Annotated in this window: 61 protein-coding genes and 1 tRNA gene (1 of these 62 running past the window's edge); 35 read left to right on the top strand and 27 right to left on the bottom strand. The window is 42.7% G+C overall.

Going from position 1 to position 82908, the window contains the following annotated elements; translation table 11 throughout:
* The first annotated feature begins 320 nt into the window (after nt 1-320).
* The 3 genes from FHW89_RS23975 to purD all read left to right on the top strand — a co-directional run bounded on the left by FHW89_RS23975 (nt 321) and on the right by purD (nt 3398).
* A complete protein-coding gene (locus FHW89_RS23975) occupies nt 321-1355 on the top strand; it encodes an alpha/beta hydrolase (protein ID WP_172337589.1) in 1035 nt (344 codons plus the stop codon).
* Nucleotides 1356-1452: 97 nt separating this feature from the next.
* On the top strand, nt 1453-1869 hold the full coding sequence (locus FHW89_RS23970) for a thioesterase family protein (protein ID WP_076375478.1): 417 nt from the start codon (nt 1453-1455) through the stop codon (nt 1867-1869).
* 254 nt (nt 1870-2123) lie between these two features.
* Nucleotides 2124-3398: a phosphoribosylamine--glycine ligase gene (gene purD / locus FHW89_RS23965; RefSeq protein WP_172337588.1), complete on the top strand. Its 1275-nt coding sequence runs from the start codon at nt 2124-2126 to the stop codon at nt 3396-3398.
* Nucleotides 3399-3552: 154 nt separating this feature from the next.
* Here the strand turns inward: purD and FHW89_RS23960 are convergent, their stop codons facing one another.
* From FHW89_RS23960 to FHW89_RS23950, 3 genes are all read right to left on the bottom strand, one after another.
* Nucleotides 3553-4698: a TlpA disulfide reductase family protein gene (locus tag FHW89_RS23960; RefSeq protein ID WP_172337587.1), complete on the bottom strand. Its 1146-nt coding sequence runs from the start codon at nt 4696-4698 to the stop codon at nt 3553-3555.
* Between the two features lie 108 nt (nt 4699-4806).
* Nucleotides 4807-5979 carry a TlpA disulfide reductase family protein gene (locus FHW89_RS23955; protein WP_172337586.1) on the bottom strand — a complete coding sequence of 391 codons (1173 nt, stop codon included), beginning with the start codon at nt 5977-5979 and terminating at the stop codon, nt 4807-4809.
* A gap of 58 nt (nt 5980-6037) precedes the next feature.
* The gene (locus tag FHW89_RS23950) at nt 6038-7219 is read right to left on the bottom strand and encodes a formimidoylglutamase (protein WP_172337585.1); all 1182 of its coding nucleotides are present in this window, start codon (nt 7217-7219) and stop codon (nt 6038-6040) included.
* A gap of 153 nt (nt 7220-7372) precedes the next feature.
* Here FHW89_RS23950 and FHW89_RS23945 point away from each other — a divergent pair, with 153 nt between their 5' ends.
* Nucleotides 7373-8338 carry an NAD-dependent epimerase/dehydratase family protein gene (locus tag FHW89_RS23945; protein ID WP_172337584.1) on the top strand — a complete coding sequence of 322 codons (966 nt, stop codon included), beginning with the start codon at nt 7373-7375 and terminating at the stop codon, nt 8336-8338.
* Between the two features lie 170 nt (nt 8339-8508).
* Here FHW89_RS23945 and FHW89_RS23940 read toward each other — a convergent pair whose 3' ends face one another.
* Nucleotides 8509-9369: an AraC family transcriptional regulator gene (locus FHW89_RS23940; protein WP_172337583.1), complete on the bottom strand. Its 861-nt coding sequence runs from the start codon at nt 9367-9369 to the stop codon at nt 8509-8511.
* A 16-nt stretch (nt 9370-9385) separates the two neighbouring features.
* A complete protein-coding gene (locus FHW89_RS23935) occupies nt 9386-10267 on the bottom strand; it encodes an AraC family transcriptional regulator (protein WP_172337582.1) in 882 nt (293 codons plus the stop codon).
* An 88-nt stretch (nt 10268-10355) separates the two neighbouring features.
* Between FHW89_RS23935 and FHW89_RS23930 the strand changes: the two genes are divergently transcribed.
* On the top strand, nt 10356-11306 hold the full coding sequence (locus FHW89_RS23930; RefSeq protein ID WP_172337581.1) for an NADP-dependent oxidoreductase: 951 nt from the start codon (nt 10356-10358) through the stop codon (nt 11304-11306).
* Between the two features lie 230 nt (nt 11307-11536).
* Nucleotides 11537-12430 (top strand): DUF3078 domain-containing protein, encoded by an 894-nt coding sequence (locus FHW89_RS23925; RefSeq protein WP_172337580.1) that lies wholly within the window; start codon nt 11537-11539, stop codon nt 12428-12430.
* 74 nt (nt 12431-12504) lie between these two features.
* Here the strand turns inward: FHW89_RS23925 and FHW89_RS23920 are convergent, their stop codons facing one another.
* Nucleotides 12505-13137, bottom strand: coding sequence for a DUF1349 domain-containing protein (locus FHW89_RS23920; protein WP_216650682.1), 633 nt, complete (start codon nt 13135-13137; stop codon nt 12505-12507).
* A 188-nt stretch (nt 13138-13325) separates the two neighbouring features.
* On the opposite strand from FHW89_RS23920, the gene FHW89_RS23915 reads away from it, so the two are divergent.
* The 3 genes from FHW89_RS23915 (at nt 13326) to FHW89_RS23905 (ending at nt 17522) form a co-directional block, all read left to right on the top strand.
* A complete protein-coding gene (locus FHW89_RS23915; RefSeq protein ID WP_172337579.1) occupies nt 13326-14204 on the top strand; it encodes a flagellar motor protein MotB in 879 nt (292 codons plus the stop codon).
* A gap of 553 nt (nt 14205-14757) precedes the next feature.
* Nucleotides 14758-16113 carry a Gfo/Idh/MocA family protein gene (locus FHW89_RS23910; RefSeq protein ID WP_172337578.1) on the top strand — a complete coding sequence of 452 codons (1356 nt, stop codon included), beginning with the start codon at nt 14758-14760 and terminating at the stop codon, nt 16111-16113.
* Nucleotides 16114-16484: 371 nt separating this feature from the next.
* Nucleotides 16485-17522 (top strand): PmoA family protein, encoded by a 1038-nt coding sequence (locus FHW89_RS23905; RefSeq protein WP_172337577.1) that lies wholly within the window; start codon nt 16485-16487, stop codon nt 17520-17522.
* Nucleotides 17523-17917: 395 nt separating this feature from the next.
* Here the strand turns inward: FHW89_RS23905 and FHW89_RS23900 are convergent, their stop codons facing one another.
* Together FHW89_RS23900 and FHW89_RS23895 are read right to left on the bottom strand one after the other, a co-directional pair.
* Entirely contained in the window at nt 17918-19471 is a 1554-nt protein-coding gene (locus FHW89_RS23900) for an alginate lyase family protein (protein WP_172337576.1), read from the bottom strand.
* A gap of 561 nt (nt 19472-20032) precedes the next feature.
* Nucleotides 20033-20659 (bottom strand): LysE family translocator, encoded by a 627-nt coding sequence (locus FHW89_RS23895; RefSeq protein ID WP_172337575.1) that lies wholly within the window; start codon nt 20657-20659, stop codon nt 20033-20035.
* Nucleotides 20660-20820: 161 nt separating this feature from the next.
* Here FHW89_RS23895 and FHW89_RS23890 point away from each other — a divergent pair, with 161 nt between their 5' ends.
* A complete protein-coding gene (locus FHW89_RS23890) occupies nt 20821-23109 on the top strand; it encodes a glycoside hydrolase family 95-like protein (RefSeq protein WP_172337574.1) in 2289 nt (762 codons plus the stop codon).
* Between the two features lie 138 nt (nt 23110-23247).
* Entirely contained in the window at nt 23248-25344 is a 2097-nt protein-coding gene (locus FHW89_RS23885) for an ATP-binding protein (RefSeq protein WP_172337573.1), read from the top strand.
* A 135-nt stretch (nt 25345-25479) separates the two neighbouring features.
* Here FHW89_RS23885 and FHW89_RS23880 read toward each other — a convergent pair whose 3' ends face one another.
* The 3 genes from FHW89_RS23880 to FHW89_RS23870 all read right to left on the bottom strand — a co-directional run bounded on the left by FHW89_RS23880 (nt 25480) and on the right by FHW89_RS23870 (nt 29180).
* On the bottom strand, nt 25480-27957 hold the full coding sequence (locus FHW89_RS23880) for a TonB-dependent receptor domain-containing protein (RefSeq protein WP_172337572.1): 2478 nt from the start codon (nt 27955-27957) through the stop codon (nt 25480-25482).
* 148 nt (nt 27958-28105) lie between these two features.
* Nucleotides 28106-28609: a hypothetical protein gene (locus FHW89_RS23875; RefSeq protein ID WP_172337571.1), complete on the bottom strand. Its 504-nt coding sequence runs from the start codon at nt 28607-28609 to the stop codon at nt 28106-28108.
* Between the two features lie 55 nt (nt 28610-28664).
* The gene (locus FHW89_RS23870) at nt 28665-29180 is read right to left on the bottom strand and encodes a DUF2911 domain-containing protein (protein WP_172337570.1); all 516 of its coding nucleotides are present in this window, start codon (nt 29178-29180) and stop codon (nt 28665-28667) included.
* Nucleotides 29181-29401: 221 nt separating this feature from the next.
* Here FHW89_RS23870 and FHW89_RS23865 point away from each other — a divergent pair, with 221 nt between their 5' ends.
* Together FHW89_RS23865 and FHW89_RS23860 are read left to right on the top strand one after the other, a co-directional pair.
* Nucleotides 29402-30415 (top strand): sensor histidine kinase, encoded by a 1014-nt coding sequence (locus FHW89_RS23865; protein ID WP_172337569.1) that lies wholly within the window; start codon nt 29402-29404, stop codon nt 30413-30415.
* A complete protein-coding gene (locus FHW89_RS23860; protein ID WP_172337568.1) occupies nt 30412-31122 on the top strand; it encodes a LytTR family DNA-binding domain-containing protein in 711 nt (236 codons plus the stop codon). Before FHW89_RS23865 ends, FHW89_RS23860 begins: the two co-directional genes overlap by 4 nt.
* A 290-nt stretch (nt 31123-31412) precedes the next feature.
* Here the strand turns inward: FHW89_RS23860 and FHW89_RS23855 are convergent, their stop codons facing one another.
* On the bottom strand, nt 31413-33764 hold the full coding sequence (locus FHW89_RS23855) for a glycoside hydrolase family 127 protein (protein WP_172337567.1): 2352 nt from the start codon (nt 33762-33764) through the stop codon (nt 31413-31415).
* Nucleotides 33765-34127: 363 nt separating this feature from the next.
* Between FHW89_RS23855 and FHW89_RS23850 the strand changes: the two genes are divergently transcribed.
* The 4 genes from FHW89_RS23850 (at nt 34128) to FHW89_RS23835 (ending at nt 41930) form a co-directional block, all read left to right on the top strand.
* Complete coding sequence (locus FHW89_RS23850; RefSeq protein WP_172337566.1) at nt 34128-37163, top strand: SusC/RagA family TonB-linked outer membrane protein; 3036 nt, start codon at nt 34128-34130, stop codon at nt 37161-37163.
* A 26-nt stretch (nt 37164-37189) separates the two neighbouring features.
* Nucleotides 37190-38575, top strand: a complete 1386-nt coding sequence (locus tag FHW89_RS23845) for a SusD/RagB family nutrient-binding outer membrane lipoprotein (RefSeq protein ID WP_172337565.1) — start codon at nt 37190-37192, stop codon at nt 38573-38575.
* A 102-nt stretch (nt 38576-38677) separates the two neighbouring features.
* On the top strand, nt 38678-40444 hold the full coding sequence (locus FHW89_RS23840) for a DUF885 family protein (RefSeq protein ID WP_172337564.1): 1767 nt from the start codon (nt 38678-38680) through the stop codon (nt 40442-40444).
* Between the two features lie 52 nt (nt 40445-40496).
* Nucleotides 40497-41930, top strand: coding sequence for an APC family permease (locus tag FHW89_RS23835; RefSeq protein ID WP_172337563.1), 1434 nt, complete (start codon nt 40497-40499; stop codon nt 41928-41930).
* A 168-nt stretch (nt 41931-42098) separates the two neighbouring features.
* Here FHW89_RS23835 and FHW89_RS23830 read toward each other — a convergent pair.
* Nucleotides 42099-42172: transfer RNA gene (locus FHW89_RS23830), tRNA-Met, on the bottom strand.
* Between the two features lie 160 nt (nt 42173-42332).
* On the opposite strand from FHW89_RS23830, the gene FHW89_RS23825 reads away from it, so the two are divergent.
* The 3 genes from FHW89_RS23825 to FHW89_RS23815 all read left to right on the top strand — a co-directional run bounded on the left by FHW89_RS23825 (nt 42333) and on the right by FHW89_RS23815 (nt 45611).
* Nucleotides 42333-42713 (top strand): START-like domain-containing protein, encoded by a 381-nt coding sequence (locus FHW89_RS23825; RefSeq protein ID WP_172337562.1) that lies wholly within the window; start codon nt 42333-42335, stop codon nt 42711-42713.
* Between the two features lie 105 nt (nt 42714-42818).
* Nucleotides 42819-44240 carry an LptF/LptG family permease gene (locus tag FHW89_RS23820; protein WP_172337561.1) on the top strand — a complete coding sequence of 474 codons (1422 nt, stop codon included), beginning with the start codon at nt 42819-42821 and terminating at the stop codon, nt 44238-44240.
* Nucleotides 44241-44405: 165 nt separating this feature from the next.
* Nucleotides 44406-45611 (top strand): bifunctional 3,4-dihydroxy-2-butanone-4-phosphate synthase/GTP cyclohydrolase II, encoded by a 1206-nt coding sequence (locus FHW89_RS23815; RefSeq protein WP_172337560.1) that lies wholly within the window; start codon nt 44406-44408, stop codon nt 45609-45611.
* Here the strand turns inward: FHW89_RS23815 and FHW89_RS23810 are convergent.
* Nucleotides 45605-50053 (bottom strand): translocation/assembly module TamB domain-containing protein, encoded by a 4449-nt coding sequence (locus tag FHW89_RS23810; RefSeq protein WP_172337559.1) that lies wholly within the window; start codon nt 50051-50053, stop codon nt 45605-45607. The two genes, FHW89_RS23815 and FHW89_RS23810, sit on opposite strands and share 7 nt — an antisense overlap.
* A gap of 174 nt (nt 50054-50227) precedes the next feature.
* Here FHW89_RS23810 and tsaD point away from each other — a divergent pair, with 174 nt between their 5' ends.
* Both tsaD and FHW89_RS23800 read left to right on the top strand, forming a co-directional pair.
* Complete coding sequence (gene tsaD / locus FHW89_RS23805) at nt 50228-51229, top strand: tRNA (adenosine(37)-N6)-threonylcarbamoyltransferase complex transferase subunit TsaD (RefSeq protein WP_172337558.1); 1002 nt, start codon at nt 50228-50230, stop codon at nt 51227-51229.
* Nucleotides 51230-51354: 125 nt separating this feature from the next.
* Nucleotides 51355-51525: a hypothetical protein gene (locus FHW89_RS23800; protein WP_172337557.1), complete on the top strand. Its 171-nt coding sequence runs from the start codon at nt 51355-51357 to the stop codon at nt 51523-51525.
* Between the two features lie 140 nt (nt 51526-51665).
* Here FHW89_RS23800 and FHW89_RS23795 read toward each other — a convergent pair whose 3' ends face one another.
* The 3 genes from FHW89_RS23795 to uvrA all read right to left on the bottom strand — a co-directional run bounded on the left by FHW89_RS23795 (nt 51666) and on the right by uvrA (nt 57678).
* Nucleotides 51666-53609 (bottom strand): IPT/TIG domain-containing protein, encoded by a 1944-nt coding sequence (locus FHW89_RS23795; protein ID WP_172337556.1) that lies wholly within the window; start codon nt 53607-53609, stop codon nt 51666-51668.
* Between the two features lie 381 nt (nt 53610-53990).
* Nucleotides 53991-54572, bottom strand: a complete 582-nt coding sequence (locus FHW89_RS23790; RefSeq protein WP_172337555.1) for a glycoside hydrolase family 19 protein — start codon at nt 54570-54572, stop codon at nt 53991-53993.
* A 193-nt stretch (nt 54573-54765) separates the two neighbouring features.
* Nucleotides 54766-57678 (bottom strand): excinuclease ABC subunit UvrA, encoded by a 2913-nt coding sequence (gene uvrA / locus FHW89_RS23785; RefSeq protein ID WP_172337554.1) that lies wholly within the window; start codon nt 57676-57678, stop codon nt 54766-54768.
* A gap of 481 nt (nt 57679-58159) precedes the next feature.
* Between uvrA and FHW89_RS23780 the strand changes: the two genes are divergently transcribed.
* From FHW89_RS23780 to FHW89_RS23750, 7 genes are all read left to right on the top strand, one after another.
* Nucleotides 58160-58744: an RNA polymerase sigma factor gene (locus FHW89_RS23780; RefSeq protein ID WP_076375554.1), complete on the top strand. Its 585-nt coding sequence runs from the start codon at nt 58160-58162 to the stop codon at nt 58742-58744.
* A gap of 211 nt (nt 58745-58955) precedes the next feature.
* Nucleotides 58956-59150: a hypothetical protein gene (locus tag FHW89_RS23775; protein ID WP_172337553.1), complete on the top strand. Its 195-nt coding sequence runs from the start codon at nt 58956-58958 to the stop codon at nt 59148-59150.
* 206 nt (nt 59151-59356) lie between these two features.
* A complete protein-coding gene (nth, locus tag FHW89_RS23770; protein WP_172337552.1) occupies nt 59357-60118 on the top strand; it encodes an endonuclease III in 762 nt (253 codons plus the stop codon).
* A gap of 207 nt (nt 60119-60325) precedes the next feature.
* Nucleotides 60326-61333 (top strand): recombinase RecA, encoded by a 1008-nt coding sequence (gene recA / locus FHW89_RS23765; protein ID WP_166091538.1) that lies wholly within the window; start codon nt 60326-60328, stop codon nt 61331-61333.
* A gap of 266 nt (nt 61334-61599) precedes the next feature.
* Nucleotides 61600-63231, top strand: a complete 1632-nt coding sequence (locus tag FHW89_RS23760; protein WP_172337551.1) for an ABC transporter substrate-binding protein — start codon at nt 61600-61602, stop codon at nt 63229-63231.
* Nucleotides 63232-63273: 42 nt separating this feature from the next.
* Entirely contained in the window at nt 63274-63762 is a 489-nt protein-coding gene (locus FHW89_RS23755; RefSeq protein ID WP_172337550.1) for a cupin domain-containing protein, read from the top strand.
* Between the two features lie 33 nt (nt 63763-63795).
* A complete protein-coding gene (locus tag FHW89_RS23750; RefSeq protein ID WP_172337549.1) occupies nt 63796-64557 on the top strand; it encodes a 5'-methylthioadenosine/adenosylhomocysteine nucleosidase in 762 nt (253 codons plus the stop codon).
* Between the two features lie 212 nt (nt 64558-64769).
* Here FHW89_RS23750 and FHW89_RS23745 read toward each other — a convergent pair whose 3' ends face one another.
* Nucleotides 64770-67037: an aconitate hydratase gene (locus FHW89_RS23745; protein ID WP_172337548.1), complete on the bottom strand. Its 2268-nt coding sequence runs from the start codon at nt 67035-67037 to the stop codon at nt 64770-64772.
* A gap of 305 nt (nt 67038-67342) precedes the next feature.
* Here FHW89_RS23745 and FHW89_RS23740 point away from each other — a divergent pair, with 305 nt between their 5' ends.
* Entirely contained in the window at nt 67343-67936 is a 594-nt protein-coding gene (locus FHW89_RS23740) for a GrpB family protein (RefSeq protein WP_172337547.1), read from the top strand.
* 41 nt (nt 67937-67977) lie between these two features.
* On the opposite strand, the gene FHW89_RS23735 is transcribed toward FHW89_RS23740, so the two are convergent.
* Entirely contained in the window at nt 67978-68601 is a 624-nt protein-coding gene (locus FHW89_RS23735) for a polysaccharide deacetylase family protein (protein WP_172337546.1), read from the bottom strand.
* Nucleotides 68602-68695: 94 nt separating this feature from the next.
* Between FHW89_RS23735 and FHW89_RS23730 the strand changes: the two genes are divergently transcribed.
* Nucleotides 68696-70141 carry a TolC family protein gene (locus FHW89_RS23730; protein ID WP_172337545.1) on the top strand — a complete coding sequence of 482 codons (1446 nt, stop codon included), beginning with the start codon at nt 68696-68698 and terminating at the stop codon, nt 70139-70141.
* Between the two features lie 50 nt (nt 70142-70191).
* Nucleotides 70192-71523 carry an efflux RND transporter periplasmic adaptor subunit gene (locus tag FHW89_RS23725; RefSeq protein ID WP_172337544.1) on the top strand — a complete coding sequence of 444 codons (1332 nt, stop codon included), beginning with the start codon at nt 70192-70194 and terminating at the stop codon, nt 71521-71523.
* A gap of 80 nt (nt 71524-71603) precedes the next feature.
* Here FHW89_RS23725 and FHW89_RS23720 read toward each other — a convergent pair whose 3' ends face one another.
* The 7 genes from FHW89_RS23720 to FHW89_RS23690 all read right to left on the bottom strand — a co-directional run bounded on the left by FHW89_RS23720 (nt 71604) and on the right by FHW89_RS23690 (nt 78197).
* Complete coding sequence (locus tag FHW89_RS23720) at nt 71604-72005, bottom strand: DUF1634 domain-containing protein (RefSeq protein ID WP_172337543.1); 402 nt, start codon at nt 72003-72005, stop codon at nt 71604-71606.
* 12 nt (nt 72006-72017) lie between these two features.
* On the bottom strand, nt 72018-72851 hold the full coding sequence (locus FHW89_RS23715) for a sulfite exporter TauE/SafE family protein (RefSeq protein WP_172337542.1): 834 nt from the start codon (nt 72849-72851) through the stop codon (nt 72018-72020).
* 11 nt (nt 72852-72862) lie between these two features.
* Entirely contained in the window at nt 72863-73516 is a 654-nt protein-coding gene (locus tag FHW89_RS23710; RefSeq protein WP_172337541.1) for a FadR/GntR family transcriptional regulator, read from the bottom strand.
* A 365-nt stretch (nt 73517-73881) separates the two neighbouring features.
* Complete coding sequence (locus FHW89_RS23705) at nt 73882-74715, bottom strand: type 1 glutamine amidotransferase (RefSeq protein ID WP_172337540.1); 834 nt, start codon at nt 74713-74715, stop codon at nt 73882-73884.
* Nucleotides 74716-74925: 210 nt separating this feature from the next.
* The gene (locus tag FHW89_RS23700) at nt 74926-76023 is read right to left on the bottom strand and encodes a carboxylate-amine ligase (RefSeq protein WP_172337539.1); all 1098 of its coding nucleotides are present in this window, start codon (nt 76021-76023) and stop codon (nt 74926-74928) included.
* Between the two features lie 147 nt (nt 76024-76170).
* A complete protein-coding gene (locus tag FHW89_RS23695; RefSeq protein ID WP_172337538.1) occupies nt 76171-77340 on the bottom strand; it encodes a RimK family alpha-L-glutamate ligase in 1170 nt (389 codons plus the stop codon).
* Between the two features lie 149 nt (nt 77341-77489).
* On the bottom strand, nt 77490-78197 hold the full coding sequence (locus FHW89_RS23690; protein WP_172337537.1) for an esterase family protein: 708 nt from the start codon (nt 78195-78197) through the stop codon (nt 77490-77492).
* A 158-nt stretch (nt 78198-78355) separates the two neighbouring features.
* Between FHW89_RS23690 and FHW89_RS23685 the strand changes: the two genes are divergently transcribed.
* From FHW89_RS23685 to FHW89_RS23675, 3 genes are all read left to right on the top strand, one after another.
* The gene (locus tag FHW89_RS23685; RefSeq protein ID WP_253952310.1) at nt 78356-79144 is read left to right on the top strand and encodes an esterase family protein; all 789 of its coding nucleotides are present in this window, start codon (nt 78356-78358) and stop codon (nt 79142-79144) included.
* A gap of 159 nt (nt 79145-79303) precedes the next feature.
* Complete coding sequence (typA, locus tag FHW89_RS23680; protein ID WP_172337535.1) at nt 79304-81115, top strand: translational GTPase TypA; 1812 nt, start codon at nt 79304-79306, stop codon at nt 81113-81115.
* A gap of 316 nt (nt 81116-81431) precedes the next feature.
* Nucleotides 81432-82415: a carbohydrate-binding protein gene (locus FHW89_RS23675; RefSeq protein ID WP_172337534.1), complete on the top strand. Its 984-nt coding sequence runs from the start codon at nt 81432-81434 to the stop codon at nt 82413-82415.
* Nucleotides 82416-82896: 481 nt separating this feature from the next.
* On the opposite strand, the gene FHW89_RS23670 is transcribed toward FHW89_RS23675, so the two are convergent.
* Nucleotides 82897-82908, bottom strand: the 3' end of a protein-coding gene (locus FHW89_RS23670) for a lipopolysaccharide biosynthesis protein (protein ID WP_172337533.1). It continues 1488 nt past the right edge of the window; 12 of the gene's 1500 nt are visible here — the last part of the coding sequence; its start codon lies beyond the right edge, outside the window — the gene reads right to left on this strand; it ends in the stop codon at nt 82897-82899.

The following is an 82908-nucleotide window of genomic DNA, read 5'->3' as shown; positions in this document are numbered from 1 at the left end:
ACCCGGAGCGAAGCATAGTTTACCCTGCTTCTTTCTCAATCAAATAATTCAATATAATAATTATGCTAATCTAAAGGAGCGATAGCGTGGCAATCTCCTCCGCTCGAATATTGAACGCTATGAGATTGCTTCGTCGTTCCTCCTCGCAATGACATAGAGGAAAGAAATTTGCCCATCAAAACGCTCCCCCTTTAGGGGGCTGGGGGGCTTGGGGAAAAATGTCCTATACGTGTCTACATCCGTGCATTGAGTAGCCTTGGTTGGCGCCATACCTTTGTTATGTCAAAAGAAAAAAACACAAAACATTAAAACATAACATCATGAAAACACAAGCCAACACCAGCAAACCAGCTTCAATTATCCTTACTTTAACTACAGGCGTTCAACCTATTGATCCGGCTCAGGATACGCACATTGAAAGCAATGTTAAAGCATTTTTAAATGTGCTTAACTCGGGCGATGGTAAACCATTGGAAGAACTTTCACCCGTTGATGCCCGCGCGGTACTCACCGGCGCACAGGAATCGGTACAGTTTGATTATGCTGATATCAACGTTACCGAAAAAAACATTACTGCCGATGGACAAGACATCAAATTAGATATTGTGAAACCTGCAGGTGCAACAGGTGTGCTGCCGGTGTTTATGTTTTTCCATGGCGGCGGTTGGGTACTGGGCGATTTCCCTACACACAAACGCCTGGTTCGCGACCTGGTGGTGGCATCCGGCGCAGCCGCGGTATTTGTAAACTATACTCCATCGCCAGAGGCGCAATACCCAACCGCCATTAACCAGGCTTATGCCGCTACCAAATGGGTAGCCGAAAATGGTGCCGAGATTGGTGTAGATGGTAAAAACCTGGCCGTTGCCGGTAATAGCGTGGGCGGTAATATGGCTGCTGTGGTTTCGCTGATGGCCAAAAACAACAACGGTCCTAAAATTAAATTACAAGTGCTATTATGGCCTGTTACCGACGCCAATTTTGAAACCGGATCATACAACCAGTTTGCTACCGGCCGTTTCCTCACCAAAAACATGATGAAGTGGTTCTGGGATAACTATACTACCGATGGCAACAAACGCAAAGAAATCTATGCGTCACCTCTACAGGCTACCCTTGAACAATTAAAAGATCTGCCCCCTGCTGTTGTTCAAGTTGCCGAAAATGACGTGTTGCGTGATGAAGGCGAAGCTTATGCCCGCAAATTGGACGAAGCCGGTGTACCGGTAAAATCCCTGCGCTTTAATGGTATGATACATGATTGGGGCTTACTTAACCCGCTGGCACACGTTCCTGGCGTTAAAGCGGCTATGCTGCAGGCCGGTTCCGAGCTGAAGAACGCATTAGCTAAATAAGTTTTACAAAATACCCGCAATAAAAATCCCAGCTGTAATATAGCCGGGATTTTTTAGTTTATATATTTGCCGTCCTGCCCTATTAAAATACATACTTATGGAATATTCTAAAAATTACGTTGCGAAGGAAGAACACATCGATGTTCAGGAAATTATGGATGGCTTGTATTACCCCTTTTACATGGAGTACTGCAGGCATGATTACATCCGCGAAGTGTTGGGTTTCGACTTTGAAATCGAAGCCAAAAATGGTGTGTATATGGTACTGTCAAACTACAGCATCAGCTTTTTAAGGTCGCTGAAAAAAGGTGATAACTTCAGCGTTACCTGCGAGCTTTTTGCCGATAAAGGCGGCGCTCCAAAATTGCATTTTAAACAATCCATCATCCTCAATAATAAGGTGATGACCAAGGCCGTATTTACCGGCACCTGCGTGCCCGCTACTGGCGGCAGGCCTTATTTGCCGGCATCTGTTTTGGAAAAAATAAAGGATGCACCGGTGCTGGAAGTTTAATTGGTAATTAGTAAAGCTTTACAAACGTCATTGCGAGCGCAGCGTGGCAATCCCCGACTTACAGAGCGTCTCTGCAAGTCGGGGATTGCCACGTCGTTCCTCCTCGCAATGACGCGCGGGGAAAAAGGTTTATCCTCCATCTTTCCGCCGCAGGCGAAGAGAGGGGGTACGAGCGCAGCGATGTCGGGGTGAGTCGATACCGCGTTCTATTCTTACCACCCCAAACTTAATGTCAAATAACTATCTTTGCCGCCATGAATATCCTGATCCTCGGTTCGGGCGGAAGGGAAAGCGCCTTCGCCTGGAAAATTGCTCAAAGCCCAAAGTGTCAAAACCTTTTTATTGCGCCCGGTAATGCCGGCACCACGCAATATGGCACCAATATTAACCTCAAAGTTACCGACTTTGAGGGCATCAAAACTTTTGTGCTCAGCAACGGCATCAACCTGGTATTGGTTGGCCCCGAAGAACCGCTGGTAAAAGGAGTGCACGATTTTTTCCTGAACGATGAGCAGCTGAAAAACATCCCGGTTGTTGGTCCGCAACAGGAAGCCGCCCAACTGGAAGGCAGCAAGGATTTTTCTAAACAGTTTATGCAAAAGCATAACATCCCTACAGCTGCTTACAAAACTTTTACCAAAGATACTTTGCAGGAAGGTTTAACCTACCTGGCTACCGCGGGTTTACCTGTGGTACTGAAAGCCGATGGACTGGCAGCCGGTAAAGGTGTATTGATATGCACCACGCTTGAAGAAGCTCAGCAGGAGCTTAAAGAAATGCTGGCCGAAGCCAAATTTGGCGAAGCCAGCTCGCGTGTAGTCATAGAGCAATTTTTAACAGGCATTGAGCTTTCGGTTTTTGTAATGACCGATGGTAACAGCTATAAAATATTGCCCGAAGCCAAAGACTACAAACGTATTGGCGAAGGCGATACCGGACTGAATACCGGTGGTATGGGCTCCGTTTCGCCGGTACCATTTGCCGATGCTGCCTATATGAAAAAGGTAGAAGAGAAAGTGATTATCCCGACCATCGAAGGTTTAAAGAAGGATGGCATCCCTTACAAAGGCTTTATTTTTATTGGTTTGATGAACAGCGATGGCGAACCCTGGGTTATTGAATACAACTGCCGCATGGGCGACCCGGAAACCGAAAGCGTAATGCGCCGCATCGACTCGGATTTTGTTGATCTGCTGCAAGGTGTTGCCGAAGGCAATCTGAATGAAAAAGAACTGATCATCAGCCCTAAAACTGCGGCTACGGTAGTAATGGTAGCAGGCGGATATCCCGGCGAATACCTCAAAAATAAAGTGATCACCGGAACCGAGAATATTCATGAATCCATTGTTTTTCATGCGGGTACCTCAACCGATGGCGATAACGTGATCACCACTGGTGGCCGCGTGTTGGCCATTACTACCTTGCAGGATAACATGTTTAAAGCCCTACAACAAGCCACCGCCGATGCCAGCCGCATTTACTACGATGGCATGTATTTTAGAAGAGATATCGGGTTTGACCTCTTGTAGTTCATTGGTTCAGTTGTTCATTAGTTCATTGGTGGCATGGTAGTTTAATAACGCCATCATCTCATAAAAAAAAAGCCAGATCGTTTAAATAGCGATCTGGCTTTTTTGTCCGCGTTCACTAATGAACAACTGAACCAATGAACTAATGAACCACCTAAATCTTTCCAAAAATTTCAGACAGCTTCTTTTCCAGGTCTTCGCCTCTCAGGTTTTTGGCGATGATCTTGCCGTTGGGATCCAGTAAAAAGTTTTGAGGGATGCCACGCACCGCGTAGAGGGCGGCAGCTTTACTATCCCAGAATTTAAGGTCGGATACATGATTCCAGGCCAGGCCGTCTTTGTGGATAGCCGCGATCCATTTTTCTTTAGCATTTGGCCTGTCTAAAGACACACCCAGGATAGTGAATTTCTTGTTTTTGTATTTATTATAAGCCACTACAACATTCGGGTTTTCCCTGCGGCAAGGGCCGCACCAGGATGCCCAGAAATCAATCAGCACATATTTACCACGGAATGATGACAGGCTGATCTCCTTACCGCTGGTATCGGCTTCGGCAAACTCAGGCGCTGTAGCACCCAAAGCAACCGCTTTGAGTTTAGGCAAACGCTCGGCGAATTTTTTACCAGCTTCTGTTTGTTTTACAGCGGGTGTAAAGGCATTAAATAAAGGTTCAATATCTACATAGTCGGCACTGTAGGCATAGCCTTCCAGCGCGTTCAGGCTGATATAGGAGTCAGGGTTTTCTTTAATAAATTGTTTATCAACAAGCGTGCTCTTATCATCAATAGCTTTTTCTTCGGCAGATAGTTGTTTGGCAAACGCCGGATCGGCCTGTTGCGCTGGCGTAGCAGCCTTACGCTTAGCGGCAAGGGCCTCGTAAGCGTCATTTATCGGCTTTTGAGCCAGTTTGTATTTTTCGTTATCCGTATTGGTTTTGGGACCGTCAACTTTGGCATTGGCCAATAAATCGGCTGTAGTTACATTAACGGTTCCTGGCTCAATATAAACAGAGTGGTAATCATCGGAGTTATTAACGCCATTCCCTTTGTTATTAAACACCAGGTAAGCGTTAACAGGATCTGCACCTGTTACACCTGTAAACTGGAACTTACCTCCTGCTAAAGTAGCCGAATCGATTATAGTTTTACCCTCTTTACGATATTCCAGGTATACTTTGGCAGGCGCGTTATTATCACCTATTTTACCCTGAATAGTATATTTTGCATCCTGCGCAAAAGTTATAGCTGGCGCTACTGCCAGGGCTAATAAAAATATTTTTTTTAGTACGGTATGATTCATAAGCGCAATATAAAAAAAAATAGTCTATCAAATTAGTAGTCTATTGGATATTTTTAACGAGGTATTTATTTTTTACTAAATATCCCTAATTATTTATTCCCTATCAAATTATATCTTCCCAAATAGTTCCTGCAATTTGGCGTCAAGGTCTTCACCACGCAGGTTTTTGGCAATGATCTTACCATCGGGATCTATCAGAAAGTTTTGCGGAATAGAAGTTACCTGGTAAAGCGCTGCGGCTTCATTGTTCCAGAATTTGAGGTCGGATACCTGGGTCCATTCCAGGCCGTCGCTTTTGATAGCAGCCAGCCAGGCCGATTTACCTTCCGGTTTATCTAATGACACCCCTAATACCGTAAAGTTTTTGGTTTTATACTTATTGTAGTTGCGTACCACGTTCGGGTTTTCCTGCCTGCACGGGCCGCACCATGATGCCCAGAAATCAATCAGCACATATTTTCCCCGGAAAGATGACAGCTTAACCGGCGCGCCATTCACATCGTTCTGTATAAAATCTGGTGCTAAGGCTCCTACAGCGGTAACTTTTAAAGCGTCGATACCGTGTTTCAGGTTTTTGCCGCTTTCTGAATCTTTTAAGCCCTGGGACAAACCATTAAATAAAGGTTCAATTTCGGATGGATCAGGCGCCGGACCCGCTACAGAATTAATAGCCAGCAAGCTCAGGTAACTGTTAGGATTGTTGGTAATAAAATTCTTGAGCACTGCCTTTTGCTCGGCCTGGATGTTTTTATAGCGGGCCTGCATTCTGGCCTGAAAATCAGGGGTCTTTTGCTGATCGGGCGTAGCTGCTTTTGCTTCGGCCATTAATGCCTGGGCTTTTTTGTTGATTAAAGCTAACTGACCGGTAAGCCGACGGTTATCGTCATTTAAAACCGAACCCGAAATGAGGGATTTGGAAAGGGAATCTTTACTGTTGATGGTTATGGTACCTTTTTCTAAAAAAAGGTTCAGATCATCCGCGGTATTTGATGGTCCGCCATCCGGGTAGTTTTGCTGAATATATTTATTTAGCCCAACACCTTTATAATCCAGTGCCAGAGTTGCATTAACGGGGTTTAATATGTTACCCTTAAAGCTATAACTACCGGCAGTTACGTTCGACGAGTCGACCACGTTGTTAGAGCCCAGTTGGTATATCAGGTATACTTTAGCAGGAGCGCCAATAGCGCCTACTTTACCATTGAGGGTAAAAGTATCGGAGGTTTGGGCAAATGCCAATATAGGCAACATAGCTGCCACAGAAAAAATCAGTTTCTTCATCAGAGTATCAGAACTATAAGCATTCTTAACGCAAGAATGCCGGTTGAATTATAATTAACTAGTTTAATTTTTGATAGGTACGCCACCAAAGGTCGGGTAATTCGCCCGAAGCAGCCATTTTATAATCGGCATAACTGCAAGGCACCAGGTGAAAACGTTCGTTACGGGACCCACCTGTGGGATACGGAACCTGCATCCACCACCTGTCGGATTTTTTGCTTTTTACAAACACCACTTCCTGATCCTCGTGCTTTAAGCTGGTTTTATAGATAAGGTACTGGCTTTTAGGGTTGAGCGGAAAATCGCGCTTGCGGTTATAAACCCCCTCAATAAAATACCAGATCATTTGAGCCAGCTGCGTGGCGGTTTGCCCGTTGCTGTCATAGGCCGGGTTAAATTCATAAAAACCAATAGAGGTTAGCTTATCGTTAAAACCGGCATAGCGGCAAAGCTGGCAGGCTTCTTCTCCATAAAAGCCGTTTGGCGTGGCATTGGCATTACCCATGGCATCGGCCGACCGGATGGCACCCACATCAAAGCTGATCATGCTGGCATTGCGTATTGCGGGTTCGGTAACCGCTACATTGCCGGTCAGTTCGCCCAGGCGGTGCACATCAAAATAAAGCTTATCCATTACCCGCAGGCTTTCCTGGCTTACAAAATAGGTTTGGTAACCCAGGTTACTGAAATTGAACAAGAAATTGGGTTCATGTAAAAATATTTTATTGAGATAGGATGTCGAGGTGGTTTCAATGCCATCCTGGGTATCATCTTCATCCAGATCAAAATGCGAGTCAACAACTACCAGGTCAACCTTTTGTTCCAGATCTTCATAGCCCAGGTATTGGGCATAAGTCAAGTCCTGCCCGCCGCCTAATATAATAGGGATGATATCTTTTTTGATGAGCTCGGCCACTACGGTTTTAAGCGCGAAATAAGTATCGGTAACCGTAGCGCCGGCACGTATGTTGCCCAGATCGGCAATTTTTACACTGTAGCCGCCCTCATAAAGTTGATAAAGTTTTTCGCGGATATAATCCGGGCCAAGGGCACAGCCCGGATTGCCGGTAGCGTTTCGATCATCCATAACACCGATAATGGCCAGATCGGTTTTCTCTTCCAGATCGGGAAAATCGACAGAATAATGCACAATTTTATCGCCAAGCTGGCTGGTATAATACCCCTTTTTAGGAGCGATCTTTTTAAGATCAATAGGTGTAAAAAAATCAGCTAAGGACATAACTTTTTAATGTGCAAATATGTAGATGTGCAAATGTGGTGATTGATGTGCAGATGTGCAAATATGCGGATGTGCAAATGTGCGAATTTCAGATCTATAAATGTGAGGACGATGTATTTGCACATCTGCACATCTATCTGCACATTTGCACATATGATATTAGTTACCGGCGCAACAGGTTTTTTAGGGGCTGAACTGGCAAAACTGCTGGTAAATTCGGGGCAGCGTATCCGTTGCACAAAAAGGAGCAACTCCAGGATACCAGCTCTTTTAGCACCTTATCAAACACAGATAGAATGGGTGAATGCCGATATGCTGGACATATTTGCCCTGGCCGATGCCTTGGAGGACGTTACACAGATTTATCATTGCGCAGCATGGGTGTCCTTGAAACAGGCCGATAAAGATCCCATGATCAAAACTAATGTTACCGGTACCGCCAATGTGGTTAACCTGTGCGCCGAGCGCGGCATCCGCATGGTTCATGTGAGCTCTATAGCGGCCATTGGTATTGCTAAACCGGGCGAACTCATCACCGAAAACCATCACTTGGAGCAATCTACCGAAAATGATGGCTATGCCATATCCAAGCTGGAAAGTGAAATGGAAGTGTGGCGGGGCATTGCCGAAGGTTTGGATGCTGTTGTTGTTAATCCATCCCTCATTTTAGGTGCCAGTGCGGGCACATCCGGTACGGGTGCATTATTCAAAACCGTACAAAAAGGACTTAAATACTATACCGGCGGTAGCGGTGGCTTTGTTGATGCAGAGGATGTAGCCAAATGCATGATAGCCCTCATGAACAGCGATATTACTGCCGAGCGTTATATCATCAGTGCCCAAAATTATACCTACAAAGATATGACTACCGAAATTGCCCAAAATTTCGGCATCAAACCACCAGCTAAACTGGCCAAACCCTGGATGATGGGCCTGGCCTGGCGCGGCGCGGCTGTTATTGCGGCCTTAACCGGCAAATCACCAGCTATTGATAAAGTCTCGGCCCGGGCAGCATCTGAGGTGCGGAATTTTGATAATATAAAAATCAGGGAAGCTATCGGTATTGAATTTAAACCGGTGAGCGAAACTATTGCGGAAGTTTGTAAGGCATTGAAATAACAATTATGTCATTGCTTGCGAGGAGGAACGACGAAGACAACCGACCGAAGGAGCTCATTAATGCCGTTAAAAATAAACAAACATTAATAATCTCGTAGCTATTCTCATCGATGACAATGCGAGGAGATTGCCACGCTACGCAATGACGCGTGGGGAGGGGCACCTGCACATCAAAAAGCTCCCCCTTTAGAGGGCTGGGGGGCATAGAGCTGCCTGAAGCTTTGAGGCGAGGTATTGGCCTGCTTGGTAAACAGGCGGATAAAATAGGAGGGATCATCATAACCCAGTTTATAACCAATCTCTTTTACGCTGAGATTGGTATGCGCCAACAACCTTTTGGCTTCCATAATGATGCGGTTTTTGATGAGATCGTTTGGCGAGGTATTGCTGTAGCGCGTAATCCGTTTGTTCAACGCTTTGGGAGTGATATTGAGCAAATCGGCATATTCGGCTACGGTATGGTGCCGGGTATAGTGCCACTCCACCAGTTGACTAAACGTGCGGGTAAATTCCGCCTCGGCACCGGCATCTTCAACGGTCTGTTGGTGTCTTTGTTTCCACAACCGGGTCGATTTAATGATGAGCTGTTTGAGCAATATCCGCAGCATTTCTTCCATGGAACTATCGTCGCGCTCAAATTCACTTTTTACTTCACCAATGATGTGTTGTGCCGTAAGTGACGATTGGGCGCTCAGCAAAACCACCGGTATTTCATATACATTATGAAACAGAATGCCATCACAGGCCACTTCCTTATCATGTATCTCCACGCAATAAAAATCGCGGTTATAATAGATCATCGTACCCACGCAATTTTCTGAAAATTGGTGATATTGCCCTACATTGATAAAAAACAGGGCATCCTGCTCCAGTTGATAATCGGTAAAATCAATCACCACCTTGCCCCCGGCTTTTACAAAAACTATTTTGATAAAGCCGCTATAGTCGTCCTGCTGAAGCTTTTGCAGAATATCGTGCTGAAAATCAAAAAAGCCGAATTTTTTAAAAGCGAATTGCTTGAAATAAGCCATAGTAAAAGGTACGGTTTTAAGCTACTTTAAATTTGATGGGTCGATCGTTCCCACGTATGTTTTTGCGGAATTGAGCCGGCGATTCTCCCTTGTATTTTTTAAATGTTTTGGTAAGATGGCTTTCGTCGGTAAAGCCCAGTTCATAGGCAATTTCATTTAACCGCATATTGCTGTGGCGCAGCCTGGTTTCGGCCAGCGATAGTTTGTAATTGATAATAAACTGCTGCAGGTTTTCGCCGGTTTGTTTTTTAAAATACTCGCTGATGTAATTGGTAGAGATATTGAAATGCTCGGCAATGTTTTCGGCTTTTAACTTTTCGGCATCGTAAATGTTCAGGTGCACGTAGTTGATGATCTGTAACGCAATTGTATCGCCCCCGGTTTTGGCGTCGCACTTAATGGTGATATTACGGGCCACTATGGTGATCAACGTATTGATAAGTTGTTGTACCAGTTCCTTTTGCATGTTCGGCCCTTGCTCATGTTCGGCTGCAAGTCCGGCTATAATAGCCGCTACCAAAGGTTTATCCCGCTCATTCCTGATGATCTCGCCCTGATCCTGTTTGCTTTGAAAAATATATTCCAACTTGTGCATCCAGTTTTCGGGGCTATGCTGTTCTTCGTTGCCGCTGGTTATCCCTTTCAGGTAGATGTTGTTGAAGCATACAAATACAAAAGAGGTGGTCTTTTCGACCGTAAAATGATGCGTGGTGAGCGGACCGAGCAGGTAAAGACTGCCTGGTTTGTACCTAAAATCGTTGCCGTTAATATTGTGCGTGCCCTCGCCATCCATAATATAGGCCAGTTCAAAAAACGAGTGTTTATGCGTGCGTATGGGGCATTCGTCCAGCCGCAGAAACAGTATCTCGAAGGGGTTAAATATATGGCGGGTCTGCATATCCTAAAAAACTACCTTTTTATCCCAAAAATGTACTGGAATTAGCCTTGTGCCAAGCCCGACCTTTGGGGTATACAAAAGTAAAGATATGAAAGCTATAATATTAAGTGAAAACGGAGGTACTGATAAACTCATTCTAAAAGAGATCAACAAACCAGTTATCGCGCCTAATGAAGTGCTGATACAAACCAAAGCCTTGAGCATTAACCCTGTTGATGGCTATGTTCGAAAGAACGAGATCTACACCAAAAAGAAACTGATGCCGCTACCCGGCGAAGAAATGATACTGGGCTGGGATGTTGCGGGTACAGTAGTAGAAACCGGCAGCGAGGTAACCGATTTTAAAAATGGCGATGAAGTATTTGGGATGGTTAAATTTCCGGGTCATGCCAAAGCTTATGCCGAATATGTTGCCGCCCCGGCAGATCATCTGGCCAAAAAACCTGCTGGTACTTCATTTAACGATGCGGCTGCGGCTACCCTGGCTGCATTAACCGCCTGGCAAGGACTGGTTACTTATGCCAAAATACAACCCGGCAATAAAGTGCTGATCCATGCAGCCGCGGGTGGTGTAGGGCATTATGCCGTCCAGATAGCCAAACATTTTGGGGCTTATGTAATAGGCACGGGATCGGCCTCAAGTAAGGATTTTATATTGAGCCAGGGCGCTGATGAATTTATTGACTATACCCAGGAAAAATTTGAAGAAAAAGTACAGGATGCCGATATCGTATTTGATTCTATTTATGGCGATCATATCCTGCGCTCTATTAAGGCGGTAAAATCCGGCGGTCGTCTGGTAAGCCTGCTTGCCTTTTTTGAAGGTGAAATTGCCGAAAAGGCCAAAGCTAAAGACCTGCTTACTTATCGTATAGCTGTAGAATCAAATGGGGAGGATATGAAAGCGATAGCTAAATTGATAGCCGATGGCAAGTTAAAATCCCATGTATCTGAAGTTTACAGCTTTGAGGACATTCCCAAAGCACAGGATAAAGTAGATGGCGGCAAAACCCGGGGTAAAGTGGTGATTGCCTTATAATTCCAATGAATTATATTATATCCTGATAATTAATAAGAGCCGGCTTTAAGCTGGCTCTTATTAATTTAAAAGTAATAATAAATAATAAATGCGATATTTGTCATGTATCTGTCAGGATGATGATAGTAATATCGCATCCAAAAGAACGGATAGTTAGTAGGGGAAACCTTATTACAGCGGGTAGGATGAATGGCAGGTATATTTTAAAAACCATTAAACATTTTACCTTTATGAAAAAGCTTTCCCTATTGTTAGCCGCACTATGCATGGCAGCCATCAGCTATGCGCAAACTCCCACAACACCGCCAGACACCGCCAAACGATGGACCATACATGGCGAAAACACTTTCCTCATTAACCAAAGCTCGTATAAAGATTGGTCGGCAGGTGGTGTAAATTCCTTTGCCGGTAACCTGATCCTGAATTATGATTTTAACTATAAAAAAGATAAATGGAGCTGGGACAACAAAGTGATCCTGGGTTATGGCTTGAGCAAACAAAAAGATATAGGATGGCGCAAAAACGACGACCGTATCATACTGAATAGTTTACTGGGCCGCCAGCTATCAAAATATTGGTTGTATACGTTTTATATGAACTTCCAGAGTCAGTTTACCAAAGGTTATGACTATAGTACCACGCCAAAAACACTCTTATCAGATTTCCTGGCTCCGGCTTATCTGACTTTCGGTCCTGGTTTCGCTTACAAAAAGTCTGATAACTTTAGGATCAATATTTCGCCTGCCGCGGCACGTATCATTATCGTGAGGAATGATTCCCTTTCGCATGTTGGGGCTTTTGGTGTTACACCCGATCATAAAAGCCTGTTTCAGTTTGGCGCCTCTTTTGATGCCTACTACAAGGTTAACCTGGTACAAAACATCAGCCTGGAAAATATCCTGAAACTATACTCAGACTATCTGCATAAACCCGACGATATCTATACCGATTATACCGCCAACCTGTTTATGAAAGTAAACAAGTTTGTAACCGTAAATGCTGGTGCGCAATTGATTTATGATGGTAAAACCAAAATACCCGTTGTTGAAAATGGCGTGAAGACCACCAAGATAGGTCTGCAGGTTAAGCAGATCTTCGGCGCGGGTTTAACCTATAAGTTTTAAGCCGTTTGGTATTCGTCATAAAACAAAAGCCCCTTAACCTGATGGTTAAGGGGCTTTTTATTAAAAGCTTTTACTTATTTAACAGCTTCAACTTTAAAATTCTCGAAAGTTACCGGGAAGCTCAGTTTACCCGGCGCGGCGGCTACCATACCAATTTCGGCCTTTACATTAGGCGGGAAATAAGCCAGGCGCAGCATATCAAATTTTTGCCCGTCAAAAGAGTATTTGATCTCTACATAATCGCCTTTACGCAGCAGCTTTAACCATACCGATTTCGGACTGTCATGACGCGGCACAACCGACCAGTCTGACACTTCGCGGGTTACCACAGCGCTTACATTCTGCACGCCATCAACATACTCAATACCGGTTTTGATCCAGTTTTTTTCGTCGATGCGGATCATTAGTCCGGCCTGGTGAAACAGTTCATGGTAGCTACCGGTGATCTTTACGCTGGCCTCAAAATTACCCTCCGCTTCCTGGTAGTAAAACGGACCATTGTCGCGCTTAAAGCCGTAATGTGTAACCTGCCAGTAATCGGTACCCGGATCAACCGTAAAAGTGAATTTTTGGGCATTCCCTTCGGCCGCTTTGGTTGGCTTGTTAAACCATTTCATCTCGGGATTACTTTGCGCAAAAGCGCCGGTAGCGGCAAACAGGCAGATCATAGCGGTTAGTTTGATTTTTTTGTTAAAAGATGTTTTCATTTGTTAGATAGGTAATTAGAAAAATGTGCCGCCAAGATAGGAAATAAGTTTATCGCTTTGTAACAGATACATGTACTTTACTGCATAAATGAGCGTTAACAAGCTGTTGCCATTTATGTGTAAACAAACTTTATGGCGGCTGATTAGTTATTCTTTATTGTACTATATTTAAGCATAAAAAAAATCAAATGATGAAATATCGAATATCCATCCTGGGGCTGCTTGTAGTAGCAGTTCTTGGACAAAGTTGCGTAAGCACCAAAAAATACAAAGAGCTGGATGCCAACTATACCCAGCTTCAGAACAGCACCCGCGATCTGAGCGTGAAGTATCAAACCAGCGAACAGGCGCTGGCCGTAGCCAATGGTCGGGTAAGCAGCCTGGAAGATCAGCTCAAGTCCGAAAGGTCGAACGTAAAAGCCTTGCAGGATGCGCTGGATAAATGTTTAAATTCCAGCAACCAGGGTAGCGTGAATATCTCTAAACTGGTTGATGAGATCAACAGCTCAAACCGTTACATTCAGCAGCTGATAAATGCCAAAAGCAAAAGCGATTCGCTCAATATGGTGTTAACCAATAACCTTACCCGTTCATTAAGTCCGCAGGAAACACAGGATGTTGATGTGAAGGTATTGAAAGGTGTGGTTTACATTTCGCTGTCTGATAACATGCTGTACAAATCTGGCAGCTATGAAATATCAGACAAGGCAGGCGCAACCCTAAGCAAAATTGCCAAGATCATTACCGATTACAGCAATTATGATGTGCTGATAGAAGGTAATACCGATAATGTGCCTATCTCTCAGAAAAATATCCGCAACAACTGGGATCTGAGCGCGCTGCGTGCATCATCAGTTGTGCAGGCCCTGCAAAACAATTACCAGGTTGATCCTAAACGCTTAACAGCTGGCGGTCGTGGTGAATACAACCCGATTGCTGATAACAGTACCCCAACCGGTAAAGCCCAAAACAGGCGTACACAAATTATCATTACGCCAAAACTGGATCAGTTTATGGATCTGATAGGCAAAGCGCCAGCGCCACAGCCTATAGCACCACAGAAATAATAAGCATAAGTAATGATGTAAAAGCGGCGGTCATGAAAATGACCGCCGCTTTTTTGTTTGGAGATCCGGAGGCAACAAGATAGGTTAAGGCATGCGTGTACCGGCAACGGATATTCCCGAGAAGTAAAGGCTTTGTAGAAAACCAACCAGAAGCATTTAAGCATGCCGCAGGTATGCAACCTGAGTCCAGTACCTACGGCACTGATTTTCACAACCGAATTTCTCTACAAAGCTTTAACCCCGATGGGGTTTGCAAAACTGTTAACTAATGACGATTGATCTTGCCTTTGCTACCGCATACGTCTCGCTTGTGGTTCGGTTGCAGTCTTTATTTGTACAGTAACTAAGCACGGTGGCCACAAGTGGGACGCTTGAGGTAGCAATAGCGTTTAGGACGTATCAACCCTTTTGTAACAACCCCTTTACGCAATCGTTTCCGTATATTCTTGTAGCATTAACAGTTAAAATGTTGGCTTTTCTATAAGTTTTCTTCGATATTTGGTTTGGCTGGTCAAAGCCGACCAGTCATTTTTAACCAATTTACCTATTCTTCATGGAAAAATCACGCCGTACTTTTATCAGGCAGGCCGCGCTGGCGGGTGCCGGTGTAATGCTTGCCAAAAACAGCTGGAGCGCCAAAAGCTATAAACGTATCATCGGTGCCAACGATCGTGTGCGGGTGGGCGTTGTGGGCTTTTCAGACCGTCACCGTAGCTCACATATCCCCAGCTTTATGAACCATTACAAGGAACTCAACTTTGAGGTGGTTGGCGTATCTGATATCTGGAAACGGCGACGTGAAGAAGGAGCCGCCATCTGGAAAGAGAAGATGCAGCACGATGTAAAGGCCTATCGCAATAACGAGGAAATGTATGACAGCAAAGCGGTCGATGCGGTGTTTATCAGCACGGCCGATTTTCAGCACGCACGCCACACCATCGAGGCGGTAAAAGCCGGCTGCGATGCCTATGTAGAAAAACCTTTTGCCGAAACCATGGAAGATAACCGCGCCGCCCTCAAAGCGGTAAAGGAATCGGGCAAAATTGTACAGATAGGCTCACAGCGCCGCAGCGGGGCCAATTACCATGCGGCTAATGATTTTATACGCTCGGGCAAGTTTGGTCCGATCACCATGGTGGAACTAACCTGGAACGTGAATCAACCGGGCCGCTGGCGCAGACCGGATCTGCTGGGTTTGCTCAAAGAAGAAGACACCGATTGGAAACGCTTTATCATGAACCGCCCTTATGAGGCTTTTGATCCGCGTAAATATTTAGAGTTTAGATTATTCTGGCCATACTCATCGGGTTTGGCTGGCCAATGGATGAGCCACCAGATTGATACCGTACACTGGTTTACCGGCTTAAAACATCCGCGCAGCGTGGTAGCCAATGGGGGTATATATGTATGGAAGGACGGCCGCAGAAACTGGGATACCATTTTAGCTGCGTTTGATTATGGTCCGCTGGATGATCCTTCCACAGGTTTTCAGGTAACTTTTGGCTCGCGCATGCACAATGGCGATGAGCACCCGGCCGAAATCTATTACTCCAACGGTGGCGAACTGAACCTGAACACCAACAAAGTTTCGCCAGAGGGTGGTTTGACCCAGAAAATGGCCGATGCCATGCATATGCAGGCCAACCTGCTGCCCGAGATCAGCCTGGCCAATACCGAAAAGGTGGTTGCATCGGCCAATACCGGCGGCGATGTGCTTACCTCCAACCACGTGCGCAACTGGATGGAAAGCGTACGCAGCCGTAAGGAACCGCATGCCCCTGTCGAAGCAGGCTACAGTCATTCCATAGCCAATATCATGACCAATGCCGCCGTGCATACCGGCTACAAAGCCACTTTTGACGAGGCTACGCAGGAAGTAATGGCTAATGGAAAGGTGTTTAAATATTGATTTTTTATAGTTCCCCTCTTGAGAGGGGGCGCGTTGGTTTGTGAATTGGCGGGGTGTGTTTATGAAAGCGAAGAAACACACCCCTGCCCCTCTCAAGAGGGGAGCCCACGAGCGCAAAATTAGCATGACGCATAGCCGACTCACCCGGTCTACGCTTCGCCGGACCACCCTCTCTTCGCCTGCGGCGGAAAGAGGGGTAGAAGGATTTTTGGAGTAAGGAACAAAGACCGTTTTGTTCTGTCCTTGCTCTTTGATCCAAAAGTCTTTGTTCTTTTCCTCCCCTCTATGCGCGAAGCGGAGAGAGGGGTGACAAGCGCAGCGATGTCGGGGTGAGTCGATACCGCGTGTTTATTTAACCTTATAACCATACTATGAGAACCATAAAAACTTTAAGCATCGCCATCCTTGCAACGATATCCTCATTAGCACAAGCTCAAAAGGCCGAGCCTGTAAAGATCACCAAAGTATCAAAAGACAAAATAGATATATCCATCGGTGGTAAACCTTTCACCAGTTTCCTGTTTCCCGATACGCTGGAGAAACCCGTACTGTATCCCCTGTATACCGCTGGCGGCACCGTAGTAACCCGTGGTTTCCCGCTGGCGCCGCGCCCAGGTGATCCGGTTGATCATCCGCATCACATCGGCATCTGGTTTAATTTCGAAAACCTTAACGGGCTCGATTTCTGGAACAATTCCTACGCTATCCCTCAAAGCAAAAAGCACGCTTACGGCTGGATCCGCACGGATAAAATATTGGAAACCAAGAGTGGAAATACTGGTGTACTGAGCTACCACGCCAACTGGATAAATCAACAAAAGGAGGTGATCCTGGAAGAAATCACCCGCTTTGAATTTAGTGGCGATGATCATCAACGCATTATCGATCGCTACACTACGCTGACCGCCGATAAAGACGCCTTGTTTAAAGATGCCAAAGACGGCTTGCTGGGTTTGCGTTTTGCCCATGAACTGCAGATCCCCGATACCGCCGACCAAAAATATACCGACGATAAAGGTAATGTAACCGTTGTAAAAGGCGGCAAGGACCATATCGCCAACGGTACCTACCTCACCAGCGAAGGCAAAACAGGCAACGATGCCTGGAGCACGCGGGGTGTATGGTGCAAGGTTTACGGCAAGATGGGTACCGATTCGGTAAGCATAGCCATTATTGATCATCCTAAAAATGTAAACTACCCAACCTTCTGGCATGCCCGCGGCTATGGACTGTTCGCGGCCAACCCCTTGGGTGAAAAGATTTTTACCAACGGCAAATCAGAAAAGAACCTGACCCTTAAAAAAGGCGAATCAGTAAGGTTCCGCTACCGCATCGTGATCAGCAATGGTGGGCAAACCATTAGCGCAGCAAAATTGAATGAACTGGCCGGGAGCTTTGGGAAGAAGTAATATGGTGTAAAAGGAGTGCTGTCACCCTGAGCTCCGTCGAAGGGTAGGGCGCGGAGTCGCGCCCAGCATGCTTCGACTTGGCAGCATGACAGTCATCAAAAAAATAGGGGCCTTGTGCGATTCCTTCCTTGGGGAAGGGGAGGAAGGGGGTTATGGAATGGGGAAATCATCGCGAGCAAAAAAAGCTATGCTATGATTTAAAACTTTTTAAATCATAAAAAGCCCATCAAAAATTTGCCGAAAATTGTTAAAACGAATGTTTCCGAATAAATTTTGAGTTTTTTCGGCCCCTTTTTTGTCGTTTTAGAGCAGAAAAATGTTAAAATAGAACTTTAAAAAGTTTTTGTACAAAGCCCCCGCTTAAGTGCTAAGGGCTTTGTGATATAATTTATTTTTTACTGACCAACGGTAAATGATTCCCAGCCCGAGGCTGTAGCCCGGTTGCAGGTCATGGCCTGGGTGCCATTTTCGCTGCTGATGAATTTGCCGTTATTGCCACGCAGGGTAACCTTGCCATCGGGCGTGGTTATCCAGTCGAATTTTTCCCAATCGCTGGCTGTTGCCCGGTTACAGGTAATGGCCATGGTACCATTTTCTGAGGATACAAATTTGGCCTTGCTGCGCAGGGAAATTTTGCCGCCGCCAGCATCAATCACGGTAAAATGCTCTGTATCACCGGCAGTGGTACGGGTACAGGTCATGGCTGTAGTGCCATTTTCGCCGCTTACATAGGCATTATTGAAACCTTTAAGGGAAATAACCGATCCGATTGGTGGATTTGAACCTGTTGGCGGCGTAGTGCTGCCACCCAGATTAAAGTGAGTATAAGAAGTAAAGCCTAAAAAGGTATTATCATTAGGCACACCCAGTGGGTCCTGCTGGTTACGTAATGACAGCATATTGGCGGTACCATAATGATAGTAAGCCACCTCAACACCCGGGAAAATAGGGCTGGAGGTGGAGCAATAGTTACAGCCGGTACTTTGGTTATAAGCGCTGCGCTCAAAATCGTACCCGGCGCTGATGCGGCTGGAAAGTGCGGTGTACAATGAGCCGTCGCCCTGCATATTAGCTATTTCGGCGGCATAGGTTAAGCCGGTTAACGAATACTGGTAATGCACGCAATCCTGGCGGTCGCAAAGCTCGGGCATGGTACCGTTGCTTTGTATCACCTGGGGTAAAACGGCGTTGATCGCGTCTTCACCTGCCTGGAAAACGCTGGCACTGTTCAGGAAAACGCCGATGGCCATTTTAGCATAACCGGCAGATACATTCCAGTTGTTATTATAGGCAGGTACGTTGTTGATGTAGTTGTTTTTTACATTGTTCAGATAGTCGTTAAACTTGTTAATATCCGCGGTAGACCAATTGGCCGATACGCCATTGGGTTTGTAATAACGGATAATTTCGGCCGCGGCTACAAAGCTGGGTGTGGTCCAGGAGGCTTCCAGGGCAGGTTGGTTAGGATTGTCAGAGGCATCAATAGGGGCGTAGTTCTGGAAGGTGTATGACCAACCGTTCAATATCGCGATACATTGGTTGGCGTAGGTAATATCGGCTGTTTTGGCAAAACGCAGGGCCAGCGCGTAAGCCAGTTCGGCATCCTTACGGATCTGACTTTTGGACGGGCTCGTATGCCCGTTCGATCCTACATAAACCGTAGTGTAAAATTGGGTGGGCAGGGCATTGTTGCTGATAAAATCAAGCACTTTTTGGTAAGCGGCCGTACGGGTGGCATCGCCACTGTTTACCTGCGAGGCGATCAGATCAAGATTGGCCTGGGTATTGATCACGCCGGGATGGATAAAAGTGGTTACCGCGCGCGGACTGGTTTGCGGTGCGGCATCGGGTGTATTGCCTTTAACAGTTGATTTTTTACACTGGCACAACAACGTGCACAGGGCAAACAGGCAGGCAAAAGCCAGCCAGTAGGTGGTTTTCTTTTTCATAGCTCAAGAAATTTGGTTTATAGGTTTGGTTAATTTATTTTTTTGATCTGTATATCTATGACGAACACCCTGATAAAGGTGTAGCAACAGCACTCCGAAATGCCTTGCTTTTTATATAGCTATACCTGCAAAACGGCAGTATCATCAGCCGGATGTTAAAGCGGGGTTTCTTGTCATTTTAAAATTGGTTTATGTTATGTAAAATTGGTTTTAAAAAGCGCAGACAATAGCAACAAACTACCCGGAAGGTGTTGCCAAAAAGAATTGGGTTTGTAAAGCGTAGGTTAATTAGTGGTTAAATCAAATTTATTTATAAGCTTTTATAAAAAGCTTATTTTCAGGTATTTATTTACGATAACGTTTTCGTTAGTGTATATTGTGAAGCATAAAAACACAACACTCTATGGTGTAAAAAGTGGGTTTACACTTTTTTCATTAAAATAAATTTAATTAATTGATTTTCAGGTATTTAATATGAAATTTACGCTGAAAAGTGTAAACCCATGTAAACCCACTTTTTGCTGTGTTTATGAAGGTCGACCTAAGCTAATAGTGATGGAATTATCTCTTGGTAAAAGCAATTTTAATCCCCATCAGCACAAAAGCTACAGCCGAAAATTTATTGAGCCAGGTGCCTATAAACGGGCTGTTTTTGAGTTTAACCGAGAATGATCCTGCAAAGAAAGTTAATACCAAAAGCCATAGCAAACCCATAACGGCATAGGTTGTCCCCAGGAAAATAAATGGCCGGGCATTATGAATATATGCGGGTTGTATAAATTGCGGGAAAAATGCCAGGAAAAAGATAGCCACCTTGGGATTGAGTACATTGGTGAAAACTGCTGAAACATAGGTTTTTCGGACTGAAACTAATGGTGTTTGTCCCTCCTGTTTGATCATGTTACCACCGGCGAATAATTTGGAGATACCCATGCCGATCAGATAGGCCGCTCCCGCGTACTTGATGATGCTGAAAGCCATAGCCGATTGTGCCAGGATGAGCGATAAGCCGAACGCGGCCAACGTAGTATGTACCAATACACCAGTGGTGATGCCCAGCGTAGCGTATATGCCGGCTTTGTGCCCCTGTGCAATGGATTTGTTCAAAATAAAAACCGTGTCTATACCCGGCGAAATGATAAACAAAAAGGAGGCGACAATAAAAGTAGCGTAATTAATGATACCCATATTTTCAAAGATAGCGATTCGGAGAGAGTTGCGGCAGGGGGTAAGTATTTTGTGAATGATTTGTGTCTGTTAACAGATATTAGTAACATAGTAAAATCAAAACCATAAATTGCCAAAGAGTGGTTTTAGCCAATTTTGAATAGCCTGAAATTGTACCTATTATGAGAAAAGCAATCCTGATCATCGCTGGTCTTTTATTTTATCAAAGTGTATCGGCACAAAATGAAACAAAGCACGACTTAAAATTTGATACCCTGGCCAGGCAATGGGACGAGGCTATTCCGCTGGGTAATGGCATGCTGGGCGCGTTGATATGGCAGAAGGGCGATCATTTACGATTCTCGCTCGATAGGGCCGACCTTTGGGATCAGCGCCCAATGAAGGGCTTGCACCGTAAAGAATTTAGCTATCAATGGGTTATTAACCAGGTAAATAAAAAGGACTATAAACCCGTGCAAAAGTATCTGGATGAACCTTATGATCATGAACCGGCTCCTTCCAAAATTCCTGGCGGCGCGTTGGAGTTTGATACCAAAGATTGGGGAAAGGTAAAATCTGTCAATCTGCACCTGTCCAACGCGTTATGCACGGTTAGGTGGGCAAATGGCATTGTGTTGAAAACCTTTGTACATGCCACGGCGCCGGTAGGCTGGTTCAGGTTTGAGAATATCAAAACAGGATTTGAGCCCAAACTGATAGCCCCAAAATACCAGGGTGCAATAAAAGTATCAGGAGACCCGGTTGGCGGTGATGACCTGTCGCGCCTGGGTTATCCGGCCGGAACCATCAGTCAGCAAGGCAATAGTATTACCTATAAACAAAAGGGTTGGGGCGGTTTTACTTACCAGATCAACGTAAGCTGGCATAAGGTAAATGCAAACACTATAGAAGGTGTGTGGACTATCTCCTCACAATATCCCGCTAAAAAGATCAACCCCACAGCTGCCGCAGTATCGGCGAACGCCTTAAAACGGGGACTTCAGACTGATTTCGACTCGCATGAAAACTGGTGGGATAATTTCTGGAGCAAATCGGCCATTCATATACCGGACGCGTTGTTGGAGAAACAGTGGTACCTGGAGCAATACAAATTTGGTTCGGCATCACGGGTAGGTGCCCCGCCAATCTCGCTGCAAGCGGTATGGACGGCAGATAACGGTCGCCTGCCACCCTGGAAAGGCGATTTTCACCACGATTTGAATACGCAGCTTAGCTATTGGCCCAGCTACAGCGCTAACCACCTGGATGAGGGCATGGCTTACCTGAACCATCTGGATGCCAATAAAACCAATTACCAACGGTATACCAAAATGTATTTTGGTAAAAGCGGATTGGCCGTACCGGGCGTTACAACCATGAACGGTACAGAAATGGGCGGATGGATACAATACTCGCTTTCGCCAACGGTATCTTCCTGGCTGGGACAGCATTACTATTTGCAATGGCGCTATAGCATGGATAAAAACTTTTTGCGTATCCGGGCCTATCCATGGATAAAATCAACCGCCCAGTTTATCGAAAGTCTGACGGTTTTAGATAGCAAAGGCCATCGTAAATTGCCTATCAGCTCAAGTCCCGAGATCAATGATAACGACATTACCGCCTGGTTTCATCAAAACACCAATTACGATCTGGCATTGATGAAATTTACTTTTAAAGCCGCGGCCGAGCTGGCTACCGAATTGGATCAAAAAGCCGAAGCAGCGCACTGGCAAAAGATATATGATGAGTTTGATGACTTCGCGGTAACGCCGGCTAATGAATTGATGTTTGCACCTTCCATGGCTTATAATCAATCGCACAGGCATTTTTCCAACATGTTGTGTATCTATCCGCTGGGTTTGCTGAAATGGGAGGATGGCGAAATGGCGCAATCGGTTATTAAAAACTCCATCCATTTGCTGGATAGTGTGGGGCCTGCTTACTGGTGTGGTTACTCTTATTCGTGGCTGGCCAATATGAAGGCCCGTGCAAAAGATGGCCTGGGCGCTGCTAAAGACCTCACTATTTTTGCCAAAGCGTTTTGCTCCATCAATAGTTTCCACCTAAATGGCGATCAAACGAAATCGGGTTATTCCAAGTTTCAATATCGCCCTTTTACTTTGGAGGGTAACTTCGCCTTTGCTTCGGGGTTGCAGGAAATGCTGCTGCAAAGTTATGCGGGTTTTATCGAGATAACACCGGCTATACCGGCTACGTGGAAAAACCTTTCCTTTGAAAATTTGCGGGCCGAAGGGGCCTTCCTGGTCAGCGTAAAAAAGGAAAATGGCCAAATTGATGAAGTGAAGATTGTATCTGAAAAAGGTGGGAAAACCAAATTGAAACTCCCGTTCAAAACATGGTTTGCTCAAAGTCAAACGGATGTTGAAATAGGCAACCTTAAAGATGGCCTTATTGATCTTGACTTTAAACCCGGCGCGGTGCTTGTGTTAAAAAATGGATATGAATGATAGCTCCTTATTAAACTACATAGTTTAAATTTTTTCGGCAAAAGCAATTGATCAGTTTGATGGTTTATAAATACAAATTTTAACTTTATCTAAGCCTTATCCGTATACCTTTTATAAATGCTATCAAATGTTTAGCTTATGCCTTTGCCTTTATGCTTATATCTTGCTAAATCAATAAAATGGGGATACTTAGTTCCCCTATTCATTTGTATTCTGTTTTTATCTGCGTGTGAGCAAGTAGCTACAAAAAATAATAATCATCCCGCACTTGCCGATTCTATTATCGACAAAGCCAATACTTTACTTAATAGCGGTCAACTGGAGCGTTCTGTTAATTATCTCGATTCGGCATACAACGTTTTTTTTGATCCCGGAATCCCTGACCTGTGGAAAAAATATAATCAAAAGGCTAATTATTATTTATACTACGACAAAAACCTGGTAAAGGAAAAATTATATGCCGATAGTATGATGTTGATACTGAAAGGTAAGGAACTGCAATACAAAGCCGAATATGCTGGTGCCGTATTTGCCAAAGGCGATGTATTGATGGTTGAAAAAAAATACGCCGAGGCCTTTAAATGTTATTATGATGGTAAGCTCTTCGCTCAAAAAAACCTGGATAGTTGCAGCTATTGCCAGATCACTTATCAATTAGGAATGGTAAGATATAGTCAAGGCAATTACTTAAGAGCTATCCCTTACTTTAAGCAGGCATTCGCCGAAAACAGTCATTGTAAAGCTGGCGCAGGCTTTAGTAACTTATTTATTTACCCGCAATCGCACCTCAATACGATAGCGCTGTGTTTTGAACAGGCAAATATGCGCGATAGCGCTGTTTATTACTACAAACGCGCGTTAACCTTTATTGACCGTAATGCCGGGCGCTTTCCGGATAAAAAACAGTTTGCAGAAATGGCCCGGGCGGTTGTGTACGGTAATTTGGGTGGCACCTATGCTCTGATGAATAGTTATACGGAAGCAGAAAAATATCTGCAGGAAAGCATTCATATCAATAACAGGCCCGGGTATGCTATGGAAGACGCGCAAACAGCGCAGCTAAAACTGGCTGGTTTGTACATAAAGTTTTCGCGGTTTACGGCTGCCGATTCTTTATTGGGACAAATTGAGCGGGATTTGCTTGCCGGGCGCGGGAAAAGCCAGAGCAATGCTGATAATCGGCTGAAATGGAAAAAACTAAAATGGAACTATTACGATAAAACTCAACAGGTTGCACTGGCATACCAGTATGTTCAGCAATATGATAAAATGCGCGATTCGTTGGATGAGGTTAGTAAGGGTTTAAAGATCGCCGATATAGATCAGGGATTTAAGAATATCGAACAGCAATACCGGTTAACTTTATTAAGCAAAAACGATCAGTTAAAAACCACTTACCTGGTTGCAATCATTGTTTTTGCGGTGATGACGATCATTATTTTACTATTGGTATGGTATAACCTGAAGCGTTACCGCAATAGTGTGAATGAACTTACCAAGCTGAACCAGAAGATCAGCGAATATAATACGCAGATGCAAAAAACGCTTACCGCGCTGGAGCAAAGCCAGGAAGATAATACCCGTATGATGAAAATGGTGGCACATGACCTGCGTAACCCCGTAGGTGCCATGATGACCGTTGCTACCATGATGCTGGATAACAGACATAGGCCCGGTGATGATCATACCATGTTGGAATTGATCAAGACTTCCGGAAAAAATTCGCTGAACCTGATTGATGATCTTTTACAAATTCACACTCGGGTCGAAGAATTGAAAATGGAGCCTGTTGATATGTTTACGCTACTCCATTATTGTGTAGAACTTTTACATTTTAAAGCAGAAGCAAAGGGGCAGCAGATCCTGTTAACTGCTGATCATCTCACCATTAGCATTAACCGTGAAAAAATGTGGCGGGTAATCAGTAACCTGATAGCCAATGCGATTAAGTTCAGTCCAAGCGGTGCTGTTGTCAATGTGCAGATGATCGGCAAGGAAGATAGCGTATTGATAACTATTGAAGATCATGGTATAGGTATACCCAAAGAAATGCATGATAAGATATTCGATATGTTCACCGAAGCCAAAAGGCCAGGAACAGCCGGTGAACAACCCTTTGGCATGGGACTGGCCATCTCTAAACAGATAGTAGAAGCTCATGGAGGGCATATCTGGTTTGAAAGCAAGCAAAACAACGGAACATTTTTTTACGTAGAGTTACCCTTGAATAATTGAAGCATTTCACGAAGTGAGAAGCTGCGTAAGCTAATAAATTAGGCATTTTCTTCTGAACACCTAATTACTACTAACTGATCTAAAGAACGATTGAAGAAATTGTAGTATTGACCGAAAACATGAACTTTTTTATCGTTAAGAAGCATCATCAATCCGCTTATCCGGGCTATCTTCTTTCTTCTTAGGTTGTTTGTAAACGCCCGTGCTTTTACCAAAGTGATAAGTAAAGCTTAGCGTAGCTCTTGAACCCAGTGTACGGCGCTGAAAATCCAGGAGCAAAGCATCGCTGCTTCTTAAAAATGCCCATTTACGGCTGTTGAAAATATCAACGCTATTAAAACTCAAAGAAGCCTGATTGCCCGGGAAATCGTATTTGGCGCCTACATCAAGGCCAAATGCCGGGCGGTTCCTGTCCTGGATAATAAAATCAGCAGCGCGATAATCTGCCCTGATCTGCATGGCCAGGCTTTTTGCAATAGCTATGTTATTGGTGATGTTGGCATTCCAGCTTAAGCCACTGTTTGCCGTTATTCCAAATTGGGGGGCAGCATCATTCTGCCGCTCAAAAATGTTGGCATTGGCGGTAAAATCCCAGGCTTTGATCAAATCAAAATGCCCAATCAGCTCCAGGCCTGTGGTTGTAGAATGTTTTAAATTTTGAGCTGTGGTGATGATCAATCCGTTAACTGGTGCGCTCTCAATGTGTTTAATGACATTATTAAGCCGGCTATAGTAAAAGCTCGAGGTAAATGAAATGTTTTTCCAGTTTTTATTGTACCCCAGTTCCAGGGAATTAATGCTCTCGGGTATCAAATGCGGATTGCCTGTTTCATAATTTGTTGGATCAGAGAAATCTGTGGATGGATTAAGCTCTCTTGGCGTAGGCCTGGTTACTCTGTTGGTAAAGCTAAACCGCAACTGCTGGTCGGCTTTCAATTTTTGCGTTAAAAATACACTGGGATACAAACCTTTACTGGGCACCCGGATAGGTGTGCTGTATAACGAGTTGTTGGGGTCATACGCGGTGTAGGTAGCGTTTAGGTGAGAATCCTCCGCTCTTAACCCTATTTCATAGTTAAAGTTTCGGATTTGATCCTGGTAATTTAAATAGAGGGCATGAATCTGTTTATTGCTGCTGAAAAGGTTGGTATAAGTATAGAAAGGAGAGGAAACCCCATTGCTTAGATCATAAGCATATTGATTATTGTTGCCCAGGCTGATCTGGCTACGGTAGCCGGCAGATATTTGCCCTGTTTTACCTGTAGGCAGTATGTAATCGGCCTGTATATTATAATTATTACCATTGTTCCATAAATCGCTTTCTAAGGGATTAGGATCCGGAGGTACTGGCCCCCGTGGGCTTATAATGCTTGAATGGTTTTGATAAACCTGGAGATTGCGGGAGGTGCCATGAGCATAAGAAAAGTTGAAAGTCAATTCCTCTTTAGGTTTTTTAAAGTGCTGGCTGTAATCCAGGTCCAGCTCATCGCTTTTTCCATTACTGGTGGTGGTATTATTTTGATGATTTAACTGAATGGGTGTGTTGTTTGCATCCAAATTATTGATTTCTAATAATTCATCACGGTGGGTATCGCGCAGATTGAGGTTAGCCGAAACACTCAGGATGCTTTTGGGTGTAAATGAATAATCAATGCCCGCCTTTACATTTTGTATCTTGTTATGCGTGGTAGAAGGGAAGGTTTCATTAGAGTAAACCGTTGCATCTGTTGGCTGTAAAAAGGTGAGATACTGAAAACCATTACTATAGGTATCTCCATCGCGCAAGCTGTAATTTCCGTAAACATTTACTTTGCCTGTTTGGTAACTTAAGCTCCCGCTGCCATTATAATTATTGCGGGTACCAGCGGAGGCAGTCACAGAACCATTGAAACCTGCTTTACTATTCTTTTTTAAAATGATATTGATAATTCCCTGGCCCTCGGCATCATATTTAGCAGATGGATTGGCAATTACTTCCACGTTTTCGATGGAACTGGCCGGGATAGATTGAAGGATTTGTGTAACGTCGCCACCGGCAATGAGCGATGGTTTGCCATCAACCAATACCTTTACCCCGGTTGATCCCCGCAGGTTAACATTGCCATTCGCGTCAATCTGAAGTGTGGGCACATTCTGTAACAGATCGGCAGCGGTGCCACCCTGGCTTACCAGACTTTGGTTTACAGCGAAAACTTTTTTCCCGTCTTTGTTTTGCAGGGTTGGTTTTTTGGCTGTAATGGTTACCTCATTTAATACTTTGTTGGGCGATGAACTCATTTGAATTTCACCCACGTTTAAGGTATTAACAGAAGTATTGATAATAATATTCTCTTTAACAACAGGGTTATAGCCTAAATAACTTAGCCTGAGCGTAAATGTACCCGGAGGTAAATTGCCCATCACAAAACTCCCGCTGATATCTGTTTGCGTTGCCAAAATATTAGTTTTAGTTGTGGAGTTTATTAAAGCCACAGTGGCAAAAGAGATGGCTTCATGAGTTTGGGCATCCTTTACCAGGCCAATTATCCTTCCATTGTTTTGAGCATATAGATTATTACAAATGCCCGAAAGCACGAGTATGGTTATTACTAATTTGAACTTAAACAGGTTCATCTGGATGAAATTTTAATAAATGGAAAGTAAATGGACTCTATGGCGTTGGTAGGTGATAAAATCGATCGTGTCCTGGTCTTATGTTGCTGCGCTCACTAATTGCCATAGAGCCCGGATATTAATCGGTCACTACTAACCATGTGAATGGTTAGTAGGTATAGGTATGATCATAAATATTGGCGCCTGTAATGCTGATGCTTTCATCATCAACTTGTACTTTCCCATCCTCTTCTGCTTTAACACTGATGGTATAAGCAGGAAGTAACGTGGCATTTGCAAAATGTAAGTTAACAACTGGTGAATATAAAGGCACGGTTGATTCTATCGTTATGGTAGTTGGTTTACCCTGTGGAAAATCAAGCGCATTAAATTTGAGAAGGGTTTGGTTTTGTTGCTCAGCACCATTTATTTTCCAAAGGGTTTTAGTTTTATTTGTAGGATCGGCAGCTTCTACTCCGTTAAATACCAGGTTTATTAAGCCCTGATTACCCGTAGACGCGATTCCTGCAACCGTTATAGTAAATTTTAGTGTATGACCATTTGTAGGCGGAGGAGTAACTTTGTTACTTCCACTTTTGCCGCACGAAACCATCATAGCATATATTGCAAATACAAATACGCCACGAAAAGTTGATACAAGAACCTTTTTCATTTGGATAGATTTTTAATTGGTTGATAATAGATAAGTTCTGGTTCTGCTTATGGGATTATTTTACCGGAATAAATACCGATCGCTTTTCCCAGTTTAATAAAACCCCTTTTGGAGTGATCTTATAAATCAGCATTTCCTGGTCATCTGGTAAGGTGGTTGTTTTTACATCAACGCGGAGCTGATCTTTGGTTTCATCATATTTGAACGCACCCCACTGATTGGGTACTTTATTGAAAACAGCTATCCATTTGTCTTTCTCTTTGGGTACCAGGAAAAAACCATATTTACCAGCAGGCAGTTGTTTATGCGCTATTTTGATGTCTTTGTCGATTTCAAATGTGGTGGCTTCATTAGCACCAGCACGCCAAACCGTATCATAAGGAACTAAACCACCCCAGATCTTTCTTCCCTTTACCGAGGGGCTGCTGTAATGAATAGTAATGGTAGCCTCACCAATTTTTCCGGTTACCGATTCGGCCGGGCTTACCCTTGGTTTAGGGACTTGCGCATGAGCCGGGGCCGATAGAATTACTGCGATTAAAAGCAGATAAATGTTTTTAAATGTTTTCATGACTTTGATTTTTGATAATCAAAGCTGCCTTTTGCAAATTACCTTCACGAATCTTTTCGACCCGCCCGGTTTTATTTCGAATGAAAAAGGTTGTTTATTCGACAACCGGGGTTTTAACGTCTTTTTGGTGAACCATCTAAATTTTAAGGGTAATCGCAGAGAATAATACCCAAACGATGTAAAACTGTATCTTAAAATATAAAAGGCTGATATTTTTGAATATGAAATTAAAAAAGCCCGGCACTACACTGCTTCAACTGCTCATTTGGGTTGCGGTATTATTGTTGATCTTTTTTTCAGCATTACCAATGGACGGCCCCCGGAAGTCTGTAATATCTACCATCATCAGCACGCTTTCCTACGCAATTATCATTTATGGAAATATCCTGTTCTTGTACCCCATATTTTATCAAAAAAGGAAATTTGTATGGTACGGCGTCCTGGTGGTACTCCTTCTTGTGGTTGTCGGGATGTTGCGGGGTTATATCTCCATCATAGTTTATCAATATTTCTCCATCATAAAACCAGTTCACATCAGCTTTTGGAGATTGCTATATTATGTCCCAAGCGGAATCCTGATCTATATTCTCAGTCTTATTTTTCGCATTTCCATTGCTTATTTTACTTTAAAACAGCAAACAGAAGAGATCATGTTGCAAAAAAGCCAGGCTGAGCTCAATTTGCTTAAATCGCAGGTACAGCCTCATTTTTTGTTTAATACACTGAATAATATTTACTACAAGGTTTACAAAGTTGATCCCCCATCGGCCAATCTGATAGAGCGCTTATCTGATATCATGCGTTATTTTGTAGATGAAAGCCCAAAGGATGTGGTACCCTTATCAACAGAAGTGGCGTTTATTGAAAACTATATGGCGCTGGAAAGAATTCGTATCCGATACGGTGTTATTATCAATTTTGAGAAGGCATATCAGGCAGAACTACGTATTCCTCCGATGTTACTGATGACCTTTGTGGAAAATATATTTAAGCATGGGATAAATAAGTCAAGTAAGCAAAACCAAATAGATATCTCGCTGGTGCAAAAGGGTGGGTACTTGCTATTCAGTACAAGTAACCGATGGTTCAATTCAACGGTGCCGACTAATACAAACGGATTTGGAATTTCCAATCTATCAAAAAGATTATCGATGCTTTATGGCTCAAATTTTGAGTTGACTACCCAGAAAAATGGGGAACTATACCTTGCCTTTTTAAAAATACCACTTTTATGAGTTTGAGCTGCATAATTATTGATGATGAACCAGATGCAGTTGACCTGTTGGAGTTGTTGATAAAACAAAGCACAGAATGGCAGCTAAAAGTCAAGTGTTATGATGCCCTGGAGGCATTGGCTTTTTTGAAGAAGAATCGGGTAGATTTTATTTTTTTAGATATTAACATGCCTCAGCTTACGGGTATGGAGCTGGCCGCTTTATTACCATCCCAAACTAAAATCGTTTTTACTACAGCCTATTCTGAGTATGCTGCAGAGAGCTATAGTTTTCAAACGATAGACTATCTTCTAAAACCTATTACGCTAAAGCGTTTTCTATCATCAGTACAAAAAATAGAGTCTTATTTTTTGAAACGCGAACCGGCAACGCTTGCAAATGCTGAATCGGACGGTGATTATTTTTTTGTAAAATCGGGTAAAGCATTTAGGAAAATATCACTAAAGGATATTCTGTATTTTGAAGGAGAAAAAGACTACATAAGATTAGTTACCGCACAGGAGCAGTTACTCATTTATCGTAGGTTAAAAGATATTGAACAACAGCTTTTGCAGCCATTTGTAAGGGTGCATAATTCCTATATTATCAATACAGAACAACTGGTTAAAATAGAAGATAACCATATTTTCATTGGCGAAAAGCGCCTCCCTGTGAGTGAAAAATTCAGGAACAGTTTTATGGAGATCATTAAAAAACGGAAATTTTAATTCCCCCGTAAACAAAAGGTCTTGAAATTTCCGTCTCAAAACCCATTTGGTCCGGATAGCTTATAGCAAAGAATTATAACCCGAAAGAAGCAGTAAACATTTTCTATAATCCTAAGAAGATTTTAACTGTTTGGTTCACGCATTTTTGACATAAAAAAAGGAAACAACCCGAAAGTGTTGTTTCCTTAAGCAGCGGGAAGCAGGATCGAACTGCCGATCTTAGGGTTATAGCTCACCTTGTCGTTTCCCTTTTTTGATTATGAGCTTAATTTCTTTATGGGTTTATTAATTTAGTTTTTTACCATGCGGCTACCGTAAACGGGCCCTGCACTGTTATCTTTTTTAGGCAGTAGCTTAACGGTTACTTTTTGCTTGCCTTTAGTAAGTTCAATAGGAATGGTATAGTTGATATCATAAAAACGGCTTTCCTTATATTGATTCAGATTCTCGGAAACAAGCTTGACATTGTCAACCAGAATGTCAAAGGTCCGACCCCGGTTGTCCATTCCCCAGTAAGTATTGATCAGGGTATTTTGGGTATTGGCGTCAACTTTCATCTCGTATTGAAGATAACCGCCGTTTTCGGTCGACCGCCATTTTTTCTGATGATCTTCACCGGTAGTAACATTCTCACCACTAAAATTATGATCGCGCTCGGGCTGCATTTCACCTACACGTAAAATATCAGTAGTAAGGGCTTCAAGCTCCTGCTGTTTTTTCTTTTGTTCATCATAGGCTTTTTGCTGTACAACCCAGGCCTGCGGTGTAAATACATCCCAATAAACGGAATAATATTCGTTTTTGGTTTGATTGAAAGGGATCAAAGTAACTTCTTCTGGTTTTGAAACGTTTACCGTACGGAAGCTTAACTGTTTTTTATCAACCATTTGCAACCATTGGTTAGGATCCGTCTCGCTGGTTACAAAAACAGGTACACCTTTCAACGGATCAGGCTCGGTAGTGCCCAAAACGCCGGCCAGTAGCACCGGACCGTAAAAAACGGCGCGGCGGTTGGCGTTATCGGGCATGGCTTCGCTATAAAGCTTTTCGGGTGTTGTAAATTTAATTTTATCGTTATTGCTCCATTTACGGTTTAAAACAAAATAGCCTTGCGCATCGGGGCTAAGTTGCTGCTGTTTGCCATTGATGCTAATGCTTGCATTGCTGGTCCATTTGGGTTTGCGGATACGGATGGTCATGATAACCGGCTTTTGGGTATTAACAGTAAAAGTGATATGATCATCGTTAGGGAAATTGCTTTCCTGTTTCACTGACAGTCCTTTATCTTTCCAGTTTAGTACCGATGGGATAAACAAGTTAACATAAAGACTACCATCGGTCCCCATGAAGTAAATACTTTCGTTATATTTTACATGGTTTTCCATACCCGAGCCCACACAGCAGGTAAAATCATCAAATGGGGTGCTGTAGTGTTTTGTTCCACCCATTCTAAGCGGTACAAAATAACACATCATGCCATCCTTATGATTTTGCGAAGCAAGGATGTGGTTGTACAAAGCTTTCTCGTAATAATCCATCAAAGCAGCTGATGGCGCAACCGCGAATAAATGACGGGTGAGCTTAAGCATATTATAGGTATTACAAGTTTCGGTGGTATTGTCTGTCAGTCTGTCGTTTAACTTATCCGGATCGCTCAGGTACTCATAGTTGCTGTTTCCGCCGGTGGCATAGGAGTGATGGCTCGTAACCGTTTCCCAAAAAAAATCGGCAATGGTTTTGTCTTTTTTATCGCCTGTAAGCTCGTACCGCCTGGCGCTGGCAATTATTTTAGGGATCTGGGTATTGGAGTGCTTGCCTGGTAAAACATCCTGCTTTTGAGCCAACGGATCTAAGATTCGCTTATCATAAAATTTGTATGACAGATCAAGGTATTTCTTGTTGCCAGTTATAGCATATAAATTGGTAAGGGTTTCTGCCATGCCACCATATTCGCACAGCAACATTTTCTGTAGTTTATCGTCGTCCAGGTTTTTAATGGTTTCACTTGTCCAATCGGCCATGCCCTGGCATATTTTAAGTGCCTGGGCATTATGACCATATAAATAAGCATCCAAAAGCCCGGCCATCACTTTATGCACCGTGTACCAGGGCGACCAGCCACCATTTAAATCAAAACCCCGGGAACGAATATCACCCTTGGCAACTTCGACCCATATCGTGTCTTCTTTCGGGATAGCGCCAATGTAACCGGTTTTACGGGCCGTTTGGCATTCATTAAGTTCGGTTACAATATAGTTTACCCGTTTTAAAAACTGAGGGTCACGGGTTGAAGCGTAATGCATGGAAATGGCCGACAGGTAATGCCCCAACGTGTGGCCTGCCAAACCTGATGATTCCCAGCCTTCATACAATTTACCCTTAGGTTTTAAACCAGAATGGGAGCGAAATCCGGATAATAAACGATTCGGCTCAATAGATAACAGATAAGCGACATCTGCCTGCATCGCCTGTTTAAAGGGGCTTTCCAGTAGTTGAACATCTTTTAAATCAAATGAATAGGCTTGTATCGCTATGACGGGTTTTATTTTTATCCGGCTATCCTTCCACTCAGGCACATATGATTGAGCCTTTGCACTTATGGCTGCCGTAAAGCAAATGGTAAGAGATAACCCCCATTTCATTAATAAAGCGTTATATTTCGTGTAATTATAACAATTAATCATAGGAAGTAAAGTTACCCGGATATCATGAAAAGCAGTAGGTGATATTTTGCTCTTGATAGCCGGATTTTGACCAGTTTGGGATACTATACTGTTAGTTAAGGGTGCTGTTTAATGTAAATACGGTATTTAATGTAGGAGCTCGTCTTGGAATTTTATTTTAATTGAAATATTTTAATTTTCATATGAATTCATTTAAATGATGATAATATTCGACTGGTTGTGGTGAATTTTTGCTAAAAAATTAGCTGTTGGGGTGAATATTTTTACATGATCTGAGGAATCAGACGTAATGGATAATTTTTTAACCCCAAAAATTAATTTATGAAGCTAAAACGATTACTCAAAAGGCTTATTTTGCTCTTTTTTGGCATTTTTGTGTTTGGTTACCATGCCAGTGCACAAATAATTACATTAAAAGGGAAAGTGTCAGACGAAAAGGGCCTGTCTATACCAGGCGCGTCTGTTAAAATAAAAGGTACGCGTAATGGTACCATCACCAATACCCAAGGTACGTTTACTATTGATTGTAATGGACCTGTTATTCTCAGCGTATCTGCTATTGGTTATACCGCGAAGGAAGTTAAGGTTAGCAATACCAATAACGTTAATATTATTTTAGCCGAAGACAGCAAAACACTCAGCGAGGTAGTGGTTACCGCGTTGGGTATTAAGCGCGACAAAAAAGTATTAACCTACAGCAGCCAGGAAATTAAAGGCTCAGACCTGGTGCAGGGTAAAGACCCAAACCTGGTTAATGATATTGCCGGAAAAGTATCTGGAGTACAAATCACCAGCTCATCTGGCAGCCCGGGTAGTTCAACCCGTATAGTTGTTCGTGGTGCATCATCGTTTTACGGCAATAACGATGCTTTAATGGTTGTTGACGGTATCCCGATCGATAATAGTGAAACCGGGAATCTCAATTCAGGGCCCGGTTCCAGCAGGGTAGCCGACATTGACCCTTCCATAATTGAAAATATCAACGTGTTAAAAGGTGCCGCGGCTACGGCTTTATATGGTTCGTTGGGTGCAAATGGTGTTATTATCATTACTACCAAAACCGGCTCAACCAATAAAAAGCCGACCATTAATTTTACTTCCGATTTCTCCTTTGAAAACCCGTTGCTGCCGCAAATTCAAAGCAAATATGCCCAGGGCACAAATGGTGTTTATTATAATGGTGATGATATGAAAACCAGTACTTCCTGGGGCCCATTAATGGATACCTTAAAAATAAATGGTCAGCCGGCAAAAAAATACAACCAGTCCGACTTGTTTTTTAAAACCGGGCATACCTATAATAATGTGTTTAGTATAAACGGTGGCGGTGCTGCTTCTAACTACTATATATCTTATTCCAATTTTAATCAGCAGGGTACGGTGCCGACTACTAAGTTTCTGCGGAACGCCGTATTTGCCAAATACAGCGCTCAGATCCTTCCAAATTTAACTACAACATTCCAGTTAAATTATACCAATTCCCAAAATAACCGTTTGCCCGAAGGTTATGCTTTAGAGAGCCCTGTATGGACTATTTTTACAGCCCCGATATCATATAACCTGCTACCTTATGAAAATGCAGACGGCACCCAGCGTTTGTATCGTTATTCCAGAAACAATCCTTACTGGGTATTGGATAATATTTCCAATAAATCGGGCGTAAACCGTTTTCTGCCAACCTTTACGGCAGATTATAAACCATTAACATGGCTAACCGTTACTGAAAGATTTGGCGCTGATGTATATACCGAACAGGATAGATACCATGAAGCTGTCCAATCGGTATCTAACCCTACCGGGCGTATTGTAGTTAACAATACCAACTTCAGGCAATTTAATAACGACTTGATTGTAAGCGCTAATCATCAGTTTGGTGATTTTAATATTGATGGCGTTATCGGGAACAATATTTATTCTCAATATACAGAAACTGCTTATGCCAATGGTGTGGGGCTTTCTGTAGCGGATCTTAATAATATCAGTTCGGCTTCAACGGTTACTTTTATTGAAAATCAATATAATATCCGGAAGATAGGCTTTTACGCGCAGTCAAATATTGAGTATAAAAAATTCCTGATCTTGTCTTTAACCGGCAGGTATGACGGAAGCTCGGTACTATCAACAGCGCATAATTTTTATCCTTATGGGTCTGTAGCAACCAGCTTTATATTCTCTGAGTTTTTCTCCAAAGAATTTCAGGATATCATGAACCTGGGCAAATTCAGAATATCCTATGCTACGGTTGGCGGCAGTAATGTGGCTCCTTATTCACTTACTACCCCGTATATTTCTCAAAGTAAAGATTACATTATTCGTAACATTTCGTTCCCTTACAACGGCCAGGCAGGATTTTTACTGAGTCCTACGCTGGGTAACCCTAATTTAAAAAATGAACGGATAAATGAATTTGAGGCAGGGTTTGAAACCGGTTTTTTTAATAACAGGATAAGTTTAGAAGCTTCTTATTTTGCTAAAAAAACAGTAAATGGCTTAATTCCCGGTGTGAGTATTGCACCATCAACAGGTTATGACGGTACTACTGTAAACACCGGGATAATGCAAAACCGGGGTATTGAACTATTATTGAACGTGGTGCCGGTAAAAACAAAGGACTTTAACTGGAACATGACCATCAACTACAGCCGTATCCGGAATAAGGTTCTGGCAATCGATGGCGATCTGCAACAGATCGGAAACGGCTTTACCACAATTATTGTAGGTCAGCCTTACGGAACCATATATGGTACACGCTATGCACGCACCGCACAGGGGCAGTTACGTATTGATGCCAGTGGATTACCTTATGCCGATGCCGATCAGGGTATTATAGGTAATATTAACCCTGATTGGACGGGCGGAATTGCCAATAATATCAGGTATAAGCAGTTTAATTTCAGTTTCTTCTTTGACGTAAAAAAAGGCGGCGATATTCAGAACAATGTAGATGGGTACGGATATTTTTACGGAACACCTAAAGTAACCGAAAATAGGGGGCTAAGGGTGGTTCCGGGAGTGAGCGATGCAACAGGACAAGCTAATACCATTGCTGTTGACGGACAGACCTATTACCAGCGTATAAACGGCGTAACTGAGTCTGTGATACAGGATGGAACCTATATTAAATTAAGAAATGTAAGCCTCGGTTATACTGTAAAACCATCATGGTTGAGGGGTGGCCCTTTCAAAGCCGTTAATTTTAGCGTAACCGGTCGTAACCTCTGGATACACGCGCCACACTTTACTGGCGGCGACCCCGAAGTAAGTTCGTTCGGTTCATCAAATGGTTCGCAAGGCATTTATTCCTTTTCTGTACCCACATCCAGGTCCGTCGATTTTAGCATGAAGCTTGCCCTTTAATCATCATTTATCAATTAAAAAATGTCATGAAAAAAATATCAATGATTTTAATGTCATATATCCTGATGAGTGTTTCAGGTTGTAAAAAATATATTGACGTAAATACAAACCCCAATCAGCCCCTTGATGTAGCTGAAGCCCAGATACTTGCCCCAGTTGAAGTAGCACTGTCATCAAAACTATATGCAGGCAACGTAGCTGTAATTGTACAGGAATATATGCAGGTGGCGGCGCTAAATCAGGTTGCGCCTAATGCCGGCACCTATTTAATGTATAATACCGACATGAATGATGACTGGAGGACGCTTTATGTGAACTGCTTAAATAACCTGGTAACGCTAAATGTAAAGGCCATTGCTGACGGAAAAACAAACTATGCCGGCATTGCCAAGATCCTGACAGCCTATTGCCTGGGCACCGGAACAGATCTGTGGGGTGATATTCCGTACTCGCAGGCTTTTAAAGGAACTGCTAATTTTACACCCGTATATGATACCCAAAAAGATATTTATACTACTATACAAAACCTGCTGGATGCTGGTATTGCCGACATTGCCAAAAACGGCACTATAACTCCGGGAGGAGATGATTTCTTTTATGCCGGTGATATGATTAAATGGAAAAAGCTTGCTTATACCTTAAAAGCTCGCTATTATATGCATTTGACTAAAGCACCTGGGTATACCGCCGCCACACAGGCGCAGTTGGCACTTACAGCGCTTCAAAACGGAATGCAATCAAATGATGATGATTTTAAAATGGCCTACGGCGGCGCTGCCGGTGCAGAAAATCCGTGGCAACAGAATTTTATATCAGCCAGCACTATTGTAATGGCCAATACCGCGGTTAATGGTTTTAAAACACGTAATGATCCGCGTTTAACCATTATGGTTGCCCCTGCAACTGCAACAGGTTTATACACCGGTCTGGGGCAAGGTTTAACCACTATTGGTCAGTTGGAAGATTACTCGCGTCCCGGTAGTTTTTATGGAGCTGCCGGAGCAACTAATTATGTAGTAAACTACTCAGAAGCATTATTTATAAAGGCCGAGGCCACTCTCATTACATCTGGTTATTCAAGTGCACAATCTATTTATCAAAGCGCGGTTTTATCGCACATGACCAAGCTTGGGGTAAGTACAGCCAATGCTAATACCTACCTTGCTTCAAGAGCATTAACCAGCAGCAATGCGGAGCAGCTTATTATAGAGGAAAAAGGCATCGCAAATTTTCTTTCGCTCGAAAACTTTACCGATTACAGACGTACAGGCTACCCGGTTTTACCTGCTGTGCCAAATGCACTCTCTACTGTTCCGAGAAGGGTATTATATCCTCAAACCGAAATTATTTCGAACCCTCAGCCACAACAGTCGGCAAAATTGACTGACAGGCTTTGGTGGGATGTTCAATAAGTAGCCATTATTTGGGTGGAATTAATATTCAAATTTTACTTCATTTTATAACTTAATTAAATAACCGTGCAAGCTTTTTACAAAAAAATTTATGCCCTTTTTATGGGGGGATATTTAATTATCTGTGTGTTTTCGGGCAATATCAAAGCACAAACTACTTCGATCAATAATCTTTATGAACAAACCAGCGAAATAGCTGGCCGGATCATTCAGTATGGTGAGGATATCAACGCTATCAGGAATTTTTATTCGCCCTATAATATAAATAAACATGGTGAGGATCAATATAGAACGAAAGTGCTCAATTCGCCTGAACAACGTAAGCGATTAATTGAAGTTAATAATGACTATTTAAAAGAGCTTGATCAAATCCAGTTTTCAACCCTGAGCATTTATGGTAAGGTTGATTATATTCTACTCAAAAAGAAGATAAACTTTGAGCTGAGTGATTTAAAAAAGGAAGAAGAGCAATATAACCAGATCACCAAATACATATCCTTTGCTAATGAGATTTATAGTCTTGAACAAAAGCGTCGCCGGGGGGCGTTTGTTGACGGCGAAAAAGTTGCCGCAGATCTTAATAATATATTAAAAGAACTAAAAACAGATTCGGCAGCATTTAAAAAGATCTCAAGCCTGGATATGCCCATCGCCAAATTAACCCGTAATGCGTTGCTGGGTTTAAAGGGGAGGTTGAAAGGTGTTTATGATTTTTATAATGGTTACGATCCCATATTTACCTGGTGGGTGCCGGTACCCTACGAAGCCCTGGATAAAGCTTTGACAAAATACAGTGATCTGGTTATTCGCAAAGGCAAGATTAATACTACACAAAAAAGTGATAGCAGCGGTATAAAAGGTGTTCCTATTGGCAGGCAGGCATTGGTAGATCAATTACAAGCCGAGATGATACCGTACACTCCTGAAGAGCTTATTCAGCTTGCTAATAAGGAGTTTGCCTGGTGCGATAAGGAAATGTTGAAAGCATCGCAGGAAATGGGTTATGGCAACGACTGGAAAAAAGCACTCGAAAAAGTAAAGAACAGCTACGTGCCTATAGGCCATCAGCCTGAACTGATTGTAAAACTATATAACGATGCCATCAGCTTTATTAAAGAACGCGACCTGATAACGATACCGCCACTTGCTGAAGAAACCTGGGGAATGGTGATGATGTCGCCGGAAAGACAGATGGTTAATCCTTTTTTTACAGGAGGCAAGGAGATCAGCATTTCATATCCTACCAATACCATGGAGGAGGAGGACAAGTTGATGAGCATGCGGGGCAACAATCCTTATTTTTCAAGAGGCACTGTACAGCACGAGCTTATACCCGGGCATAACCTGCAATATTTTATGAACAGCCGTTACAAGGCATACCGCCAGGATTTTACTACGCCCTTTGCGGTAGAGGGATGGGCGCTATACTGGGAGTTGCTGCTGTATGATAAAGGTTTCGCAAAAACACCCGAAGAACGGGTAGGTATGTTGTTTTGGCGTATGCACCGTTGTGCCCGGATTATATTTTCACTTAACTATCATTTAGGTAACTGGACCCCGCAGCAATGTGTGAATTTTTTGATTGACCGGGTAGGGCACGAAAAAGCAAATGCCGAAGGTGAGGTAAGAAGATCGTTTGAAGGCGGATATAGTCCGCTGTACCAGGTGGCTTACCTGCTTGGTGGTTTGCAGATTATGGAGTTAAAGAAAGAAATGGTTGATAGTGGCAAAATGACCTATAAAAAGTTTCATGATGCGGTGATGAAGGAAAACCTGATCCCAATTGAAATGGTAAGGGCCACCTTAGCCAACCAGGCCTTAACCAAAGATTTTACCACCAGTTGGAAATTTTACGATTTTGGAAAATAATTACTGCTATATCTAATATCCCTCCATTAGAAAATATTGATCATTCACTTATATGGATAATAACACATCGTTTAAACCGTCATTAAGGCTAATTGATGCCACCATGCTGGTAGCTGGTAGTATGATCGGCTCGGGTATTTTTATTGTGAGTGCCGATATTACCCGTAATGTGGGTAGCGCCGGCTGGCTGATATTTGTTTGGCTCATCACCGGATTTATGACCCTTACAGCCGCCCTGAGCTATGGCGAATTAAGTGCGATGTTTCCGCGGGCAGGTGGTCAGTATGTATATCTGAAAGAAGCTTACAATCCCTTAGTGGCTTTTTTATACGGGTGGAGCTTTTTTACAGTGATACAAACCGCCACTATAGCAGCCGTAGGTGTGGCCTTTGCAAAATTTACAGCCTACCTGTTACCACAGTTCAGTGAGGACCTGGTGGCCATAAACCTTGGATTTATCACCATATCACCGGCTCAATTGCTTTCCATATTGGTTATTGTATCATTAACATACATTAATACCCGGGGTGTAAATAGTGGTAAAATTGTGCAAACTATATTTACCATGGCCAAGTTGCTGAGCTTGCTGGGATTGATTGTTTTTGGCTTGTTTGCTATAAAAGCTGCTGTTTGGAAGAGCAACTGGCACAATGCCTGGAGCATCCATAGCTTAAAAGCCAATGGCTCTATGGCTTCGTATACTACCATTGCGGCACTTGGGGCTATAGCATCGGCTATGGTTGGTTCTATATTCAGCAGTGATTCCTGGAACAATGTGACATTTATTGCAGGTGAAATAAAAAATCCCAAAAGGAATATTGGATTGAGCCTTGCCCTGGGTACACTTATTGTTACGGTGATATATATTTTGACCAATATGATGTATACTGGTGTACTTTCGCTGCATGATATGGCTACCGCTGATAAGGACAGGATAGGCGTAGCTGCATCGAAACAGATATTTGGCAGCTCGGGCACGGTTATTATCGCCCTGCTCATCATGGTATCCACTTTTGGGTGCAATAACGGATTGATCATGTCTGGCGCCCGTGTATACTATTCCATGGCAAAAGACAGATTATTTTTTAAACGGGTGAGCACGCTCAATAAGAATTCGGTGCCTGGTTTTGGGTTGTGGCTGCAAGCTGTTTTTGCCTGTTTATGGAGTTTGAGTGGTAAATATGGTGATCTGCTGGATATGATATCGTTTGTGGTGGTGGTTTTTTATGTACTCACGATTATCGGTATATTTATACTGCGGAAAAAAATGCCCGATGCTGAACGGCCTTATAAAGCTTTCGGCTATCCTGTTTTACCCATTATTTATATCATGATGGGGTTAGCGTTTTGTCTTTTGCTAATGAGTTACAAACCCACCTATACATGGCCAGGCCTGATCATTACCCTGGCCGGCATCCCGGTTTATTACCTTGTAAGCAGTATTAAGCAGAAAGCGGATGATGCAAGTGTACTGAGCAAAATCTAACAGTCAATTATTACGTAAATTTATTGGTATGTTTATGCATTAACCAAAGTCGATAAGTGTTAGAGACGGCTAGGTTTTTATAAAAAGGTTCTTATTTCGAGGAGTACGATTGAGCGTTGTGCGAAAGAACGAGGCAGTCACACTTTCATGTAACTGCCTCGTTATTAGTAGCGGGGAGCAGGATCGAACTGCCGACCTTAGGGTTATGAATCCTACGCTCTAACCATCTGAGCTACCCCGCCTTTTGGTGTATCTTGCTCTTTTATAGTGGTTTTATAAAAGAGCGGCCTTTAATAAATCAATGGCCTTCCCTAAAAAGGTTTGCAAATATAGCAGAAATTCGTTTTCTTTAGAAAAAATGTTAACATTTACAGCTTTTAGAGCTTACAAGTATAAACCCAAATGTCCGAAAAAAAGAAATTTACCCTTGAATATGAGATAAAATCGTCTCCTCGTATACTGTTTTCCTTTCTGAGTGAGCCTAATGGATTAGCGCAATGGTTTGCCGACGATGTGATCATCAAGGATCAGGTTTATACCTTTACCTGGGATGGCGATGCTCAAAAAGCGAAGCTGCTTGTTGTAAAAGAAAATAAGCTGGTTAGATTTAAATGGGTAGATGACGATCCGCAATTTTATTTTGAAATGGAAATTCTGCAGGATGAGTTAACCAATGATGTAGCCCTGAGTATTACCGATTTTGCAACAGAAGATGCCATTCCTGAGCGCAAATTGATATGGGATAACCAGATCGAATACCTCATCAGCGTATTGGGTGCTTAAAGGAACTTAATTTTAGCTAATTTTGTATCGTGAACCGCTGTTTGTGCGTTAATGAAAATTAACGGGCTAGTAAGTGCGTTATATCCTGTTGTACAAATTGCGTTAATGAAAAAGATACATCTTTTACTCCTTAAATCGTTTATAAGACCCTTTGTAAGTACGCTTTTCATCGTAATGTTTGTGTTGTTGATGTTGTTTTTGTTTAAATACATCGACGATCTGATAGGTAAGGGTTTTGCCTGGTACACCATTCTTGAATTGATGTTATACAATTCGGCAACCAATGTTTCTATGGCATTGCCTTTGTCTGTATTGCTCTCAACCATTATGACTTACGGCTCTCTTGGCGAAAATTATGAGCTGGTAGCCATAAAGGCAGCGGGTATATCTTTACGCCGGGCTATGTATCCCATGATAGTGGTGGTAACAATTTTGAGTGTAGCCGCATTTTTCTTCTCAGATTATATGTTGCCGGTAGCTAACCTAAAGTATTTTTCATTGCTGTATGATGCACGTAAGCAAAAATCGGCCGATCTGTTGCCTAAAATGGTTTTCAGCAATAGCTTTACTGGTTACACTATCCGCGTAAAAAGTAAAGATCCCGATGGGCAAAGATTATATGGTATCATGATATACCAAAAAAGCGCTGATAATAATAATACAACCGTTACTATTGCCCGTGAAGGTACCATGTTTCGAACCATGGGTGATAAATTTCTGGTGCTGAAATTAAAAGATGGCGTAAGGTATGAAGAGTCGGCGCCCGATAATGCCACCTATAATACCAGGCAGCGCTTGTCGCGGTTCCGCTTTAAGGAAACCGAACAAAAATTTAGTTTGGAAGGGCTTAAAATGACCCGTACCAATGAAAATGAATTCAAGTCGGCATCACAAATGATGAATTTGAAACAGCTAAGGTCTTACGTCGATTCTGTACAGCACCAGGTTGATGGGAGTATTGTGCAGAATTATAAGCTTGTTACACCATATATTAAGTTTTTTAACTTGCCGCCCAAGCCTGCGGTTAAATATATACCAGCCGATAAGGCCGGGGTGCTGAAAAGCATGAAACTTAGTGACCAGGTGGTGGCCCTTTCAAGCGCGGCATCAGAAATCCGTTCGATAAAGGATATATTGAAGAACCGTACCGACCGTTATAACGATGATACGCTTAATATAAGACGTTACGCATCAGAAGTTCAAAAGAAATTCACGCTTTCGGCAGCTTGCCTGGCCCTGTTCCTGATCGGTGCGCCGCTGGGTGCTATTATACGTAAAGGAGGGTTGGGTTTACCGGTAGTGATATCTGTTATTTTTTTTCTGATATATTACATTATCTCCACCATAGGCGAAAAATCGGTTAGGGCCGGCAGTATTTCAATCGTTTTTGGTATGTGGATAGCCATTATCATACTTACTCCCATCGGGCTTTTCCTGTCGTACAAAGCTGCTACAGATTCGGTAATATTTGATGTAGAGCTTTATAAAAGGTTTTTTAATAAATTAATTAAGCGCAAAAGCAACTAATTGCCTGTCATTCACCGTAATCATTTATAGTAAGCCTGCTCTCCTTGCTACCGAAAGGGATTTTACACAGTACCGACCAGAAACATTTTTATATATCATAAATTTGTTTAACTTTTAAAATGTTTTGTGGCTTATTCTATTTAAGTCCTATCAAATACTTATATAATGCTAAATACGATACAAGAAGCAATTGAAGATATAAAAGCCGGGAAAATGGTCATTGTTGTTGATGACGAAGACCGCGAAAATGAAGGCGATTTTTTAACAGCGGCGCGTAATGCCACCCCCGAAGCTATCAATTTTATGGTACGCCACGGCCGGGGACTGGTATGTGCACCTATTACACAGCAGCGTGCCCGCGAGTTGGAACTGGAGCCCATGGTAAGCCATAACACCACCTCACACGAAACTAACTTTACTGTTTCTGTTGATCTTTTGGGCCATGGTTGTACTACAGGTATTTCCGCGTCAGACAGGTCAAAAACCTCTATGGCGTTAATTGATCCGGCTACAAAACCGGAGGATCTGGGCAGACCAGGGCATATTTTTCCGCTGATTGCTAAAGATGGCGGTGTGCTGCGCAGAACCGGGCATACCGAAGCCGCTATTGACCTGGCTGTTTTGGCTGGCTTTGAACCGGCCGGTGTAATATGTGAGATCATGAAAGAGGATGGCGACATGGCCCGTTTGCCCGATCTGTTGTTGATGGCAAAAGAGTTCGATCTTAAAATAGTATCTATAAAAGATCTGATCGCTTACCGCCTGAATGCCGAAACGCTTGTGAGAAAAGAAGTATCGGTAAAAATGCCAACGGAATGGGGCGATTTTGAAATGATAGGCTATACCCAATTAGATACCGGCGAAAATCACCTGGCTCTTATCAAAGGCACCTGGGAGCCCGATGAGCCCATTTTGGTGCGTGTGCACAGCTCATGTGTTACCGGCGATATTTTTGGCTCATGCCGGTGCGATTGCGGTCCTCAGTTACATAAGGCTATGGAGATGATCAGTAACGAAGGCAAAGGTGTTGTGGTATATATGAATCAGGAGGGGCGTGGTATTGGTTTGATCAACAAACTAAAAGCCTATCATCTGCAGGAAAATGGGTTGGATACAGTAGAGGCCAATATTAAATTAGGCTTTAAAATGGATCAGCGTGATTACGGTATCGGAGCACAGATATTGCGTAGCCTGGGTATTTCAAAAATGCGTCTGATGACCAATAACCCCAAGAAACGTGCGGGCCTGATAGGTTATGGTTTGGAGGTTGTAGAGAATGTACCTATCGAGATCGCGTCAAATCCACATAACGAATCATATTTGCGTACCAAAAGAGATAAGATGGATCATGCTATTATGAGAGATCACTGATCTTCATCATCTGATTTTTTAGCTGCCGGTGTTCCGCCTGTTGTTGTAGGCGGAACCGGTGCAGGCGTTGTAGACGACGATGTTCTGTCTCGTCTGCTACGTCTGAATATGTTTCTGATGAATTCACCAAAAGTGTCAAAATCACGGGAGTATACTAAACCAAATCCGTTCACATACTGAAAGTCGAGATTGTTTAAGGGGTTGAGTGTGGTGTTATTCAGCAACCTGTAAGAATATCTTGCTGTCAAATTTCCGTCCTTCCTAATCTGGTACAATGCTTCAAAGTCTTTAGTTAAATTACCGTTAAACAAACTGGAGGTATTGTTGAACAGGTCATTGGAGCCTGTATTGTTATATAAGCTTCCGTTAAATGATAGTCTGCTATTAAAAAACCTCAATGAAGCATTAGCTTCGTTAAGCGAACGGATGTTTAAATCAAAATCAAAGTTTTTGATGTGTGATTGTGATATCAGGTTGTTGAGCTTGTTGAAGGCAAATTCACTTATCATTTGTTCTGCAGTGCCCGCAATTAAATTGTTATTATTATTGTTTGATGTGAAACTGCGGCGTACAATAATGTTAATTGCCTGCTGACTGCGATTGTTGTTATCAGCCAGGTACGTAGCCAAATCATCCTTTACCGAAGGATCAGTAGGAAAGTTAAAGTCGAAATCAATATTTGGCTGCAACAAAGACTTGGTTAGTATTAGCTGTGCCTGTACCAATGTTTGTTGTGACGAAGTTGGCGTTTGTAAGCCAGCGGCTGCATAAAGCGGGGCTTTACTGGTTCGCACCTCATATAAAGCTTTCAGGTTTATCTCGGCGTTTGATGGATTGCCTGTCCATCGGATGGTACCGCCCTGGTTTACCGTAAAGTTTTTGCTGATGAAGTTTTTGGCGGTAAATTCAAACTTACCTGTGGATATCAGGAAGTCGCCATACATTTCAAAATCGCCTAGGCTATTAATATTGAGTTTTAAATTATTGGCAACACCGCTACCCTCAAGTAAACCATAATCAGTGGTTATTTTAACAACCGTCTTTTCATCGGCGCTCAGGTCAAAATTTAAGGTAACGCCATTAAACGCCCGGGTTTTATTTACAACTTTTGCCGTATCCTTATGCCCAACAAATCTTATAAAGTCATATTCACTGGCAGTTGATGAAGTATTGAGCGGGATATTGAAAACCGTACCAGCCTCAGTACGCGCCGTAATATCAATCTTCATATTATCAACCGGCCCTTTAAAGCTAAATGTACCACTGCCATATGCCGTGCCATAATAAAGGTGATTGTCCTTAAATGTAGTGTTTAGGGCCATCAGATTACGGGCAAGAACAGATACTTGAATATCAGGGTTGGATAGGTTGTTAAGGTCAACTGTGCCACTTGCTGTACCTGTACCCCCGCGTATATCCTTTAATATCATGTTATTCAAATTGACAACGCTGTTGTTTACACTTAGTTTATTATTAACAACATAAGCGGTTTTAAGATAATTGACAGTAACGCCAGTATTTTCAAGCGTTATACTGCCGTTAAACTGGGGATTTGATGGTTTCCCGGAAAGTTTAAGATCAGTAGAGATGTGGCCTTTAACATTAGAAACCAGATTTTTGATAAAAGGGGTAAAGATAATGGCTTCGGTTTGGTTCATTTTAACATCAAAGTCCAGGTTGTCATCGGTGTCATGGCCAAAGTAGTAGGTACCCCCGATGTTCATGGTTTCCAGCCCACGGTTTAGAATGTTCAACTTCATGTCGGCCTGTTTGCGATCGTTACCAAGGGTTGATACTAATTTTAGATCACCAATCAGTGTCCGGTTCATGGTTAATGAGTCGATATTCAAATGCGCGTCAACTCCGGGCGATTTGGTAATGGATGTAAACTTCACGTCGCCATTCAGATAGCCCCTCAAATAGATACCCGAAGTTCGGGTTAGCTGATTGAGTGTACGCATGTTGAATTTCTCGAAGGAGAGCTTCAGTTCATCGGCCGGGTTATCGGATATAAAGCCATTAATGCGCACCTTTTGTAGCCCATTGGATAATTCAAAGCCCGATACCTGGGTTTTACCATCTAACAATCTGATGCGAACCTGTTCCTGGATGTGCCATTTTTGTTTCTCCAGGATAACGTCAGAAGGTAGCAGTTTTAATTTGGCTGTAGTATCGCGTCCAAATTCAACCAGGCCATAAAGATCGAGCTGGTTTACCGCGTTTTTATCCGACAGCTTTACGTTAAAATTAAGACTGTCATGCTTCAGGAAATTGGTAATGTTGATGTCTTTAATAAACAGGCTGTCACTTAGGTCAATCTTTCTTAACGATAAGTTAAGGCCCAGCATATCGTCGGTAGTGTTTTCATCGATGATGAAATCGTGAAATACAATTTTACCATATTTAAATGTTTTGATATAGCCAGACAGGATAGCCGTTTTCTTTTCCGAATCAAATTGCCCTACAAGAGTACCTTGATCGGGTATTTTCAGGTCTGGTACAAATATGGCGGTAAGCGGGTCGGTATTCTTAAGCGTAAGATTAAATGTAAACTGCTCGGGTTTGGGCGTAACAGTAGTTGTTTTTAATGAAGGGATATATTTTTTAGCAATGGTCTTAAAATAGGAGGGTAGTGTGGCCAAATCAAAAATCCCCTTGATACTGCCATCAGCAAAATCTGACTTTAAGTCAATCTCCCGGTTGTTGCCTTTTCCGGTTGATGACAGATATAAAGAATCAACCACATAATTGTTGCGCGGATCAACAACCCTGGCAGGAGAAAGTAAAATATTACCCTCAATATTAGCCAGGCTATTACCAGAAAATTTGGTCTTTAGCTGTGTACTTATGGTGATGGTATCTGTAATAAGTTTGAGCTTGTTCAGGTTAGCATCCTTAATGCTTGCCGCCAGATCATATGCCGGTAGCACGGGATTTAAATTTACAGAGCCCTTCAGATCCAGCTTTACATTTTTATCATTGATGGTAATATGTCCGTTGGCCAACTTTTTAATGAACGAACCGTTTACCGTAAGATTATTGTAGGTGTAGTTGTTGTAATTTATGTTAGCGATACGGGCGTCAACTTTTTCGGTAAGGTTTTTAAGCTCGTCACCCCTCCCTTGTATGTCGGCGTTAAAGGTAGTGCGGCCAAGCGATTTTTCATCAAGCAGGGCGCCCAGGTCAAAATTAAAGGCATCCAGTTTGCCGCTGTAGCTTGGAACGTTTTTCTTATCAATTTTGAGATTGATATCGGTATCAAACCTACCAAGCCCTGTTTTGAATATGCCGTAGGCAACAAAATCATTCTGCAGGCCATTGAACCTGCCGGTAAAGTTGATATTGCCAAATTTACCTATGATGGCTGGCACTTTCATGGTTGCATTACCCGAAAAATGGCTGATGAGGTAATCCAGATCTTTTTTGTTAGAGGCAACCTGATCAAACTTCAGGTCGAGGAAAGTATTATCCCAATCGGGCAGGCCTCGTAAATTAAAGTCACCTTTTATAAAAGTGGCCTGACCGCCGCTAATGGTAACGTGTTTGGCCTTCAGGTTATTTACCAATCCTTTAACACGGCCCTCAATACCCAGGTCAAACGTGGTTTTACCCATGCCGCTGGTAAAGTAGGCAATATCTGATGATGATATACGTGATGATTTAAAGTCGGCATCCATGTTTACCCGGTTTTCGAAATCATCAAAGTCATCAAATGATTTAAACTGCATGTGAAAATAGTCTTTCAGATCGGAGTGTGGGGTTTGAATAGCGAGATGCTGCAATAAGATCTGGTTGGTATCGATAGTAGTATGCGCCGTAAAGTTTTTTACGTAGAAACCACTTTTTTCCTGTAATGTAAGGTGCTGAACATTACCCTTGAATAAGTGGTTTTTGATATCCATACCCGTCACTACCGTACTAAAATGATTTACATCGATATCGTCAAAATTAACCTTGTTCAGCACTGTATCAACCAACTGATTCTTGTAGCGGAAATGAAAGTTATTGATGGTGATTTTGTCGAAATTAAGTGTCCAGGGTTTACTTTTAGCTTTTTGGGTGGTATCGCCTGAGCTAAAATAATCAATTATGAATTTGAGGTTGGTAGTACTGTCTTTTTGTTTTTTGAGATAAAAAGAACCGTTATCCAGTTGAATAGATTCAAAATTGATAGTTCGTTGTTTGATGCTGAAGAAGAGCGAAAAACCTTCAATATCCACAGCCAGCTTCGGTGTGTTCAATAAGGTATCCCGTTTTTTATCGAGCACATATAAACCCTCTAATACTACAGAAGTAAAAGGTCTGATGTACAAGCTTCTGATGCTAACTGTGGTGTGCAGCTCGTCCGAAAGATAACCCGCGGCTTTTTTAGCGGCCCAGGTTTGTACAGGTTTATACTGAAACGCCAGTAAAAGTATGCTCAGTGTCAATAAAATGAACAACACTATCCCTAACGCTATATTGAGTACTTTTTTAATAACTTTGTAATTAATTAAAAATTCAAAAGTAAAAATTCAAAACCGTTTGAAATGTTTTACTTTTCTAAATGTATTTATAACGTGTCAAAGGGTAAGGTCATTTTTTGACTTTAAACTTTTGACTTTTGACTTAATATTGTGCCTGTAATTTTAGGAATCGAATCTTCATGTGATGAAACCTCCGCATCTGTTTGTGTTAACGGAGAGATACTGAGCAATGTAATTGCCAATCAAACCATTCACGAAGCATATGGAGGCGTTGTCCCTGAGCTTGCCTCAAGGGTTCATCAGCAAAATATTGTTCCTGCTGTACAACAAGCATTATTGAATGCAAAAGTAAGCAAAAATGATGTTGATGCAGTAGCTTTTACCCGCGGACCTGGACTTTTAGGTTCACTTTTAGTAGGTGTATCATTTGCTAAGGCATTTGCGCTGGCTAAAAACCTGCCGCTTATTGATATAAATCATATGCAGGCCCATATATTGGCCCATTTTATTGGCGATCATAAGCCTGTATTTCCATTTTTGTGTCTTACCGTTTCTGGGGGACATACACAAATAGTTTTAGTGAAAGATTATTTTGATATGGAGGTAATTGGCCAAACGCTTGATGATGCCGCGGGCGAGGCCATGGATAAAACCAGCAAAATATTAGGCTTGCCTTATCCGGGTGGCCCGTTGATTGATAAATACGCGCGCAAGGGCAATGCTGATGCTTACAAATTTCCTGAGCCACAGATACCGGGCCTGGATTTTAGCTTTAGCGGATTGAAAACATCGATTTTATATTTTATCAGGGATAACGTGGCTAAGAATCCTGATTTTATCAGCCAGAATCTGCCGGATATCTGCGCGTCGGTTGAAAAACGTATAGCTACCATACTGTTGAACAAATTGCAAAAGGCAGCGCAGGAGTGCGACATAAAACAAATTGCTTTGGCGGGCGGTGTATCGGCCAATACCGGTTTACGCTTAGGACTGCAGGAGCTCTGCGCAAAAAATGGCTGGGAAAGCTTTATACCCAAAATGGAGTACTGTACCGACAACGCGGCCATGATAGCCATTGCCGGTTACTATAAATACTTAAAAGGTGAATTTGCCGGACAGGAGACAGCTCCGCTGGCAAGGATGCCTTTTTAATTAGTGATTTACTGAATTAGTGATTTAGTGAATTGAAGGGATTGTATGTTGTATTAATAATTCAATAACTCATTAATTGGCAATAATCACTAATTCAGTAAATCACCAATTTAATAATTAAAAATATGAACATTCCTTCATTGATTTTCTGGGCAGTTTTTGTGTTGCCATTGGTTGCTTTTTTAATTTGGCTGATGCGCCAGGATAAAAAGAAAGGTGTAACCGGACTTATTGTACTGGCCATTATTGTGGTAGGCGGCATAGTTTATATGTACGTTAAAACAGGCGGGCAGTAGACCGCTGATTGATTTTGATTGCGCTGAACGTGTTGATGATTGTTAGATTTTGATTAATAGACATCGAGCAGTTGTCATAAAACAAAAAGCCCTCCACAATAAATATGGAAGGCTTTTTGTTTGTACCGGAAATGGGCTCTTTACCTTGCTGCCCGGAATATTTTACGGTCACCAGCTGTATTAAAACCCATGATATAATAATAATTGTTGGTAAATTCAATACCGCCTAAAGTGTAGCCAGCAGGCATAGGATAGCTTTTGAAATTAACCCCATCATTGCTGGATAGATTAAAGGTTTGGCTACCATAAGCAACGGTTGCACTATCAGCTTTGATCACGTTACATGCTTCCGTACCCACCTGAGTCCAGGAGTCGCCTTTGTTGGTTGATCTGTAAAGGCGCTGGCTGCCTTCTGTTTGAGCCGCCCCTTTATAGCTAAACGCGCAAAATACACTATAACTGGCGGCAGCCAGAAAATCTTTATAACCTAAATTATAATAATAAATGCCGGTATAACCTTTAGTTGCTTCCCAGGTAGCTCCGTTATCTGCTGAACGATAAAATAATTTTTCTTCTTTGGATGTGTAGTTTTTACTGGTGTCTACTGCAAAAAAGTTATTGCTACTGTAACTATCAGTAATGGCAGTTGTATAGTTGAGCGTAGCACCTGGCACACTGATATTGGTGCGGGTCCAACTGTTACCACTGTTGGTTGATCGGTAGAGTCTGTTACCGCTTACCACTGCAACGTAATTGTTGGTAATTGTAATACCTGTAAAGCCCGTATCGGGTGCGGTAGTTTCGGGCGTAAGCTTAGTCCAGTAAATGCCGTTGGTTGATTTGGCAATACCAAGATTAGTAGAGATGTAATAAGCGCTTTTATAGGCTTTTAAAACATTGATAATTAGTTTTTTTGATTTGTTAAAGGGGAGATTAGATGCTACATCTGAGTATGTTTTTCCATCTGCGCTATAATACAGAAAGTTAGCATTGTTGCCGCCGGTAATAAGCAGCGTTGAGCCCATATGTATCATTTGATTAATATTTTGTAGCCTCGGAATCGACGTCAGGCTTTCCCAATTCAGATTGGGATATGGGGCGTCAATCAGATAGGTGCTTACTGAAGCTGATTTAATACCTTTAATGCTGATGGTAAGACGCACAAAGGCTCCAGCTTTTAAACCAGCCGGAACCTTAACAGTAACCTGGGTGGAGGTTGCTGTTACAATAGTTCCAATAGCATTATCAAAGTTAACAACAATGTCGGCCGGGTTGCTGCTAAAATTGATACCTGTAAGGGTTACTATATCCCCGGCTCTGCCTTCCGTAGGCTTAACGTCGGTGAGGTTTGGCAAGGCAGCATAAGTAAACACAGGGCCATTAACAGTTTCACTGTTTTTTACTTTGAGACTGATGTTGCCGGTAGTACCTGTTAAGGGCACAAGTACCCTAAGCCGGGTTGGGGTAGCTGTTTTCACCACGGCGTCCACGCCGTTAAATTTCACTAAGTTGTCTGTTAAAACCGAACTGTAATTAACACCGGTTATGGTTACCGTATCATTGTATTTGCCTTGCTGCGGACTAATACTTTCAATAGTAGGTTTGGCCGAAACCGGTGTAGGATCAACTATCTGCGTTTTTGGTTTAGTATTACTGGTAAAATTGGCAGCCGTATAAGAGCCATTTGACGCGAAATCTTTTCCTGCCGCATCTTTAAATACGATATCCCAGCTTACCATAGCAGTATTGGCATTGATGGTAACAGTAATGTTGCCCGAGTTGGCGAAATAGATATTACCACTGTTAATATACTGTACATAGGTTTGTACAGAAGTAGTTGTAGTTGTTAAGGCGTTTACTTTTAAGGTTGGATTGCCTGGATTTAAAGAGGTACCCGCTTTTTTACTGAGGTTAACCGATCCGCCTTTAAGATCGCTGATGAAGAATACCAGTTTACTGCCGCTGGCATCCAGGTTGGCGGTAGTTTGCAGTGCTTTTACATCGTCACCATCCGTGGCATAATAGGTCGATGTAAAATCTGTAGCTGTCAGGTTATAGTCTGTCCCATTGATTTTTGCGGTCAAGGCTGGCTTCGGTTTGTCGGGTGTTAAATCTGGATCTTTCTGACTTTTTGAACAAGAAAAAAAAGTAATAATAAGCAGTATAAAGCTTACTGCTTTAAAAAAGTTTTGTAATGGTGTAATCATATTCAATCAGGGGGGTATGTGCAATAAAGTTCAAGGAGGGGCAAAGGTAACGGAAATACACGCCGTTTTAAATACTATTTGAACTTAACTAAAAGGTAATCAGGATGAATGCCGTTTGCCTTTAAATAGTGAGCATTTGGGCTTATTGCCAACAAAAGCGGAAACAGTACTGCTCACATCTCCCAGTCAAATATATCGGTTACTTAATTGAAGGTTAAATAACTGGTAGGTTATTTTTCTCTTTCAGATTCCCGGATGCTACTCTGTTAGCCCCTTATAAAAAGTTTGAGCATAGCCTGATATGGTTTTGGCCATGTCGAGACCGTTAATGATTTTGCGGGCATTTACCCAGTCGGTAAGTTTATCCGTAAAATACTTATCCAAGCCTACGCCTGTAAATAAGCCTTTGGTCATTCCTTTGATCATAATGGCTGCGGCTATGGCTGGTTGTAAAGCCAGATCTGGGTTATCAAGCAGGTCGATGTTGAGCAGTTTGCCCATGCTATCGTAATTTTCATACCAGGTTAATTGTACATAACCACGGCCATAATATAACTCATCGGGAGTGGTGTAGGGGATGCGTTTACCCGGGCCGCCACCCATTTTTAGCTTTCTGCCATAATCGTGCCCAGCACCTTTACCAAATTCGGCAATTGGCTGCATGGTTTTAGCGGTTTCATGAAAAACAGTGGCCAGTATATAAGCGGTTTTACGATCATCTGTAATGCCCGCCTCTGTTGTGGCTTTGAGTATGGCCTGGATACCATCAACCTGGCTTTGTGTTAAATGTCCGCCAAACATTGGACGGATGTCTACGTAGAATTCTTTTGTATCAGACATGAGATTAAGATTTAGGTGTTAATAATAAGCCTGGTAAACAGGTGGATAACAAAAGATTAGGGCTTTACGAGGTAAATATAAGTATTTAGGAAGGGAAAATAAAGAGGGAATTTATATCCGCGCAGTGTGAAGATTTTAACTAAAAAGGGTTGCTGTTTACAGCAACCCTTTTTAGTTATGACAAGAGTAATAATTACTTTCCGAACCGTTCTTTCAAATAATAACCCGTATGTGATTTTTTCTCTTTAATCAGATCTTCAGGTACACCTTCAAATACCACTTTTCCGCCGCGGTCGCCGCCTTCGGGGCCAATGTCAATAATCCAGTCGGCACATTTAATCACATCCATGTTGTGCTCTATTACAATAATGGTATTGCCATGTTCCAACAGGGCGTCAAATGATTTGAGCAATTTTTTGATATCGGCAAAATGCAGACCAGTGGTAGGTTCGTCAAAAATAAATAATGTTTTATTGGTGTTGTTGCCCTTTACCAGGAACGATGCCAACTTAATACGCTGTGCCTCGCCGCCAGAGAGTGTATTTGACGATTGACCCAATTGTACATAGCCCAAACCTACATCAACCAAAGGTTTTATCTTAGCGATGATCTTAGGTTCTTTAGCGAAGAAGATCAGTGCTTCATCAATGGTCATGCGCAGCACTTCAGCTACATTTTTTTCATTGTAAGTGATGTCCAGTATATGTTGCTTAAAGCGGTTACCTCCACAGGTTTCGCAGGTCAGGAAGATGTCGGCCATAAACTGCATCTCTATCTTCACTTCGCCCTCGCCCTGGCAAACGTCGCAGCGACCGCCTTCAACGTTAAAGGAGAATGCTGATGGTTTTAGTCCCGCGGCCTTTGCTGCCGGTTGTGAAGCATACAGATTGCGGATCTCGTCCCAGGCTTTTACATACGTAACCGGGTTGGAGCGTGATGAACGACCAATGGGATTCTGGTCGACCAGTTCTACCTGTTCTATTTTAGCATAATCACCATCGATGCCATCGTACGAGCCAGTTTGTTCGCCCGAATAATTACCCAGTGCTTTTTGCAGAGCAGGCGCCAGTATGCGTTTTACCAGACTGGTTTTACCCGAACCGGACACTCCTGTAACTACGGTAAGAACCCCTAACGGGAATTTAGCCGTGACATGTTGCAGGTTGTTTTCGCGCGCGCCTTTGATCTCGATATAATCATTCCATTTACGGCGATGTGCTGGTATGGCTATGGATTCACGGCCGCTCAGGTATTTGCCTGTTAAGCTGTGTTCGTCCTTTAATATCTCTTTGTAAGTACCTGTGAAGATCAGTTCGCCGCCATGAGTCCCGGCTTCGGGGCCAATGTCAATGATGTGGTCTGCAGCTTCCATTATCTCTTCTTCGTGCTCCACCACTAATACTGTATTACCCACATCGCGCAATGATTTTAATACGCTGATGAGGCGCTGTGTATCGCGGGGATGCAAACCAATACTTGGCTCGTCCAATACATATACCGAGCCTACCAAACTGCTGCCCAGTGATGTAGCCAGATTAATACGCTGCGATTCACCACCTGATAAGGTATTTGACAAACGGTTAAGCGTCAGGTAGCTCAATCCCACATCATTTAAAAACGACAAGCGGTTAGTGATCTCCATCAGCAGGCGTTTACCCACTTTGGCATCCGTTTCATTTAATTGCAGTCCTTTAAAAAACTCCAAAGCTCTATCCAATGGCATTAATACCACATCGGTAATAGAACGTTCGTTGATCTTTACATACGATGCATCTTTACGCAGGCGGCTGCCCTTGCATTCCGGGCAGGTGGTTTTGCCTCGGTAGCGCGACAGCATAACCCGGTATTGGATCTTGTAGGTCTGCGCCTCCATCTCATGGAAAAACTCATCCAGGCCACGGAAATATTTATTGCCTGTCCATAACAGGCGTTGTTGTTTTTCTGTTAGCTGATTGTACTGGCGATGTATCGGGAAATCAAACTGCAAAGCGTGTTTGATGAGTATATCGTTCCACTCGCGCATTTTTTCGCCGCGCCATGGGGCTATAGCACCCTCATATATACTTTTGCTTTTATCGGGGATCACCAGGTCCTCGTCAATACCGATCACCTTACCATATCCCTCGCATTTTTTACAAGCGCCGTATGGATTGTTAAAGCTGAAGAAATTGGGTGTAGGCTCCTCGAATTTAATACCATCAAGTTCAAAGCGATCGCAGAAAAAACGTTCCAATTCACCGTCGGCATCTGGTTCCTGGTAACGTACATAGCAATCGCCCTTGCCTTCAAAAAAAGCGGTCTGCACCGAATCGCCCAAACGGCTTATGGTTTCGTCCTCTTCATTCTTTGATATCCGGTCAATTACGATACGAACACCGGGGTAATGAGTAGGGGCCTCTTCTTCCTGTGTTATGGTTTCTTCGCTTTCAGCTTTCAGCTTTTTGCCTTTAGCTTTCTTCTCTCCATGAACCTCAGCTACCAGAGAAGTGTTTTCAATGGATTCATCCTCCAGTAAAGCTTCAATTTTTGATAGCTTATTGAGGTATTCGACCCGTACAAAGCCCTTTTGCATTAAAACGGCCAGTTCCTCTTTTAAGCTGCGGTTATTATGCGGGTACAGTGGTGCTAAAACTGTTACCTGGCTCTCGTTCGGTAACGATAGTATAAAATTTACCACATCGGTAACAGAGTCTTTTTTTACTATCTGACCAGATACCGGGGAAATAGTTTTACCAATCCGGGAGAAGAGCAGTTTCAAATAATCATATATTTCGGTAGAGGTACCTACTGTGGAACGCGGATTGGAGGTTATGACCTTTTGTTCGATAGCTATAGCAGGTGCAATGCCTTTAATATAGTCCACATCGGGTTTGTTCATCCGCCCCAAAAACTGGCGCGCGTAGGAAGAAAGACTTTCTACATAACGACGCTGACCTTCGGCATATAAGGTATCAAAAGCAAGTGACGACTTGCCCGAACCCGACATGCCAGTAACCACAACCAACTTGTTTTTTGGGATAGCCACATCCATATTCTTCAAATTATGTACGCGGGCCCCCTTAATAATGATATGTTTCTGCGGATCTTTTTCTGCTTCTTTAGTCATAATAGTTGATAGTCGATGGTCTATAGACCATAGTTGTTTCTCAAAGCTATGGTCTATGGACAATTGACCATGGTCTTTTTTCCGGAATGCAAAAATCCTAAAAAAATTAGCAGAATCCAAATGGGTTTTACTTTGTTTGGGGATTTACGCCAAATAAATTTCTGACTTTACAGTTTGCTGACTTTTAAATACTTAATAGCGAAAAACAGGGGGGAATTTATAAATTTTTTGAGTAAGTGATTAAACCATTGCCGGGCGCCCTTGTCAAACCCCTGGATAGGTGTAAGAATTATAAAGGGCGAAGCCGTTCATAATACCAATTAACCTGATTAACAGAAGTAAGTAAAAAATATAATTTGTTTTTTAGCCGGGAATTTGTTTTATTTGAAGTAACAATTTCTTAACCCCTAAGGAGCACGCTATAGAATATACTTTACTTTATAAGTTTTTAACTAAAAATTAAGTTTAAGTAGTACTTTCTATGGATTTTCAATTGAAAAGTGATCAGGATCTAATCCATCTATACATTGCCGGTGATGAAGCTGGGCTAGTGGAGTTGATCAGACGATATCAGACCAAAATATATACCTCTATTTACCTGCTTGTAAAAGACGAGTATCTGGCCGAGGATATTTTTCAGGATACCTTTATCAAAGTTATCAATACGCTGAAAGCTGGAAAGTATAACGAAGAAGGTAAGTTTTTACCTTGGGTAACCCGTATTGCACATAATTTGGTTATTGACCACTTCCGTCGCGAAAAACGTGCGCCTATGATCAGCAATGGCGACGATTTTGATATTTTTGAAGTACTGGGTAATTATGATGAAAGCACCGAGGACAGGATGGTGCGTGAGCAAACCCATAAAGATTTGAAAACGCTGATACAGCTTTTACCGTCAGAGCAAAAAGAGGTATTGATCATGCGCCACTTTGGCGATATGAGCTTTAAAGAAATTGCTGATATAACCGAAGTAAGCATCAACACCGCTTTAGGCCGGATGCGTTATGCCCTCAATAACCTCCGCAAAATGATGCAGAGTAAAGAGTTGAGCTTAAAAAATTAATAAAAAGAATCGGGCTGTTGATCAATAGATCTGCTGGTTAAGTGGTGGTCTTTTTTCAATAGCCCGATTTTTTGTGATTAATAACTTAACTTATTCACTTAGGGTGATAAAAATTAACCCGTAAAAAAAATTTCATTTAATTTTCATTTGATAAAATATTATCTTTAAGTCGCCGTTATAAATCATATAAAATTTACAACAAAATAAGCTTATGGATGAAACCTTTACAACAACATTAAATGGAATTGCCAACCAGGCTTTAATGGACGAGAATGCACAAGAAAATCTGGGTGCTGACGAATTGATATTTTACAATTCAATTCGCGCTGATTTGGACCTTTTGAACAAAAAACCCAAGGTACAAACTATACACCAGATACTTGACTACTCTAAAAGCCTGCGTTAAGTATTCCGAACTTGCTGGTTCATAGATCATAATTGTTGATGGAGGCGGATGTTCGAGAGAACAGAAACCAACATCCGGCATGATTTATGAACCTTTCTATTTTATATGGATCGTGTAATTGATAATATAGTTTAATACATATTATAATATATGTATTAAACTATAGGAGCACGATCTTTACCATAAAAAAATTCTTAATTTTAAAAATGCTTAAGGCCGAACGCTACCGCCATTTTGTTGAATATTTTTCAAAAAACCAACCCAATCCCGTTACCGAACTGCATTACGATAACCCTTTTCAATTATTGGTTGCCGTGATCTTGTCGGCTCAATGCACCGATAAACGCATTAACCAGGTTACACCAAGGCTGTTTGAACGGTTCCCTACGCCCGAAGACCTGGCCGCATCAACTCCGGAAGAAGTTTTTACTTATATACGGAGTGTAAGCTATCCTAATAATAAAGCCAAACATTTAGTAGGTATGGGAAAAATGCTGGTAGATGTTTTTAACAGTGAAGTACCTGCGGGTATCGAAAACCTGCAAAAAATGCCTGGGGTAGGTCGTAAAACAGCCAATGTTATCGCGTCGGTAATTTTCGAAGAACCGGCCATGGCTGTAGATACGCATGTGTTCCGGGTATCTAATCGTATTGGCCTTACGCATAATGCAACCACCCCGTTGGCTGTCGAAAAGCAATTGATCAAGCACATTCCCAAAGAATATATAGGCGTTGCTCATCATTGGCTCATACTGCATGGCCGGTATATTTGCCTGGCGCGGAGCCCTAAATGCGAAATATGTCCGCTTACCTGGTTTTGCAAATACTATGAACAGCACAATACCGAAACGGCTTTATTAAAAGCCGAAGCAGCAAAGATCCGGAAAGCCAAAGAAGCCAAAAAGAAAAAAGCGCTGAATACCATTAGTAAGGAACTAAAGAAACGCAGTGTGGATAAAGATATTTGATTGCTAGTGGCGGGTTAGGTAAGTTTATCTGTTATTATTAAGCATTGTCATCCTGAGGAGCGAAGGATCTATTTATCAACTTGTATATCTTATAATAGATGCTTCACTGCATTCAGCATGACAAATATTTAATCATGTAAATAAATTACTAAAAAAATTAGTATTTTTAAATAAAACATTTATATATTTGTTTTAGAAATTTTTAAGATGAGCAACACAGATAAATTGAAGGCATTACAGCTTACTTTAGATAAGCTGGAAAAATCATACGGAAAAGGTACCATCATGAAGTTGGGTGATTCCGTTATTGAACCTACAGAAGTAATATCAACCGGCTCCTTAGGTCTGGATATCGCTTTAGGCGTTGGCGGCTTACCAAAAGGAAGGGTTATTGAAATATACGGACCTGAATCGTCAGGTAAAACCACATTGGCTATCCACGCCATTGCGGAATCACAGAAAAAAGGTGGCATCGCCGCGTTTATTGATGCGGAGCACGCTTTCGATCGTTTCTATGCTAAAAAATTAGGTGTGGATGTAGAGAATCTGTTGATCTCCCAGCCGGACAATGGTGAGCAGGCACTGGAAATTGCCGATAACCTGATCCGTTCTGGCGCTATCGATATCCTGGTAGTTGACTCTGTTGCCGCCTTGGTTCCCAAAGCGGAAATTGAAGGCGAAATGGGCGATTCCAAAATGGGTCTGCACGCGCGTTTAATGTCGCAAGCCTTGCGTAAACTAACAGGTACTATCAGCAAAACCGGATGCTGTTGTATATTTATCAACCAATTGCGAGATAAGATTGGTGTAATGTTTGGTAACCCCGAAACCACTACCGGTGGTAATGCTTTGAAATTTTATGCTTCGGTACGTTTGGATGTACGCCGTATATCACAAATTAAAGATACCGACGAAGTTTCAGGTAACCGCGTAAAGGTGAAGATTGTTAAGAATAAAGTGGCTCCTCCGTTCCGCGTGGCCGAGTTTGATATCATGTTCGGTGAGGGTATTTCAAAAGCTGGTGAGATCATCGACCTGGGTGTTGAATATAACATCATAAAAAAAGCGGGTTCATGGTTTAGCTATGGCGAAACTCGTTTGGGCCAGGGCCGTGATGCGGTTAAACAACTGATCCTGGATAACCCTGAACTACAGGAAGAACTGGAAACCAAAATTAAAGAAACCGTTACCGGCGAAAGTTTGGTTGAAGAATAGATTGATTTCGGAATTTCGATTTCGGATTTTGAATTTTTGATATTAGAAAGCCTCCCATTTGGGAGGCTTTCTTGTTTTTAAAGCGCCCTTGTCATGCTGAACGGAGTGAAGCATCTATTATACGATATGCAGGTTAATGAATAGATCCTTCGCTACGCTCAGGATGACAAACTTGTTAGCAAGAAGAACTAATGATCTTCATCCCCAGGTAATAAATCACCAATTCACTAAATCGATAATTCAATAATTGATATATTTAGCTCTGCATGAATAAATGGAGCTTGTTATTGTTTTCTGTACTGTTCATTCAGTTTAGCGCTTGCCGTAACGCGGCTTCAAATTCTGGTAAAACCATTTTTAATATTAACCTGGAGGAAGGTCTTACTTCACTCGATCCCGCCTTTTGCCGTAATCATTATACCATTTGGATGGATAACCAGGTTTTTAATGGCCTGGTACAGATCAATGATAGTTTGAAAGTAATACCCTGTATTGCTAAAAGCTGGGATATATCTGCCGATGGTCTTTTGTATACCTTTCATTTGCGCAATGATGTTTACTTTCACGATGCCCCGCATTTTAAAGATGGTGTTGGTCGCAAGGCTGTAGCATCCGATTTTGTGTATAGTTTTGGGCGATTAATTGATCCTAAAGTAGCCTCGTCTGGCTCCTGGATATTTAGCGATAAAGTAGAGGGGAAACGCTCATTTACTGCTCCTGATGATAGTACTTTTAATATCCGCCTTAAACAGCCATTCGCCCCTTTTTTAAGTATGCTTACTGCGCAGTACTGTTCTGTTGTGCCCAAAGAGGTGGTGGAGTTTTATGGTAAAGATTTCAGGAGCCATCCCATCGGCACAGGTCCATTCAAGTTTAAATACTGGAAAGAAGGGGAGGTATTGGTGCTGCTTAAAAACGAAAAATACTGGGAGAAGGATAATAAGGGTAACCGCTTGCCTTACCTCGATGCGGTAAAAGCCAGCTTTATTGCTGATAAACAAACATCATTCCTGGAGTTTATAAAAAAGAAGCTTGATTTTTTAAATGATATTGATGGCAGTTACCGGGATGATATCCTGACCAAATCTGGCAAGGTGACACAAAAGTACCAGGGCAAATTTGTGCTGAATACGGCTCCATATCTAAATACCATGTACCTGGGCATATTGGTAGATACCAACCTGGCCATAGTAAAAAAGTCACCACTAAAGATATTAAAAGTAAGGCAGGCTATTAATTATGCTATCGACAGGCAAAAAATGATGAAATACCTGCGCAATAGTATGGGCACACCTGGCTATGAAGGTTTTATCCCGGAGGGAATGCCTGGTTTCGGTAAAAATGTAAAAGGCTATACTTACGACCCTGAAAAAGCCAGGCAACTATTAGCCGAAGCCGGTTTTCCGGATGGTAAAAACCTGCCCGAAATTTCATTAGCCACCACGGTAGGTTACCGCAGTTTGATAGAGTATGTACAAGGGCAATTAGATCGGATAGGTATCAAAACCAGTGTAGAAATTACCCAGGGTGCCAGCCTGCGTGAACTAGTAGCCAAAAATGGCATAAACTTTTTTTACGGTCAATGGATAGCCGATTACCCTGATGGTGAAAATTATTTGTCGGTTTTTTACTCCAAAAATAAGATCCCTTTTGGACCCAATTATACAGGGTTTAACAATAAAAAATTCGACGCGCTGTTTGAGCAGACCTATCATGAAAAAAATGATGCTGCCCGCTATGCGCTATACCAGCAAATGGACGGTTTGGTGATGGAGCAATCGCCGGTGGTGGTATTGTATTACGATAAACTGGTGAACCTATACCAGAATAATATAAGTGGCTATAGCCTTAACGGACAAAATTTATTGGTGTTGAAAAGGGTAGTTAAAGCCCCCTGAAGCGGGAACTTTATAAAACTATTTATTTAATCTTCTATCTATATGAATACACAAAATGCAGCTCATTGGGTTCAACGGTTAACGTTGCAGCCACATCCTGAGGGTGGGTATTATAAAGAGGTGTTTCGGTCTGAACAACAAATAAGCCGGACCGGTGGAACGGCCGTTAAGCAAGCCTGTACATCCATTTACTACTTGTTGGAAGGAGAAGACTTTTCGGGTTTTCACCGGTTAGTATCCGATGAACTTTGGTATTTTCACGTCGGTTCGCCACTCTATATTCATATGATCGATGTTGCCGGAAATTATCATCGATACGAGCTTTCGGCATTAGATACGGGTGAGCTTTCTGTTGTTATACCAGGCGGATCCTGGTTCGCATCCGAAATACCTTCGAAAGAGGGCTTTAGCCTGGTAAGTTGCGCAGTAGCTCCGGGCTTTGATTTCAGCGAATTTGAAATGGCGGTAAAAGAAGATATGACTGCCGCATATCCCCGTTTTGATGACTTATTTAACCGGCTTTGTCGATAGGTAAGTCCACTTTTAACTATTAACATCCACCATATGAACGAAAAAGTAATAGGCATCATGGGTGCCATGCATGAGGAAATTAACAGCATCCTTCACTTGATGACAGGTATTGAAGAAGTTTCTTTCGGCAGGAGAACATATTATACCGGAACTATCAGTAATATTAAAACCGTACTGGTTTTTTCCAGATGGGGCAAAGTTGCGGCAGCTACTACTGTCACTAGCTTGATCACCAGGTTTAACATTACCGATCTGATATTTATTGGTGTTGCAGGAGCTATCCATACCGAATTGAAAATAGGGGACGTGGTTGTTGCCAACCGCCTGATCCAACATGATATGGATGCCCGTCCGCTGATGCCTCGGCACGAAATTCCTTTGCTGGGCGTAACCTATTTTGAAGCTGACTCTGATTACATCAGCATCGCAAAAAAATCCGTTGATGCGATTGTTGGCGATCATATCCATTCGTTTATCGACGAGCATGAAATTGAGCGCTTTTTATTACATAAAACCCGGGTGTTTCAAGGAACTATAGCCAGCGGTGATAAATTCTTTGCTGATCAGGCTGATAAGGATCAATTACACGCTGCTATTCCAGACATACTATGTGTGGAGATGGAAGGCGCCGCCGTAGCCCAGGTTTGTTATGAATACGAGATCCCCTTCGTGGTTTTAAGAATAATCTCAGATGAATCTAATGAGCATTCATCTATTGACTTTCCTGATTTTATAAAAAATGTGTCCAGCAAATATGCCTATGAGATTGTTAGGAATATGTTTGCGGTGTTATAGATAGGATGACAATCTCTCCACGCGTCATTGCGAGGAGGAACGACGTGGCAATCCCTAACTATACAGAACCGATCTGCAAATCGGGAATTGCCACGCTGCGCTCGCAATGACGTAGTGGACAAGAAGGACGTGCAATCAACAAAAAAGCCTCCCCAAAAAAGGGAGGCTTTTTAATATTAGCTTTCAGCTTTAACCTTTCGGCTTTGAGCTTATTAAGATGCCATTTGCTTGCGGATGATGTTCAGCGCGCCGCCGGCTTTAAACCATTCAATTTGTTGGTCGTTATAGGTATGGTTTACCGGGAACGAATCAACAGATCCATCTTTGTGGTGTAATACAACGGTTAACTGTTTGCCCGGAGCAAAAGTTGTTAAGCCGTCAATATCGATCACATCATCTTCCTGGATCTTATCATAGTCGTTGGTATCGGCAAAAGTGATACCCAACATACCTTGTTTTTTAAGGTTGGTTTCGTGAATACGGGCAAATGATTTTACCAGTATGGCACGTACGCCTAAGTGACGTGGTTCCATCGCTGCGTGCTCACGTGATGAACCTTCGCCATAGTTTTCGTCGCCTACTACTACGGTGCCAATACCATTCGCTTTGTAATCGCGTTGAGTAGCCGGTACCGGACCGTATTCGCCGGTCAGTTCATTTTTAACACTATCAGCAGTATTGTTAAAATAGTTGATAGCGCCGATCAACATATTGTTAGATATGTTATCCAGGTGGCCACGGAATTTTAACCATGGGCCAGCCATAGAAATATGGTCGGTAGTACATTTACCTTTGGCTTTGATCAACAGTTTTAAGCCTTTCAGATCGGTACCTTCCCAAGCTTTAAACGGCTCCAGCAATTGCAGGCGTGATGATTTTGGATCAACAATAACCTGAACTGTGCTGCCATCCTCGGCTGGTGCCTGGTAGCCTGCATCTTCAACAGCGTAGCCTTTTACCGGCATTTCAATACCTTGTGGCTCATCAAATTTTACCTGCTCACCGTTTTCGTTGGTCAGGGTATCAGTTAATGGGTTAAAGGTTAAATCGCCGGCGATAGCAAAAGCAGTTACAATTTCCGGCGAAGCCACGAAAGCGTGAGTATTAGGGTTACCATCCTGACGTTTAGCAAAGTTGCGGTTAAACGAAGTGATGATAGAGTTTTTACGGGTAGGATCGTCGGTATGACGGGCCCACTGACCAATACATGGACCACAAGCATTGGCTAATACCACACCGCCCATTTGATCAAAAGTATTCAGGTAGCCATCACGTTCAACCGTGTAACGTACCAGCTCAGATCCTGGGGTAATGGTAAACTCAGCTTTGGTTTTTAATTTTTTATCGATAGCCTGTTTCGCGATAGAAGCAGAACGGGTAATATCTTCGTATGATGAGTTGGTACATGAACCAATCAAACCAACTTCTAATTTGGTAGGCCAGTTGTTTTCTTTAACCGCGGTAGCGAATTTAGAGATAGGCCATGCCAGATCCGGAGTGAACGGACCATTTACATGCGGTTCCAGTTCAGACAGGTTGATTTCGATAACCTGGTCAAAATATTGCTCAGGGTTGGCGTAAACTTCCTCGTCGCCGGTTAAGTGCTCGGCAATTGCATTGGCAAGCTCGGCAATATCGCCGCGTTTAGTACCGGTTAGGTAAGCAGCCGCTTTTTCGTCATATCCGAAGATAGAAGTAGTAGCGCCAATTTCGGCACCCATATTACAGATGGTACCTTTACCTGTGGCAGATAGTGAACGTGCACCTTCGCCAAAATATTCAACAATAGCGCCTGTACCACCTTTTACGGTAAGGATACCAGCCACTTTTAATATCACGTCTTTTGCTGATGTCCAGCCAGAAAGTTTTCCGGTTAATTTAACACCAATCAGTTTAGGGAATTTAAGTTCCCATGGTAAGCCTGCCATTACATCGCAAGCATCAGCACCACCAACACCAATGGCAATCATACCCAAACCACCCGCGTTAGGCGTGTGTGAATCGGTACCGATCATCATACCACCCGGGAAAGCATAGTTTTCCAGAACAACCTGGTGAATAATACCAGCGCCTGCTTTCCAGAAGCCAATACCATACTTATCAGAAACAGAGGCCAGGAAATCATAAACCTCACGGTTTACGTCAACAGCAGTATTTAAATCGGCAACGGCGCCAACTTTTGCTTGTATCAGGTGATCGCAATGTACGGTAGAAGGAACAGCAACCTGCGGACGGCCAGCCTGCATAAACTGCAAAAGGGCCATTTGAGCAGTAGCATCCTGCATAGCTACACGGTCTGGTGCAAAATCAACATAATCCACTCCGCGGCCAAACGCTTTTTGAGCATCGCCTTCAGAAAGGTGGGCATATAAAATTTTCTCGGTTAAGGTTAGATGTTTACCGGTCGCTTTACGGGCAGCATCCACACGGGTGCTGTAGCGATCGTAAACTTTTTTGATCATATCTAAATCAAAAGCCATTTGTATTTGATTTTTAGGTGAAAAGTAAACGAATTGACACCAAACCCAGTAGCTGGGCTCAGTGCGGCGAATTTACAAAAATTACTACTAAAAGCTGTCAGTCAACTGTGTAAATGTTATTTGGAGCTATTCTAAATAGGAGGCCCCCACCCCCCGAAGGGGGAATGCAGTTGGCAGATGGGTAGTTTGCAGAGGAGGATCGGTTACGAGCGAGTTGTGTTGTTATGAAGATATATCTGGATGCGATATATTTGCCATTCCATGACGAAAGGCAAATGCATCACCTGCTTAAACACAACTAAACTATGAAAATAACGATAACCGATTATCAGGATAACTGGCCAATCTTATTTGCAGAGGAAAAGGAAAAGATCAATAATATATTGGGTTTTTTAAACCCGGTTATAGTTCATATAGGTAGCACATCAGTTCCCGGGCTTTGTGCCAAACCCATTATTGATATAGAAGTAGGGTTAAAAAGCGCCGATGATCTGGATAAAACCATTGGGCCCATGCAGCAGCATTACACCTATGTTAAAATGTATGAACCCGACTGGCCATCAAGGCGATTTTACAGCAGATATAAAAGTGAAACAGGCGGTGCCATACCATCATTCATTGATGTAAATGATGTGCCGTCTGTTAAGCAAGGTTTAAAATCTGTAACTCATATTCATGTATTTGTAAAAGATACCGACGATTGGATAAGGCACGTTGCTTTCCGGGATTATCTGGCTTTACATCCCGACGAACGCGATGCCTATTGCCGGCTTAAAAAAGAATTATCGAAAAGTGAATATAAAAATACGATAGACTATAATGATGCTAAGAATGATTTTGTAAAAGATGTTCAGCAAAAGGCTGTTGATTGGTATAAAAAACTACATGGTATAGATTGATTCGGGTTCTTAACCGTTGCAAACTGCTAACTGTCTTCCCTTTAGAGGGGTAAGGGGCAAAAACTAAACCCCACCTTGCTCCACACTTCCAAAGCCCTGGGCAGTGTATATTTCACCCGGTCATACGCTTTCAAACTGTCATGAAATACCACGATGGATCCGGCTTCGGTATGTTTCAGCACATTTTGCAGACAAGCTTCGGGACTAAGGTTGATATCAAAATCGCCACTCAGTACATCCCACATGATAATTTTAATGTCGGGGCGGGTGTCCTGCAGATCGCGGATCTGTTGTCTTTTGATCCTGCCATATGGCGGCCGAAAAAGGTGAGTATCCAGTACTTTATCAGCCTGTAAAAAATTATCCAGGTAAATTTTGTTATCAGTTTCCCAACCTTTAAGGTGATTATACGTATGATTGCCGATGGCATGGCCATCGTCGGTCAACTGCTTAAAAATATCGGGATGTTTTGCTACATTATCCCCAATACAGAAAAAGGTGGCTTTGGCATTATACTGTTTTAAAATATTTAATATATGTGTTGTAACAATTGGTATAGGCCCATCGTCAAAAGTGAGATAAATGCAGCGATCAGCTTTGCTTTTATTCCAGATGAGTTGGGGGTACAGCTTTTTGAGCAGCCAGGGTGTTTTAATCAGATACATATACGAAACGGGCCTTTTATGTTTTATTTAAAAAATAAACAAAAATGAACATGCAAGGTAAGCATCAGTTGCTTACAATTGCATATAAAAACTTATGAAACCAATATTGTCACTACCCATTAAAACAACTCTTATAGGTGCTATTATATTTTCGGCACTTGGTTTTCAGGCTAAAGCACAAGAAGTAATCACTTTACAAAAAGCAATTGACCTGGCCCTTGAGCGAAATTTAACCATTAAACAATCACAGTTTACCGAGGCACTGTCTGAAGAAGATCTGAAGCAATCGAAATTTAATCAATTGCCCAACCTTACAGCAGCACCGCAAGGCGGATTCAACTTTGGTCGTAATATAGATCAATCAACTTATCAGTTCATTAATCAGCGTATTTTACAGGTTTATGGTCAATTCTCTACACAAGTTACCTTATTTCAGGGTGGACAATTGCGTAACCAGATTATCCAGAACCGGATATTGGTTGATGCCAATAAAACCGCCACAGCGAAAGTTAAAAACGACCTGATATTAAACGTGGTTACCACCTTTTTGCAGGTATTAACTAACCAGGATCTGGTTAGAGCATCCAAACAGCAAATCGAGATATCGAAACTAACACTAGAGAGAGCGCAGCAAAATTATAATGTAGGTAATCAAACCCTTGCCGATCTTTCACAAGCTAAGGCCCAGCTTTCAACCTCGGAACTTGATTATACCAACGCGCAAAACCAGATGGAATCATCAATGCTTACCCTAAAGCAATATATGGAGATGAATCCGGCTACCGAGATAGAGGTGCAGAAGCCGGATATCGGCAAACTTAGCGACATCAAAGTAATATATGATCCGCAGGACATATTAAAAACGGCGTTGAACGTAAACCCTGATGTATTGCTTGCAGAGGTTCAGCAAAAATCATATGAACAGGCTATAAAAGTAGCAAAAGGCAATTATTATCCCACCATTACCCTGATAGGACAGGCGGGTTCTAATTATTCAAATGCAAAAAATACAGTAGACCAGGTAATATCTACCGGTACGTTTTCACCCATCGGTATTGTGCAAGGTACAAATCAGGTAGTTGTACAGCCAGGCTTCACCCAAACATTTAAAAGCAATCCGTTTTTTACCCAAATAGGTAACAATTTTAACCAGGCTATAGCTTTAAACTTACAGATACCAATTTTTGGCAGGTTTACCGCGCGCACTTCCGTACGCAAAGCAAAAATTCAGGCCCAAAATGCCGAGGTAACCTCGCAGTTGGCCCGTAACACGCTGAGCAAAGTTATTTATCAGGCAGTTTGGGATCTGCGCGCTGCCGAAAAAAAATATCTTTCGACCACGCAAACATACAAGGCTAATAAAGATGCCTTTAACATTACGCAGCAGCGGTACACTGTTGGTTTAGTAAATTCACTGGACTATAATACTTCCCTTACTAATCTTAATAAATCACAATTTGACATGATCGAAGCTCAATACCAGCTCATTTTCAGGAGCAAGGTGATTGATTATTATCTGGGCAATCCTATAACACTTTAACGTCATAAGCTTAATCTTAAAAACATCATAAAATATCGAAACGCATAGTCATGGGAAAAACTACTAAATATATTTTGATAGCCCTGGGGGTAATAGCTGTATTGTTCATTGTGGCAACAGCGACAGGCATTATTGGCAAACCGCCCTTACCCCAGGTAGCCACCGAAAAAGCCGACGTGCGTGAAATTAATGAGACAGTATCTGCCAGCGGAAAAATAAAACCACATGTTGAAGTAAAGATAACCTCAGAAGTATCTGGTGAAATTGTTGAATTGCCTGTTAAAGAAGGTGATGTGGTAAAAAAAGGCCAGTTGGTTTGCCGTGTACGTCCCGATATATTAAAATCGGGCTATGATCGTGCTGTGGCAAGCTATAGTACCCAAAAAGCAACTATAGGTAATATGGCACAATTGCTTAAACAGGCAGAGGCTACTTTTGCTAACCAGGAGGCTACTTTCAAACGTACTCAAACACTTTTTCAAAATAAAGTACTTACCGTATCTGAATTTGATAATGCCAAAGCCAGCTATGAGGGTGCTAAAGCCAGCTTAGAAGCCGCCAGGCAAAACCTGGTTGGGGCGCAATTTGGCCTGCAACAACAATCGGCCTCGGTTAAAGAAGCGCAGGACAACCTGGCCAAAACCAGTCTTTACTCACCGGTTGACGGGGTAATTTCTAAACTGGTTATTCAAAAAGGCGAGCGTGTTTTGGGCACCCAGCAATTTGCCGGTACCGAGATCATGACCATATCTGATCTGAGTAAAATGGATGTGAATGTGGATGTAAACGAAAATGATATTAACCGTATATCGTTAAATGATCCTGCAAACATCGAGGTGGATGCTTTTTCGGGTAAAAAATTTACAGGTTCGGTAATTGAAATAGGTAGCTCGGCCAACGTAGTGGGTACCAATGCCGATCAGGTAACCAATTTTACAGTTAAAGTACGCATAGATGCCAATTCTTATACGGCATTGCTTCAAAAAACTGCTGATAACCCATCACCTTTCCGTCCGGGATTAACAGGTACCGTTGATATCAATACCAATCATGTGAAATCTCTTTCGGTTCCGATCCAATCTGTAACCACCCGCGATGAGAAAAAAGATGCCAGTGCCGCTGCCGCAAAGGACGATAAAAAGGTACAGATCAGCGCCCCGGTCAAAGAGTATGTATATGTTTATTCGGCTCCGGGTACGCTAAAGCAGGTACAGGTAACTACAGGTATTCAGAATGATACCTATATCCAGATCCTGTCGGGCTTAAAAGGTGGCGAAGAAGTGGTATCGGCGCCATATTCGGCTATATCAAAAACATTAGCCGATGGCATGAAGGTTCAAAAAGTTGATAAATCAAAATTATTTAATACCGATAGTAAATAATCCTCATCGGTATTAACATCATAAAAAAAGGCTGCTTCAAAATTTTGAAGCAGCCTTTTTTTATTTAATATCGATTGGGTTTAAACTTTTAGACCTCCGAAAATACTGAATAGCATTACGCTCAACACCACAAAAGTGATCAGGATATACAATCTGTCTTTTTCCAGTATAAAGCCTATTAACGAAAAAAAGATGCGTAAAATAGGAGTTGCGATCAGCACCAGTACACCCAATTGTATGATCCCTTTGGCGTTGAATGAACCCACGCCGCTAAAAATTTCACTGATGGTAGTATAGCCTGCCTGCTCACCCACAAATGTATGATAAGCAGGCACACCGTTGTGCTGATATTGATGCAGGTAGATAAGACCTCCTATAAAAACGATCAGGCTGGCGGTGATAACTCCGTATCTTAATAAATAACCAATCAGTTTTTCTATATCCTGATCAGCTGTAAAGGCTTTTGAAAGTATCTTTTTCATGATCTTGTTTGTTTAGAATTTGTGGTTATAACCGTTAAATATCATCTCGGCGGCAACAAAGGTGATAGCCACACAAAAGATGTATTTTAAAACCTTGGGATCCATACGGGTAAGCAGTTTAGAACCGGTGAACGCACCGCCCAATACCCCCAGCATCACCGGGAAAGCGATACCCGGATCCATATAACCTCTTTGTAAATACACCACGGCACTGGCTGCTGCGGTAACCCCGATCATGAAATTGCTGGTAGTGGTGCTCACCTTAAAAGGTATGTGCATAGCCGAATCCATAGCCAAAACTTTTAAGGCCCCGGAACCAATGCCTAAAAGTCCCGACAGAACGCCGGCCAGGGTCATGATAGAAAAACCCGCCCCTACGTTTTTTAATTTGTATTCCACCTCGCCATCTTTAGTAGGATAGCTGCTGTTGAGTTTTAATTTGTAGGATAGCGTGCTGCCTTCGGTTAAGGCTTCCATGTTCTTTTTGCGGAGGGTCATAGCTGCCGAAAATAACAGGATAGCCCCAAAAAGAATGGCTATGGTATTGGTAGGTGTGTATACGGCGATAATGGCTCCGCCAACTGCCCCCACAGTAGTGGCAATTTCCAGGAACATGCCTAAACGGATATTGGTGATACCCTCTTTAATGTACGCGCTTGCCGCACCCGATGAGTTGGCGATAGATGCCAGTAAAGCCGCGCCGATGGCGTAGCGGATATCTACATGAAATACGAGGGTAAGCAATGGAATTACCACTACGCCGCCGCCAAGGCCGGTGAGTGAGCCAACCAAACCGGCCAGGTAGGCTCCTGCCAGTAAGATGAGGGTGAATGTTATAATAGTCATGATATATGGTATTAATAATTATTATTTAAAATTTGCTGTATCAGTTGCTCGGCTTGTTTTACCTTTTTGGCTTTGATAGCCTTAAATAGCTGCTCATGCAGGTGATGGCTCATGGCAAAATGACTGATGCCTTGTGCTTCGCGTTTGGAGAAGAAATCGCGGATGATGAGGGTGAAACTTTCATATAAATCGGCCAGTACGTTGTTTAATGAAGCCTGGGCTATGGCCATGTGAAAAGCGATGTCGGCATCAACACAGGCCTGGCGTTGTTCTGACTGGATAGCCTGTTTTCTTTTTTCCAGAGATTGCTCAATTTGCGCTATGTGTGCTTCAGATCGGTTTTGTGCTGCCAGGCGGACTATCTCGCCCTCCAATAATATCCGCACGGCATTAATCTGGTCGAAGTCGGCATTTTTTAAGCGCTGCTCAATAGTTTGCTCCCTTATAACGGAGTTGACGAATGTTCCGGAGCCCTGCTGTACTTTGAGTATGCCGGCGGTAGCCAGGGTTTTAATGGCTTCGCGGATGGTGGAACGGCCCACGCCATACAGCTGCATCAATTCGGGCTCGGCAGGTATTTTTTCGTTGAGCTTAAATTTGCCCTGCGCTATATCATTCCTGATCTGATTGATTACGCGGCTGCCGAGGGTTTCTTTCTTATCCATATCGCTGATGATTTGATATGTAAAGGTATGATGTTTTTATTTAAACATATGATGTTTAAAAATATTTTTGACATTAGTGTGATGGAGGTGGGAATTGAAGGGGAGAGACAGAGCCTAAGAGGAGGTGTCATGCTGAGCCCGTCGAAGCATGGTGGTAGGGGCTCTGCGCGCGTGCTTAGACGAGCTCAGAGTGACAGGCTTTTTAGGCATTGTATAAATTGTCCCCTAACACAGCAAAAGTTAAACTGTCATCTCGAACGAGGTACGAGAAGAGATCTTATACACGAGATATGCCAATTGTACAAGATTTCTCCTCGTACCTCGTTCGAAATGACAAAATGGAATAATTATTTTGAGATTATTTACTACTCTACCCCCTGCAAACTCATCACCGCCTGATCAAGGAAATTGGGGATCAGGGTACGTTGGGTATGGGTTATTTTGTCGGGATCGTCCAGTCGGTCAAGCATTTCGCGATATTTTACTTCGCCATGCTCATTGATCACTTCCTGCTTTTTTTCATCTCGCAACAACATGGCTTTTATACCGCCGGCATCAGCCTCGGGGTGAAATTGGGTAGCGAAAAAGTAATCGTTATAACGGATGGCCATCATGGCACGGGGCAGATCAACATGCGGGCGCTCTTTTTCAATGGCTACCAGCTGCATACCCAGTTCCTGGAAACGTTTTTCATTAGGGTTGATTACCTGCCAACTGCGGGAGTCGACTGCATAAAATGGATCGCCCAAGCCCTCAAAAACAGGTTCATGTGCGCCTGCAGCGGTTTGGTTAACCGGCAGCACCCCAAATGATGGCGAACGGCGCATATTGATATCGCCCAGTTTATAATGGCGGCACATTAACTGGAACGAGTGACACACAAACAGGGTATGCTTTTTATCGGTAGTGTTGGAGAGGTTATGATCTTCCAGTTTTTCTATCAGCCTGAAATATTTTTTCTCCCATTCGGTGCCTTCGGATATCAGCGGATCGCCCGGGCCTCCGCTTGAAATATAGATGTCGAAATTGGTGCCCGGCATCTCACAGCGCCTGCGTACATCAAATATCTGGTAACTTAAATTAAGCTCGTGCTGTGCTTTATATCTATTCAAAATTTCCTGGAAACCACGCATTCCCTCATTGGCTATCCCATCATATAAGTCGAGTATTGCTACTTTGATTTCCGGTTTTGTTGTCATTTTGTTCTTTTATAATTTGTTAAGCCCGCTCCTTTGAGTAGTAGCCATTGGCAGCTATCCCCAAAAGGATGTCATACTGAGCGCCGTCGAAGAATGGTGGGCAGGCCTCTGCGCTCTACCCTTCGACGGGGCTCAGGGTGACAGCCCTCTTTGTGTTATTCTTTCGTTATACCTTTTTATAGTCTATTACGCTCTGCTAAGGCCGTGGGGTCATAACCCCTTTAAAGTTTGCGAAGTAATATAATCTACCACGTCTACAAAGCTACTGTTTTGTTGGTAAACGGCTAACTGCCTGTCGGCGCCGGTGCCGTGTTCCAGTATTTTGTGCACATATTGCAGATCATCGCGCGAGCCTAATTCGTCCACCACGTCATCCACAAAATCAAGTAGCTCCAATACCAGCGAACGGGTATTTACTTCCATTTCTTTGCCAAAGTCGATCATTTTACCATCGATGCCATATCGGGCCGCGCGCCATTTATTTTCGTTGATGAGCGCACGTGAATAAGTGATGAACTTCATGTTCTGCTGCCGTAGCTTATACAGTTTGGCGCACAGGGCCTGGAACAGGGCGGTAAAGGCGATGGTTTCATCAACCAGCATGGGGCAATCGCAAATGCGGAATTCGATGGTTTCGAAGAAGGGGTGCACGCGGATGTCCCACCAGATCTTTTTGGCATTATCAATACAATTGGTTTTTACCAGCAGCTTAATATAGCTGTCATACTCTTCAATACTGCTGAAAGAATCGGGGATGCCGGTACGCGGAAACTTATCAAACACCTTGGTACGGAAGGATCTGAACCCAGTATTGCGCCCTTCCCAAAAAGGAGAGTTGGTTGACAAGGCAAAAACATGCGGCAGAAAATACCTAACCTGGTTGGCTATATGGATAGCCATATCGCGCGACTGGATGCCTACATGTACATGCAAACCAAAAATAAGATTGGAGCGGGCGGCTTCCTGCATTTCGTCCACAATTTCAAAATAACGCGGATGATCGGTGATCAGCTGATGCTGCCAGTGCGAAAACGGATGTGTGCCCGCTGCACCAATACGTAAACCAATATCGCCGGCCAATTGGGCCACCGTGGTTCGCAGCTTGCTTACCTCCTGACGGGCTTCCTGGGTGTTATGGCAAATATGCGTGCCCACCTCCACTACGGCCTGGTGCATTTCGGCCTTTACCTGATCCTCGTGGATCTTTTGCGCGCTATCCACAATTTTTTGCTCATGCGATTTTAATTCCCTGGTCACGGGATCAATCACCATAAATTCTTCTTCAACACCTAAGGTAAACTCGTTCATAATTGGTTAGGTTATAGTACTCATTCAAAATCCCCTCTTGAGAGGGGGCGGGCCTGGCTGTGCGGTGGCTGGGGTGTGTTCTACTATTTGCAATAAACACACCCCTTCACCTCTCTCAAGAGGGGAATCGCGCTTGCCCTGCACTTTTTATTTTTTGGCAGCAGGTTTTTTGGCTGCTTTCTTTACCTCTTTTTCCTTTTTTACTTTTGCTTCAGGTTTGGCCTTTGCCTTTAAGGGCTGGGCGACTTCCTTAACCGGAGCAATCGCTTTCACCACTTTGGCTGCTTTATTTACTTTGCTCTCCGTTTCCACAGGCGGATTCACCTTACCAATATAAATTTCCTTTTTTACCGGTTTGGGACTCACCAGCGGAGTTTTAGCAGCTGATGTTTTTACATATTCGCCCCAGGTAAGGTTGTCCAGACCGGCTTTTTGTTTTTTGGCGCGATCGATGGCATAATCGGCGGCGGTTTCCACCACCCAGTCAAAATTTTCCTGGCCCACGCTGGTTACTTCGGCATCTGGAGCTGGGTTGCAAAAATCAATCGCGTAGGGGATGCCATCACGCACGGCAAATTCAACCGTGTTAAAATCGTAACCCAGGTACTGGTTCAGTTTGATCACATAATCTTTAACCGTATCCAATAGTTTTTTAGCCGCCGGTGCCTTGCCATGTTCATAACGCAGATGATGCGGGTTGCGTGGTTCATATTGCATAATGCGTACATGCTTGCCTCCAATGCAGTAGCAGCGGAAATAATCATCAAACACCACCTCTTCCTGCAGCATCATTACGTACTGCTTAGTTTGATCATATTTGCTGAAAAAATCATCCCGGTTTTGCAGTTGGTAAACCTCTTTCCAGCCGCCACCATCAAAAGGTTTCATATAGGCTGGGAAACCCACATAGTTGAATATGCCATCCCAATCTAAAGGGTAGGCCAGGTTGCGGAATGATCTGTCGGTAGTATCATCGGGCAGTTCTTTGGAGGGTAGTATCACCGTTTTGGGTACAGGAACACCCAGCTTCACGGCCAGCGCGTTATTGAAGAATTTTTCGTCGGCGCTCCACCAGAATGGGTTATTGATCACCGCGGTACCACAGATAGCCGCGTTTTTGAGGGCGGCCCGGTAAAAGGGGACATCCTGTGATATACGGTCGACGATCACCGCGTAATCCAATGGCTCAGCCTGTAAAACCTTATCGATACGTACAAACTCTGCCGAAATATTTTTTTCGGCCTTTTGATTGATCCGATCAACAAATGCCTGTGGAAATGAATTTTCCTGTCCGAATAAGATGCCTATTTTTTTCATGGTAGATGGGGTTAAACGCTAATTTCTAAACTCTAAATCCTAAAACGAATCGATAATTCTTTGTCTTGATTCCTGACTCTTATTCTTGTCTCTATTTATTGCCTTTATTTCTTGCCGTGTCTTGATTCCTGGTTCTTGATTTCTTGCTTCTATTTTATCGTTGACAAATAATGCGGGAACATTTCGCGCCAGATGGGCCAATCATGATTGGCAAAAGGGCGGATATCCAGCCAATGTTTAATGTTTTTTTGATTTAAAATGTTTGATAACTGCAGGTTATATTCTTTGCAGATGTCGTGCTCCGAGGTTCCCAGGATGATATTCATGTTCCATAAATCCGGGGCATTATCACCCGGTAAAAAATCAACAGGGTTATTGTAAAATATATCGTCGTTATAAAAGCCATCGGTAAACATTTTGATATCAAACGCGCCGCCCATGGTAAACAGGTTGCTTACTTTCTCTGGATGCTTAAAGGCGAAGTTGGCCGCATGGTAACCGCCAAAACTGCAGCCCGCCATAACTACTTTACCCACGCCGGTTTCGTGCATGGCCCAGGGTACCAGTTCGTCAACCAGCATTTTATCGTACCGTGTATAGTTACGGGCACGATCGGCGGGAGATATGCCTTCGTTGTACCAGCTGCGGTCGTCTATGGTGTCGGGACAGTAGATCTTGACCAGGCCCTGGTCAATAAACCACCTCACGCTTTCTATCAAGCCAAAATCCTTATTCTGATAATAGCGACCCTTAGTTGTGGGGAACAGGATCACGGGATAACCGCGATCGCCAAACACCAGCATTTCCAGGTCGGCACTTAAATTTGGCGAATGCCAGCGGTGATATTTTTCGGTCAAAATAATAGATTTTTGGTTTCAGAAGGTAAGTTAAGTGGTTTGACTGAAAAAGGCAACAGTCTGATAAATTAAAGGTTAGGGGTAAAAACAAAAAGTATTTTTACTTTTGCACCCTTAAAATTTGACGAAAGATGTATTGGGGCTGGGCTGAAACAGAAATGACGATCACCAAAAAAAATATCACTATAAATTCTGCATTACTTAATCGCGAGGTTACCTGCACACTGGTTATGCCCGATGAGCAGGAACTTACAGAACCACTAAACTTGTTGTTATTGAATGATGGGCAGGAGCTGGAAAATCTGCAATTACTGGCAACACTGGAGCAATTGTATAACACCAATCGCATAAAACCTGTGTTGGTAGTGGTTATACATGCTGGTGAAGACCGCATACAGGAATACGGTATAGCCGGTAAACCTGATTTCAAAAAGCGCGGCTCCAAAGCCGATGTTTATACAGTATTTATAAAAACCGAATTGCTGCCACAAATCAAGGAGGAGACGGGTATCAATGATTTTGAAACGACAGCCTTTGCGGGCTTTTCATTAGGCGGATTATCGGCTTTTGATATTACCTGGAACAATAGCGATGTGTTTGATAAAGTGGGTGTGTTTTCCGGATCGTTCTGGTGGCGGAGCAAGGACCTGGCCAAGGGCTATACCGATGCCGACCGGATCATGCACGCGGTTATCAGGAATACTATAGGTAAACCTGATCTGCAATTCTGGCTGCAAACCGGTACCAAAGATGAAACCACCGACCGCAACAAAAATGGCATTATCGACGCTATTGACGACACCATCGATCTGATCAAAGAACTTGAAAACAAGGGCTATACACGCCCCGATGATATACAATATGTAGAGCTGGTTGGTGGTACCCATGATACCGCCACCTGGAGTAAAGCGCTGCCTAAGTTTTTGATCTGGGCTTTTGGGCGATAGTGATTTCTATGTAAAATTTAGTTAATCAATAGGTTAAAAGAATAGGTGTTTACGCTTTTTTGGTAATTATATTGTATAAATGTTTGCGGATAAACCCACAATCCTTTAAAATGCCATATATTAAGCTTACCTTTGCGCCAAATTTTAGGGAGCATTTTCATGCAAAAAATAAGAAACATCGCGATTATCGCACACGTTGACCACGGTAAAACCACATTGGTTGACAAAATATTGCACAGCTGTTCAATATTCAGGGACAACGAATCAACCGGTGAACTGATACTGGACAATAACGATCTGGAACGTGAACGTGGTATCACCATCGTTTCAAAAAACGTTTCGGTTAGATACAAAGACGTTAAGATCAACATTATTGATACCCCGGGTCACGCCGACTTTGGTGGCGAGGTGGAACGCGTATTGAAAATGGCCGATGGTGTATTATTACTTTGTGATGCTTTTGAAGGCGCCATGCCTCAAACCCGCTTTGTAACCCAAAAGGCTTTGGCTTTAGGCTTAAAACCAATTGTGGTTGTAAACAAGGTTGATAAAGAAAACTGTCGTCCGGAAGAAGTTTACGAACAGATATTTGAATTATTCTTCAACCTTGAAGCTACCGAAGAGCAACTGGATTTCCCGGTTATCTACGGTTCATCAAAACAAGGTTGGATGAGCACCGACTATAAAAAACCAACAGAAGATATCTTCCCGTTGATGGACGCCATTTTGGAAAACATTCCACCGGCACCTATCGCCGAAGGTACCCTGCAAATGCAGATCACTTCTTTGGATTACTCCTCTTTCGTAGGTCGTATCGCTATTGGTCGTGTGGCCCGTGGTACTATCAAAGAAAACCAGCCGGTTTCCTTAGTAAAACGCGATGGTACTATCCAAAAATCAAGGATCAAAGAGCTTTATACCTTTGAAGGTCTGGGTAAAGTACGTGCTACCGAAGTAGGTTCTGGTGATATCTGCGCCGTTGTAGGTATCGATGGTTTTGACATTGGTGATACTATTGCCGATTTTGAAAAACCAGAACAACTGGAAGTTATCAAAATTGATGAGCCTACCATGAACATGTTGTTCACCATCAATACTTCACCTTTCTTTGGTAAAGAAGGTAAATTTGTTACTTCACGCCACCTGCGCGATCGTTTGTTTAAAGAGATGGAGAAAAACCTGGCGCTTAAGGTTGTTGAAACCGAATCGCCTGATTCATACCTGGTGTATGGTCGTGGTATCCTTCACTTGTCAGTACTGATCGAGACCATGCGTCGCGAAGGTTATGAATTACAGGTAGGTCAGCCACAGGTTATCGTTAAAGAAATTGACGGTGTTAAATGTGAGCCTATCGAGTCGTTAATTGTTGATGTACCGGGCGATGTTGCCGGTAAAGTAATTGAGTTGGTAACACAACGCAAAGGCGAACTGTTGATCATGGAGCCAAAAGGCGACTTACAGCACTTAGAGTTCGAGATCCCATCACGCGGTATTATCGGTTTACGTAACAACGTACTGACTGCTACTGCCGGTGAAGCTATCATGGCACACCGCTTTAAGGCTTATGAGCCATGGAAAGGTGTTATCCCTGGTCGTTTAAATGGTGTATTGGTATCTATGGATACTGGTAAAACTACCGCTTTCGCGATTGATAAATTACAGGATCGTGGTCGTTTCTTTATCGATCCGGGTGTTGATATTTACGAAGGACAGGTTTTAGGCGAGCACATTCGCGATAACGATTTGGTGATCAACTTAACTAAAGGCAAGCAGTTAACCAACATGCGCGCATCTGGTAGCGATACCAACGTACGTATAGCACCTGCTATCAAATTCTCGTTAGAAGAATCAATGGAATATATCCAGGCTGATGAATACATTGAGGTAACCCCACAAAGCATCCGTTTGCGTAAGATATTCCTGAACGAAAACGAAAGAAGAATTAACGCTAAAAGGTTTGTTAATCAATAATTAACAGATCTTCAATAGATATAAAAGCCTCCAGGATTTTCCCGGAGGCTTTTTTTATGCTTAATAAATATATTTATGAAATCAAAATGAATAATATGTTTATATTATTCATTTTTTATTATTTTGATATATGAATTATCAAAATAATGTCATTTAATAATTGTTTTGTGTATTAAGAAAGGTGTTTTTTTATACTTTTATTTTGATTTATAGTTGTTTATGTATTTATGATATTGAGTATTTATTTAATATAAAAAATATATAAATTAAATACAATAGTTGTAGATTGCCGTAAATAAAAACCTATAACAACACAATGACAACATTCAAAAAAAATCTTACACATGCTGTAATAGGCATGCTGTTAACAGGCGTATTTGCCTCATGTCAAAAAAGTAACGACAAAACCGTTGACCCGACTTCCAAACAAGCATCAGCTTCAAACAAAAGTGTAAATGGTATTACTGGTACCTCTATCGCTGTAGAAGTTGGTGCTGTGAGCAAAAAAAGCAGCGGTACGCTTGACCTGTTTGGCAGAAGCACCACCAACACCTTATTACACAAGAGCTGGACAAGTGCCAGCGGCTGGACCGCATGGGAAGATTTAGGTGGTAACATCGTTTCTGCACCAGCCGCGTCTTCAAGACAATCAAACGCTATCAACGTGTTTGCACAAGGGCCAACCGGTCACCTCATGCAAATCTATTATGTAGATGGCCAGGGCTGGTCGCCATGGATCGATCTGGGGGGTAATATCACCTCCGCTCCTTCATCCACATCACAAACAGCCAATGATCTTTCTGTTTTTGCAAAAGGTGCAAATAACGATCTGGTTGTGCTTACCTGGAATGCCGGATCGGGATGGGGCTCATGGGCAAGCCTGGGAGGCACCATTACTTCGGCTCCTGCTGCTATTTCCAGAAGCTCAACTACTACCAATGTTTATGCTAAAGGAGCTAACAACAATCTGGTGCAAATCTATTCAGTTTCGGGCAGCTGGTCAGCATGGACCGATCTGGGCGGTACCATTTCATCTGCGCCAAGCGCGATAACCCGTTCAGCTAATGACATCAATGTTTATGCTAAAGGTACATCAAACACCCTGAAACAAATTTACTGGACAGCAAGCGCTGGCTGGTCGGCCTGGACAGATCTGAATGGCAGCATCACCACAGCTCCCGCAGCAGTTGCAAGAGATGCTAACAACATTAACGTGTTTGCTTTAAACAATACCGATCTGCAGCAGATCTACTGGACCTCGGCCGGTGGTTGGGTTAACTGGTTCAACATGCCTCAATAAGAAATACATTAACTGATCAATTAACAGGGGCGGTGCTTTTATAGCGCCGCCTTTTTTGTTACTTCATTTGCTTGTAACCACCAATAGCAGGAAGCCAAAAATGCCAAAAAGTGGGTTTACATGTTTTAGCTCATTTATTATTAAAAATAAACATAAGTAATTGATTATAAGTTATATAAAATAATGTTAACCAAAAAAAGTGTAAACCATGTAAACCCACTTTTTTAGTAAAAAATCTCGCTGCTGTGTATACTTTCGCTCGTTGCAAACTGTAAGTGTGGGGCGCTAAACAGAGCTTGGGAGTGTGCGATTCCCCTCTTGAGAGGGGGCAGGGGTGTGTTATTCTGCTTAATGAACACACCCCTGCCATTACACAAGCCAACGCGCCCCCTCTCAAGAGGGGAGTTTGATGCCTGCGCTCGTTTGCAACAAATACTTAACATGGCTGAGCGTTTATAACGCAAGTCTGTAACCGAAAATGTTATCGGCCTTT

The sequence above is a fragment of the Mucilaginibacter sp. SG564 genome, from assembly GCF_013149275.1.
In the GTDB taxonomy this organism is placed as follows: Bacteria; Bacteroidota; Bacteroidia; order Sphingobacteriales; family Sphingobacteriaceae; genus Mucilaginibacter.
This window is presented reverse-complemented; position numbering and strand designations above follow the sequence as displayed.

Excerpts from the sequence above, each read along its gene's own strand:
- FHW89_RS23975 (WP_172337589.1), top strand. The coding sequence starts at position 321 with ATGAAAACACAAGCCAACACCAGCAAACCAGCTTCAATTATCCTTACT.
- FHW89_RS23970 (WP_076375478.1), top strand. The coding sequence starts at position 1,453 with ATGGAATATTCTAAAAATTACGTTGCGAAGGAAGAACACATCGATGTT.
- purD (WP_172337588.1), top strand. The coding sequence starts at position 2,124 with ATGAATATCCTGATCCTCGGTTCGGGCGGAAGGGAAAGCGCCTTCGCC.
- FHW89_RS23960 (WP_172337587.1), bottom strand. The coding sequence starts at position 4,698 with ATGAATCATACCGTACTAAAAAAAATATTTTTATTAGCCCTGGCAGTA.
- FHW89_RS23955 (WP_172337586.1), bottom strand. The coding sequence starts at position 5,979 with ATGAAGAAACTGATTTTTTCTGTGGCAGCTATGTTGCCTATATTGGCA.
- FHW89_RS23950 (WP_172337585.1), bottom strand. The coding sequence starts at position 7,219 with ATGTCCTTAGCTGATTTTTTTACACCTATTGATCTTAAAAAGATCGCT.
- FHW89_RS23945 (WP_172337584.1), top strand. The coding sequence starts at position 7,373 with ATGATATTAGTTACCGGCGCAACAGGTTTTTTAGGGGCTGAACTGGCA.
- FHW89_RS23940 (WP_172337583.1), bottom strand. The coding sequence starts at position 9,369 with ATGGCTTATTTCAAGCAATTCGCTTTTAAAAAATTCGGCTTTTTTGAT.
- FHW89_RS23935 (WP_172337582.1), bottom strand. The coding sequence starts at position 10,267 with ATGCAGACCCGCCATATATTTAACCCCTTCGAGATACTGTTTCTGCGG.
- FHW89_RS23930 (WP_172337581.1), top strand. The coding sequence starts at position 10,356 with ATGAAAGCTATAATATTAAGTGAAAACGGAGGTACTGATAAACTCATT.
- FHW89_RS23925 (WP_172337580.1), top strand. The coding sequence starts at position 11,537 with ATGAAAAAGCTTTCCCTATTGTTAGCCGCACTATGCATGGCAGCCATC.
- FHW89_RS23920 (WP_216650682.1), bottom strand. The coding sequence starts at position 13,137 with ATGAAAACATCTTTTAACAAAAAAATCAAACTAACCGCTATGATCTGC.
- FHW89_RS23915 (WP_172337579.1), top strand. The coding sequence starts at position 13,326 with ATGATGAAATATCGAATATCCATCCTGGGGCTGCTTGTAGTAGCAGTT.
- FHW89_RS23910 (WP_172337578.1), top strand. The coding sequence starts at position 14,758 with ATGGAAAAATCACGCCGTACTTTTATCAGGCAGGCCGCGCTGGCGGGT.
- FHW89_RS23905 (WP_172337577.1), top strand. The coding sequence starts at position 16,485 with ATGAGAACCATAAAAACTTTAAGCATCGCCATCCTTGCAACGATATCC.
- FHW89_RS23900 (WP_172337576.1), bottom strand. The coding sequence starts at position 19,471 with ATGAAAAAGAAAACCACCTACTGGCTGGCTTTTGCCTGCCTGTTTGCC.
- FHW89_RS23895 (WP_172337575.1), bottom strand. The coding sequence starts at position 20,659 with ATGGGTATCATTAATTACGCTACTTTTATTGTCGCCTCCTTTTTGTTT.
- FHW89_RS23890 (WP_172337574.1), top strand. The coding sequence starts at position 20,821 with ATGAGAAAAGCAATCCTGATCATCGCTGGTCTTTTATTTTATCAAAGT.
- FHW89_RS23885 (WP_172337573.1), top strand. The coding sequence starts at position 23,248 with ATGCCTTTGCCTTTATGCTTATATCTTGCTAAATCAATAAAATGGGGA.
- FHW89_RS23880 (WP_172337572.1), bottom strand. The coding sequence starts at position 27,957 with ATGAACCTGTTTAAGTTCAAATTAGTAATAACCATACTCGTGCTTTCG.
- FHW89_RS23875 (WP_172337571.1), bottom strand. The coding sequence starts at position 28,609 with ATGAAAAAGGTTCTTGTATCAACTTTTCGTGGCGTATTTGTATTTGCA.
- FHW89_RS23870 (WP_172337570.1), bottom strand. The coding sequence starts at position 29,180 with ATGAAAACATTTAAAAACATTTATCTGCTTTTAATCGCAGTAATTCTA.
- FHW89_RS23865 (WP_172337569.1), top strand. The coding sequence starts at position 29,402 with ATGAAATTAAAAAAGCCCGGCACTACACTGCTTCAACTGCTCATTTGG.
- FHW89_RS23860 (WP_172337568.1), top strand. The coding sequence starts at position 30,412 with ATGAGTTTGAGCTGCATAATTATTGATGATGAACCAGATGCAGTTGAC.
- FHW89_RS23855 (WP_172337567.1), bottom strand. The coding sequence starts at position 33,764 with ATGAAATGGGGGTTATCTCTTACCATTTGCTTTACGGCAGCCATAAGT.
- FHW89_RS23850 (WP_172337566.1), top strand. The coding sequence starts at position 34,128 with ATGAAGCTAAAACGATTACTCAAAAGGCTTATTTTGCTCTTTTTTGGC.
- FHW89_RS23845 (WP_172337565.1), top strand. The coding sequence starts at position 37,190 with ATGAAAAAAATATCAATGATTTTAATGTCATATATCCTGATGAGTGTT.
- FHW89_RS23840 (WP_172337564.1), top strand. The coding sequence starts at position 38,678 with ATGGGGGGATATTTAATTATCTGTGTGTTTTCGGGCAATATCAAAGCA.
- FHW89_RS23835 (WP_172337563.1), top strand. The coding sequence starts at position 40,497 with ATGGATAATAACACATCGTTTAAACCGTCATTAAGGCTAATTGATGCC.
- FHW89_RS23825 (WP_172337562.1), top strand. The coding sequence starts at position 42,333 with ATGTCCGAAAAAAAGAAATTTACCCTTGAATATGAGATAAAATCGTCT.
- FHW89_RS23820 (WP_172337561.1), top strand. The coding sequence starts at position 42,819 with ATGAAAAAGATACATCTTTTACTCCTTAAATCGTTTATAAGACCCTTT.
- FHW89_RS23815 (WP_172337560.1), top strand. The coding sequence starts at position 44,406 with ATGCTAAATACGATACAAGAAGCAATTGAAGATATAAAAGCCGGGAAA.
- FHW89_RS23800 (WP_172337557.1), top strand. The coding sequence starts at position 51,355 with ATGAACATTCCTTCATTGATTTTCTGGGCAGTTTTTGTGTTGCCATTG.
- FHW89_RS23790 (WP_172337555.1), bottom strand. The coding sequence starts at position 54,572 with ATGTCTGATACAAAAGAATTCTACGTAGACATCCGTCCAATGTTTGGC.
- uvrA (WP_172337554.1), bottom strand. The coding sequence starts at position 57,678 with ATGACTAAAGAAGCAGAAAAAGATCCGCAGAAACATATCATTATTAAG.
- FHW89_RS23780 (WP_076375554.1), top strand. The coding sequence starts at position 58,160 with ATGGATTTTCAATTGAAAAGTGATCAGGATCTAATCCATCTATACATT.
- FHW89_RS23775 (WP_172337553.1), top strand. The coding sequence starts at position 58,956 with ATGGATGAAACCTTTACAACAACATTAAATGGAATTGCCAACCAGGCT.
- nth (WP_172337552.1), top strand. The coding sequence starts at position 59,357 with ATGCTTAAGGCCGAACGCTACCGCCATTTTGTTGAATATTTTTCAAAA.
- recA (WP_166091538.1), top strand. The coding sequence starts at position 60,326 with ATGAGCAACACAGATAAATTGAAGGCATTACAGCTTACTTTAGATAAG.
- FHW89_RS23760 (WP_172337551.1), top strand. The coding sequence starts at position 61,600 with ATGAATAAATGGAGCTTGTTATTGTTTTCTGTACTGTTCATTCAGTTT.
- FHW89_RS23755 (WP_172337550.1), top strand. The coding sequence starts at position 63,274 with ATGAATACACAAAATGCAGCTCATTGGGTTCAACGGTTAACGTTGCAG.
- FHW89_RS23750 (WP_172337549.1), top strand. The coding sequence starts at position 63,796 with ATGAACGAAAAAGTAATAGGCATCATGGGTGCCATGCATGAGGAAATT.
- FHW89_RS23745 (WP_172337548.1), bottom strand. The coding sequence starts at position 67,037 with ATGGCTTTTGATTTAGATATGATCAAAAAAGTTTACGATCGCTACAGC.
- FHW89_RS23740 (WP_172337547.1), top strand. The coding sequence starts at position 67,343 with ATGAAAATAACGATAACCGATTATCAGGATAACTGGCCAATCTTATTT.
- FHW89_RS23735 (WP_172337546.1), bottom strand. The coding sequence starts at position 68,601 with ATGTATCTGATTAAAACACCCTGGCTGCTCAAAAAGCTGTACCCCCAA.
- FHW89_RS23730 (WP_172337545.1), top strand. The coding sequence starts at position 68,696 with ATGAAACCAATATTGTCACTACCCATTAAAACAACTCTTATAGGTGCT.
- FHW89_RS23725 (WP_172337544.1), top strand. The coding sequence starts at position 70,192 with ATGGGAAAAACTACTAAATATATTTTGATAGCCCTGGGGGTAATAGCT.
- FHW89_RS23720 (WP_172337543.1), bottom strand. The coding sequence starts at position 72,005 with ATGAAAAAGATACTTTCAAAAGCCTTTACAGCTGATCAGGATATAGAA.
- FHW89_RS23715 (WP_172337542.1), bottom strand. The coding sequence starts at position 72,851 with ATGACTATTATAACATTCACCCTCATCTTACTGGCAGGAGCCTACCTG.
- FHW89_RS23710 (WP_172337541.1), bottom strand. The coding sequence starts at position 73,516 with ATGGATAAGAAAGAAACCCTCGGCAGCCGCGTAATCAATCAGATCAGG.
- FHW89_RS23705 (WP_172337540.1), bottom strand. The coding sequence starts at position 74,715 with ATGACAACAAAACCGGAAATCAAAGTAGCAATACTCGACTTATATGAT.
- FHW89_RS23700 (WP_172337539.1), bottom strand. The coding sequence starts at position 76,023 with ATGAACGAGTTTACCTTAGGTGTTGAAGAAGAATTTATGGTGATTGAT.
- FHW89_RS23695 (WP_172337538.1), bottom strand. The coding sequence starts at position 77,340 with ATGAAAAAAATAGGCATCTTATTCGGACAGGAAAATTCATTTCCACAG.
- FHW89_RS23685 (WP_253952310.1), top strand. The coding sequence starts at position 78,356 with ATGACGATCACCAAAAAAAATATCACTATAAATTCTGCATTACTTAAT.
- typA (WP_172337535.1), top strand. The coding sequence starts at position 79,304 with ATGCAAAAAATAAGAAACATCGCGATTATCGCACACGTTGACCACGGT.
- FHW89_RS23675 (WP_172337534.1), top strand. The coding sequence starts at position 81,432 with ATGACAACATTCAAAAAAAATCTTACACATGCTGTAATAGGCATGCTG.